Raw genomic sequence first — 115,343 nt, forward strand, 5'->3', positions numbered from 1 at the left:
TGGAGGCGCCTCCCGGAGTCGAACCGAGGTCCACGGATTTGCAATCCGCTGCATAGCCACTCTGCCAAGGCGCCTTTTTATTACGCTTCAGGGCTCTACCCCGTTGCGTTGGTGGCTACTTTACGGATTGAGAGAAGATAGTCAAACAAAAACATTTCATTTTCTGTTCGTTTGATTTCTTTTAAGTCAATTCGACCAAAGTTCGATCTTATTGGCTTAAAACGAAGCAATATAAATCTCGCTTTCAGTTCGTTTTGTCCCATGAAACATTAAGGCGTTTAATAGTTGCTGACCCTTTTTAGCAATCTTCCCACAACATTAGGGTGATAAGACCAAGTGTGATCAAACATCGACATTAATGCAGGATTTCCGTATTTCGATAAGCTAATCGCGTGAAAACGGTTTTTCTTCGCTTTGAGCGCATCCACTTTGGCCAGTAACTCGTCTTGTTGTTTTGGCGCGATAAAGTCGGAAATGACTACCATGTCTGCGTTTTTATATTTATCACCGCTCATCAAGTCGATAGATTTAATCAAAGTTGGCTCTAAGTCTGTACCACCATGGAAGCGATAAGTTAGAAAGTCCGCCGCCTCGCGCAGACCATCTTGTTTGGTTAGTTCGTAGGTAATGTGTTCCGTAGAAAAAATAATGACATAGCAATCACGTTGCTCCGCTAGTGCGATTTGCATCAGAGCATAAGCCATGGCTTTGGCGCATTGCTCAGGAAAGCCACTCATGGAACCGGACGCGTCCACACAAACAATGAAGGGGCCTTTTTCGATATCTACCGCTTTATGGTCAGGTCGGTGAGCTTTAACTTTACGTAACGTGCGCGATTTGCCTTGTGTACGATAGTTCATGAGCCGTTTATCAACTAAGTGTTTATAGAACACAACTTCAAGTTCAGGATACGCCAAAAACATCGTTTCGTTGGGAAGTAGCTTATTTAGATCATCGCTTTCGTGAATACCGACAATATCATCCGTCGCCTCATCACTTTTCTCTTCGACCAATTGAAGTTCTTCAGTGGGCGCACGATTTAGTTCAGGATCATTTACTTGCCCCGCCATACGACCGAGTTGCTCCGCAATTTCTTGCAAGCCTTGGTGCTTCTTCAGAAACTCAGCATGGCGTTTCATCACCGTTAAGTCTGTTTTACTCAACTTGGCAGATGCCATATCCCACAGGCGCCCTACACTTTCAGCGTCACCCGACTCCGTGACTTTATCCATATTACGCATGGTTTCCATACGTTGATACAGGTCATTCAGCACCTTTTCTTTATTGGCTTCAAGCTCGCTTACTTGCGCTTGTTTTATAGCATCGGTGAGGCTTTTGTACCATTGATCACAAAAGTAATGAGGGAACATAGGGTTATTCATCCCTTTGTTCTTTTCCATCATTCGGCGAGCTTGCATGTAAAACGCAGAGTGCCATTCCAGCTTTTTAATCACATCTTCGATGTTTTCAAAAAACACCTCTTCATCCCAATGAATAACCTCTTGATATAAAGACAGCTCTTGTTGGAAACGCTCTGTCTCACATACCTTGGTGATCCGTTTTTTGACGCTGCCTCGCCACTTTAACAAGTGACCTTTGACCGAAGATTTAACACCTCGGTTTTCTGCCATCATCATGACTTGTGAACGCGCCATCAAATCATTAACTGCGCTATCGATGATGCCGGAGTCGGCCACCATCAGCGCGAGGTTAAGTCCGTCTGCACCTAGCATGTCGTCTCCTTATGAGAAAAACTGATTTAAGTTTTTAAAGCGTTGGATAACTTTTTCACTTTCTGCTTGGATTGATTCAAGTCTCTGACTGACCTGTTGTAGACTCGACTCCATAAGGCGGGGTAGTTCAGGATCAACAAAGCTATGCGGAAGCGCATCATGAAAGTTCGCTTTCACCTTGCGCATATGGTGTTCTGCCTCACTAAGCTGATTTACGGCTTTTTCGCTCTGCGTTAACCACTTTTGGTAAAGCTCTACATCCAAGCCCTCTTGAGTCACTAGGCTAACCAAAATGCCTCGGTTCGCGATATCACGGATAACTAGGTTATTCGCCGCGTCAACATCAAATCGTAAACGGCACATGTTGGTGTTTTGATTGACGTAACCATACACATCACCGCTTCCCTCTTTAATGACTCGATCTAACTCATCTTTGGGTACATAAACCCAGCGGCTATCACCTTTTTCTGATTCTGAAACCGACATGTTGCTTTGCAAGACAACCAATTTAACTAAGTTAACGGCTGCGCCAACTTTGTACATCTTGGCTTTAGAGGTATCAAAGCGCATGGTTTCTTTACGCAAAATACCCGTGGCCGCTTCAGACGTTAACGTCATGCGGTAGGCATCTTCTAGTTCATGTTGGACATCAACCAAAGACTCACGGCAGTATTCGATTTCCTGCTCCGCGTCTTGTTGATCAAATGCATGTTTTAAGGCGAACTCTTGAACCACTTCACGTACCACATCTCGCGATTCAGGACTGTTCCATAAACAATCTTGCAGCAGTAAAAGGTCAAGCGGATTTATTTCATCGCGACCATTAAAAAACGCGCTCGCTTTTAACAACTTCACGGCTTTCTTCCAGCGGCGGTCAGAGACATACATATCGGTATTGGCCACATCACCAAACTGAGCTTCAACTTTGCTTTCTAACATCGTTTTAAGCTGGAAAAGCTTTTCGAATGCATTGTCGGTTAACGTCAATTTGTCGAGCTGTTGTTGCCATTGATGATATTCTTCATCAGTTATCGCTAGGCCTTCTGGTACTTGTGCCTCTTGCGATGTGCCCACAGTCAACATCGACTTAAAGTTTTGTTTATTCTGAATTCGATTCACAAACACACGCACCAACATGCGGTCGTAGAGCGCATCCAATCCACTATCTTCATCGGGTAATTCATTGGAAGCCGATACCAACAAGCGCATTGGCACACGCTCGATATCGCTGCCATTTTTGAATGTTTTCTCATTAACCACTGTCAGCAATGTATTAAGAATTGCAGGGCCCGCCTTCCAGATTTCATCCAAAAATACGACTTGTGCAGTTGGCAAATACCCTTTAGTTAAGCGAACATAACGGCCGTTGTCTTTTAGCTCTTGGATACTCAGTGGCCCAAACACCTCTTCAGGGGTTGAGAAGCGCGTCATCAGGTATTCGAAGTAACTGCTGTTATCGAACGCTTGGATGAGTCGTTTGGCAATTAAGCTTTTTGCAATACCAGGGGGACCTAAAAGAAAAACACTTTCACCAGCAAGTGCAGCAAGAAGGCAGAGCTTGATCGTATGTTCACGCTCATAAACGCCATCCGTTAACGCTTTCGCCAATTTATTGATGCGTTCTGAGAGAAGCGCTTTTTCGGCATTTGAGGTAAATAAGGTTTGTGTCATACGTTCTCCGGCTGCTGAAGTGGTATTGCGTTAACATTTTTATACACTTGTTATAACTTTGTTACAAATGTATTTTGTCGAATTCCCCTTATAGCAGATGCTTTTCCCCTTCTTGACGAAGCAATCAAAGTTTCCATTTATGAGACATTGCTCACTTAAAGTGCAAACGCTTTCGTCGTGTTGCAGTATTTTTTGCTTTTGTTTCCCACCATTTGTGGTTAATGTCGAAAAACGTCAAAAATGCGGTAACAGCTAGGGTTTATAACTGCATGAGCAAGATAATTCATAAATGGAAGCAAATTTCTCTGATTGAAGAAGACGTTGTGCTTCCTACAGGACAGGCAATTACGCACACCACAATCCATCATCCGGGTGCTGCGGTGATTCTCCCTATTACAGCGGAGGGTCACATTGTCCTTGTCCACCAATTTCGGCCTTCACTTAATAAATGGCTATTGGAACTTCCTGCTGGTACCAGAGAAGGCAACGAAGAGCCACTCTGCTGCGCCAAAAGAGAGCTAGAGGAAGAAACTGGGTTTAGTGCAGAGAAATTCACGTCTCTCGGCCAAGTCACCCCTCTTGCCGGATTTTGTGATGAGATACAGTATCTATTTGTTGCCGAAAAGCTCAACAAAACAAACCGTTACGAGTGCGATGAAGACGAAGTGATTGAGGTCGTCACCTTGTCAATCAAGCAACTCGAAGAAAAGATAGTCGATGGCACGATCACCGATGCCAAAACGATCGCTTGCTTAAGCAAAGCGCGCCTTTGCGGATATATTTAGGACTTTGACCAAGGAGACATTCATGGATTTTCGATCAGATACCGTTACACAGCCCACCCAAGCCATGCGAGAAGCCATGTTTAAGGCCCCCGTTGGGGATGATGTTTATGGTGATGACCCTACGGTCAATGAGCTTGAAAAATTTGCTGCGCAGCTTGCTGGTTTCGAAGCAGCTTTGTTTACCACTTCAGGCACTCAAGCCAATCTGCTCGGTTTAATGGCGCATTGCGAGCGGGGAGATGAATATCTATGTGGGCAACAAGCACATAACTACAAATACGAAGCTGGTGGCGCGGCGGTTTTGGGATCAATTCAACCTCAACCAGTCGAAAATAACCCAGATGGCACGCTACCATTTGATAAACTGACTGCTGCGATTAAACCAGATGATTGTCACTTTGCTCGCACTAAGCTTCTCAGCTTAGAAAACACAATTAATGGTAAAGTACTACCTCTGTCTTACTTAGCAGAAGCACGTGACTTCGTGAATAAACATAACTTGCAGATGCATCTAGATGGCGCTCGCGTTTTTAACGCAGCCGTTGCACTTGATGTTCCGGTAAAAGAGATCGGTCAGTACTTTGATTCAATGACGATCTGTCTGTCGAAAGGTCTGGCTGCCCCTGTTGGCTCGCTACTACTTGGTAGCAAAGACTACATCGCAAAAGCACGTCGCTTAAGAAAGATGGTCGGCGGTGGTATGCGTCAAGCGGGTATTCTTGCCGCAGCAGGCAAACTTGCCCTTACCGAACAAGTGGAACAGCTAAAACAAGACCACATCAACGCAAAAACCTTAGCGGAAGGTTTAGCAGAACTGCCTGGTTTTTCAGTCAACCCTGAATTTGTTCAAACGAACATCGTGTTCGCGAAGCTTGATCCTCAAGTGGACATAGTAAGTATCGCTGCGAAACTAAAGGAACAAAACATCACGATAACCCCTGGAAATCCAATTCGTTTTGTAACTCATAAAGATATTTCAGCGAAAGACATCGACACTTTCTTATCAAGTATAAAATCTCTACTTTAATTTGATTTTGATCATTGAGCTTCCCCTAAGGGGAAGCTTTATTGTATCGCCATGATTTTTAGCGAATAGATAACCTCCATGCTCAGGTTTGTACTTCTAATCTCTTTTATTTTCTCTTCCGCTATCCATGCCGAGCCGTTTGGTGATGCTGATAAAGGTAAAATCAAATCACCTAGCTGTGTCTATTGTCACGGTGTTAAAGGCATCGCAACGAACAACACCTATCCAAGCCTTGCTGGTCAAAATTCTCAGTACCTTTACAATGCAATGAAATCTTATCAAGCCGGTGAGCGTAAAGGGCCGCTTGCAGAAATGATGGCAGCACAGTTAAAAATGTTAAATGATGAAGACCTTCGTGATGTCGCTGCTTTTTATGCAGAACAGACAGAAATCAAGTAATTAGATCACCTGTAGATGACTATGAAAGCTCGTGAATCATCCAAACTCAACGCATATTGAAACATTAACCCAACATTTGACCACAAAACAATCAAATTAACTTCACTTCAAATATTTGATGAATTTATAGTTCAACATAAGCATTAATATTGACTTTTTATTCTATTTTATCGATATTTCATGCTTTATTGAATTTGACGTGAAGTAAGTTATGTCTCACACACATGCGCAACCAGCAGACTCGGTTGCTACCCCTAAGTCGTGGCAGATGCCAGATACCCTCATTTTGATCTTCATTGTTGGTATTCTTGCTGCGATTCTTACCTACTTAATTCCTGCTGGTCATTTTGATAGCCAACAGGTGACCTACATGGTCGACGGTGCAGAAAAAACTCGCACAGTTATCGATCCTTCTTCTTTCTCTTATGCAACCGACGAAAACGGTGAATTGGTTTACAACAAGGTTGGCCTGTTTGCTTCTGGTGGTGGCATTGGTCTGATGAACTTCCCTTTCGAAGGGCTAGTTTCTGGCTCTAAATGGGGCAGCGCAATCGGCGTGATTATGTTCATGTTGGTTATCGGCGGTGCTTTCGGCGTTGTAATGCGCACAGGCACAATCGATAACGGTATCCTGCGCCTTATCGATAAGACCAAAGGTAACGAAGCGCTATTCATTCCAGTGCTATTTTTGCTGTTCTCGCTAGGCGGTGCGGTATTTGGTATGGGTGAAGAAGCCGTAGCATTTGCGATTATTATCGCGCCGCTTATGGTTCGCCTTGGTTATGATGGTATCACTACGGTAATGGTTACCTATGTTGCGACTCAAATTGGCTTTGCTACTTCTTGGATGAACCCTTTCTCCGTCGCTATTGCGCAAGGCATTGCGGGTGTACCTGTTTTATCCGGCATGACAGTGCGCATGGGGTTATGGGCTGGCTTTACGTTAATCGGTATCGCTTTCACAATGATCTACGCCGCTCGTGTGAAGTCAAATCCTAAACTTTCTTACAGCCACCGCACAGACCAGTATTTCCGTCAGCAAGAGCTTGGCAATCAAGATTCTCGTTGGAACCTAGGTGACACACTCGTTATCCTTACGGTTATTGCGACCACGGTGTGGGTCGTTTGGGGCGTAGTCGCTAACGCATGGTACATCCCAGAAATCGCTTCTCAATTTTTCACTATGGGCTTTGTTGTCGCGATCATCGGTACGATTTTCCGCCTGAACGGTATGACGCTAAACTGCGCAGCTGATGCATTTAAAGAAGGTGCAGCTATTATGCTTGCACCTGCCCTATTAGTGGGTTGTGCGAAAGGTGTATTGCTTATACTTGGTGGTGGTACAACTGATGAAGCGAGTGTACTGAATTCAATTCTAAACAGTGCTGGCGGCGTGATTAGCGGGCTTCCTGACGTGGCTGCGGCATGGTTAATGTATGTATTCCAATCTATCTTCAACTTCTTCGTCACTTCAGGATCCGGACAAGCGGCACTAACGATGCCTCTACTGGCCCCTCTGGCAGACATTGCAGGAGTTACGCGCCAAGTGGCAGTTTTGTCATTCCAACTTGGCGATGGCTTTACTAACGTTATCGTCCCTACTTCGGCATCTCTCATGGCAACGCTTGGTGTCTGCCGTATCGACTGGGGTGACTGGGCAAAATTCTGCTGGCGATTTATTCTATTACTCTTTACCCTATCAAGTATCGTCGTTATCGCAGCTCATATTATGGGTTTTGCGTAAAACGAAGCCAATTGGTAATTAAGGCGAGACATGTTCTCGCCTTATTAATATTCATGGTATGACGACGCTAAGGTTTTAGATTAGCTCATGGTTTTTTGGAGTGGTAACTTTAATGGCAACACAATTTCTCGATGACGTGATTCAAGGTCATCAAGTGATTCAATCTCTCAATGTAGCAGACCTAAATTCGGGCGAGCATAAGTTTTGGTTTCGCATCGCAACGAATGCTCTCTCTCAGTGGCAACACCTACCTGTGCTAGTGTTCAAAGGTGAAAAACCTGGCAAGAAAATCATGATTACCGCAGGGGTTCATGGTGATGAGTACAATGGTGTGTTAGCAGCGCAGCAAACTGCTCGAGAGCTCATCGGCACTGAAGTCGCTGGTACTGTCACTATTGTTCCAACCGTTAACATGCCAGGTATGCTAAACCACAGCCGTGATTTCTATTCCGCAGACCCTGATGCGTCTCCTGCAAACTTAAACCGCTTTTTTCCTGGTGACCAAAACGGCAATGAAGCCCAACGCTACTTATATGCATTGTGGAATGATTTGCTCAAACCAAATGCTGATTTAGCCATTGACCTTCACACTCAAACCAGTGGTGCGGCCTATCCGCTTTACGTGTTTGCAGATTTCCGAATCGAGCAATCATTAGAAATGGCTCGTCTCATTAATCCTGATGCGATTTTAAATGATCCTGGAGATGCTGGCGTCCTTGAAACGGTTTGGAATAACCACGGTGTCCCAAGCATTACAGTTGAAGTAGGTATGGGGCGATACACCGAGCAAGAGCTCATCAGTCGAACTGTAACAGGCATTTTTAATGTGCTGAAAGAGCATAACATTGTTGAAGGTGATGTGGACACTATTACGTCATGCTTGGAAGGAAACGAAATCATCAGTGTGAAAGCGACACACGGCGGCTTTGTACTGCCTCATGTTAGTTTGATGGATTTTGTCGAGCAAGGTCAACTTCTTGCGATTCAATACGACAGCTTTGGCGCTGAGATTAAACGCTACACCGCCCCAACAAGCGGCACAGTACTTAGCCACAATGTTGAATCTATTCGAGCACCAGGCTCCCTGATCGTTCGTTTGATTAAGTAAACCATAACCGTTTGTTGATAGATCAACCTTTCGACGCTCACTCAAATTTATATAAGCCCCATCACGAGTAATCACAAATGATGGGGCTATATCCATTTTGACCACATTAAGTTACGCGGTAACAAATTACTGTTAAGCGAAATGACAAACTGAGCTCTTAATTAGGAAGCTTCCCCTCTGTCCGCTTTTTCAGCCACGCTGATGAACTTAAAGCTGTCTTTGTTTCTCTTGTTCAACAAAAATGAGCTCGTCTATAGCGAAACCTTTCTCTTTAGCTACGTACTTAAAGCGCTCCACTACTTTCTCATCAACGTTAGGCGTTCTAGACAATAGCCACAAATAGTCGTGGTTGTAACCGGAAACAAACGCATAGTTATAGTTTTCACCTAGCTCAAAAACAATGTAAGAAGAGTATATTGGCCCAAAAAAGGAAACCTTTAAGTGTCCAACCGTTTTATCTTCAACAAAATAAGCTTTGCCTTCAGCTTCTGACCACTGTCGCTCTTCTTCGGAATATCCACGGTTTATCACCTTAACCCCACCATCCTCGCGAACCTGATACTCAGCGGTAACGTTGGATAAGCCTCGCTCAAATGAATGGTCTAGGCGTGCAATTTCGTACCACTTACCTAGATATGGCTCTAAATCGAAATTATTGACGGGTTCCACCCCATCCGGCTTCGAGGTACAACCAAATAAAGTTGCAAGTGACAAAAGTAAAAATATTTTTATCGATTTCATACAACACCTAAATTTTAATTAGTGATTGATTTTACTCTAGAAGATAACAAATCGATCACTAAGCCGCACCATCGCCCTAATAGGTACACATCACAATTCTTCATCATCAATAGCGCGCTGAACACCGAAACCTCGTCATCTCAGCAAATCGATAACAAGATTGCTCTATTTTTGACTTACAAGCTGACCATGCTTGTACATTTTGTCAGCATTTAACCCTATGCATATAGAAACTTTGCACAACATAGACATTCGTAGGCATATCACCCTCCTATAATACGTTGCGTTATAGACAGAGGTTATTGTTATGAAATTAAAAACAGTGTCAGTTTGTGCACTTTTGGTGTTACTTGCAGGTTGTCAGCAGGAAAAGCCGAGCGCAACGACACAATTAACGACCTCGGCAGATGTATGTAATGCACAAGGAAACATGCCAGGTGGGTGGAATGAGTTTAACGCGACCCCTGATGCACAAAAGGCAATGGCCTTTGTTTTAAAGAAAATGGACACAATAGCGTCGTTTAAACAAATACTGAATGTTCACGCGCAAATCGTTAGCGGCGTCAACTATGCTATTGAGTTTGAATTGGATGATGGCTCTGTTTGGAACACGATTGTTTATCGCAACCTCGATGGCGAATATGCGATTACCCAATCGCCAAAAGAAGGCCACTTTTGCGAACAGTAGCGACTTAGTCAGAAAGCCCCTAACAATAGGGGCTTTTTGATCTAACAGTAATCACTGAATTAGACAGCGAAGCGACATTGAGATTTAATCGACACCGTTGAACCAAGTCTTGATGGTTCAACATCAATCCTCTGCGCCATTTGCTCTTTCAGCTCAGAAACGTGAGAAATAACACCGATCATGCGCCCAGTCTGTTGCAGGTCCACTAGCGTTTGAATAGCAAGATCTAAAGACTCTGGGTCTAAACTACCGAAGCCCTCATCAATAAATAAAGTGTCTAAACGGATACCGCCACTATAGGATTGCACAACATCCGACAAACCAAGTGCCAGAGCAAGCGCTGCCATAAATGATTCACCGCCGGAAAGTGTCGCAACATCACGCGTTTTTCCTGTGTAGCCATCTTCAACCATTAAATCTAAGCCGCGACCCGCAGCGCCTTTGAAGCCCTCTGTTTTTCGAGCAAGAATATAGCGCCCTTTACTCATAAGGCTTAAGCGTTGAGAGGCCTGAATCAGCACATCATCCAACAGTACACCAAGAACAAAGCGATGTAGGCTAACCCTGCTGCCTGTTTTACCGCTAGCAACGTCGTACAACGTACCAAAGACTTTGTATTCTTCTTCTAACTTACTATTTTTCTCATGCAACACGGCAATATCTTTACGAACCTTTTCAAGACGTTCAAATATTGAGCGTGTGGTATCAAGTTGATTCCTTACTTCAATATATTGCGCCTGCAGAGTGGTTAACCTATCGTTAAACGACTCTAAATTAGGCCTTTCAAGATCTTTCAATGCATGATTTAAATCATGTAGTGTTTGCTCAAGCTTGGTTTGTGCCTGTTTGAAGCTGTCTATTTCTTGCTGCCAGGCTTGAAGTTCATCATCTCCCACTCGACTACTTAGATAATGGCTTTCATCCTCAAATTTACTCGCCTGTAGTGCCTCATTCCACGCTAATTCTGCTTGGCTAAGTTTTTGCTCTGACTCAGATAACCACTGCTTGTTCGTCGCTAAGTGACTTTCCGCATTTGATTTCTCCAATATCGCTTGCTGTAAAGCGGTTTGCGCCTTTTCTAAGCCTGTGTTCAAACTCAGAATTTGCTCTTTTGTCAGCAAAATTTCACGTTCAAGCAAGTCAGCGGAACTGTATTTTGGGTCAATAGAAGCTTGTAATTGAGCCAATTGTTCTTGGTTCGCTTTAACGGTTGATTCATTTGCCGCCATTTTATTCTGCAGCTCATGAATTTTATTTTCACCCACGACGCAGCGTTGATTAAGCTGTTCAACGTTCTTTTCTAGCTTTTCAATATCAATAGCTTGTAGACGTAGGAGTTGAGCATTGATCGCTTGCAAATCATTTTGAACCGTCGAGATCTCAGATGTAGCATACTCACCCAACTCCTCTTTCAACTGGTTACACTGATTCTGATACTGACTAATGACAACGTTATGTTGTTCTAGCTGATTGCTTAGTTGGTTCAACAAGGTTTGAGCTTCTCGCTCTTTAGCTCTAGCCGCCTGAACTTGCTCTTTTGTAACGGCTTCTTCAACAAACGTTGCGGGGTTAGGATGCGTTTCGCTACCACACACCGGGCATGCTTCACCTGCTTTTAGTCGCTGCGCTAATACTGCCGCTTGAGCGTTGTGCCACTTAAGCTCTATCGTATCAGCGGCTTGTTGACGCTGCATATAGCGCTGACTGGCTTCGTGTAGTGACTGCTGCTTGCCTACAGTTAGCGCATTGAGTTTAGAGAGCTCTAAAGTAAGATCATGCAGCTTTTGTAGATCCTGTAACAGCCGTTGTTTTTGTTTTATTTCCGCATCGATGCTGCCAATAAGCGCAACATCAACTCGTGCTTTCTCTAGCTCCTTCTGTCCCTGCTGGGCCTGTAACGTTAACTTATCTTTTAGTTCTATGTACTGTTTTAACGTTGCTTCAAATTGTTGTTTTTGTTGATAACCCGCCGTTATTTTACTTTCCAAATTGTCTTTCTCGACCAACTTGTTTTTCATACTTTCAAGCTGATACTGCAGTTGCGTTAACTGCGGGACCTTTGCCGCTGCCTCTTTTGCACTTTGCTGCAAGTTTTCTTGTTCTCTCGCAACGACATTAGCTTTTTCGAGACTCTCTTCCAAAGCTACGATTTTTTGCCTAAGCTCTTGCGTTTGAGCTTTTGCATTTTGTAATGAGATGTAGGGCAACTCTATCTTATTGGCATTTTTAGCGTTTTCTAATTGCTGTTGACGAGCTTTTATCGAATCTGCGTGTTCTAGATGCAGCTTGAGTGCGCTTTCTGCTTGCTCTCGTTTCGAAAACTCTCCATTCAAGGTTTCCGCTTTTTGCAATTCAGATTTAGCAGTATTGAGCTTATCTAACGCTGCTTGCTCATTCTTTTTATCAGACTCTAATTGCTTAGTTACTTGTTCCAGTTGTTGTAATAGTTCTTGTTCAGAACTCGCTTCTGCAACTTGTAAAGCACCTCGAATTTGATTATCAAATTCGCCTTTCGCTTTACTAATTGCACTCGCTTTATCTTTGAGCGCGTACTCAATTTTTTTATATATGTCAGTTTGAAAGAGCTGGCCAAAAATTTCTTCACGCTCTTTAGAGCTAGCAAGCAACAGTTCTCGGAATTTTCCTTGAGGCAACACCATAACTTGACGAAATTGAGTTTCATTCAAGCCAATAATATTGCTAACTTCAGTTTTAACCTGAGTCGTCTTGCTGGTGATAAGCGTTTCAGTCTCACCGAGTTCATAAAGAGCCGCAGTGTGCTTTTTAATCGTCATCCCTTCACCACGGGCCTTGGGCGCTTCCTGCTCAGGGGATCGAACAACTCGGTATTGTTTGCCGTGTAACGAAAATTCGAGAACTACTTCGGTTGGTAAGTCTTGCGCGGATAAGTCACACCGCATCTGAATACCTTGTCGCTCATTACCTGTGGTTTCACCATAAAGGGCGAAGCAAATGGCATCTAAGATCGACGTTTTACCGGAACCTGTAGGACCATTAATCAAAAATAGAGGGTTACTGCCAAGCTTCTCAAAATGAATGATTTCAGTTTTTGCAAACGGACCAAAGGCTTGCATGGTTAGTTTAATTGGTTTCATCTTTGGTCCCTATTGCTGTGATAATTGCTTAATAATGTCAGTAACAGCTTGCTCTTGCTCTTTAGACAACTGGCTATCTTGCGCCTCAATAAAAAAATCTCGGAACATATCAATTTCGCTTCGCGCCAACTTTGCTTGCGCCATTTCCTGCTCTACCCCAATTAACATGCCAGGTTTCTCAAGGTGTAAAACGTTTGGATACACTGAACGAAGTTTTTCCATTGGGTTTAAAATCGCATGTTTATCCATCAAACGAACTAACAAATAATCTTCATTCTTGGGGTCTGTTTTCCCTTGCTCAATAACTTTATCCAGCTCGCCCTCTACAATACGCATTTCATGAGGAGCCGTAAGATCAATATGCTTTGCAGAAACGAATCCTTTCTTGTCCAGTTCAACTAACGTGAAACCTTTTCTCTGGTTCTGTTCACCAAAGCTATACTTCATGAGAGAGCCAGAGTAACGGATATGCTCTGCGCCTTTCTTTTGAGGCTGATGCAAATGACCAAGTGCGACGTAGTCAAAATCTAAGAAGTGTTCATGACTCACGCGATCAGAACCACCAATAGATAATGGTCGTTCAGAGTCTGACTCGATAGCCCCATCAACAAAACAGTGACTCACGAGCACGCGCTTTTGCTTAGAGATAAAGCGCTCTTTAATTTGCTCAACAAGCAATTGATGAGCCTCATCATGAGTGGATACCGAGGCTTTGTAGGCAAACCTGACCTGTTCAGGGTCGTTATAAGGCATACCATAAAACGCGACCTCGTCCGCAGAGTCCGTTTTTATGATGATGGGAGTGAGCATATCTTCAAAGTTGCTAACAATATGGAGACCTGCATTTTTCATTTGCTCTGAGCCGAAACCTAGCCTTTCTGCACCATCATGGTTGCCAGATATAAATATCATTGGTGTTTCTAACTCGGTACAAATGCGTTTCACGACTCGATCTAACAGTTCTATTGCAACCGTTGGTGGCACCGAACGGTCATAGATATCTCCCGCCACTACAACTGCATCGACGGGGTTGCGTTCAATATAGTTAATCAGTTGTTCGAGTACTGCTTGTTGATCTTCGAGTAGTGATACGTTGTGGAATTGTCGACCAAGATGCCAATCTGAGGTGTGGATAAACTTCATTCGAATTCACTTTCCGCCAATTCTATGAGTAGGCTTGCTTCTGTCAGAGTCCATGTACCGTTTATAAAAAGGAATGCGTCACGGGTGGGATCTCGAACAAGCCAAAACTCAAGTTATTTTATATCGGTAAGGATATCTTGAGTCGAACAGCTTTTCATGTGGTTTGTGTTCTATGGCTGGCTATTTAATCAGAAAGCGAGAAGAACACTGTAAAAACGCGGTGAGCAAAGCTATTTTGAAAAGCAAGCTGCGCCTAGTCATTGTCCAAACATCATTAAAGGGCCAGTTTCGAGTCAATCCCCCATAACATTTGCATCACTAAAACCTCAGCTACTAGAAGGAAAAGCAATAGCCAGACCTATTCGCTACGCCAATTGTATATTACTCCTACCGCATAGCCATCTGGCTCGATGTCGGCTTGCAAAACGTGAAAGTCTGGGCAGGGGCTGCTTCTTTGAAGCTCATCAATCACTAACGCTTTTAAAACTCCGCCACATGCACCCAATCCGCCAAGTTTTATATCAACAAATTGATACTGAGTTTGATCGGTCACCCACGGAGACAAGAATTGCATTGAGTTTAACCATTGCGGCTCTTCCTCATTAACGGATAAATACAATTGACTGAGTGGATGTTCACAACTTACTCCTAATTGCTTAAACACCTTGTCCACGGCGATGCGTTGTTGTTTGGCATCTAAATCAATTCGAACAACATCAGGCACAAGACCTGAATGTCGAAAAAAACACTTGGTTAAAATGATAGAGCTTTGAGGTTTGACATGCCCTTCTACATCGCTCGTAACCTCTATAGCCAGTATCCAAGTCGCTTGCGTTTCATTAACTTCACGATTTATCCGATTTAGTGCCATCAAAAATGCAGCTTGGCCATAAGGATAAAAGTAAATTTCAGTATTGACAGTTTGGCCAACGAAAATAGAAAGCTCGCTTATCAATGCTTTAAGCAAACTTTTGTCCACCGAAGATGGTAAAAGAACACAGAGATTCCCCTTGATATCAGCTTGCTCAAGACTCTCGCGCTCAGAGCGCACGAGGCTTAATATATGCTCATCTATTGATTGAGCAAAGTCAGGGGGTCGGATTTCCTCGGACAATCTAAAAGAATCATCAGCTATCTCGCGAACGGTGTGTGAACGGCCATTAAAGGATAGAAGATGCGTTTGAAATGCGAGTGGCATCTAGCCTCCGATTAAAACCGTAGGCATACCAGATAGAATTTTGCCACCATGAGACGTTGAATCGCCGACTCTCGCGGCTGGTTTACCGTTGATTGTTACGCTAGAAGAACCTGCAGAGATACTATCCGGAGGACCGATACAAATAAGCTTGTCGCCTTGTCTTGCCGCAGGTATCCCGCCAATCGTTACGTTTGGTGAACCAACAACGACGGGACCACCGACATGCGGTATCTTTCCTGTTTTTTTAGGGCAAAGATGAAAGCTGCCCAAAATTGCGGCTGGTTTACCCACTTTAAATCACCTTAGTTCAATGAAATTTGCCCAGCTTTAAGAGCAATAGCTGAGCCGTTAATGGATATTTTATTACCTTTGATATTGATTTCTCCAGAGCTAGACATCTGAATAGAAGCACCACCTACTTTGATCTCGACGCTCTTTCCTGCATTAAAAGACAGTACTTCACCCGTTTCATTCGAAAAGTTTTTACCTACTTTCAAGCTCGCGTTCTGACCAACCTCTTGATTAACATCATTGGTCACTTTTTCGGTTTTACTGTTTTCAACGGCGATATCAACACAGTCTTCAACTAGCATTTGGAACAGTTTTTCAGCATGAAGATAAATGTGCTCTTCACCAGGCTTATCATCGAAGCGCAACTCATTAAAATTGGATGTACCTTTTTGTACAGAGCGTGATTTATAACCACTCTGAGAACTTTGCTCTGGTAAAGTGTAAGGAGGGAGTTGACTACCGTTATATAGTGACCCCGTAACGATTGGTTGATCAGGGTCTCCGTTAACAAACTCGACGATGACCTCTTGTCCGACTCTAGGGTGAAACACCGACCCCCATCCGTTACCTGCAATATTTTGCGCAACACGAATCCAACATGAACTATTTACATCGTATTTACCAACACGGTCCCAGTGAAACTGAACTTTGATACGGCCATGTTTGTCTATGTAAATTTCACCATCTTTGTTCCCCGTAACTACTGCGGTTTGCAAACCTTTCATCTGAGGTTTCGGGTAGTTAACTGAAGGACGCAGGATTGTCTTTGAGTCAACACAACTAAACGAGACTTTGACACCTTGCGCACCGGTCCCACCTTGACCAGTCTGGTTATAAACAGCAGCAGACAAAAAAACAGAAGACAGTACATATTCTTTGCCGACTCGAGATTTATCTTCATGCTTTTTAAACTTGAAGCACTTGCCCACACTGAATGTTCTGCACGTAGCCTCGCCACGACACAAATATGCATTTTGCTGTAGTGCTTCTATTGCATGCGTGTTTCTCAGTGCGTATTGATCATTGCTCTCCATTTCACCCATGTATTCAAAATACTCGCTTCCAGGTACTGTAAAAAAATCACTTTCACCCTTTGCAGTATTTTTAGGATTCGAAGAAGGCTTGAGCATGTTATAGCCTGACTTTTGACTCGCTTTAGTAGTCAGAATTTGCGTTTCATGCCAAGAAGAAATGTGGCTAGATTTCGCCGTACCTGTATCAAAATCGACTAAAAACTCAGTACCCGGCTTATAAAAACTGATGTCATCAAAAATATTGAGCGTATGGGCAGACTTAGTATGTGTAAAACAAAATGATAGCCCCTCCTCCGATAACAGACGTCGAACAAATTCAAGATCTGATTCTTCATATTGTACTTTGTATGTGTATTTAGGATAGGACTTGGTTAACTCAAAACTAAAGGCAACACTATGCTCCGATAGTACTTCAGAGATAATTTCCTTTATATCTTTATGCTGAAATATTCTGCAATTTTTTCGATATTCAGCGAAACGTAATTTAGGCTCTATTAATAATTCTATGTTTTTATAATTTTCGCCTTTATGTGTATTAGAAACCCTTTTCCCTTCTAATCTTGCAGCAGAAACATAACCATGCATATAACGAGGATTTGAAGAAACATCCTCATTATTTTCAAGGGTAATGGTAACTTCCTTACCAATAATTTCGTTTAACTCACTTCGTTGATCATTAAAGTAAGCTTTAGCACGCAATGAAAAAAGTTCTGAGATCTCTTCTCTATACTCAAACGAGTTTAGTATGATGGCATCTTTACCGAATGGCGAAGAAATTCGGATGAAATTGTTATCTTGAGTTGCTCTTTTCATTAAATACTTCTTTCAAAAAAATGCGGAGGAATACTCCCCCGCATGAAAATTACATTTGTTGACCTTTAACACCGCTGTAGCCGTATACCAATGGAGCAGAAGTGTTGTTCTTATCGTCAGTAGGAGTCACTGTCATCATCATTTCTGTGTAAGAAATTGTGATAGTTTCAACTGGACGATCGTCTTGGATAGAAACTGAGTAGTTAGAAATCATCGCATCAGTCAGTTCGATCTTCATGATCTCTTCAACCTTCTCACCCTGCTTAGTAATATGGAAAACCGCTGGTTTACCTTTACCAATCGTCGCTTCTTTAAATAAGTCAGGAGAAGAACGGTCTTGAAGTTTAGTGATAGTCAAATCATATAGACGAGTAGCGCTCGCTTCACGGTCCATCGCTGTACCAGTGTATGATGAGATCTCACGACCTACACTCCAATCTACAGATAGTAGTGTAATCAAATCTTTGTATTGCTCGGCTGTTGCCTCACCCTTAATATCTGCGTATTTAAGATACGTATTAGACTGCATGCTAATCTCCTATAGCATTATTAATTGACATATATCGTAGTAATTTAATTATCTGACGTTTGGTGATAATTAGTGATTAATGTATCAAAAACTTCATTTTAAATACGCCCTGTTATATCTTTAAATAAGATTTAATTTAAGCGTTTTTTATAAAAAATAATAGTTAATATGAACCAACTCCCAATTATTATTGAGAGTGTAAAGGATGTTAAACTATTGAGACATCAAGTCCACTAGTTGTACCTTTAACAATAATTTCATCAAACGTCTTATCATTAAGAATTGCATGCAATATTTCATGAGAAATCTTCGGAAGCAATGTATTTTCTATGGTTGTTTGTACCACACGCGCACCACTCCCAGACTCATTGCTATTGTCTACAATATCATTAATTAGTTCCTCATCAAAAAATAGGTCAGCGTTATAGTGCTTACGAATACGAGTCGTAATTTTATCCAACTTTAATTTTGTTATTTCTATCAATACTTTTCTTGATAGAGGCAAATAAGGTAATACATTCACACGCCCTAAAAATGCTGGTTTAAAGTCAACCAACAAATCATCGCGTAAAGAATCTTTTAGTGCTGACGGCTCAGGAGCTAAATCAGGATCAGAATACAAAGACATCGTCGTTTCGGTCCCTGTGTTCGCGGTCATAATAATAATAGTGTTTTTAAAGTCTATATCTCGACCTTCACCGTCTTTAATTGAGCCTTTATCAAATACCTGATAAAAAATATCTTGAACACCAGGGTGCGCTTTTTCCATTTCATCGAGGAGAATTACACTATAAGGTTTACGTCTAACAGCTTCAGTCAGTACACCTCCTTCTCCATAACCGACATAACCAGGAGGAGAACCTAATAGCAATGAGACTTTATGCTCTTCCTTAAATTCCGACATATTGATAGTCGTGACATTTTCTTCACTACCATACACTTTCTCTGCAATCGCCAAAGCCGATTCGGTTTTACCCACTCCGCTTGGTCCGGTCAGGAGAAATACACCATTTGGTCGTGTCTCATCCGTGAGCTGCGCACTCGCGGTTTTTATCACTTCAGACATGAGCTCTAAAGCGTGATCCTGCCCGACAACTCGCTTACACAAACTTTCTTTCAAACCCAATACTGCTTGGATTTCATCATCCTGAAGTTTACCCAACGGTATACCGGTCCAATCCGAAATAACTTCTGCGATTAGCGCTTCATTTACATGCGAAAAAACTAAGGGCTGTGAGTTAGCGGAGAGGTTATTTTCAAGCTCTTGTAACTTGTCTCTCGCAGTCTCAGAACCCTCCTGGATTATTTGGGTTCTAAGTGACTTAGCTTCACTTACCCATTCTTTTTCTTTTTCCCAAAGTACTTCTAATTCAATAATGTCATTAGATAGCGCATCAATCTCTTTTCGGACACTTTGCAGCTGCACATCAAGAGATGCTCCTAGCCGATTCTCTTGGCTAAGATGCTCATACTCAGCTTGCTTTGCTTTAAGTTTATTTCTTTTCGCATCTAGGCCTCCCGGTGTAGATGACTGACTTAACGCAACTCGAGAGCAGGCCGTATCCAAAACAGAAACCGCTTTATCTGGCAGTTGACGACCATTAATGTATCGAGCTGAGAGTTGGACCGCTGCATTGAGAGCTTGGTTAGTGATATGAACATCGTGGTGTTGTGCCATTACATCAAGTAAGCCTCGTAACATTTCGATCGCGAGTTCAGGGGCAGGCTCATCAACCTTTACGACTTGAAAACGCCTAGTTAAAGCTGCATCTTTTTCAAAATACTTTTTATACTCTGCCCACGTTGTTGCTGCGATCGTTCTGAGTTCACCTCTCGCTAATGCTGGCTTCAGAATATTCGCCGCATCACCTTGGCCCGCTTGCCCACCACCGCCAATTAGGCCATGAGCTTCATCAATAAACAATATAATAGGCTGTGGAGCGTCGTTTACTTCCTTAACAAGGTTATTAAGCCTGTTTTCAAACTCACCTTTCATGCCTGCGCCGGCTTGCAGTAACGCCAAATCCAGAGACTTAATTGCCACATTTTGCAGAGCAGGAGGTACATCGCCATCAATGATCTTTTGCGCCAAACCTTCAACAACGGCTGTTTTTCCAACACCAGCTTCTCCCGTAAGAATCGGGTTGTTTTGTCGGCGTCTTAATAAAATATCGATCATTAGGCGAATTTCATTATCTCTACCAATCACCGGATCTATTTTACCTTCCCTAGCTTGCTCAGTAAGGTCTGTTGTAAATTGATTCAAGGCGGAATTCGCGTTTGACTGCGCTAAGTCATTCGATCTTGATTGAGGCGCATTACTTTCTTTAAAGTTCAATAAGCGAGATGGTTCTATCTTGTTTAGTTCAGGACTAATCGAACCAGCCATGTTGACTAACGTATCATCAGACAAGTAGGCAAATAAAAGATGGATGCACCCCAACTGTTCTTGATTGAATTCAATGGTTGCAGACAACAAGGCATTTTGCATAACAGTCACCGTATGAGCTGATAGCCCAGGCACCGACTGGCATCCTGTTTTGTATTTTTCTAATGCCTTTTGAATATCGGTTTCAACCTTGATTTTATCGACATCAAATTCGTCAAAAACTTCAGAGTAAATATCGTCAGGATGGCGGATAATCATCATTAACCAGTGAGACATTTCAATACTGTGATGAGTTCGGGAGCTTGCCATAGCAGCTGCCTGTTCAAGCGTTTCCTTAGCCTGAGGAGACAATCTTTCGACCAACGCTGAAAGTGAGAGTGAAGCCATTACATTTCCTTTAAATAGTAATTGTTATAGTTCGATCTTTTGTACGTTCGTGTTTTTTAAGCACAGAACCAATACCTAACTGCCCCTGCTGTTTCGATAAACAAGCTTGTGGTAGCAAACTATGTTTGGTGGTGAGCTGCCACTTCAGTTGTTTATGTTTTCCAATCAACTCATAAGCAGCGTTCTTAATGATTGCTATATTGGGTTGGTTAGAAAGCAATTTACTAACTAGCTGTTTATCTTTTGGCAGAAATTCTATTGTTGTCCCCGCGTTGATGTTCCATGCTTTCGAACCCAAAGACGCTCCTAAACCAAGTTGAGCAAACTGCCCTTCAGGCATAGTTCGGGATGCAAGGCGTGTTTGCTCTTCTTTCGTAAGGTGTAACCATTGTCCTTGAAATTCATGAACTTTTACTTGGCATCCAGATAAACATTCAAGAATACTTTTTAGTCCACCTTTACTTCTCACTGGTGAAGCAAACACACCACCATAGTGCCGGGACAGTGAACTCCCTTTCCCAGTTAATGCCGATTTACAGCTTTCTAACGGAGAACGCGCGCCCTGCGCATGCGCACGAGACTGAACAGTCAGCTGACTCAATTGCCAACATCGATAATAAAGAGATAATAAGCGATGATTGAAAATATCGTAGAAGTCCACCATAGCCGTATCGCCTTCTTTTTGGCGATGTAAAGCTAATTCACTATAGTGCTGGGGAAGCACACCTTGCTCACCCGTTAGGCCAATTAAATTGGTCTCAATCTCTAACTTGCTGTCATCTATATTTTTCAGTTCACAAAGCTGAGCATTTTCAAAACCTAATGATGGATTAACCTTTAAGTTTAGCTTTTCATGCTTCGGTAACGCATCTGTTCCTATTTGCGCCTCTGCTTGCAGGACTTCGTGTTCAATAAGATGAATCGCTTCAAACAATGGATGTTGCTTTAATTCTCGATAAAATTGTTCCGCGCTCATAGCAACACCTTATCACCAGTTAATGCGGGCCATAGATGGAAAGACTTTCCCGTGGACTTAAGTCTTATTTCTAACTGCGTAAAAATGTTAATTTCAGCATATTGCGAGAAGTAAACAGATAAAACACTACCTAAGAGAAAGATCTGCTCTTTAGGTAAAATTTGATCAGAAACCGTCAAAATAATTTTTATACCGTGCGCAAATCCAGCTTTACCTTTCTGACTAATTCTTCCTGTAGTAGGCTCAAACTCTAACTTAGTTAAAGCATCGATTACCGCTTTCGTTTCTGCTGTCCCAGAAAATGCATAGAGATTAAGGGTCTGCTTCAAAGTTGCTAAACCATCTTCCTCGGTAAAATGGTTTAAAGTTAAAAGCTTAGTTAACTGCCATCGTGTGCTTTCATCCATTTCTGGCCGAATGGTTTCTGATAAAGAAACTAAACAACGAACAGATTCGAAATTGTCATTTACCTCCGGTAAAGATACTTGCGGCAGCCCACCTCCAAATGGAAGTTTCTGCGCTAAGTTGCGGTTACAGCACTCAGCTTCCACGTACATTAACCAGTTTTCCCGGCTATCCGGGCTGAACAATTGATGTTTTTTATCAACAAAAGAAATGTAAGTTTCTCTACCGGGCTCATCATACCCACCAGCCCAGTTCTTATCCTCACGTCTCATCAACCAATAAATCTCACTAGTGTTCGTATAATGCGTGTGCTCACCAGCGTGATAACATGGCAAATTGTGGTACGTTTTGTTCCAGTTTCTCAACGTTACGTCAGAAATTGAGACAACCTCATTACTTTCAGCTTCTTGGTATTGTGGAGACAAGTGGTAATCGTATTCAGTTGGTAGAATACGCTTAGGCTCCATAATACTTTTAAATAAGTTGATCACAGGCACACAGCCTACCATTAAGCTTTCTTCGTCCACTTGCTTTGGAAGCCAGTCATCGTTGGTATCAAAGTAAAAATACAGTTCGACTTGCTCTCTAAGATCTAGCTCTGATAATCCAAGTTCGATGATATCAAAGAACATAAACTTCTCAGGAAAGTGCAAATACTCAACAAGTAATCTTGCTCCTGAAAAGCTTCTTTTACTGTATGGCACAACTTTCTCATCTTCTGAAAATCCCACTTCAGAAAGATGCCTTTTGGTTAAAGGACGAACTTCTTTGCCATCCACAACAACAGATAAACCAATTAGGTTTTGAAACAGCATTTGGTAGAGCTTAAAAGTCAATTGAGATTGACCGTTTAAATAGAAGCGCAGCCGTTCTGCCCCCATTTCACCAAGAGGAGTCTCTTCATCTTGAGCCGTGAGCTGTACTTTCAAAACTGAATGAGCATTGCTTTCCCATCGTGAGCCAACTGGCTTGAAAGGCGCATTTTTAAAAACGCCAGAGGTCACATCAACAGGATACATTCTGACCGGATAACAAGTTCTAAACTCGCACTCATGATATCCAGGAGCACCGATAACAACTCGCTCGCCTTCTTCTACATCAAAATAAGAGGAAGTGGAGTTAGAACAGCTCATTTTAATGACTGACATTGACGGGATTGGGGCGTGAAAATCAGGATATAACTGTCCCATCAAAGACTCTGTAAATTGAGGGTAACTATTGTCTAAGCTTTGTCTAATCCTTGCTGTTAGAAATGCGCAGCCTTCTAACAATCTTTCTACGTGCGGATCGTCAACCTGTTCCTCACTAATACGAAGTCTCGCAGCAATCTTAGGATACTGCTCCCCAAATTCTTGCCCTTTGTGACGCAAATAAGCTAACTCGCGATTATAGTACTTGAGAAACTCTTCACTCATTTTGCTCTACTCAGTTTCATACCTAAATTTACCGGCTCTACTTCAGAATTGAATCGCACTTCATGAATACTGTTATCAATTAAGCAAGTGGCATTTATCTGTAACCTCAATACCCTATCAATAGCGTTTTTCTCGTCTGAAATCTGGACATGAGGGTTCCTTAACCTCGGCTCAAACTCTTTAATTGCATCATGAACGATGTCGCAAAGCTGATTCTGCCCTTCTTGGCTGCTATAGGGCATTGAGGAAAAATCTGGCAGCCCATAATTCAATATTGAATAACGAACCTCTAAAAGATCATCAGGAATGTTTTTCCATCCAATACGACTATTCAGCATCGACTCTAGATCTCTAAGTAAGCTGCTCAACATCTGTTGCTGGCTTGCAGGGAAGTCTTTCTCATCTCGAGTGAGAGGATCACTATCTATCAATTTGTCGAGCAGAGAAACGGTTAACGACATGATATTTCTACGCTATTTGTTTCTGTTCTAATAATGTAGTCAAATCACAGATTGGAAGCGCCGAATCACCGACTAACCAACATTTTTGACCCAAGCCAACAAAAGATTCTTGCTCACCAATCTGCTTCCAATCCGTTTCTCGACCTAACTTTTGCGCATCGGTCTCTGAGTCAACATATGTCAACGGCATATGGCCTTCGCCTTCACCAAGTCCATCGATATCAAACTCGACAGGTCGCCAAATACTCTCTAACAAAGAAGTAGGTGCTTTAACTTCTAGCGTATGGATGCTCGATATGGGTACAAGAAAATAGTTACCTGCTGTAGAAAACAGTTCAATGTAACCACCTAAACGATCATCAATATCTCTAGCATCTTCGTAGTTTGTGCCGTTTACGTTAAACCCTTTAATAGTACGATGCTCTTCAATGCGATGCGATAGACGTGACGCTTCTTCGTACTCTTGATTTCCGAGAGCAAGATTAAATCGAACAAGCTCTTTAGTTAATTCCTCATCACCTATTACTTTGGCACTAGCCGCACCATTGATAAAATCCTTTCTAGCTTGAGCTGCTTTCACTAAATGTCGTAGCTGACTTGCACCAGGCAGATACTCAGGAAACAATTTAATCGATTGCATGAGCTGAGCGTCCGCACGCTCGAAGTCCCCATCAATGCAAAGAAGCTCAATGAAGGAACTTCTCAAGCTCGCATCTTTAGGTGTTGCTTTAATTTCATCAGTTAATTGCTCTAGAGCGTGTTGCAATAGGCCTTGGGACAAAGCATTTTTCCATTGAGTCATTGTTATTTCCTTACACCATGTGCTCTGGTGATAATTCGGTAATTAATTTAATGCTAGATACCATTTGATCGAGTTGAAAATGCGGTCGCAAATGGATAACTGAGTAATAATGTCCAGGAGTTTCTCTTTTCTCTCGAACTGTAATTTTCGCTTCATTTAGGGGGTATTTAGCTCGAAGCTCATCAGACGCTTCATCTGATGCGGTAGTGTACTGGTGTAACCAGCGTTGAAAGTCACGCTCTAGGCTTTCTGCGTCTTGATACCCACCAATTTTGTCACGCCCCATAACCTTGAGATAATGTGCGACTCGCGATACACACAATGTGTATTGCAACATCGATGTCAGTTTTGCATTCGTTGAAATATGCTTTTCTGCGTATTGTTTGGGCTTGTAGAGAGATACATTCGAGGTCATCCCTACCATATCAGTCTCAGGTATTGGAGAAATAGAAATAAAACCGCACTCAGACAATTCTTGTTCTTTTCTCTCAGTGATTTTCAAGTTTAACGGACATCTTTCACGATCATTCTTGCCATTAACACGCATCGTGCTCCTTGTAGGAGCGACGATAATACCCTGACTGTAATCGCCTTGTTTAATCCCTCGCATATGCGTGAACCAACCATGTTCCTGAAATGCTCTAATTGATACAGCAGCAAAACAGTACGCACTACTCCCCCATAGCAAATCTCGGTTGGAGTCGTAGATGTGTTCTTGAAAATTGAATTTATCATTCCGCGAGCCATCACTTTTGTATGGCTGACGGAACAAGACGTTAGGTGCAGTCAAACCAATAAATTTAGCGTCATCGTTATCTCTCAAACTACGCCACTTTGCATAATCTTCCTGTTCAAATTGGGCTGCTATATCTCTTATCGCAGAGAGTTGAGCGAAACTATCAACACCAAACATCTCTGGCGATGCAGACATGATAAATGGGCTGAATGCTGCAGCTGCAGACTGAGAGATCTTACTCAACACAGACAGATCTCTATCAAAATAATTTTTACTAGGATCACAGCGAAGCTGATAATCTCCAACCACCACACCAAAGGGTTCTCCCCCTGCCATGCCATATTCATTTTGATAGAGCAACTTAAATAGTGCTGATTGGTCAAACTCGATGGCTTTTAAAGCATCTTTACTGATTTCATTCCATGTCGCCGTTAAAACCTTAACTTTTACAGAGTCCGATGAACGAGAATCAACCTGTTCACATAAATACCTAACTCCAACCCACCCCCTTTCGAGCTGTTGAAACTCAGGATGATGTAATATTTCATTTAGTTGAGATTCTAATAGCTCATCAATGCGGTTAATTGTGTTCATCACACTATGACGAAAGCTGTCCAAATCTCTTGAACGTGTACCTTCTAGCCAAATTCGCGCTGACGCTACAAGATCAGAAGATTCATTGAATCGAGTCAACCACGGGCTATCAAGTTCAGCATAGCCTCCGGTACTGAACTCATGTTTTAGCTTGCTAGGGTCGCGAAAGTTAAGTGACACTGCTAATTCCATCTAGAACATAAAGATTGGTCATGGCTGGCCTTTCGACCAGCCAATTCATTTCTTATCCACCTGACTGAGGGATCTTTGCCACAAGTCGCAAAGATGTGGTCAGTTCTTCCATTTGTAACCAAGGCTTCAGCCATGCTACGGCATTGTAAGAACCAGGTGCGCCAGGAATTTCCTTAACCTGAACACGAGCGTCTGCTAGAGGGTATTTCGCTCTGATCTCTTGACCACCGCCTTCAGAAGCATTGACGTAACCTAGGATCCAGCGGTTCAGCCAAGACTCAACGTCTTCTGCTTCCATAAAGCTACCAATTTTATCTCGAGCCATTACTTTCAAATAATGCGCAAAACGAGATGTTGCCATCATATAAGGTAGGCGGGCAGAAATGGCCGCATTGGCCGTTGCTTCAGGGGATTCATGGTTCGCTGGTTTTTGACAGGTTTGCGCACCAAAGAACACTGCATAGTTGGTGTTTTTGTAGTGACAAAGCGGTAAGAAACCAAGCTTACCAAGCTCCGCCTCACGTCTGTCGGTAATACCAATCTCTGTTGGGCACTTCATATCAGGGTCGCCATCATCACTCATGAAGAAATGCGTTGGCAAGTTATCCACTCGACCGCCGCCTTCTGCACCACGGATGGCAGTACAAAATCCATATTTTGAAAATGCGTCGGTTAACTTAACACCAAGAACATACGAAGAGTTCATCCAACAGTAGTCGTTATGTTCAGCGTTAACAGCAATACCTGAAACAGGATCTACTTCGAACTCTTCAAACCCAAACTCTTCGACTGGAGCGGTAGCTTGTCCGTATGGCAAACGAGCAAGGACTTTTGGCATCGTCAGACTAACGAAGCGCGAATCGGCACTCTCGCGGAACGAACGCCATTGGGCGTATTCTAGTGATTCAAATACCTTATCTAGGTCGCGTGGTTTTGACAACTCAGTCCACTCATCAAAGCCGAATAGTGCTGGTGAAGCCGCGGACAAGAATGGAGAGAAGCCAGAAGCCGCTACATTTGACATTAGGCGTAACGACTCAATATCTTCTGGGTGGTTGGTAAACTCATAGTCTCCAATCAATGCACCATACGGTTCACCACCAGCACTACCAAACTCAGACTCGTAAACCTTTTTAAAGATCTGGCTTTGATCAAACTCAACAGCTTTGCTCAAGTCTTTATGTAGCTCTTTCTTGGTCATGCTCATCATGCGAACTTTCAGAGTAGAGCTGGTCTCTGAATTCATCACTAGATAATTTAAGCCGCGCCAAGAACCTTCGAGTTTCTGTAATTCTGGGTGATGCATTACTTCAGACAACTGATCAGAAATCTGCCTATCGAGCAAATTAATCGCTTCACGAAAAGTTACTGTTAGGTTTTTGTTCCAAGTAACTGTCCCTTTCATTGCTTCTTCAGCGAGCGTTTTAATCAGCTCCTCAGCACGAGAAGCTTCGGTCTGCTTAGTCGCACCAATAGCTTGATCTAAGAATGAAGTTGTCTGTTCATTAACAGTTAGATCCAACTGTTTTTCAGCTTCAGTCGTCATTATTCCGCTCCTTCAGTACTGTCTGACTTCGCTTTCTTGCCAAGATCTAACTCGCCTGCAAGTCTTGCCAGATTGTCTGTATTGTTCAAAACATCCTCTAGGATATTTTCAAGCTCTTCTGAGCGGTCAACTTTTGTCATCAAATCACGCAGTTTATTACGCGTTTCCATCAATTGGCGTAGTGGATCAACTTGATTTACGATCGCAGCAGGCTCAAAGTCTTGCATTGATTTAAAGTTTAAATCGACCTCAAACTGTGAATCGTCATTCGCAAGCTTATTCGCAACTTTAAACTTCACCGATGGATTCATTTTTTTGAGTACATCGTCAAAGTTATCTCGATCGATCTGAATAAAACGGCGGTCTTTTAATGGCTTCAACGCTTCTGTGTTTTGACCAGCGAAGTCACCCATTACACCTACAACAAAAGGCAGTTCTTTCTTAAGAGTTGTACCTTCAGTTTCAACATCATAGGTAATGTGGACACGAGGCTTCCGTACTCGTGATAGTTTCGAGTGGATACTCGTCATACCATTCTCCCTTTATTAATTTTCATTTTGTTCTGCTATGCCAACCAAACGGAAGTAGCTTTTCTTTGCATCCCCGTCGGAGATAAGTTCCGCCAGTAACTCCGGCAGAGGCATCCCACACCAACGAATGATCTGTTCGATGGAGTAAGAAACTGGTGAGTGAGGTTCACTCTCTCGGAAGAAATCAGCTACTTGCTGCAATTGTCTAATTGCCTGCTCTCGTGATTTCATGTTTGTCGCTAATAATGCATCACAACTTTGTGCACTTAACGGTTGTTCAGAAGAAGATTCATCAAGATCCTCTAGCTCTTCAATCACTGCTTGTGGTTGATTAAAACGATCTCCAAGAAGGTGCTTTAATGCCGAGTGTATTGATTCAAGTCTTTTTGATATATAAGAGCTAGGAGTCACATCACCGACCGCTTCATCTAATCGCTGACTGAATTCATTAAATGATTCCGTAGCGAACTCCAAATCCGTGATTAATTCTCGATAAAACGTATCAGAAGTCGACTTAACCGTAGTTGCAATTTCAGATAGCTCAACAGCCCCAAGCTCGACTCGATTTCGGCGCTTATCTTCGTCTAAACGCTCAAGCTCTATAGCTTGCTGATATTCCCAATAGGCATAAGCTTGCTCCACGCCTAAGTCAGTCAATGGTATACAAGCAATTGGAAAAATAAGTGTTCCTTCACTATCGATACCATTGAGGCCAATAATCGCCGATATTCTTGTCTCAATACCATCTTCATCAGGCATTGGGTACAGATCATCCCAAAAGTTCTCAATTAAACTGGTTGCGAGTTTGTAGCCAACGCCCATACCACGAAAACCATACAATCGAGTTAGGGCTTCTATAAGCCAGGCAACAAATTCCAAATCTTTAGACTGATTCGTGAGTATTTCTGGGACATCTTCAATAAATACTCGCCATAAATTACTGTGGGTATAGATACTTTCTTCTTCTATAAGAGCATTACGTTCAGCGTTGCGGGCGGCCATACGCTGATCTTTCAACCGATAGTAAGCAGACTGTGGTGATACATCCTCTCTAGGATCAATACCTGTAGGATTTTCTTGAGATATAGGAGCCAACGCTTGTTCATACCAATCAAACATTTCATTACTCATAAGCTCTCCCTCTTAGAAAGACAGGTATCGTCGCGTCTTCTCTAGTTACTGTTTCGCACTCCGTTTGCGCTTGGCGAACTTTGATCAAAGCACAAGTTACGTTATCACTTGCGCCCCGAACCAAAGCCGAATGCATGAGCGCTAATCCAGCTTGGTTGACTGAGTCTGCATACAATGTCCGATGAATTTCATCACTCGTAAGTTCCTTAGAGAGTCCATCGCTACAGAGTAGAAACTGATCGCCGTCAGCCAACTGCCCTGAAACTTGATCAATAGTGACACTTTCGTCGACCCCAACAGCTCTGGTAATAACATTTGCAAGAGGGTGCGATTCGGCATCTTCAAATGCCAATAAGCCCTGATCCACTAAGTCCATGACTTGACTATGATCACGTGTTTTTTGGACAAAATTACCACTTCTAAGCTGGTAAATTCGGCTATCACCCACCCAAAGACAGTGGTAATACCCATCCTGAATAAACAACAAAACAAGTGTTGTTCCCATCGTTTTACCGTCTAAGTGATTTTGTGCGTATTGGTAAATTTCTAAGTTCGCTTCTTGAACCACTCTTCGGATATCATCGATATTAGTATTGGAGACATCCTGCATGTGGCGCGCGACTCTATCCACTAGCATCTGGCTTGCTATATCGCCAGCACTGTGTCCACCCATTCCATCGGCAACCACCCAAATATGCTGTTCTGTCATATCCAACAGAGCATCCTCGTTATAAGGGCGTACTTTTCCTGCGTGCGATTTAGCAAAGGTAAAATAGTTCCAATTCATTCTTCTATCCTACCAATTCCACTTTTTCCAGCCGCCATCAAGCATGGCTGAAAACTGACCAATTGAAGGAAATCCACTAGTAATGAACATGCATGGTTCAACCTTCGTTGAACCTTCAGTCCACCAAAAACATGGTTTACTCAATTTTTCTTTGATGAGGTAATTCAAAAGCGTGTTTTGATCAGTATTGCCGTGATCATGAAAAACTGTAGATATTTGGCTTTGATAAAGAAACTCTAGAGGCTTCACTTCACTTGTTACATTCGCAACGAGGTCATTTTTTTCTTGAGTACTCTTATGCCAAACATCAAAGACAAAGTCGTCCTCAAGTACTGAAAGAGCAAGAGCGGCACTGTCCTCGGTCCAAGCTCTGTCACCCCAATATTGCGCAGCTTCACCTTTTACGGCACGAGCTATAGTAAAGAAAAAGTATCTACCGCATGCATCAACACTAGGAATCATGCTACCAATGTAGGTTGAGTCTTCTAAATAGCTAATATCCAAAGCAAAGTGCCACACAGGAGCCGTTAAAAAGTGCTCATTCCAGCTTTCACCCAGTTGTTCCCTGCTGACTGCAATAACCGCCTGTTGCCAATCATGCCAACGCTCCGAGAAATCTTGTGATAAACCATCTTTCACAAAGTCCCCTTTTGCAGGCATTTTACCGATATAGCCCCAGCCTGATGTTATAAGGTTCGTGGACATCTGAACCTCTCCATTTCATTTGACCAAAACGGATTAATGGCACTAGAAGGAATAAGCTCTAGCTGCACCTTATTTCCCTTTAAATCAATCATAACTATATTGTCTTTACGCGATTCTGGCCTTGCTTTAAGTGATTGATCCAAAAGCTTGAATATGCCCCACTCACCTTCATAGGTATGCGCAATTTCGCGTTTAGATTCAGGTGGTGTGAACACAATTCGAGTCTGATCTTGACCGGCAGGCCAACTCAACGATTTAGCTCTTGCTGGTCCATGCTTATAAACCAAATCTTGTCCACCCAACTCTAAGACAAATCGAGTAATGTGCTGGTCTAGATAAACAGGCTTCATCCCAAACTCTACGCGTAATGAATTATCAGATTCAAAGAAAGACTGCCTGATACGTTGCGCTCTTTGAAAGACCATTAGTGTTTCTGGACGAACTCCAATTTCCTTTTCTAATCGCCAACGACTTTTCGAAGTATCCACAAACGGTTCGAGGTATTCTTGGAAGAATGCGTCAAGCGTACCTCCATAACCAAAGAATCGCTTAAAGTCTTTCAATCTAACTTCTCTGCTCGCGTTGGGCTCGAATGGATATCTGCCAGCAATAGTCCGCTGATAAGGGCGGACCACCTGTGTTACCCAAAGTTGATTTAGATGATCCTTCGAACCGCTCTCCGCAAACTTAACCGACTCTTGAGAAAGCTCACCTAGCCATTGATTAAATGGTCTCGGCAAAAGTTCTTTAGCACGAGCGAAGGAAGCTGCGACATCTTGTGTAACGGTTCCATCTAAAATACTTTTGTAGGCAATTTTCTGATTGTTACCAGAGCTTGATAAGTCACTTAAATACGAACGCAAGTTAACCATTGCTTGTTGAATATCATCAAAGTCTTGCTCACCAAGGCGTAAGATCTCTGAAAAATGCGATTCGACTTCTTTACCTGGCAGAGCAACATTGAAGCCGTTTTCTTCAGGTAAATACATGTCTAGTCTATCTGCCGTATTTGAAAACTTAACTTTGGCAACTTTACCAGCAACTTCAGAAGCGGCTTTTTGATTTTCTGACAATGATACTTTTGATAGAGCAACCTCTTTTTGGATTGCTCTCAACAAAGATTCGATTGGTCTTTCAACTCCAGATAAAACCCTCGCTTGCTCTGTCGCAAGTTCTAGGCTCGGAGCCTGCTTCAATTGAATATCTTCGATCAACGTTTTCCATTCATTAACATAATCTTGATAGTATCGAGACTGAACGCCTTGGATGGCACTATCTTGATCAATTTCATGAGCCTTAAGATCGTCACCATAAACCCAGTTCTCTTCCATTAGGCTTTTTACTGTACGGTTGATCTGAATCTGAAAAATGCTATGAAAACCATTGTACGTGTAGAAACCCGAAATGCCTTGTGATAGCGGTTTTCCACTAGCTCGCTCGAACTGCTCAAGCCCTTTAGGTCCCAATACATCAGTCAAGCGAAATGAAGGTACATGACTCTTAGAAAATTGTATTTTCATTCGCTGATAAGCACGTTCAGGTAGAGACATTTGAGTCAACACTTCTCGAGCACTCGTCACGGCAGCAGTGTTGTAAGTAAAGCCTTGTCCATCGTTGCCTAATAAATATTGAGTGTGCTGTAGCAAACGTCTTCTTAAGTCTGCGTTTAGCTCACCCGGATATTGACGTTCGAAATAAAAGTTAAACCAAGCCAACACTTCATCTTGTTGATATTTGTCTGGATTGAATAACATCAAATACGTTTTTAACGTTTCGTACAAATACTCACGATGCTGTTGATTGCTCTCCATTTCTGACACCAAGCTATCAAGAAGCAGAGGGGCGTAATATTGGGTCAAAGCATCAGAATATGCATTGTTTGCCGCCTGAGACACTTTGTCTCCTTGATAGAGACCAAACCTCTTTACAGAGTCGGCATCACCGTAGTCGCTTTGCTTTCCGAGAGGAAGCGTCATCAACCTATCTAATGTTTCTACAGCTGAAACAATATCCGCTTCAAAATCTAAACTTTGAGCGCCAATCATTGCATCAATATGGCTCGCTTGTTCATTGGTATCGACAATTAACTGTGAGTTCCACTTATAACTCATAAACCAAAGCGCAGAAGCTCCTAGCAGTAGCGTTGTACATCCAATGTAAACACCTCGACGCATCCAACCTGACTGCTTTTGATAGTGACGATTAACTGTTCCTAACAGTTGCTCTTTGAAAATAACCTTGTCAAAAAGATTCTTTACGAAATAACTATGAGAACCAGTCTGACTCTTTGCTAGAGCTAAACGATTTAACCCAAGTCCATTGGTTGATTCATTCATCAGCTTATCGACTGGTAAGCCTTCTTGAACCGAACTCAACATAAACACACCACGAATCAAGGCAGGCTCTTCAAAACTGTTTTGTGCAAAAATTTCAGCTAAAAACTCGTCAAGATTAGCTTGTAGCACTCTTAATTGCTTTGGAAATTCAAAGATAAGCGCGCGTTTATCTAAATCGTCCTCTGTTTCAAGTATTCTAAGCATACGGGCATCAAGGCGCTCCAACATGCCATGAAATTCTTTGTTGAATAGAGAAATAACGCCTCTTTCATCATCCACTTCACGAGGGAACATGAAACCAAATAATTCCTCTCGCTCTTCCTTACTTAAATCGGCAAAAAACTCATTGAAACCGGCAACTAAATCCATTTTGGTGAGCAATACGTAAATCGGAAACTGCATGCCTAACTGGTTTTTCAGTTCTTGAAGTCTCGACTTAATTGCTCGAGCATGAAGACTTCGCTCGGTTCGAGTCTGAGACATCACGCTGGCTAAACTTATCGTAACAATCGCACCATTAATTGGTCTTTGCGTTCTATACTTTTTCAACAATCCTAAGAAACCATGCCACGCTTTAGAGTCGACCTTTTCTTGACTGTCTTGTGTCGTATACCGGCCAGCCGTATCTATAAGAATTGCTTTATTTGCAAACCACCAATCACAGTGGCGAGTGCCACCTACACCGGCAATAGAGTCAGAGCCAAGGCTGTCTCCTAATGGAAACTCTAACCCCGACTGCTTTAATACGGTTGTTTTCCCCGTTCCAGGAGGGCCAATCAACACATACCACGGTAAGTCATACAAGCTTCTCTTGCCTTTGTGTGTTTTCGTCACTACTTTGACAGCTTGCTCAATACGCTCGCGCATTAAGTCAATTTCACTTGCCGCTTCTTTATCTGATAGGCTATCAACCTCAAGCAACGTTTGAATACTTTCGTCTTCTTTCACCTTTTGCTTATGCTGCTTGGTAACGTTAAATATCGCCCAAAGCAACACCAACACTAGAATAGTGACTAGCCGTTGAAAGTCACTCTTTAGGGGCTCATATCCCGCTATCGCAATAAGTGGACCAACAACCCAAATGAAAATAGAACAAGCAGCGACACCTATAAGACCGAGAAACCATCTTTGAGTAAATATTCTGCCAATTTCTTTAATACGCATCTCTATCTACCTATTATTAATTCGCGACAAGAAGGTCGATTTCAATCCGGCGGTTAATAGCTCGGTTTTCATCACTACTGTTTTCAACTAATGGTCTTGCATCCCCCAATCCCTCGGGTATCACTCGCCCTTCTAATGCACTATTCGAGATCAGTTGTTCAGACATAGCAGTGGCTCGAGCTAATGATAGGTGCCAGTTCGAGGGATATTTACTCGTGAAAATAGGCCTATCGTCGGTGTGACCAGTAACAATGATCTTGCCTTGGGTCGACTCCAATGTTCTCGCAAGCTTAGAAATAACGGGTTGGATGTAAGCGACAACATCAGCACTACCTGATTCAAATAGATCTTGAGACTTTAACGAAATTCTTACCCTGTCTTGCAGCGGCTCAACATTGATTAGCCCCTTACCGATCTCAGTTGCTAGATACATTGAAATCTTTTCTGCAATTGGCGCTGATTTTGATTCTGACGTTGCATCTTGGTTAAGTTGTTGCGGTTGAATCAAATTGACTAATTGAGAAAAGGTGCGATTGGATGCCTTATTTAGCTCATAACTAAAATACATATATATGCAGACCAATAGTGCCGCCGTTACAGAACATACAACCCAAAGAGGAGCTCTATCAGAAGCCTTTGAGCCATTCAAAATGTGTTGGTCGATACTATTGCTTAGTTCCTGAGGGACTCCTCTCCCATAAGTCTTAAGAGTAGCAATAACCTGTCTTCTCAATTTCCGGTGCGATTCCAGTCCATTTTTTTCTAAACGGTATTGACCCAGAAACCCGAGAGATAAGCACACATACATTAGTTCAAGCAAATCTAAGTTCACATCTGGTTTCGCCATGCACTTATCAAGATGCTTAAAGAACGCTTCCCCACCTTGACTGCTAGCATAGAAGGAGCTAAGTAATGAATCGTGACTCCAGAATGAATTCCCACCCCAATTGGTGTTAAGGACAACTTCATCTAGTGAACAGCATAAACAATAACGAGCTGTATCAATGGTATCCAAATCAACGTCATGCTGACGTAATCGGTTCTCATAATCTCTAAGCTTTTGTGCCAATGTCTCTTTTAGAAACAACGGATCGGAATGAGTCGCTGTCGAGCGAATTTGACCGATAATAGATAACAGGCCATTCGCCTCTGCTAGTAGAGAGTTATTCCCATAAGCGACCACTGAATCATTGTTCACCAATTCAGGACTTTTTGAGATAACTACGGTATTATCCACAGACTTTTCTGATTGTGGTTTCGATGCGGGTGCTCTTCCACCCGGTGTTGGTTTTACTATCGTTTGTTCCATACAGAGCGCGCCTATTGATTAATACTCCAAAGCTCAAGTTCAGCATTCGGAAAATGCCCTGATAGGTGAAGCGCAATACCGCCACTATCTTTTAGCCTCATCCAAAATGGCCCTTTCTTGACAACTTCGAAATAAACATAGCCCGTTTGGTAAGGAATCTGTCTCGGGACGACACTCAACGGCACTACGTTTATACCGTTGATCTGATTATTAATTAGATCGCGAATCTGTTCTGCCGGGCCAAACTTGAGTTGCGCTGGGACCAGGCGTCTTATTTCATCTGTTGTGGTGTCTGCTTTAATTGCTAGCACAAATTGGCATGACTCAAGCAAGCGTTTATCTGGAAGCGGCGTCACTTGAATACCGTATTGGCGAGGCTCCAACGGAAGTTTGGTCGCAGTTTGGTCAAGGACAACACTGAGGTACTGACTGAGTATCTGATTCAACTCGCTATAGACACTTGATACATCTAAGTGATCATACGCAAGCAAACTTGGGACTCTTTTAGTTTTATTAGAAAAAGTGGCTAACTCACCAATGTAACCTTTAAGTGTCGTCGCTAATTCCAGTGGATGTAACCTATCTAACTCACTGAAATGCTTTAACTTCGCCTCATATCGGTTCAGCATTTGGAGCATGATGAAATCAACAGCAGATGCCGATGCAGATTTACCCTTAATCAAGCGCTGTGCAATAACGTCAGCACGCATCTTTGTCATCGCGATAACGTTACGTAGATAAGCTGACATAACTTTGTCGCTAAGGAGGTTGATAAGCGGAGGAACGTACTCATCGTCTAGTATAACTTCCCCTTCAGAAGTTACCTCTTTGATCCTTAAGATAGGTAACTCCACATAACCCGCTAATTTGTCATTACTCGCTTTCAACTCTAGGTTAAGGGCTGCAACTTGGATGGTTTCTTCATCTTGTCCTGTAAGGTTATCTATCACGTCGATATCTTGAAGTACATAACGAGAGACGATCGATTCGCTTACATCCGAAACGTTTTTACCTGTAACACTTGAAAGAGGGAGAGTTATTTTTACTAACGTATTTTCAGTGTTTTTATCAATAAGTAGAGGCGAAACTGAATCGTTGGATATTAACGTATTAACCAACGTCATATCTGGCAAAACAGCTTCAAGATGCTCAAGTTCAATAAGACCATCTTTTAGCGCGTGTTTTTTTACTCGACATTTCCAAACTCCCCAATTGTAAGCCCCACCTAACTGATGTAAGCCCTTGAATTCTTGAGAGGTTGCGCGTTCTTGTTGTTGGAAGTGCTGGGGACGTAAAAACATTCCTTCGCACCAAGCCGTCTTGGAGTATTGCGTCATTTATAATTAGCCAACTAAACGTTATTTAACGACCAAAGACAGATCTTCTAACAATACTTGATATGTGTTGTAACCGGTCTTATCCACTTTAATGACTTGTCGCCAATTTGAGTTTTCAATATCTCGAAACGCTACGACAATGCCTAAATATTCTGTCTTTGGAGACATACTTGCTTGATATGTTTCTTTCTGACCTGGAGTTAATGAAACTTCATATTTATTCACTAAATCAGGTCCTAAGACTTTTTCACTTTCTTCATAAATAGAAAAAAAGTCCTGGCTTTCGAAAATGGTATTTGACGTTAATTCAAATACATACACCACTACAGGAGAAGGCCTGCCGTTTGAATCAGGATTAATGTTATGACTTGCTGCTATTTCTAAATCTGAGTATGGATCAACAACTAGGTTCGCTGCTGAGCACCCAAATAAAGCTATTGAAATTAATAACAAAATATATTGGTAAAACTTTTTCATCACCCTAATTCCTAGCCTTTGTTTTTTAATGCTAATTCATAGTGCTTAGCGAAGTCTTCTAAATAGAACGGAGACTCTTTATTGATAATATCATCGGATAGCTTTTCATGAATATCCTCAAACCTCTTCCAACTTTGAGCATATTTCCTAGCTGGAATAACCTTATTAATAACCGTGTCTTTCGCTAAAGCATCTGAGTATATAGAAGTAGGTTCAACAAGTGACATAACACTCGAAACCGTACCTTCAACACCTTTCATTAAGGCTTGCTCATGACTTTCGATGTCATTAAATGCTTCTTTAATGGCTGCATTTGGCTTTAAGAAGCTAGCGGTTTGACGGTTATATAAGTTATGAATCGCATCTTCTAAGTTTGCAGAAAACTTTAAAGGGTTATTTTCTGACTTACGAAATGCGGTATGACTAAGTCGATTTGTTTGTTTAAACACTGCTCTGTTATGCAGTGTTTCCATTAAACCAACTAGCATCAAAGAAAATGACTCCCCCAGTTGTTCGAACCATTCCTCTCGGTTATCGCTGGGAATCATCATTGGATCTATACCCACCCCTCTAACAAAAGCCGCAAGTTCACCCCCATTGGTATCAAAGTTGGGAGTCGATAGGTGGTCTGATTGTCGGTTAACTTTCGGTAAAGTTTCAGATACGGTGCTCTGTTTTTCGGGCTTTGGGATATCAATAAAATCATCGACTAAACCAATATCTAGCTGAAAGTCAGAAGGAACACTTTCGTTTAAGAGTTCACTAGCACTAAGGCCTAGGTCAACAAATTCTGCTTCCGATGGACTTGAGACTACTTCAGGGGGTGCGCTAGAAAGACTTTTACTTGTCTCAAGACTGAATACATCTGTATCTGTTTGAATAGAAACTGAAATTTGATAATCCCCTAAGCTAACCATATCGTCATCGCTTAGTGCTATTTCATTTCCTTGACCCACAGGAGTTACAGCATTATTTACAAAAGTACCATTAGTTGAGAGGTCTTTTATCAAGTATTTGCCACCAAACTTAATCAGTTCTCCGTGGGTTCCGGATACCACTCTTTCAGGATCTGGTAGTGTCCAATCACATTGTTCAGACCTACCAAATGTAACCTTGGCATGTTCATCACTTGATTCAAACACGAACTCACTCTCAATCTCTGGAGTAAATTTGTGAAAACTTGTTATGGTTAAAACCAACTTCATGTAAACCTCGCCAAAGACCTGCTAGATATTATTTTTAATTTTATTATTAACTACTTTCTTATTAACAGTAAGATTAATAAAAATCTTAATACTGCCATTGAAAATCATGCACGGAATAATGAATCATTTTTTTATCAAAGCAATCACGTATTGTTCAACAATTTTAATTATCCAACCAAGTTCAAATTTTTGACACTTAGACTTTCATCAATAAAAAAACGAATGTTAGTTTGGCCGAGAAATTCTAACATAATGACTTTTCATTGAGCAGAAAGGTATATATTCCCCCATCATTTATACGGAGTTCTTGTGATGGAAGACAGTAATAAAAACAATTCTATAAATAACGAAGAAAGCGGAGATAAAACTAAAATTGTAAAGACTCAAAAACGAGACAATGCAGTTAAATCAACCAAACTCACTAATAATGAAACCTCCGTTAAAAATAAAAATGAAACAAATACAAAACTGTCTCAAAAAGAAAACACTCCGTTAGTTAATAAGAAAAAAAACAATAAAGATGACTCATTAAATAATAACAAAGATGTTATTAACGAAAGCTTAATAGGAGCGACCGTTAAAAATCGGTATGAAATTGAGTCGGTTATTGGGCATGGTGGGCTTTGCGATGTTTACTTAGCTAAAGATAGGATTCTTGAATCTTCAGGTTCAGAAACACCCTACGTTGCGTTAAAAATATTACAGAAAGAGTTTGCTTCTCAACCAGAGACTGCACGTATGTTAATACGTGAAGCTCAACAAACTCAAAGGTTAAGCCACCCTAATATCATTAGGGTTTTTGATTTTGGTGTTGATGGCGAAATATACTTTTTAGTTATGGAGTATATTAACGGAGAAACATTAGAGAGTTTAATACAGCGTTCTAGGCCGCATGGGCTGAAGTTTAATGCAACTTTATCAATCCTAAATCAGGTACTCGATGCACTCTCATATGCTCACTCTCTTGGTGTAGTGCACGCCGACCTAAAGCCCGCTAATGTGATTTTAACGTCTGAGGGTAACGTTAAGTTGCTTGATTTTGGTGTCTCTAAAACTCATCAATTAAAGCAGGATCAATATGCGGCTAAACGTAAATCCGAAAATATTGAAACGCTTGGTTATACTCCCAACTATGCATCACTCAACCTGTTATCCGGTAAGGAACCGAACTTAAGCGACGATATGTTTGCTCTATTTTGTATTGCTTACGAGCTATTGAGTTGCAAACACCCTTACGCAAGAACTCCAGTTAATGAAGCTCTCAAAAAGAAGATCAAGGTCTCTAAACCAACTAACATGCCTGCATCTAAGTGGCCAATATTTTCAAGCGTATTTTCAACTGGCATCATTCCGAACGAGCTGACCCCTGAGCAGTTGAAACGCAAATTGAATATGCGCTATTGGCCTATCGCTAGCGGCGCGGCAGCGAGTATATTATTAGTTAGCGGCATTGTATTTGGTTATCAGCAGCAACAAGAAACCATCACCAATTTGGAAACCGTTATTAGCAAGCAAAATGATCAAATTGCCGGACAAGAGTGGCAGCTTGATACGCCAGCAGAAAAAAGTTTGGCACTGATTGATAGTGAAAAAAGCTTACATCCAGTCGTTAAGGCTGGCTTATTACGCTTACACAAGACCTATATTCTCAGCGAGTTTGAATCTGAAATTGATCAGGTTTTGAATTCTGATGCCAACAACTACCCGAATTATGATGAAATTGAGTCCATACTTGATAAAGCAAAAACCTACTACCCTGACTCACATAAAATAGAAGTTCTTGCCTTAGATATTCAGTCAAGCAAGCACTCCACGTTACTTTCGATAGCAAGGCAAATCAACAGTCAACTTGAAAAGTCTCGGTACAGTAAAGAAGATGGCAGTAAATCCATCTATGAGCTCAAGGATGAGTTAAATCAGATTCATCAAGGTTATCCTTTCACGCCAAGTTCGTTATCTAGCGATGTTTTCGGTCAGCACCTCACTGAAGCACTCCAAAAGAAAGACGCAGCTGCACTTGTTGCTCTTATTAAGGTTGGGAACACCTTCTTTTCAAACGTAGAAGAGCATCAAGAGAACTTACAGATAAGTAATGCGATGAAAGATGCAGTGCTGGAAATGAAATTATATGAGACAGCGCTAGATTCCAACAGCCCTCTACCGTTTCCAGAAGATGCCGCTAGAATCCTGTTCCAAGAAGAGTTTGAAAACTTTTATTCTCGCCTAGAAAAGGCAAGGACGACAACTCATCTCGATAACTTGGTGAAGGATGTGGATCTGTTCTCGAAAAACTTTCCTATTGGTTTTCAGGATGTTAACGATTTAAGATTCAAAACTGCTGATAAATACTTACGCTTCTCCGATATACTACTTAATAAGCGAAGGACTTCAAGCGCAAGACGCGCTATGAAGAAAGCCAACGAGCTTATGAAGCAAATAGAACAGGACTCTAAGCAAAGCTAGTAATACAAAAGGGACGCGAGTCCCTTTTTTGCCGCAGATTACTTGCCAATATGCAACTAGATTGCTAGTTTATACTTGTACTTAATGAGGAGAGTTAGCCTTGACTGAAGGAATAGTCAAAGTTGGCGAACGTCTGGCGTCCGTATGTAACGATAGCCTTAAACTAGGACTGCAAGACACTTACCGACTCGGCGTTTTACGTGGAAACGTCCCCTTTGCTACTTGTGTTAAAAACACGCGAGTTGAAGTTTTTTCATCCCTACATTTCGACCATTGCCGTTTGGAACATTTCGACCATTGCCGTTTGGATATAAGTCAAAATATCTTTAACAATGACTTTCTTTTTGTAAGTTTATCTCAAGCGACAAGCAAACTATTTCTGCTCAAATACTGGTTATGCCATTCATACCTTCGGCTAAGCCTTCATTATCCGAAACATTCCTCTACCTCAACGTTTAATAGGGGTATACATGATTAATTTTGATGTTCTCAATACATACATGGATAACGACGTAGATCTCATCGTCACTGTTTTTTCTACATACCTTGAAGATCACACGAGTGATATAGAGCGTATAGATGAGCTATATGCAAGCAGATGTTGGTCAGAACTCTATCTATTAGCTCATAGTTTAAAGGGCATTCTAGAGAGTTTCGGAGAAGACACCGCGGTCATTGCGTTTCAAAGAATAGAAGAAAAAACCAGAAACGATACAGCGCCAGATAGCTCAGATATAGCTATAGTTACTAAAGAGCTAGCTGCAATTAATCAACAAATCTTCGCTTACTTGAAGAATATGCAATAAAGAAATTCAAGGCTTAACTGGGGGAAATATGGCAATGAATAATAGCAATTTCAGGGAGTTGATTGAGTCTCTCAAAGACCTAACACCAACTCAAAAAAGGTACTTACTTAGCCGTACAAAGATGGCGCTAGATGATGAAAGTAATATGTTAAACATCAGTGATATTCTAACACCAGAAGAGTTGGAGGCGTTACTATCACCGGCACCAACAACGAATACAAAATAACAATGATATACAACGCAACCGTCAGATTAACGCTAGGGACCAAGTGAAGGAAATCGACTTTGCTTGGTTGTTAGTTTCTCTCCCTATTCCTTTTCACTACAACAAACGTATTGTTTTCGAAACCTTTTTCCAATTTAAACAGGTCAGATAATTGAGCGACTAACATCAGTCCGCGACCAGAGGAGGACCAACTATCGTCATCCATTAAGTTAGGTGCCTCAATCTGTTTGTTTTTATGTTGGATGAACGTCTTTTCATTGATCGGCGCTCCGCAATCAGAGACTCTCAGTTCCACGAAACCGGACACTTGGTCATCCCCAACCCTACACTCCACTTCAATTGGCAGGCCTTCTATTTCACTGTAAGAATGAATATAAGCGTTATTCATGAGCTCAACGACACAAAGCTCCAATGATTGAATTGCATTTAAGGGGATTTGATGACCCATCAAAAACCGAACAACGTCTTTGCTCGCACTTCGTGAGTGAGTAAGGGAGCTCCCGTAAGTTCGTTTAAATTCGCTCTTTGACATTCTTTTCCTTAAATCGAGCCTCTCACCATGCCATTTTACCTGTAAAAGGCTGGCATCATCATCAAACTCATCTTCGTTATGCCAAGATTGTACTTTTTTAAAGACGTCTCCCACTTGGTCTTCAACTGTCAGCGTGCAAACAGCTTTTATACTCGATGCCAATCGTTGTAGTGAAAACATCTCCTCACCCTGCCTCGCTTCAATCAAACCATCCGAATAAAGCCACAATGCATCGCCCTCATCCAGACTAATTTGGTTACCGATATATTCCATCGGCTGCATTGCACCAACGATAAAGTTATCGTCACCTATCTGTTCCATCGTTTTCGTACTCGCTCGCCAAACTAAGATCCTGGGGTGGCCAGCCGTGCAATAGCTAAGTCGCCCTGATTTTGTGTTAAGAATGGCGTAAGCCATAGTAAAGTAAAGTTGACTGTTTCTAGTTTGCTGATAACGCCGATTTAGCCGTTCAATCACAGATGCAGGCTCACTTACGCAATAGCCGTCATCTCTCAACTCCATCGTGATCGAATCAGGCCCCTGACTTTGAGATAGCGTCTGTTGAATAGAAAAAGCCATCAAAGCTGAAGAAATACCATGACCAGAAACATCAAATACATAAAACGCAACATGTTGTTCATCGAGCTCCAAATACCCCAACATATCACCACCAATCTGGGAGCATGGTTTGTAGACATAACTAAACTGTATATTTTGGATAGTTGATTCAGCAGGGAGTAGTTGCTCCATCAGATGACTAGCAGACTGTAGGTCTTGGTGAATTGTTTGATAGGCCGCATCTAGCTCTTTATTTCTCTCAACGAGTTTGTTGTGCAGTTCTAAAGTACGAAACCCCGCACGGATTCTGGCCTGAAGTTCCTCTACAGACGTCTTCTTATCTACGAAATCATCTGCGCCAGCATCAATGCCTTTCACGATCGAACTTTGGTCATTTCTAGAAGACAGTAGAACAAAGAAAATGTAACGTTCGCTAACTTTAGATTTTAATTGGCGACACAATTCAATACCATTAATTCCAGGCATCATTAAATCACTCAGCACAAACTGAATATCAGGGCGGTGGGTTAGCACCTCAAGCGCCGCTCTTCCGTCTTCAACTGCAACCACTTCATAGCCCTGCTTTTCCAATGCACTGCTGATGTAAAGCAGTACTGTTTTACTATCATCGACCAAAAGAATGGGTTTCATCTTCCTCCTTAATACGGTTGCTTTACTGGCTAACGCAAAACACTAGTCACTGACTGCTCATTTCTAAAACGGCTGTAGTCTTCGGCTAATAATTGGTGTTGATATCGAGTGTAAGACAACGCTTCATTAGAAATTAGTATCTGATGCTCTTTTTCGATTAACTGACTTTGTAGCCTTTCAATCTGTTCATTCTGCTGTGTGTAATTGAGGTACAGTGCGAATAGACCAAAAACCGAAACCATTAACAGGGCGATTAGAATATTATTGATAGTTTTCACTTGAATACTCATGACCTCTCCTTGTCTATTATTAGACTTTCCATGATGAAAGAGAGCGTCTACGGACCAAGAGCCCAAGGCTCTAAAACGCAACGAAGCAAATTGAGGTTGTTTTTCCAATTATAGGCGATAGGAGAAAAAATAAGAAAAATCTGAAAAAATTTGAATATCCTGCTGAGTTAAGAATCGGTAAGGTGGTAGCAGCGAGCTATCATCCACTCGCTGCAATACATTAACTCTGAAATGCAGGTCTAGCTAAAATTTGGTTATACCATCGAGCAATGTTTGGCGACGTCGATAGCACATCAATTTCTAGGCCTTTAATTGCGAAACTGATCAAAATAAAGCCTGTTATATCGACGATAGTAAAATGGTCTACGGCGATAAAATAATTATGTTCAAGCCGCTTGTCTAAGACAGGCAGAAATTCATAGACGCGTTGTTTTGATTCTTCGCCCCATGCTTCAACGCAACGTTCTCTGTCTCCATAAACTCCGGTCATGTTTCGAAACGCCTGAAATGCCGCATTTAGTCCTTGGAACTCCACCACACGATGCCACATTTCCACCTGAGCACGTTCAAGCTGGTTAGCACCAAACAGCGCCAGATCATTTTCAAACGCTTCATCTAGGTAGCGACAAATCGCAACGCTTTCACAGATCGTCGTACCATCATCCAATTCCAGCAGAGGCACTTTGCCGTTCACGCTTTTCGATTTAAACGGTTCAGATAGGTTATCGCCCTCACGAACGTTCAGCGCAATTCGCTCAACCTCGCCACCGATTTCCTTTAGAAAAATGCTAACTCGCTTACAACTTGGAGTCATTGCGGTTTCATAGAGCTTCATTTCACATCCTTTTATCTTTTTCTAACCGATTGGTTAGGATATACTGTAGCCAGTTTATAAACGATCAGTCAAGAACTTCACTATCAAAAATTTTCAAACAGTTGTGGGTCTGTTTGCTGAGCGAGATTTTTGATGCCGTTTGTGAGTTCACATGAATTTGGAGGCTGATACCCAAGAATAGATGGGTATTCATCATATTGGTTCAGTTCGAACGCTAGAGGTTCTCTGTACCATCCCTCCAAAGCAATTTAATTACCCGATAAGCAGACCCAGGCAGGTAATTTATGGCAAGAAAAGCCAACTTCGACCGAGATGAAAAGCTTCTCGTGGCTATGGATGTGTTTTGGCGCAAGGGCTTTGCGAACACGTCGATCTCGGATCTCACCGACGAGTTAAACATCAACCGCTTCAGTCTTTACAACACCTATGGTGACAAGCAACAGCTCTACTACGAAGCGCTCGATACTTACTTAAAAAAGGTCTCGCTACCGTCACTGAATGATTTGGAAAAAGACGATGCGTCTTTACCTGAGTTGGAATCGTTCCTTAAATCTTTTGCTGAGCTGCAACGCAAACGCAACTGTGGGTGTTTTATCCAAAATGCGTTGATTGAGCACGCTGGTGAAGACGATGATGTACTGCGTAAAGGGCATTTTTTGTTTGACCATCTTATCGACATCATTGCGGATGCGCTGACCAATGCACAAAAAGAAACCTTAGTGCCGAAAACGCTGAAACCAGAAGAGCTTGCTCGTTTTGTTCTCAACAACATGCAAGGCATGCGCGTGCTTGGCAAAGCCAAACGTTATGCCGACTTGGATACCGCGCTTTCCTGCTTACTGGTTTTGATTAGGAAATAACATGTCGATTGAAGTGATAGCAGTACGCCTTACCAAAGGCATGGACTTAAAGCTGAGCCTAGCGAAATTGGTCGAGCAGCATGGTATCAAAGCAGGCTCGATTGCCTCATGCGTTGGCTGTGTCTCTGACCTCAACCTTCGTTTAGCAGGTGCAGAGAGTACGTTAACCAAACATGAGCCATTTGAAATCGTCTCTGTGATGGGAACCCTAACGCCTGAACATCAGCACGTTCATATCTCGGTGTCTGATCGTGATGGACTAGTTTGGGGTGGGCATTTGCTGGAAGGCACAGTGATTGATACTACCGCAGAATTGATCATCCATTCTTACTCAGAGCTTGAGTTCACTAGAGCGATGGACGACTCGACTGGCTATACCGAACTACAAGTGAACCCTTCCAAATAATTAAAAGCTCCAGAGCCGTACTGTGCTGTCTCTGGAGCTTTATTCGCTTGTCTCTTACGCTAAGAATTTACTCATATCGAGCAAGCTAATTTCGAGGATCATTCTTCGACTAAATAACAAACCTGATCATCGTCGACCGTTACTTGCCACGTTTTTAGACAGTGCGCTTCGTCTTCCAAACACTGCCCACTCTTTAAACTGAAGTGTTGTTTGTATAGCGGTGATGCAACACACATCTCACCATCGATATCACCGACAATCCCTCGACTCATCACATAAGCCTTACCAATTGGGTCCCAATCTTGAACAGCGTAAACACCGCTATCAGGAATGTAGAATAACGCGACATGCTCGCCTTCAATCAATACTGTGGCACCGATAAACGGCATTAAGTCATCCAGTTGACACAATTTCACTTTGGTTAAAGCTGCCATTTACACCTCCTGTTTCACTGGAATACGCTGACCGCGCACACGTTGGTAAGGCAAGACTTTGCTGCCCGACGTGCTATTCAAGAAAGGACGGAAGCGTTGCAATTTTTGAGGATTATCCAACGTACTCTTCCACTCACATTGATAGGTATCTATGACTCGCGCCATTTGCTCATCCAATGAATCACATAGGTTGAGAGAGTCATCCAAAATCACTTGTTTAAGGTAATCTAAGCCCCCTTCCATGTTCTCCATCCACACCGACGTACGCTGCAAGCGATCAGCGGTGCTGACGTAGAACATCAAAACTCGGTCAATCATGGTGATCAACTCTGATTTGGATAAGTCGGATGCAAACAAATCAGCGTGTCTTGGTCTCATGCCGCCATTACCGCAAACGTATAGATTCCAGCCGTTTTCAGTGGCGATCACCCCAATGTCTTTACTTTGCGCTTCTGCACACTCGCGAGTACAGCCCGATACGGCAAACTTAAGCTTATGGGGCGCTCGCAATCCTTTGTAACGGTTCTCTAACTCAATGGCTAATCCAACCGAATCATCAACACCATAGCGACACCAAGTAGAACCGACGCAAGATTTCACGGTGCGCACCGATTTGCCGTAGGCGTGCCCTGTTTCAAAACCAGCATCAATTAAGGTTTGCCAGATTTCAGGAAGTTGCTCTAACTGCGCACCAAATAAATCCACTCGCTGACCGCCAGTGATCTTGGTGTACAGATCATATTGCTGAGCAACTTCGCCGAGCACAATGAGTTTGTCTGGTGTGATTTCGCCGCCCGGAACACGAGGCACTATCGAGTAGGAGCCATCTTTTTGCAGGTTCGCCATAAAGGCATCGTTAGAATCTTGTAGAGACTGATGCTGCGGCTCCATGATGTGCTCATTCCACAAAGAAGCGAACACAGATGCCGCTGTCGGCTTACAAATATCACACCCATGCCCTTTGCCATGCAGTGCAATTAAGGTATCGAAGTCTTTGATTTGTTCCACTTGGCAAATATGGAACATCTCTTGGCGACTGAGCTCAAAGTGCTCACAAAGGTGGTTGTTAACCTCTACCCCGATGGCTGCTAATTGAGTATCCAATACCGATTTGACCATATTGCTACAACCACCACAGCCAGTACCGGCTTTGGTGTTGGCTTTAAGGTCCGTCAGGTTGGTGGTACCAGCTTGTATCTCGGCAACTAAGTCACCTTTTGTGGCGTTGTGACAAGAACAGATAATGGCGCTGTCTGGCATCTCTCCATCCAGCATTCCGGTATCAAACAGCAGGTTCGCTGCGTGGTCTGGCAAGACAGTTTTGGTCAAATAACACTGTAAGAGCGCATCGTAGTCACTGTTGTCACCAACGAGAATCGCACCAAGCAATTGAGTGCCACTCGCATCAACCACCAGCTTTTTGTAGATGCCTGCGACCGCATCTTGCAAGACCATTTCTTGAGCGCCTTCGGTTTGCATTTGTGCATCGCCGATAGACGCCACATCCACCCCAAGCAGCTTCAGTTTGGTGCTCATGTCAGCACCTTTAAAACCTTCGCTCGGCATACCAGTCAAGACATCGGCAGTGGTTCTCGCCATGGTGTAACCGGGTGCGACTAAACCAAATATCTTCTGCTCCCAAAGGGCACATTCACCAATCGCGTATATGTTCTCATCGCTGGTTTGGCATTGGTTGTTAATCACAATGCCGCCTCGCTCGCCTATTTCTAGCTCAGCCAGCCTTGCCAACTCATCTTGAGGACGAATGCCTGCGGAGAAGACAATCACATCCACTTCGAGAGGATCTTTGTCTTTAAACACCATGCGATGCTTAGCCGTTTCACCATCGCAGATTCGCTCCGTCCCCGTTGAGGTGTGAACGGTTAGCCCTAGCGCTTCAATCTTCTCTTTTAACACTAAACCAGCACCATCATCTAACTGTACGGGCATCAGGCGAGGTGCAAACTCAATGACGTGAGTTTCTAGCCCCAATAGTTTGAGTGCGTTTGCCGCTTCTAAACCCAACAAGCCACCGCCAATCACTGCGCCTGTTCTTGCACCTTCACATGCCTTTTTGATTTGTGAAAGGTCATCAAGCGTGCGGTAGACAAACACGTTGTCTCGGTCTTTACCTTCAATTGGCGGCACAAATGGATACGAACCGGTCGCGAGCACGAGTTGGTCGTAACCCAGCACATCTTCACCATCAAGCAGAATGCGCTTTTGCTCCCTGTCGATGCCTGTTACTTGGCTGCCAAGTACGAGTTGGATGCCATGCATGTCGTACCATTCTTGGGTACTCAGCATCAAATCATCATGAGAGTTACCCGCAAACAAAGAGGACAACTGTACACGGTCATATGCGATAAAACGCTCTGCACCAATCACGGTAATTCGGTGCTCCAAATGCGCGTTTTTCTGCACTAATTGCTCGACAAGGTGTTGCCCGACCATACCGTTACCTACCACAACGATGTGGCTCAATGCGTTCTTTACTGGGATCGTTAAAGGACTGTTCATTGCTGCCTCCTTATGCCGTTTGCGCTGCGGTTTTGGGTTTGTCTTCTTTCGAAGCAGGAATCTCGACTTTGGATTGCTTCTCGTAAAGGAACTTCAGCACTGCTTGTCGACACTTCTGATACTGCGCATCATCCGCCAGTGCGACACGCTCGCGAGGACGCGGTAGATTCACTTCCAACACTTCACCAATGGTTGCTGCCGGTCCGTTGGTCATCATCACGATTTTGTCAGATAACAACACCGCTTCATCCACGTCATGGGTAATCATGATGACGGTGTTGTTTAGCTCGGCTTGAATCTTCATCAGTGCATCCTGTAAATGCGCGCGTGTTAGCGCATCCAACGCGCCAAATGGTTCATCCATCAGCAGAACCTTTGGTTGAAGTGCCAGTGCTCTCGCGATGCCGACTCGCTGCTTCATACCGCCCGAGATTTCATCCGGCTTTTTGTGCGCGGCATGCTGCATTTGAATCAACTCCAAGTAGTGATTCACTTGTTCCTGAATCCACGCTTTGCCCTTTTTGCCGGCAATTTGTTTTACTGCGAGCTCAACGTTTTGATATACGGTGAGCCAAGGCAACAATGAATGGTTTTGGAACACGACTGCGCGGTCAGGTCCCGGTCCTGCTACTTCTCGCCCATCGACTATTACGCCGCCGTCTGTTGGCATGTGCAGCCCTGCAACTAAGTTCAATACCGTTGATTTACCACAGCCAGAGTGACCAATTAGGGATACAAACTCGCCTTTATTGATTTGTAAATCGACGTTCTTAAGCGCGATGAACTCGCCACCTGGCGTTGGGAATCGCATCCCTAAACGCGTCAGATCTAATAATGCTTTTTCCATGATCTTTTCCCTTATCTCAACGCTTGTTGTTTATTCCAAGACAGCCACTTTTGAAGTTGCAGCATGCCTCTATCGAGCATCAAACCGATAAAGCCGATGGTGATGACAGCCACCATGATGCGCCCCAATGATGCTGAACTGCCGTTCTGGAACTCATCCCAAACGAACTTGCCTAACCCTGGGTTCTGAGCGAGCATCTCTGCCGCAATCAACACCATCCAAGCGATACCTAAAGAGAGACGTAAACCTGTGAAGATCATTGGAATGGCAGAAGGTAATACGATCGTGCGGATGTGCTGCCACCACGAAAGTTGGAGTACTTTGCTCACGTTGATTAAGCCTTTATCAACGCTCGTTACACCCACAGCGGTATTAATCAGCGTCGGCCATAAGCTACACAGCGCTACAGTGATCAGAGAGTTGATGAACGACTTAGCAAACATCGGGTCATCACTCACATAAGTGGCACTTACAACCATAGTGACGATAGGCAGCCAAGCTAAAGGTGATACGGGCTTGAGAAGTTGAATGATTGGGTTGAACGCTTGATACAGCCCTTGATTAAGACCAAGCACGATACCAAGCGGAATCGCGATAACCGTCGCCAGCAAAAAGCCCGCAGTTACGGTCACTAAGCTTGTTATGATTTGGTCGAAGAACGTCGGTTTACCTGTGTAGGGACGAATCTTCACTTCCGCGTCCGGATTCTTGACTAACTTCGCAGCATTGCGCTTTTCCTGACGTTCGATAAACGCTTGTTCTTTTTCTCTCTCTTGCCAATGGTCATCGACAAGGTTGCTGAACTGCTGAAAAGTTTGCACAGGTCCCGGTAGCGTACCTAATGAAGTTTGCACTTCTCTCGCTGCTAAGTGCCACATTGCCAAAAAGATCAGCAAACCAATGACGGGCAAAAGTACCAACCGACTTCGGTTCACTACCTGCTTAGCAGGAAAAAGGGAAATGACATTACTAGACATACTCACTCCTAAGAAATTTACATCCTTGTTGCCACAAGCGAATTCCCTCGCCTGTGGCGTTTATCGTTATGGTTAAACCTTGTCTTTTCCTTTAAGCCCGATAGAGAACTTCTCTAGATATTTATTTGGCTCGCGACCGTCATAAACGATGTTGTCGATAAAGTGTGTTTGTGGTGCACGGAAACCATCTTCAGCACTAAAATCTGGGAAGTCTTTTTTGCTCAACACACCATCTTCAATTAGCGCTTGAGCCGCTTGTTGGTAGATATCTGGACGGTAAACCTCTTTTGCGACATCCATGTACCAATCATCGGATTTCTCGCTTGAGATCTGTCCCCAGCGACGCATTTGGGTCAGGTACCAAATCGCATCGCTGTAGTACGGGTACGTGGCGTTATGACGGAAGAACACATTGAAGTCTGGCACGTCTCGTTTGTCGCCTTTCTCGTATTCAAATGTGCCGGTCATCGAGTTGGCAATAACTTCGGCATCAGCTCCGACGTACTCGCTCTTCGCCAACATCTTCACAGCTTCTTGGCGGTTGGCATTGTCGTTTTCATCCAACCAATGTGCCGCTCGAATCAAGGCTTTCACTACGCGAATGTGCGTATTTGGATACTTCTCAGCCCAAGCTTTGGAAACACCAAACACTTTCTCTGGGTTGTTCTTCCAGATCTCGTAATCGGTCACGACTGGCGTACCAATACCTTTGAATACGGCTTGTTGATTCCATGGTTCGCCTACGCAGTACCCTTTGATCGTGCCCGCTTCCATTGTTGCTGGCATTTGTGGTGGCGGTGTAACACTCAAAAGAACGTCAGCATCCAACTGGCCACTGTTATCGCCTGAGTCTGGTGCGTAAAAACCTGGATGAATCCCACCTGCCGCTAACCAGTATCGCAACTCATAGTTGTGCGTCGATACAGGGAACACCATCCCCATGTTGAACGGTTTGCCTTTATCCAGATAGCTGTCGACCACAGGCTTCAGTGCATCCGCTTTGATTGGGTGAACTGGCTTGCCATCTGGTTGCTTTGGAATGTATTGCTTCATCTGCTCCCAAGTATCATTGGAAACCGTGATTGCGTTGCCGTTCAAATCCATACTGAACGCGGTAATCACTTCTGCTTTTGTGCCGACACCAATCGTCGCGCCCAATGGCTGACCAGCAAGCATGTGCGCGCCAGCAAGTTCACCATCGATGACTCGGTCTAATAGCACCTTCCAGTTTGCTTGCGCTTCTAAAGTGACGTACAAGCCTTCGTCTTCAAAAAAGCCTTTCTCATAAGCAACCGCCAGCGGTGCCATATCGGTTAACTTAATAAAACCAAACTTCAGGTCTTCAATTTCTGGCTCACCCAACTCTGCCTTTACGCTGACCGTGGTGAATACCGATAACGAAATTGCTGACACTTTCAGCATCGAACTCCATTTCATTGGTTTGCTCCCATAAAAAAGCGCCACTACTCCGAAGAGCAGTAGCGCCGTTGCTAAGTCTACAATTACCGCCGTTGATAATTGAGATAAGCGATTCAACAATAAACCCAATTCTTCTAATCCAATTACTGTGCCAACTTATTTTTTACAGTAAATACAATAGATTAGTATATCTTGTCGTTTGTTATTCCCTGTTATTGCTTGCTGATAGTGCAACACGCACCACGTTAGAAAACGCACCCTAACCCCAAAGTGGTAGAACAACTAATCCAACACTTCCAAAGTAGTTATCAAATTCTTGGCAACCTGTGCGAGCGTTTGGCTCGATTGCATGGCAGATTTTCTAAGCGCTTTATAAGCCTGATCTTCATCAACGCTGTGCATCTTCATAAGCAGACCTTTGGCTTTTTCCACCAGCTTGCGCTCTTCGATCTTATGGGTCAGCGATTCAATTTCAGATTGCATACTTTCGAATTTCGCTCTCACCAATGTCGCATGTTCAATCCAAGGCTGAAGTGCAAATTCACTATCGTGCGGCATAAGAACATAGTCCATTTTTTCTGATAACCGATTGATATCATTGGATGATAATTGCTTTAAGACGATAAGAAGTGGTGCCGATTTTCTGCGGCAGAAATCGACGATCAAACGCAGTTCTGCCGTCGGCTGCTGCCATCCGACTACAACGCTTGCCGACGGTTCTCGTTGCATTAACGTTTCTAGTTGTGCCAATTGGCAGCCGATGATGTTGTCGTAATCTTTGCTCAATAAGCCGGACAATCGAGCCTGCTCTTGGAGGCTATCACAGCACACTATGATGGGTGTTTTTGACGTTGATTGAGTCATGCACATTCCTTGTTTATATCTCACTCACTAAGAGAGACATAACAAGGAATGTGCCAACTAAGGTTGAAGCGTTTTAACTAGAGGCGAGATGTTCTTTGAAGAAGCCGAGTGTACGTTCCCAAGCGAGCGCTGCTTCTTCTGGTGCGTAGCGTGCCGTTGAGTCGTTATGGAAACCATGGTTGACGTTTTCATACATTAACGCTTGATACTGTGCGTCGGTTGCGATCAATTGCTGCTCATAAGCAGGCCATGTGTCGTTAACACGCTTATCGAGCCCTGCAAAGTGAATCATCAAAGGCCCTTTGACTTGCTTTTGGATCTCTTGCGCCGCTGGCGTTCCATAGAAAGGCACACCTGCATCGAGCTCTTCTGGCATTACCGCTGCAAGCATGTTGACAATGTATCCACCGAAGCAGAATCCAACCGCGCCCAATTTACCGTTGCCACCCTCGTATTGTTTGAGGAAGTTAGCGGCTGCAATAAAGTCTTGTTCGATCTTGGCTCTGTCCATCTCTTTCTGCATTGCGCGACCTTCATCGTCGTTCCCCGGATAGCCGCCGAGTGGATAAAGTGCGTCTGGAGCGAAAGCAATAAAGCCATCTTTTGCAAGTCGTCTTGCGACATCTTTGATATAAGGGTTCAGACCTCGATTTTCATGAATCACCAACACGGTCGGCGATTTTAAGGTCTTCTTCTGTGGCATCACCAAATAGCCACGCCCTTCTCCATGCCCATTTGGAGATGGAAAGGTTTCGTAAGTTGCTTTGATGTCAGGATCGTTAAATGAAACTTGTTCTGCGAGTGCGTAATTCGGGGTTAACGCATCGACCAGTGCTGTCATGCTAAAGCCAAGCACAGCAAGGCCACCCAGCCTATTTAGAAACTCACGGCGCGAGATTTTTCCGTGGGCGTATTCGTCGTACCAATCGAAAGCTTCTTGCGGGATCGGATGAGAAGCCTTTTCACTAGGAGTGGTATGCTTTAGAACCATTATCCATGTCCTCTGTGTCTTACCATATGGGATTTTCTCATTCTCAAAAGCGAAGCGAGAAACGAACGCGATTGAGGCTAAAACTGCGGTTTCACCACTCTGATACGGAGCAAGGTGGTGAAACACATCATTGGCGAGCTAGGATCTTTTACCTTCTTCAAACAATAGATAATGGATTCAGATTCAACAACTTTGCGTCGTTGGTTTTACATTAATTGACAATAGTATCTTATTGCTGCCCGCAATAGGCTTGCCAGTAAGAGAAAGCTCGTTCGAATGCTTTTTCTCTGTCGTGCATTTGTGCAAACAAGACCACTGTCATCGTAGCGAGAACCGTATTCGCCATTTGGTTCATGTCATCTTCTGACGTCCCAAACGGGCAGTTCGCAGGCATTGGCACCTCAGACAGCATTTGCTCCGTCCAGTAATGCGATGTCACGCCGCTTGTTTGGCTTAACCATACTGTTTGGCTTACTTTCGGGTTGTATTCGGACTCGCCAGATTGCCCTTTGAATGACACAACAGCGTGAGCGGTTTGACCGATCTCGTATTCGACTTCAGCATGAAGTTGTTGGAACCCAGGATGGAAGCTACCACGAATACCAACCGTCGCCTGCCCCGGATTCAATGCACGAACCACGGTATTAATCGGCGTTCTAAGCCCATAACGATTCTTCCAACCGATCATGGTTTCTGCTTGTGGAGCAAATGCGCTGAGCGGTAGATACACGATGTTTTGTGTTTCTAAGACACGCTTTGCTTCTTCTGCTGATTCCGCTTTCTCGATAGCAAACTTGTCGAGGTAATCTTCTGCGTGTAAACGTCCAGATTGACGGTCGTGATAGCCATGCATCAGCACTTTATGACCATTATCGGCAAGGATCTTCGCTGCTAACAGGTGCCAAGGCTGACCTGCCGCTTCACGTTTGCCTGCGTAACATGGCCAGTCGATGTCTGCACCAATAGCAGGCATGCGGGATTGGAATGCTTTCACAAAGCCAGCGATTTCTTGTTGAGTCTCGTTTTGTACGCGGATCAGCATCAGCAGCATTGCCATTTGATCATCATCGCACTCTCCGTTTAGGTATTCATCCATAACTCGAAACGCTTGGTCAAAGTTCAGTGGTTTTCTACCACGTTCGCCACGACCGACTGTTCTAATACATTCCAAAATGCTGCTCATATTCCCTCGTATTCCGTCACTGACTGTACGGTTTCTATTAGTTGTTCGCGCAGTTTGACAACTTCTCCCATCACAATCAATGCTGGGCTCACGCCTTTAAGTGTAATCGATAAATCATTGAGCTGATTGAGTTGTGTAACATGCACTTGTTGTTGAGGGCTGCAACCATGAGTGATGATCGCGACTGGAAAATCTTCTCTCAAACCAGAGCCTATTAAACCCGTTTGTATTTGCGATGACTTTTCTAACCCCATATAGAAGACTAACGTTTGTCCGCTTTGCATCAGTTGGCTCCACGCTTCAAATACGCCTGTAACCACTTGCCCCGTCACAAAGGTAACGCTGCGAGCAACGCCACGATGAGTCAGCGGAATCAAGCTGTTTGCTGAACATCCAATCGCAGCGGTAATGCCGGGAATGACTTCGTACGCGATTGAGTGTTTGACGAGCGCTAATGCTTCTTCGCCTCCACGGCCAAATACGAAAGGATCTCCCCCTTTTAAGCGTACAACTCGCTTTCCTTGTTGAGCGAGCGATACCATCAAGTCACAAATTTCTTCCTGACCAATACTAGGTTGTCCGCATCTTTTGCCCACGTAAATCCAATCGGCTTGTGGCGAAGCCAACTCCAAAATATCTTTGTTAACCAAACGGTCGTACAACAGTACCTCTGCCGACATAATCGCTTTCACAGCCTTTACCGTTAACAAGTCAGGATCGTGCGGCCCTGCTCCGACAATCGAGACAAAACCTTTGTGGTTCGCGTCCAGGTCTAGTGAATGGTCTTCTAAAAGTTGGTTCAGTTTGCTTGCTTGATCATGCTTAGAAAAGCGAGACGAGCGTTCTTGTTTCTGACTCGCTTGTCCTTTCTTAAACCAAGACTTTTGATAAGGCGCTTCCATGTGCTTATCCTCTTTATGACTTACTTTATTTGAATAGCCAAACTTTGCTGGTTCGCTTGCTGTTTGCCCTTTTGATGCTGATGGCTGTCGACCATTTGTTTGATTTGAGAGACGCACGAGCCACAGTTAGTACCGCATTTGAGTTTGTTTTGAAGTTGGGTCACTGACGTACAGTCTTGTTTCTCCATCGCGTCATGTATTTGTTTATCGGTAACGCGGAAACAACTACAAACCAGTTTGGCACTGCTTTGCGATTGAGTGATGGTAAGCAGTTGCGATAGCTCCATCGGCTTGCCAATCAAGCCGGTAAAGTTGGTGTAGTCGGTTTGAATCGGTTCACTAGACACCACCAAAACAGAGCGAATGATACGCACGTCTCCAACAAGGTCATAGTCCACCGCTAGCCAACCTTGGACAATATCTATCGTAATTCTGCGGCTCTTTTCCGTTCGACAAAAACTCTGCTTCTTTGGTCGCTTATCATGTGCAAAGCGCCAAATGCCCAAATTGCTTTCTGCTTGAAATGCGCTGTAGAGAAATTTACCGGAATCAAACTGTGTACCGATGAACATACCGTAGGTTTTGACCGCGGCGTCTTGCACTTCAACATAAGACGACTTAAATGCAGGCTGCCCTGAAATAGGGTCTTTTGCGCTGTTTACTATCGCATTAACACTGCTTTCACCGCCATATCGACCCGCCCAGTGCATTGACATAAACAGCTCCTGAAAACCCAAACCTTCATCAATGGCAACTTTGGCATAAATACCGGTGTTTGAAGCAGGCTGAAACAGCTTGGTGAGCTGTCCTGCTTTTAAGCGATTTTGAGTGGCAGAGAGCGTGTTCATGTACACGGTTGGTTCTAACTCTGAGGCGGCAAGGTGGGCGATATGCCCTGTGCGCGTCATGGTATGCCATTGGTCACGTTGCCTGCCCGTATTGAGCCACCAGCCTTTTGTTCTTTCTAAGCGCGTTGGAGATTCACTGGTCACGACAAAACGCGCTTTTCCATCTGGGTGTGAATAGACGCCATCAGCAAAAGGGCGCTCTCCTCCCCATTGTGTCGGCACCCACTCTTCGTATTCTTGCTCGGTTAAGTTGGCGTATTGAGAAAGATCTAGCTTCAATGGCGAATCTGCATTCATGCCTGTCATCGCGGCATATTCCCTGAATACCGCCCGCTCAGAAGTAAACGCAAAGCCATTTTGTGTCTTTTCCAATGCACACAGAGCTTGCCCAACTTGGCTTATCGCCCACCAATCTGATTTTGCTTCACCCGGAGGCATTTGAAACTGACGCTGCCTTGAAAGTCGACGCTCAGAGTTGGTCACCATGCCTTGCTTCTCACCCCAACCAGCGGCGGGTAGCAATAGGTCCGCGTAATGCGCGACATCCGAATCCGCTGTGATATCGGAAACAATCACAAACGGACAAATCTCTAGTGCTCGTTTTACCAATTGGTTATCTGGTAAAGAGACAACGGGATTGGTTGCCATGATCCACAGAACTTTAATCTCACCACGTTCTACCGCCTCAAACAGCTCAACGGCTTTTAAACCGGGCTGAGTGGCAATTTCTGGTGAATCCCAAAACGCCTGCACTTGCTTGATAGACTCTGCGTCAAAAGCGCGATGAACCGCTAATTGATTTGCCAAACCACCGACTTCTCGTCCGCCCATCGCATTCGGCTGACCTGTAATAGAAAACGGCCCGCAACCTGACTTGGCAATTTTGCCTGACGCCAAATGTGCATTAATAATGGCATTGCCTTTATCGACACCATTTTCGGCTTGGTTAACTCCTTGGCAAAACAGAGTGATTGCGGTTGGGCTTTGCGCAAACCAATGGAAGAATGTCGTGAGTTTTTCTTCTGAAATGCCAATGGAAGACGTTAGATTAGTGACATCGTAACGTGAGTCAGAGACTTCTTCTTTAAGTGTATCAAACCCGTCGGTATAGGAATTTATGTATTCAGAATCAATGCATTGCTGCTCAATAAGAAACTTAAGCAACCCATTAAAAAGTGATACATCCCCATCGTTTTTAATCGGTAGATGCAAATCCGCTTGCTGTGCAGTGACCGTTTCACGCGGGTCAATGACCACCAGCTTGAGGTTAGGATTGTTTTCTCTCGCTTGTTGAATACGTCGGAATAAAACAGGATGCGTCCAAGCGGTATTAGCACCGCAAATTATCAAGAGCTCAGTCTTATCAATATCGTCGTAATTGACGGGGACGACATCTTCACCAAATGCTCGTACATGAGCCGCAACCGCCGAAGACATACACAAACGGGAGTTAGTATCGATGTTTGCGCTGCCAACATAGCCTTTCATGAGTTTGTTGGCGACGTAATAGTCTTCCGTCAACAACTGACCAGAAACATACATAGCGACGGAATCAGGTCCAAACTCCGCTTTCGCTTGATGAATCTTTTCTGCAATTAGATCCGTGGCTTGTTGCCATTGTACTTCTTGCCCTTGAGGTCGCTGCTTGGTGACAAGCTTTGGATACAGCAAACGCGAAGGCATATTCAAGCTCTCTGCCAACGCGATGCCCTTTACGCACAGTGATCCCGCATTTGCAGGATGACACGTATCCCCAACGATTCCTTTCGCATTGACCTCGACACCACATCCAACACCACAATAGGGACAAGTGGTTTTTTTACATCCTTGCGACATTCCGCCCCCTGATTCTTTCCTTAGAATGACGAGCTACAAGCGAAAAAAAACCTCTCCCGAAACGAGAGAGGCTGCATTGCCTATAAAAGCTCAAAAAAGTAATACCCTATCCGCTTAACCGCCTGCTAAGGGAAAGCGGCGCATCGAGTTAACGATGAACGTTTATGTAAAGCAAGTGAGGTGCCAAGATTAAAAACCCTTACTATACAAAAGGTTAGCATAAAACCAATTATAGCAACGCAATGCTACGCACTGATTGTGTGCAAATTTCGATCATTATCGTGCAGTATTACTTTACTAATTCCATAACTAACCTGGATTCTTCGTCACCAAAATAATGCGCTTCTTCTTCTAACGTTTTAAAGCCAAGGGAGAGGTATAAAGACAATGCAGGTTGGTTCTTAGGATCGACAGTCAATTTCACGCTTGAGCCTAACGTCAACGGCGCAATAACGTTTTCTAGGAGGGAACGCGCAATACCTTTACCTCTATGTTGAATATCGACGGCCAATGACATGATCCAATATTGATGTGCATTTGTGCTAGTCGTTAGCAATATATACCCTGCGACCTGCTCTCCCTCTTTTGCTACCAGTAAGCTCTCTCCCCAACAATCAAAAGCTTGCCGAAAGAAAAATTGAGGATAGGCGTGTTCTCCAAATAAAGTATTTTCGAGCTTATATATGGCAAATAAGTCCTCTTTTTGCGCAGACAAGATGTCCATTCAATGACTCCTTCTTTAACATGAATGGCAGCAGTATACCTAAATCTCATCTAAATGACGGGACACAAACATCTCAATTAAGTGCTTAAGAAATGTAATATTCTTCCTGAAAATTAGGCCTAACTCACTTAGAACATACATCCGTGATTAAGTTTTAACCACAAAATCAAAAACCACACAAGATGAAAATTTCAACACATACAACCATTAAACAAATTAAATTTAAGAACTTTATTCTGGCTTATTGAAAAATTCATAGTTGGATAATTTACAACCACCCCAAATTCACAGCATTATTCACCAAGCTTCGCGTGTGATAATAAACACTAAAACCTTTACCATTTTCAGCATTATTATTTTTATAAAAGCGAGTTTTAAAGTGAAAGAATCTCGAAATGCCTTAAATCCTAGTGAAATAAACACAACCACAGCTTGGTCAAAACATGATACACATTGGGTTCTTAGCCTATTTGGAACAGCCGTTGGCGCAGGCATCCTGTTTCTGCCAATTAACCTTGGGATCGGTGGTTTTTGGCCTTTAGTCGCGATGGCAGTACTTGCTTTTCCAATGACCTATCTTGCGCACCGTGGCTTAGCTCGTTTTGTACTATCTTCTAAGATCAAAAACGCAGACTTCACTGATGTAGTGGAAGAGCACTTCGGCGCAAAAGCAGGTCGTTCTATTTCACTGCTGTATTTTCTTTCGATCTTCCCGATCCTGTTGATATATGGGGTTGGAATAACAAACACAGTAGATAGCTTCATGGTAAATCAGGCTGATATGGCTTCTTTACCTAGACCTTTGCTTTCTGGCGTACTAGTGTTTGCACTAATTGCTATTATGATGGCGGGTGAAAAAGTAATGCTACGGGCCTTTGCCATCATGGTGTTCCCACTTGTTGCCATTCTTGCCTTTCTATCATTTTACTTAATACCGAACTGGACCATGCCTGTCATCGATGTGCCAGAAGCGTCAGCTTTTGCTAGCACTATGTGGTTAGCAGTTCCTGTAGTGATTTTCTCGTTTAGTCACGCAGCTGCAATTTCAAGCTTTGCAAATGTACAACGTCGCCATTACGGTAAGCAGGCAGATGCCAAATCCGAAGTTATTCTTCGTCGCACTAGCATCATGCTGATTGCCTTTGTTCTTATTTTTGTATTTTCCTGTGTACTAACACTGTCACCTGAACAATTGGCTCAAGCAAAAGAACAAAACGTATCCGTATTGTCTTACTTAGCGAACGCAACCGATAATCCATTTATTGCAACACTTGGTCCTTTAGTAGCGTTTGTTGCTATCACTTCATCTTTCCTTGGGCATTTTTTAGGTGCGCGTGAAAGCTTAAATGGTTTAATTAACAAGCATTTTAACCTATCTGAGAAGCGTGTTGATCGTATCAGCGTGGCAGCACTGTTCTTCTCAATCTGGGCGGCCGCGATCATGAACCCAAGTATTCTTGGTATGATGGAAGCATTGTCAGGGCCTGTTATTGCAATGATCTTATTTATTATGCCAATGTTAGCGGTGTATAAAATCGAGGCGATGAAACAATATCGAGGAAATGTCTCTACTTACTTTGTTCTAGCAGCAGGCATTGTGGCGGTAAGTGCATTGATTTTTAGCTTCTTCAGCTAATAACTAAAGACTAGCTTGGATTTTCAGGGGAATACCTTACACAAGGTTAAGGTGATTCCCTGAATTTTCTTACTCTTTAAAAGGTAATCATCGTTACCCTTGACTCTTAAATAAGAGCGAAAACACCCGCAATCATAAGTACTGAAGCGATGCAGGTACGGCCGATAATGCCGAAGTGCGAAGGTTGAATCATTTCATTATGCATAGTTAATCTCCTATTTATTATAAAAGCCATTTTTTATTGGCTTAATAACACTATGTCTAATATCCAGTTTTTTAACAACCCATACAAACATTAAATATTTATGACAGAAACGTAATTTTTTACACTTCGCCCTGATTTTGAGCGATGAATCCGCGGCTTAAATCATTAGATTGAGTCCACCGAATATGCTCGCCTATCTGTCATAGTTACCTTATCTATACCATCGCCTAATCATTGCATAAGTTTTCAATAGATTTTGTTTTATAAATCATAATATTATAGAGCTCCTTCTCGTATCTCACTCCCAAAACACTTTGCCACTGGGAATCCATCCGCACTTAACCAACAAGAAATGGTAGACTTAACTGGTATTCGGTTAAGAGATCACATTTTATTAATACGCTCATGCACTTCTCAATTAAAAAACTGGCTTGCGCACTTTGTACTGCACTTGGACTTTTCTTGCATCCCACCAACGTACTGGCGAGTACCGAAAAGCAAGCTTATCTGGAAGAACACATTTCAGCAGAAAGCAAGCCCATGTTAAAACTCTACTTTCGCTCGATGGGTAAGCCGCGATCAATTCAAAAAGATGAGTTAAATGCGCCACAGAATGCATCAGCGGAGTCTCTTGCTCTGTATTACTTTGCACGAAAGTACCTTAAGCGTTACGAAGGCGTTCCATTACCGAAAGATATGCCCGATTTAATCGAATTCGGTAAAAAGCACCATTTGGAATGGGTCGTCGCTGAAGCACAGCTCAATAAGGCTGTAACAATGATTGAGCAAGACGATAACTGGAACGCAGAATTGTTACTCCATGACGTTGTTTCTACAGCCCGTGATCTTGGTTATCTAGCATTAGAAGGCCGTGCTTACCGCTGGTTAGGCAATCTAGAAGTATCTCGAAATCAACTACGCAGTGGCCTAAAATATTATCGCAATGCCTATGAGTTATTAGAAAAAACAGTATTTGAAATACAAGTCGCGATGACACTGAACAACATTGGGACGGTCTACATCGACGCATCAGATTGGGCTCGGGCCAACAGTTACCTAACGCAAGCTCTCGACACTTACCTAGAGAGCGAATATCAATACGATAATAGCTTTTTTATGGGGGTTATCTACGCAAACCTTAGCATCGTTCACTCGAGCCTCGGAGATAACAAAAAAGCGGAATATTATTTCAATGAAGCCATTCGACTTTCAATGCAAACGGGGTCGGACACAGTCAAGCACCACTCTTTATCCAGCTTTTCACAAATGTTGAGCTCGGTAGGAAAAATTGATGATGCATTAATGGTCGCACAACGTTGCGTAGACCTGCCCATTCCAAAAAATCTAGAAATGCTAAAAACGTCTTGTTACGAGGCATTTGCAGAGGCTTACCTCGCAAACAAACAATACGATAAAGCTATTACAACAGCGCTTAACGTTCTAGAACAAACCAAATCAACCAGTGAATTAGAGCTGCGTCAGCGTATTGATATGCTTTCGGTACTGGTAAACGCTCATCAAATTCTTAATGACTATGAAGCGGCTTTTCATTATTTAACCCAATTAAGAGAGCTAGAGGCTGAGTTTTCTCATCATATTCATGGTGAAGAGATGATTAACATTAAGTTTGACCTCGAAGCTAAGTTAGCCCAGAAAGAACTCAAATTGCTAGAAACAAAAAATGCGCTACAAGCCTCTGAACTGCGTTCACAGCGCTATCGAGAAATGTTCTACTTTATCGCTATTGCGGCAATTGGAGTCGTTGGTTTTCGTTACGTACTGCGCGTTAGACGTATTAATAAAGCACTCACTCAAGAAAATACTACCGATCCATTAACTCAACTGCATAACCGTCGCTATCTTCACATTTGGTTGGACAAAATGGCTCGTAGAAGCCCAGATAGAACATTTGCCTTAGCCGTTTTAGATGTCGATCATTTTAAAACCTTTAATGATCAATATGGACACGATATTGGCGATAAAATGCTGACTCATATTGCCACGCTATTTAATGAATCCACTCGCTCTGGTGACCTACTCATTCGTTGGGGTGGAGAAGAGTTTGTCCTATTATTCGAAGTACAGCGAGCTGAAGATTGCGCTAAGTTTTTGGAGCGATTGAGATATACTGTTGAAAACACGCCATTGGTGGTTGACTCTAAACCATTAAACGCGACAATTTCCCTTGGAGCAGTGGACAAACTGTCGGCACAAATAATTAAACAAGAATGGGATCAATGGTTTTTCTTGGCAGACCAAGCTTTGTATGATGCGAAGCAAGCTGGTAGAAACCAGTTCGTCATTCATCCTACATCATAAAAAAGCACACATGAAAAAAAATCTAATCATTATTACTTTTGCGCCTCTATTTCTTATGGCGTGTAGTAATCAGCAAGCATCTCAACTGGGAATGCGCAGCAGCAGTGTCAACGTATATGCCCAGCAAATGAGTAACACTCAACTATGTGAAACTCTCTACTACAACCGTGCAACTAACCAAACCAAAGTGGCGATTGGTGCTGAGTTCAATCGACGTGGATTAAACAAAAAGTGGTGTGATAAAGAATTCGATAAGTTGTACATTAAAAAGTGGATTGATAACGTGCTGCCTAAAGAAAAAGCCGAACCCAAGAAACCAATCGCAACTATTCAACCCGCTTCAACTAAATAACCCACCATCTTGAAGCAGACGGTACACTCGTATTTTCTGCTTTTCATTTTTCATGCATGTTCGATGCGACATATAAAAACCTCATGGTTTCAGTAAATTAACAAAGACTTATGTTGTCCATCGAACTTTTAATGTAAACAAGTTGTAAATGGTTTTCGTCCTTATTCTTTGTCGTTAGCTTTGTTTGTTCCTGTTAGCGGAATATGAAACAGGAACTAAAAAATTCCAAACAAAGACATGAGGTCAAAAATGGAAATACGCATTAATCGCCTATTTGCAGCTATGTTGGCAGTAGGCATTGCACCTGCCGTCTCGGCGTTTGATCCACTCTATTCTGAACAATGGCACTTAGACAACACGGGGCAAACTGCGTTTGCGGCTAATCCTGCTGTTGCTGGGAACGACTTAAACACTAAGCTCACTCAGGCAATGGGGATTGCAGGTGTTGGTGTGAAAGTTGCCGTCATTGATTCTGGAGTGCAGATCGATCACCCCGACCTTGCAGGTAATATAGTTACAGGTAGCAGAAACTTCGTCGAAGACTCTTCATTCCCACCAAGTTATCCGGTTGATACTAATGGTCATGGCACTGCTGTAGCCGGTTTGATTAGCGCCGTCGGCAACAACGGTGAAGGCGGACGCGGTGTCGCTTCTCACTCTTCCCTCATCGGTTTTAACTGGTTAGCCAACCAGACATTAGAAGGCTGGTTAATCTCCCATGGCATGGACCCAGCAACACGCGATGTTCGCGTATTTAACCAAAGTTACGGTTTCAGCCCTATAAACCCGATTGCTTTTGATGAAAGCGACCCTCAACTAAAACTTGAAATGGACGTGATGAAAAACGTCAGCGAGAGTAACGCCTGGGGTCGAGGTGCTGTATTTGTAAAGTCAGCAGGTAATGGTTACCGCTATTTCAATGCAGGGCGATTCTTCGTATTGCCAAGTAACTTCTTTGCTGGTGGAGACAATCAAGGCTTACCGATGCACAACTCTGCTCAGTCTTATGATAACGCCAATTACTTCAATTTAGTCACTAGTGCACTACGAGCGGATGGTACGCGAGCGAGTTACTCATCGGTGGGTTCGAACGTGTGGGTTGCAGCACCAGCAGGTGAATATGGGCAAGATTTCCCGGCTATGGTCACCACTGATTTAATGGGTTGTGAAGAAGGGCAAAATACCAGTGAAGGCCTTGGCATTAATGGGTTACACGGCGGAACGGAGCTCGATCCGAACTGTAACTATACCAGTACGATGAACGGAACCTCATCGGCTGCGCCAAACACATCGGGTGCCATCGCGGCAATCATGTCAACCAACCACGCACTTTCTGCTCGTGATGTACGTGCTTTACTAGCGGAGACAGCAAAAGTAACGGATAAAGCGCATCCAGGCGTACAGCTTGAATTTACTAACCATAAAGGTGAACAGGTTAGCTACGAGGCAATTGCCCCTTGGCAGAAAAACGCAGCAGGCGTAGATTTCCATACTTTTTATGGCTTCGGCGCTGTAGATTTAGATGAAACGATGCAACGTGCTCGCATGACGAATCGTGTTTTACCAGCTCAAGTCATTACGCCATGGGTTAACAACGCTACAGAAGTAAGTGTACCCGATGCAAGTCTAGTTGGTGGTTCTTCAAGTATCGCCATTGCCGATGAACTGACAGTAGAATCCGTTCAAGTGACATTGACATTGGACCACGCTCGTCTGCCCGACTTAGCTATTGAGCTCATTTCGCCATCAGGGACTCGTTCCGTTTTGCAAACACCGCGCAATGGTCTTGTTGGCCAATCTCTTGATCCAACGATTACAGGCTACAAAGATCAATTAATGTTGTCTAACCAATTTTATGGCGAAGATGCAAAAGGCGAATGGACGTTGCGAGCAATAGATACGAACAGCGATGAAGTCTATTCTTACATTGCATATTTCAACTCTTCCACCATCTATGACGTTCCGATGGCAAACAACGCTCAGCCCGGTGTTATTAAGAACTGGTCGATGCGCATATTTGGACACTAAGGAGTCAATAACATGAAATACAAATCATTTTCTATGCTGGCTCTCGTTATCATGACGTCGAGTGTATACGCTGAGCAACAGCTCTCTCAACAACCTGCACCAGAACTGTTTGTGCCATCAGAAGCGGTTGAGATTAATGGCCAAGATTATCGAAAAGTGCAAACTGGCACTGTTAGAACCCTATCTGAAGACGTAAAACTTCAAGCGGGTGATGAGGTGTTTAAGAATGCGTTTAGTAACGTATCCAAAGCCACTGGACTGGTTTATATCACCGTAAACAATCCTAACGAAGCGAAAGCAGTCGCCAAAGAGTTAAAATTAGAAGTTATCTTCGCAGAGGGGGAATCAGCGGTGTTAAAAGCATCTCAAGATCAAGATCTGCTAAGTATTAGCGACTACCTAAACGCAGACACCCGGGTAAAAGCGTCTAAAATTGAACTAAACAGCGGTAAATACCGTGCACAATAATTCTCTAACAAGAGAAGTTGGCCTGTAAAACCATGCCTCAGCGATTGCTGAGGCATTTTTATGGGTAGGAACAGATACGCTATTATTCTTTAGTAACATTTCGCATAACTAGTATGATACCTAAACACCCTACTCGCCTGCGCCTGTCATTTCTTAAACAAAATAATTTCCGTTCTTAGCTCTTCTTCCGTGGTTTCCTTCGGGCTATTCAGATAGCGTTCGATTCCTAAAGGACTGGTTTTGACTTTCATACCACTCTGACGAACCAAGTTCATCGCTAACGCCCATGCATTTCCCAAAAACTGATATTCACCTCGGTGTTCAACGACAAATGTTTCACTCTCAGGAATGGTACCGGTAACCGCCCCTTGAGGCGCTGGTACTGAGTTATGAAGAGGAAAGCAAGTGATAAACTCGAATGTACCTTTCTGCATATCCATCGACTCGTAATAACAAAACAATTCACCATTCACGGATAGGGTTTCGTCACTAATTAACTGTTCTAGTTGCTGAACATGCTTCTCAATTACCGAACCTAATTCCTGCAAGCTAGCCACACCCTTGATCCCAATGTAATGAATTTGAGGCAACGTTCGGTTACCAATTTCGGCTAAGTCTGAATGCACTCTTCCGGTTTCAAGCTTACTTTTAAGCATGCGTAACCCACGTTGATAATCCATCTCTATCATCGACTTAAACATACTTTTCAGAAAGAACAGATACCAAGGGACGCGAGATTGCATTTGCCATTCGATTAAACAGCCATTTTGTGACGGCGTCACGATTAGAGTCACCTTTCCATGGCTCTTGATTGGGCGAAAGAAATGTAGCTCCATATCTAATCGATGCTCTTGAGTACTTTCCAGTACAATCGCGCCAGTCCCAATACGCTGACCATTCCATTGATAACCAGCTCCAACGTGGCCCTGATTATCACTGAATGTCAGCTCGCAGCTTGGTTCAAGAATGACCCATGGTGACCAGCTAGGCCAGTTATTGAAGTTCTTGAGATAGCCAATAATTTCACTTTGATTCTTATTAATTTCAATACTTCGGCTGACCTGATAAGAGAGCATAACGGTTCCTCGAGTTTCCGCTTCACTAACTTCAGTCTAATCCAAATTCCAGTTTTTTCTTGTTTGACTGCGGGTTAGATGCGTACGACAAGAAAAATCCAGAGCGTTAATTCTCACTTGAATCAATACGCGCAAAGCTAAGAGCAGAACTCCACTTTTGCACTAAATCGAACACCATCATCTTCCAGTACTAACGCCCACCCCATCCGTTCACATATTCGTTGTACGATAACAAGCCCACAACCATAACCAGCGTTGTACGTCTCGTTGCCATCGTGACGGTTTAGGATCTTAAGCGCATGACCTTTCAACTCAATTTCAATATCTCCCACACTATAGCTAAAGGCGTTTTTAATCAGATTGTTGATAACAATGGTCACAAAACTCTCCGGTGCATTCACGACACCACTATGTTGTTCGTGCAAAGCGTAGTTCGAATCTTGCTTGGCAAATAAAGGCGCTAGCTCTTCCAACTGTTTTTGTAAACAAGTGAGAAGCTGATGCTCTCCGTAATGCTGAGGCTCTATTTTCTCTTTACCAAGTAAGAGAAACGCTTCTGTCAGTACACGCATCTCGTCACAAGCTGACTGCATCCTCGTGATGGCTTTTTGCGCAACTCGAGGTTGATCAGGAATACGCGTCAGAATGTCTGTTGAGCCTTTAATCACCATGATTGGCGTTCTCAACTCATGCGATGCAAAACGGCTAAATTCTTGTTCTCGTTTGAAATAGCCCGCGATATCGTTCTTATTATCCAGCAAAGTCTGCTCTATCTGGCGTGTTTCGCTGAACTTAGTTTCAACTTGGAAAGCGGGTTGATCCGGTGACATTTGGCTAATTTTGTCTTCAATTTGCGCTAATGGCCGAGACAATATTCGAACCATGTAAATGCCATACCCAACCATGACAAATGAAAACAAACCACCGAGCAGCAGCGTAAACTGATGCAGCGAGCTTTCGTATTCGTCCAAGTAATCATCTGAGTCATCTTGAAACACAATGTACATAAGCCCCTTCCCTGAGGGGTGTTTCAATACAACAAAGTGTTTATCTTCTTCACCAAGCAGGTATTCGTAAAAACCAGGTGAAGTAAAAGAGAGCAACCAATCGGGTGTCGGTGCTTCACTCCAATATGAGTTGAACTCCAATACGTTTGGCAATGGCGCATCCCAGCCCTGTTTCTCGAAATTCTCACTATAAAGCGCAGCTTCAGTATCTAGCCAGTGATGTAAACTCAGCACTTCCAGTTTGTTTTCTGCCACATAAATCAGCGACCAAAAAAGAGTAAACATCACAAACGTCATGACCCCAAAACCCCAACGGATCTTGCGATAAATGCTTGGATATTCGTTATGCTTTAAGTCGGTAACCTTGTCCATGAATAGTCTCTAATCGTGATTCTTCAAAACCTTTGTCTAACGCGGTTCTTAAACCGTAAATATGGCTACGAAGTGCATCACTTCCCGGTGGTTCGTCTCCCCACACACTATCGATCACTTCTGCGCGCGAGACCGCTGCTGGAGCACGTTGGAGGAGCAATTTTAAAATTTTAGTTTGAATTCGACTCAGCTTAATTTCTTTGTCTTTTCTCGTTACTTTTCCTGTCCGCGCATCTAAACAAATATCTGCAAATTTGAGCGTTCCGATGTCTTGTCTTGGACCACGATTAGCCAAAGCATGAACACGCAAACTGAGCTCTTCCATCGCAAATGGCTTCATTAAATAATCATCTCCCCCCGCTTTAAAAGCCGCGATTTTGTCCTCTAGCGTATCTTTTGCCGTTAGGAAGAGAATTGGCGTTCCACATAACTTATCTTGTCGAAGCTTCTGTACCGTACTGATGCCATCGAGCTTCGGCATCATGATATCCATGATGATTACATCGTAATGATTTTCCTCGATTAACTTAATCGCAGCCTCTCCATGAAACGCACAATCGATAATCATGCCTTCTAGCTCAAGATAGTCTGCAATCGTCTCCGAGACGTTATGGTTGTCATCTACAATTAAAATTTTCATAAAATCACATTTCTTCACGATCTCTTCACGATATGCCCAATAAGATACAGGCAATTTCCTAAACTCGCTCGTAAATTGAGGTTAATACAATGAAAAAACTCGCTCTTATTTCTGTAGTAGGTTTGGCATTGTCTGGTTGTGGTGGTTCAGGTGGTGGCAGCAATAGCGATAGCACATCAACTCAACCAGCAGTGAAACCAAGTGTAGCGATTGGCTCTGTTGAAGCGGTCAACGCTGAAGAAAGCACGTTAACCGTCAATGGACATACGTATCGTGTGTCTGAGGTGGTTTATGACGACACACAAGTGCAACTGGCCGATGTAAAACCAAAAATGGTGGTTCGCGTGGGTTCAGATATTCGGCAAGCTTCGAACAATGGCGTCCGAGTCACACTTGAACCAACCATTACAGGACGTGTCACAGCAATTGATTATGTGAAGAAAACATTTACGGTAAACGGCGTAGATCTGCAGTTTGACGGTTTAAGTGATGATATAGAGATCAACGACTGGGTGATGGTGTCATCCTTGCCGACTGCGGATGCGGGTTATCGAGTGTTGTCTGTGGTCGAAATCGACGTAGATAACGATTACCCAGCCCTTGGAAGCTACTACGAACTGGAAGGTCGCATTACTAGTACCGATGAAAATGCTGGCACGTTTGAGCTTGGTACAAATATAACCGTATCTTACGACAACATTAGCCAACTTAGCATCGGCCAATGGGTAGAAGTAGAAGGTGAAATGCAAAACGGCATCTTCATGGCAAATGAGGTAGAAGTTGAAGACTACGACGATCTAAAAAATGACAGCGATGTGGAAGGTATCGTGACTTGGGTTGCCAAGGATTATAGTGAGTTCTCTCTAAACTACCGAGGAGCCTTCTTCATTGATAACGCAACACGCTTTGAGGATGGTAGCAAAGCTAATCTAGAACAAGGTCAAGAAGTAGAAGTGACCTCTGTGATGAAAAATGGCAAACGCACCGCTACCGTCATCGAATTTGAGCGGTCGGAGTTTGACAATGACAACCAATGGCGAGGTAAAGAGTTTGAATGTGAAGGCTATGTATCAAACTACGATGCTGATTCAAGAGCATTTAAAATCGAGCATTGTGAGAATGATGCTGATCAAGTACTAAGTAACACCACCGTTGTGATTGATGCGCAAACACGCTTCCAAGGCATTGAAGAACTTAACCTAAATGGTGCTCGTGTCGAAGTCGAAGGTGTGATCATTAACGACCAAAATATTGCCCGTGAAGTGGAGTTAGACGTTTACGACAACTAATCCCTTCTACGCTTAAGAAAAAGTGTCACTTCGGTGGCACTTTTTCTTTTCACCTTACTTTGCTTCCCAAGCTCAAACCAACAAATTCTCAGTCAAAGCCTTTTCTCTCCGTTACACTTTACCTATGTTTCACAACATTGGTGACGACTATGAAAAAACGCAACCTCATTTTGTTAATCTTGTTTTTTGGTTCAGCCACGAGCTTAGCTAGCGTTATGGATCCTGACTGCGATGCAGAAAAGGCAGCTAAAGCCGCTGCGACAAAAGCCGTGGTTGGTGTTGGGGGTCGCTGTACGCCTAAAGAGGCACTGAAAGATACCGCAGTTGATGCAGGAAAAGACAAATTACCAGATGAAGGGATGGCGGGTAAAGCTGTTGATGCAATGACACCGGAAAAAGAGAAGAAAACGATGAAAGACGTAACCAAAAAGCTCAATAAAGATTGATACGCTTTCTTGTAGTTAACTTTAATAGCGAAACTCCCCCCCTCCCAAAAAAAGAGCGCCGATTGACGCTCTTTCCGAACTCTAATAGATAACCAATTATGCGGTTTCTGCTTCACCTATCCAATGATAATGGTGGTTGGCTTTTTTTCCCACTAAACCGAGCTCTGCCAATTCTTCAAATACCTTGTCTACCTCTTCCGCAGACAGCCTAAACTGTTTAGCAACGGCTTTTTTGGTGCACGTAATTTGATGCGTTTTAAGTGCATCGCTAACTTGCTCTAACAAGGTTTTCGGTTCCTTTGGTTCTTCTGGCTCCGGCGCAGCTGGTATTTCTTGCTCTTCTTCCTCTTTTATATGAGGAAGATAACCCGCAGGCGCTGGGTCTATATCGCGAACTGTTTTCAATATCATGTCCTCATTTCTGCGATAGAAATATCGGAACCGTTGCTCTTCACCAATCAAGCCAACAAAAAATGCAGCAAAGAAGTCCAAAAGAATCGAAAGAAATACAACCAAGCCAAGCTGAGCTTGCTGAGAGGAGGTACCAAATGCGTTGGCTAGGCTATCAATCAAACCAATCACTGAGCCTTGCGTAACCGGCGGTAAACTATCACGCTCCATAGCCAAGCGTTGCTGCTCTTCACGTAAGGTTTTGTTTTGATCCTGAATGCGAGTTACACCAGTCGCGATACGCTCCATCTCGATGTATTTCTGCGCTGCCATATTGTTGAGCTCAATCTGCTTATCGATTGCCGCAATCTGACGATTAAACGCTTCCACTTTCGCCTGCTCTACCGAAATATGACTTTGTGCACTATTGGTTGCACTATTAATGCCACCAATACTACCGCCAATGGAAATCGCAGCTAAGACTAAATAAAACACGAGAGCGGTTGCTGCTCCTGTGTAGTTGCGATGGGCTCGGCGCTCACCGTATTCATACCAAGCGTAAAATTTACCCGCTTCAAAAATGATCGCTAAACCACCAAATAAGGTTTGCATCATCGGATTTTCGTCGATAGACAAAAATAGCAATAGAGAAAAAATAGTCGATGCTAAAATCGCAGCACCAGTGAATGCGTATACACTCACCATGGCAAATCGACCTTTAGGGTATCGATATCCAATCTGTTGTTCGTATTTCATTTGAGAAATTTCTTAAGATTAATCGCCCCTCCTACTAAGTAGGACGGACGTTTCTGGCATGTACAAAGGAGCGCAGAATACCGTATCCTTTATTAAATTACTGTCATAATTCCGTTAATGGAAAACAAGTGAAGATTCGGTAGGCATTTTGAATCGATATCAGCCAAATCTAGCACGTAAAAACACCACCACGACACCCACTAACCGAAGCTTCAGTGGCATATAAGAGAGATTAATTCGGTATCTTCAAAAGCGACTAGGCAAGACTGACAAGTTGAATTGGAGGTTGTGAATGTCAGCCGAATCAAGACATTAAAGCGTTAAAAATAGGCAACAAAACAAATAATGCACACTTGCATCACCTTTTAGTAAACTGATAATTACATTGTTTGGTTAATTTGTTAGTATCCCGCGCCGAAGAAGATAAGCACTCAATTGTATGGAAAACACTCTAATACAGCACAAACACCATCGCTTGCACGCTATTGCGGTTATTATCGCGGTGTTGTTTCAGTTGTATTTAGCGTCCACAGCCGCTCTTAACCCTACACAAGTTCACAGCACAACTTGGCTCAACAAAGTCCAAAGTGAAAAGGTTTTACTGTGTACCGCAGATGGTTTCAAATGGGTGGATATCAATACGTTGATTGAGGCTAACGCTCAATCTTCTTCTAAGCTCATCCAAGATCTTAACTTACACGACGGCTTTCAGTTTGAATGCCCGCTTCTTCAAGCTGTTCAATTCTTTCTTTTGGTTGCGATTGGGCTTTACCTGACAACCATCCATTGGCTGCGCCGAGTAAAGTATGCACTGACGACTTATCACTTTTCAAAATGCGATAAGCTCGTTTACAAACACATCGCGCCTAAGCACTCTCCGCCGAGTGTTTTTCCTGCCTAACAGGCATCTAATCATTGACAACTTTATTCAAAAATAACGATGACTCTGTTTGTTGTCCATTCAGAGAAGCTATTCATTCAAAAGGAAAAACACATGCTTAAATCATTTAAAACCGCCGCTATCGCGCTTATTGCTGTCATCGCTAGCCCACTGAGTTTAGCGCACGATTATGAAGCAGGAAAAATTCATATCGACCATCCATGGAGCCGAGAAGCGCCACCAAACGCACCTGTTATCGGTGGTTTTTTTCAACTAACCAACCACGGTGACAGTGAAGATACATTGATCGCAGCAGAAAGCCCTATCGCAGGGCATGTCGAAATTCACACGCATAAGAAAGAAGATGGTGTGATGAAAATGATTAAGATTGACGAAGTGCGCGTTCCAGCCAATGAGTCTGTGTTGTTTAAACCAGGCAGCTTCCATTTAATGATTTTTAACCCAACACAAACTCTTAAAGAGGGTGACCGCTTCCCTATGACATTAACCTTCAAAAACGCAGGTAAGGTTGAAGTGGAAATGGCGGTTGAGAAACAAGGCCACATGGAAAAACACATGCACCATTAATGACGCAAACAAAAGTGCCCGCTGATTTAGCGGGCATTTTTATCTCAGCTTAGTCAAAATCATTATTCCGGTAGATCCTAACTCGACTCTTCAGAATAATGGTGATGAATAACGCTCGGCGAAACGGGGTCACATATCATAACAGCGTGCTCGGGCAAGAGATTCTAAATCACGCTCGTTCCTCGCTGTTCAGAATGACGTTAAAAGATTTAAGAATCCCAAATAGGTTTCCTACTCGCATGAAACTCAATCTCTCAGCGAAATCTTCCAACCATCATTTGATAAGCCTAAGCGAAGTCATAAATTTGGTAACAATGCCCATAGCGCAATTAGTTTTCTTTCTACTTGAAACAAACCTCAGCCCAACGAGCTAAGCCCGCAGTTACTGAGCCAAAATAGTTTCCACTGACAACCGGAATACTTGGCAGTACGGTTTGAACCGCATCGCGCAAGATTGGCGAGCGTGCCGAACCTCCAGTCATAAAGATAGCATCGGGGTTAACTCCAGCTTGCTCTACCGCTTCTGTCACCAACGCCGTCATTTTATTCTTTGGCGACTGGATCGCTTCGATCATTTCGTCACGTTGTACATCAACTTCAATCGTTTCTGATAGTAAGTTGATGCCAGTTCGGTAAGAAGCTTGTTCTGAAAGTGCCACTTTTGCCTCTTCGGCACGGCGAACAATGTTGTAGCCTAAAGACTCATGATACACCTCTAGCAAACGAGCAAGTTTTTCTGGCTCTTGAGCCTGCTTTTGAAGCAACTTTAACGCTGATAGGTTCTCTCGCGAATAGAAGTCACTCTGCGCTTCTACATTATTGATTGCTATCGGGTTCCAGAATTGGGTAGTCGGCATCACAATACCTGACTCCATTTTACTTCCCATGCCAAAAGGGAACATGAGCTGCTTAAATGCTAACGCGATATCAAGATCATTCCCGCCGACACGCTGGCCACTGTGAGCTAACAAGCTTGCGGTCCTATCTGCTTTGCCGCGCCAAGACGGTCCCATTTGGATCAACGAACAGTCCGTTGTACCACCGCCAATATCGACTACTAGAATGATTTTATCTTCGCTGAGTGTCGCTTCATACTCTAGGCCCGCCGCGACAGGCTCAAACTGAAACTCCACATTTTGGAAGCCCGCACGTTTCGCTGCCCGCAACAAAATGCGTTCAGCCTGAATGTTAGCCGTTTCACCGCCACGCCCATGAAAGTTAATTGGTCTGCCGATCACAGCATCGGTAATACTTTGCTGCGCATCGCTTTCGGCTTCCGACTTAATATTGTCCATCATCGCGCAGACAAGGTCTTCGAAAAAAGCCAATTGCACATCACGCAAGCCAGATGCACCAAGAAAAGACTTCGGCGATTTCACATAATAGATATCGCGAGGATCTTCCAAATAGAGGTTAAGTGCATCCTGACCAAACGCAATGTCGTCGGATTCTAAGTCAATACTTTCTTCTCGGTTTAAATTGATTGCCCGGCGTAAAACCTGCTCACCAACTTGATCTAATGGTTTAATATCTCGATGGCGAAATAAATGCTCGGATACCGATTCACGACTCGGTGCAGCAAGGGTGGAAGGAATAAAAGGGCTGTTTCCTTCTAGATTAAGCAGTACTGGCTCACCCGGTTCCATTTTAGCCACTGAACAGTTTGCAGTACCATAGTCAAAGCCGATAAACATTGTTTCTCCCACTGTCCCACTGATTAGTGGCCTTTTGACCGTTAAAAAAACTGGCAATGCTAACTTAATGGCATAAGAATTACTATCCTAAAATCGAATGTAATTTAACGTGGAAAACCTATCTAAGGTACACTATTTTCTCTTTTTGCAGATGGCACAACAACCGCTACCAATAAAGCTAACAGCAGGAACACAGGGCTAAGCATTAATCCATGCCAGATTGAATACCCATCATGGAACAGCCAGAATATACCAAGCGTCAGTAGGTACGAAAAGTAGCTGCAAAACACCAAGCTAATCGCGACAAAGCGCTTTTGATTAATAATAAGAATCCGCACTAGATACTGGCTAAGAATACCGGAGCAGCGCATGGCAAGTTGCCAATTAATGATAAAGAAAGCAAGCGCAATAAACCCAGCTACGACCAGTGCATCATGCGTGCTTAAAATGAAGTAGCTACCAAATCGGCTTATGATGACCGGATAATCGCCTTCGTATATCGTTGACCAAGATATTGCGTTCGCTGCTGCTACGTAATTGGCAAAATAAGCAATAGCGTAGAAAGTCGTTTGAGAACTGAACGGCTGAAATACATCCCTACAAAATCCTCGCCATTCTTCTTTGTTGGCGGTAGGCCCTACCCAGTCACGTTTTTTTTGGGCGGTACGCCCGGCAAACTCAGGCCCGTTGCGAAACAACAGCCAAAATATATAGAGTGCAAGTATAACCAAGAGTATTGAAAACATACCCTTCCCCCTCAGCAATTATCGGCGCCACTGCCAATGGCGTTGGGGTCGTAAACTGCACTTCCCTGCTATACCTATTTGATTTATCAAAGACTTATTGTTTTATTACCACCAAAATTCATTTAATGGCATGCTAAACAGCGATATTTTCACGCTTTGTGCGTGAAGTTCGAAAGCCTACTTTTAGGTTTAGCATAAAAATAGCTACAACAAAGCGTAAGATAGGGATTCCGCACCCATCAATGAAGATGAGGCGTTAAGCAGAAGCTGCGACCGCAATGAGAAGAGAAGGATTCAAAGCGGTCATGCATGGGCGGGAGGAGCAACTATTTCTCTAACTTTTCTTCAAATACACCAATCTCTCTGCCCAACCAAATCGCGCGTTCTGTGTGATCGAGCAACTCTTCTTCGCTTACTGGGTGAATAAGCACAGAAAAATCGCCTCGAATCGTATCAAGCCACGCCAAGAACTCTTCACTCAATGATTCTAGGTGAATTTCAAACATCGGCATTTTGTGTGGGCCAACTAACCTTCCAACTAATGGAAACACACGCAGCACATCTTGACGCTCTTGACGGATGATCTCGTTCAAGGCTTGCGCTTTATCTTGTTCTCTTAGGGGAAAATAAACATGAGCGTGGTACATAACTTCTCCATAATCACTTCCGCTTGAGCACCACCTACTTTGGATAAGCTCAAGGACTGCCGAGGGTATACATTTGTAATGCCGTCACCCTACCTTGATTCCACTCAGTTGGGAAGAAGTTATGCATTCTCATAAGGTCGAGGCTTCGAGCACAACAAAAATTTGCAATTCATCATATAGCAACTGTTTGAGTTGATTCATTAATAATGACTCACTTTGTCAAATTTTACAGCCAAATTTTGTTGCAAATATGTTTCATTAACCAGTAATTAAATTCGAGTTTAAAAATACCACCAACAAAATATCAGCATATTACTCTGCAAAATCAGGGTGTAAGCAAAACTTTACTACTGATCGAAAGTCAAAATGAAGCATAATTTAACAATTTGTTTACACTTATTGTATCTGGCTATACCACGATTTAGTTAGAGGGTTAGATACAGAAAAGCCTTTCTCTGTATCTTGCGGTGAAATAGTCGCAGCGATGTTATCGACAAATAGTTTAAGGGACGAACAGATGCCTACCGCTATCGAAAGCACACGCAACCTTAGGTATGGCCTTTGCGCTGATATCAGAGTTTGAGTACCCATACAAACTCTGGTTTTGTATGAACAGCTGCAGTCCAAAAGACCCGCAGCGTCAAAAGGAGCTTGAGATGAACGTTCAGGCATTACCCATGCATCGGTTTATCGACCATCGTGGGGACCTAGTCGGCCAACTACCCAACTGGGCTGACACTGAAACATTGGTCGGGTTTTACCGAGATATGGTATTAACTCGCACTTACGACAACAAAGCAGTTGCCTTGCAACGCACCGGTAAGCTAGGGACCTATCCCTCACACTTAGGCGCGGAAGCCATAGGCATTGCGGTCGGCAGAGCACTTAAAGCCGATGATGTGTTTGTTCCTTACTACCGCGATATGCCTGCGATGTGGTGTCGTGGCATTGGCATGGAAAAGAACCTTCAATACTGGGGTGGCGATGAGCGCGGGAGTGATTTTGCTCCTGAAGGCAGTCCGGTTCCTAGCCGAGACCTTCCCTACTGTGTACCCATAGCGACGCAATGTACGCATGCTGTCGGGGTGGCTTCCGCGCTAAAAATTCAAGGTAACCATGAAGCTGCGCTAGTCATGTGCGGCGATGGTGGTACATCCAAAGGGGACTTTCTTGAGTCAATAAACTGCGCAGGTACTTGGAATATTCCACTTGTTTTCGTCGTAAACAATAACCAGTGGGCAATTTCAGTGCCGCGTAGTCTACAATGTGCCGCCGATTTCTTATCAGCAAAAGCGCAAGGTGCAGGTATACCGGGTATTACTGTCGATGGTAACGATGTCGTCGCCGTTTATGATGCAACTAAAACCGCCCTTGAGAGAGCAAGAAAAGGGAAAGGCGCAACACTCATCGAAGCGGTGAGTTACCGACTGAGTGACCACACTACGGCCGATGATGCGACTCGTTATCGTAAAGAAGATGATGTTCAAACCGCATGGCAATACGAACCTATCGCACGTCTTAAAACGTATCTCCTTAATCAAGGCGCTTGGAGCGACGAACAAGAACAGCAATGGCTAGATTACTGTAAAGAGCAAGTAGAGTTAGCTGTTGAACGCTATCTGAGCTTACCGCCACAAGCACCAGAAACCGGTTTCGATTATTTGTATGAATCGCTACCTCAAGAGCTTCATGCACAAAGAGATGAACTCATCAACAAGGCAATGAGAATGCAGGGAGGCAGACATGGCTGAGCTAACGTTGGTTGAAGCAGTAAACCTTGCCCTGCACCACGAAATGCAACAAGACCCCAATGTTGTCGTATTAGGTGAAGACGTGGGCGATAATGGTGGTGTATTTCGTGCCACTGTTGGACTCAAGCAAGAGTTTGGTCTTAAACGAGTCATCGATACGCCACTCGCTGAAGCCTTAATCGGCGGGGTTGCGGTCGGTATGGCAACGCAAGGATTACGACCTGTCGCCGAATTTCAGTTTCAAGGTTTCGTTTTTCCTGCGATGGAGCACTTAATGTGCCACGCGGCTCGAATGCGTAACAGAACTCGCGGTCGGCTCACTTGTCCCGCGGTTTTTCGTGCGCCATTTGGCGGCGGTATCCACGCTCCGGAACACCACTCAGAAAGCGTGGAAGCGCTATTTGCTCACACTGCTGGATTTAAAGTAGTGATTCCTTCTTCTCCACAACGCGCATACGGCTTACTTCTCGCTGCAATTAGAAGCAATGATCCCGTCATGTTCTTCGAACCGAAGCGCATATATCGCACAGTTAAATCTGAAGTCGTTGATAACGGCGAAGCACTCCCACTCGACACCTGCTTCACCTTGCGTAAGGGGCGAGATATCACGCTCGTTACTTGGGGCGCATGCGTCGTAGAGTCACTTCAGGCCGCGCAAACCTTGTCTAGTCAGGGGATTGAAGTCGAGGTGATTGATTTGGCGAGTATTAAGCCAATTGATACCGCGACGATTTTCAGCTCACTAGAAAAAACTGGACGTTTACTCGTTGTTCATGAAGCGAGTAAAACTTGTGGTGTGGGCTCTGAGCTATTAGCTCGAACCGCTGAACATGCCATGTGCTTACTTAAAGCCCCACCTAAACGAGTAACTGGAATGGACACCATTATGCCTTATTACCGTAACGAAGATTATTTCATGGTTCAGGAAGAAGACATTGTGACCGCGGCGCGCGAACTCGTGGAGGATTGGAAATGAAGACGTTTAACTTACCCGATCTCGGCGAAGGCCTCGCTGAATCAGAAATTGTAAAATGGCACGTTAATGTCGGAGACATGGTTAAATTAGATCAAGTGATCTTAACCGTAGAGACAGCAAAAGCGACGGTCGACGTCCCTGCCCCCTACTCGGGCCGTGTGGTCAGCCGTCATGGTGAGGAAGGTGAAATCGTCAATATTGGTGCATTACTGCTAGAGATTGATGAAACAGGTGCCGGGAGAGAAGTAACGACAGAGAAAAAAGCCACTGCTGACGCCGCAACCGTCGTCGGCAGCGTTTCTCACCAAGCGCATCATGTAAACGTTGATGATTTCTGGATAGGTGGCAACCACAACACGACAGAAAGTAACCTCGTTACCGCCCTGCCTTCGGCTCGCTTGTTGGCACAAAAACTTGGGGTAGATCTTAACCTCGTGTCAGGTAGTGGCCCGAACGGACTTATCGTTGATGCCGATATTTACGACGAAGCCGGAAAACAGCGTCCAGGCACCGAAGTTTTGAAAGGCGCTCGACGTACCATGGTATCGTCTATGACCGAGTCGCACGAACATGTTGCCGCCGTAACCATTACGGAAGAAGCGTTGTTGGAAGATTGGCTGCCAAACGAAGATATCAGTATCCGCCTTGTTCAAGCGATTGTTCATGCGTGTCAAGAAGAGCCTGCTTTAAACGCTTGGTTTGATGCCGAAACCATGACACGCTGTGTACACACAACGGTCAATGTAGGAATTGCAGTAGATAGCCGTCATGGATTGTACGTACCAGTCTTGCGCCACGCAGATGAATACGAGCCACAAGATGTTCGTCGTTGGCTCGATCAAACCGTTGAAGGGATCAGAGAGAGAAAAATCGGTCGTGAGCAATTGCAGCACGCGACGATTACGCTTTCCAACTTCGGCGCGATTGCCGGTATTTACGCAACACCTGTCGTCACACCGCCACAAGTCGCTATTGTAGGCGCGGGCCGAATACTCGACCGAGTTGTGATAAGAAATGGTCAGGCAATTTCGGTGAAAGCAATGCCGCTATCCGTAACGTTTGATCATCGCGCTTGTACTGGTGGTGAAGCTGCAAGGTTTACGAAAGTACTTGCAGAGCACCTGCAACGTCCGAGCGAAAAGTAACTTATTAAAATCAAATGATAAAGGCTTCCAATTTGGAAGCCTTTTGTTTTAGGGAACAAGACTATATCTACAGCTTCTCTAACAGCTCAGGCATTACCACAAACAAATCGCCGACCAATCCATAATCTGCAATGTCAAAAATAGGCGCATCAGGATCGCTATTAATTGCAACAATCACCTTGGAATCTTTCATTCCCGCCAAATGCTGGATCGCGCCAGAAATTCCGACGGCAATGTATAACTCCGGTGCAACAATTTTGCCGGTTTGCCCGACTTGATGGTCATTAGACACATAGCCCGCATCGACCGCCGCTCGTGACGCCCCTACCGCTCCACCTAGCTTGTCAGCCAATTGTTCTACTAAAACAAACTTCTCTTTACTCCCGAATGCACGCCCCCCCGACACCACTACTCTAGCCACTGGCAATTCTGGTCGCTCACTTTCTGGCGTTTGTTGCGAAACAAACTCACTAAGTTTATTGATAATCACCGTGTCGACTTGAGTAAGCTTAGGGACAACTGGCGTGTCAGATAGCTCTGCGGCATCAAAAGCCGTACTTCTTATGGTCATCACTTTATAGGGATCATTCGACGTGACTCTCGCCAATGCATTTCCAGCATAAATTGGACGAATCACCGTATCGATAGACTCGATTGTCATCACGTCAGAAAGTTGACCAACATTAAGCAACGCCGCCACACGAGGCATCACATTCTTACCAAATGTACTGGCAGGAGAAAGAATGTGTGAGTAGTTTTTGGCTACTTGTGAGATCAAAGGTGCGATATTTTCCGCTAATCCATGTTCATATCCCTTCGCATCAACCCAGATAATTTCTGCAACACCTTGAACACAATTCAACTCATCCAAAACTGATTGGCACTGATAACCAATAAGCAACACAGAAACAGGAAGCGATTTATCATCATCCTTAATCTCAAATGCCGCTTTAATTGCACACAGCGTCCCTACAGCCAACGATTGGTTGTCATGCTCTGCGAGCACAAGTGTTGCTAATGGTCGGTCTTCCATGGTCATGCCTCATATAACACGTCAGCTCCATTACTTGAGCTTAGTCCACTTCACGTTAACGTCAACTGAGCTATAGTTTTCTGTATAGAAACCAAAACCTGTCACGCAGATGACGATAATAGAAAGGAAGCATAAAGATGGAACGAGAATGCATGGAGTTTGATGTCGTGATCGTGGGGGCCGGACCCGCAGGCTTAAGCGCCGCTTGTCGGCTAGCTCAACTCAACCAAGACAGTGAAGGTGACGCACTTTCAATTTGCGTTGTAGAAAAAGGCTCAGAAGTGGGCGCACATATTTTATCTGGCGCTGTTTTTGAAACTAGTGCCTTAGATGAGCTTTTCCCCGACTGGAAAGAAATGGAGGCCCCGCTAGCAGCCTCGGTTCAACGAGATAATTTCCTTTATCTTACTACTGAACAAAACCATATTCGAGTTCCTCACATCCTTACACCGCGTCCAATGATAAATGGCGAGAATAATTACGTAATTAGCCTTGCCAACCTTTGCCGTTGGCTCGCTAACCAAGCAGAAAATCTTGGGGTGGAAGTTTTTCCGGGCTTTGCCGCTGCAAGCATCAATTATGATCAGACTGGCGCCGTGACAGGCATTAACACGAGCGATATGGGACTAGATAAGAACGGCCAGGCCAAACCTAACTTTGAACCAGGTATCGAGCTAAGGGCAAAATACACCCTTTTTGCTGAAGGTTGTCGCGGACATCTGGGTAAAGAACTTATTCAAAGGTTCGACCTAGACGCAGGAAAGCAACCACAGCACTACGCGCTTGGCCTAAAAGAGATATGGGAGTTACCCACTGACAGTAAGGATGTATCTGGCAGTGTTATCCATTCCGCTGGCTGGCCCTTGAGTGAAACAAATACCACAGGCGGCGGTTTTCTCTATCACATGGAGAACAACCAAATCGCCGTCGGGCTTATTGTCGACTTGAATTACAGCAATCCTTACTTGAGTCCGTTTGACGAATTTCAACGCTTTAAGCACCATCCTGCTATTGAAACACATTTGAAAGGTGCTCAGCGCATCGCTTACGGCGCAAGAGCCATTGCGAAAGGTGGGCTTTCCTCTCTGCCGAGACAGCAATTCCCTGGCGGTTTATTGATTGGTTGTGATGCGGGGACTTTGAACGTCGCAAAAATTAAAGGCAGCCACACAGCAATGAAATCCGGAATCATTGCAGCAGAAGCGGTACATACGGCCCGACAAACTGGAGCTTCTGAGCCAGACTACCAGTCGTTGTTTGAATCATCATGGTTGTATGACGAACTCGCCGAAACGCGTAACTTTGGCGCGAACATTCATAAGTTGGGCAGCATACTTGGCGGTGCTCTTTCGACTTTTGAACACAACCTGTGGCAACCACTGGTTAAGAAGCCGTTACCTTGGTCTATCAAGGACTATTCGCACGATCATGAGCAGTTAAAACCTAAACAAGAGTGCCACCCAATTGCATACCCAAAACCAGATGGTGAAATCAGTTTTGATAAGCCTTCGTCGGTATTTTTGTCGGGAACACAGCACGAAGAGAATCAACCTTGTCACCTTGTTCTGACTTACCCTCACATTCCAATTGATGTGAATTTAGGTATGTATGACGAACCAAGTCAGCGCTATTGCCCCGCTGGGGTTTATGAAGTGGTGGAAGTGAACAATAAGTTGAAGTTTCAGATAAATGCCGCCAACTGTGTGCATTGCAAAACCTGTGACATCAAAGATCCTTCACAAAACATCACATGGAAAGCACCAGAAGGCGGCGGTGGACCGAGCTATCAAAACATGTAGATACGTTAGTATGTTGACGATCTAACAAATGGATAAACAAACCGATTGGCAGAGCCTCATTACTCCTGCCAATCGGCAAAATGATCAAGCAAGAAGTCGATAGCCAATCGCGCTCGTAGTGGCAGAAAGTGACGATTCTGATAAACAATCCAGCTGCTGTTGCCACTTCCCCAATAGGGCTCTAGGATTGGCACCAAACGACCAGACGAAATAGCATCGTTGAAACTGCTCTTCGGTAAGTACGCCACACCTAATCCTTCTGCACAGGCTTGCAAGACCGTGTGTGCGTTATTGCTCTTCCATCTGCCCTGCACTTTTACGCCATCTAAAGGCTTGCCGTCTTTTTCAAACAACCAAACGTCTTTGTTGGCAATAATGCAGCTATGACGCTTGAGTTGCTCGGGGTGCGTTGGCAAACCATGTTCATCGAGATAACGCTGACTGGCTGCCGCTGCCATGGGACGATCCACCAGCTTTCTCGCAACCAAGCCTGAATCACTCAACCTTCCGTAACGAATAGCGAAATCGAAGCCATCTTCAATAAAGTTGACCATGCTGGTGTTGAAGTTGATTTCTACCGTGAGATTAGGATGTTGCTTGGCAAACGCCATCAAGGCAGGCGCTACATGGTTCTCAGAAAACGCACCAGCGGCGCTCACGCGTAACGTACCACTCAGTTGAGTTTGCTGCGTGGTGAGCTGTTCATTCGCTTGCTGAAGCCCAATCACCAACTCTTTACACTGCTGATAATACGCTTGCCCTGCTTCCGTTAGACTCACCATTCTTGTCGAACGTGCTAACAAGGCGACACCTAATCGCTCTTCTAACCTTGTGACTTGACGACTGACATGACTGGTACTGCAACCTAACTGTTTTGCCGCTGCAGAAAACCCTAAGCTCTCAGCAACCGTAACAAACTCATTGATACCTTCAAAACTGTCCATACTTACCTTTGCTATATAGCAATAATGTTTTGCCAATTAATCGTATTATCACTTATTTGTTTAGCAATTAGTATGAAGGTGTTCAACAAATACACGTAAGCCAAAAAGGAAACCATCATGAAGAAAGTACTCATCATTGTGACGAACCATGCGACCCTTGGTGAAACTGACCAAGCAAACGGAACTTACGCGCCAGAGCTCACTCATGCCCTTAGCGAACTACTGGGTGCAGGCTTCGATTACGACATTGCCTCTATCAAAGGCGGGCAAGCACCACTGTACGGAACCGACATCGAAGGTGACGCAATAAACGAGAAAATCTTGGCGGATGATGATTTCCAGAACCGCATCAACAACACGATTCCAGTGTCACAAATCAACGGTGACAACTATGATGCGATCTTCTATCCGGGTGGTTTTGGTCTTCTTTCAGACCTAGCGAGCAACGAAGATTTTGCCAAGATTTCTGCAAAACACTATGAAGATGGCGGTATTGTTGCAGCAGTTTGTCATGGCCCGGGCGCTCTTCTTCCTATCACGCTTAGCAATGGCGAAAAGCTGCTTGCGTCTAAATCAGTAACAGGTTTCACTCGCGAAGAAGAGATCGACTTCGGCACCATCAACGATATCCCATTCCTATTGGAAGAATCTCTTGCACGCAGCGCAGCACGCTACTCTAAAGTGCAACCATGGCAAGAGTTTGTAATTGTGGATGATCGTGTCATCACAGGTCAAAACCCAACGAGCGCACACGGCGTAGGCAGAGCGATTGTTGAACACCTAGCTTAAACGCGCCGGAAACTACAACTATCCTAGAAGAGGAAAGCGTGCTTTGTCATGCTTTCCCTTGCTACAGGCGATCGCAAGATGCGCTTATACTTCTTCCCCTGCCTCGTCCTCTTCTACGATATCCGTTTCTTGGCTCGCCTCTTCCAACCATTGCTGTAAAGATTCACTTGCTAGCACCTTCTGTTGGTAAGCTTTGGCACCTTCGGATAACTCGATACCGTAAGTTTGGAAACGCAATGCCACAGGTGCATACATAGCATCAGCTATCGACCATTCTCCAAATAGCCAACCGTTGGGATACAGCTTGGCTTGTTCTGCCCAAATAGCGTCAATGCGAGCAATATCTTTACGTGCTCCCTCCGTTAGATCGACTTTTCTGCGTGCGCGGATGTTCATTGGGAGTTCGCTTCTTAAGTTAAAGAAACCCGAATGCATTTCTGATGCGATGGCGCGTGCTTTAGCCCGTTCCGCAGACTTACTTGGCCATGCTTTGCCTTGTAAGTATTGCTCGTTAACGTATTCCAAAATAGCTAATGAATCCCACACGGTTGCGTCATCATCCACTAAGGTAGGGACTTTCACGGTTGGTGTAATACCTTCCAAGGTCTTATAAAAATCTTCCGTGAATAATTTGAGCTTGGTGACTTCGACATCCAGTTTGAATTGAGAAAAGATCAGCCATGCGCGCAGTGACCAGCTTGAGTAGTTTTGGTTAGCAATAAACAGTTTCATGACGCCTCCATGCGGTTTGTGTTTTGAGTACCCATTCACAATATCTGATTGTATTTAAGGGGACTAACGGATAGTTTTGATGGAACACTTCAACAAAAACGATGGATGAGTTTTAGATATGGATATCGATGCGTTACGCAGCTTTCTGGCTTTTGTCGAAACGGGAAGTTTCACTCGTGCAGCCAAGCAGATCAATCGCACCCAATCCGCATTCAGTGCGCAAATGCGTAAGCTAGAAGACGAACTCAGCGTCAGTTTGTTTGAAAAAGAAGGTCGCAATCTTGTCTTAAGTGAAGCGGGATTAGCACTACGCTCTCACGCAGAGCAATTGGTTAGCTTGCACAATCAAGCACTGAAACAAGTGAGGCGCTATGAAAACAAGCGCCCTCTTCGCTTAGGTTGCCCTGAGGATTACAATGACAATATCTTGCCTAAAGTCATCCGCGTATTACAGCAATCTGAGCCCACATGTTCAATTCAAGTCTTCAGTGAGCCAAGCATCACCTTGAGAGAGAAACTAGATGAAGGAAAGCTAGACGCCGCTATTGTGACAAGAGCACCGGATAGTGAAGAAGGTTATTGGCTAGCGAGCGACAAAGGCGTGTGGATTGCTCATCCTGATTTTGACATTGAGAACGCCCAACCTCTCCCTCTCGCCCTATTCCAAACCGACTGTAAATACCATGCGGCAGCAGTAGACGGATTAACCAAACGTGGTACTCCTTATCAACTACTGGCATGTTGCAATACAGCTTCTGCACAACGAGCAATTGTACGTTCAGGCATGGCTATCGGTGCGATGGGCAGTATTAGCGTTAGCGAGGATCTTAAGATCTTAGACGATATGCCATCGCTACCTTCCGTGGATATCGTTTTGGTCACGGGCGTCGAGCCTCATCCGATACTGGATAAAGAATGCTTGGCGCAATTGGTTGAGTTAATGGCTTAACCGGATTAGCTAGCCAATCACAAAGTTAAATTGGCCAGTTAATCGCCCGTCGGTTCGTATGGTTTCAAACTGTAGATAATCTCGGGCTTTGCCACCCCACCATTCATCACCAGTATTGCCTTTTAAGTACAACTGAGTGGTCAGAAGCTCTTGGTTATCCCGCCACAACTTAACGTGAATGTGCGGTGGACGAGAGGCATAAGGCACGGGGTACAAAGTCTGGAATAAGTAGCGACCATCCGATTGAGTTTCTACCGCGCCAAAACCTGCAAAGTGAGCATCAAACTTATCATTATTTGGCTGCTTAGGATGATCGTAAATCCCCTGCCCATCGCATTGCCAGATTTCTACTTTGATACCCGAGACAGGGTTTCCCGATGTATCTACGACTTTACCTTGCAACACGATAGCTTCACCGACCAAACCTTCTGTTTGCAGAATCAAGTTTTGACGAAGAGGAATGTTCACTACTGGATAAAATGGCCCTTCAGTTTGTGCTGGCGTTGGCCGCATTGGTGTTTTCGCTTTTAAAGAGGGTACGAACAACAATGTCCACAGCGCTAAAAAGTGTCTTCTTTCCATGGTGCCACCAATGCAATTACGTTGAATTAAGTTTGGTGGAACTTGAGGGATTTGCCATAACGAATATAAAAAATGCCCCTGCAAGAGAGTCATTTGCAGAGGCACTGTGAAACTAAGTGATGAGTGTTGATTGAAGGTTTATGCGGCTTCGAACGCCAATGCTTTCTTCTCTACCTGACGGAAAATGAGAGTCAGCACACCATTTACCGTTAAATAAAATGCGCCTGCAATACCAAATACCGTCAACGTGTCGTAGGTTTGTGCGTTAATGCGTTGCGCGTAGCCCATCAGATCCATGATCGTAATCGTGCTTGCTAGTGACGTACCTTTGAAGACCAAAATCACTTCGTTCGAGTAAGCCGGAACCGCACGACGAATAGCGTATGGCAGCAGCACTTTTAGTGTTGCGGTTTTGTTCATACCTAATGCACGACACGCTTGCCATTGACCAGAAGGAATCGCGTTAAACGCTCCTTTGAACAACTGAGTGCTGTATGCAGCGGTATTGAGTGCTAGCGCTAACATCGCACAGAACCAAGGTTGGCTTAACCATGTCCAGAATACACTTTCTCTTACGGCATCAAACTGACCCGGACCGTAGTACACCAAGAAGATCTGTACCAGCAAAGGCGTACCTGTGAACAAGGTGATGATGCCACGACTTACCCAATGCAAACCCGGAGTACGTAGGATCAGAGTCAGCGTCATCATCAGAGCTAAAAGACAGCCCACAACCAAGGAAGCGGCGGTCAATTGGAGGCTAGTGCCTAAGCCATCCAGCATTTGCCAAACGTGTTGTTCGTTCATGCGGTCGCCTCCTGTCCCATGCTCATGCCTTGAATTGAGAACTTCTTATCAATCAGTTTGACGGCACGTTGTGTAATCAAAGTAATGCCTAGGTAAATCACCGCAGCGGTTGCGTACCATGTAAACGCTTCATGCGTCGCTGCAGATGTTAGCTGCGCTTGTTTCAACAAATCCGTCACGCCGATCAGTGATACAAGCGCGGTGTCTTTCAGCAGAACTAACCATTGGTTAGTTAAACCTGGTAGTGCGTGTCTTACTGCTTGTGGTAAAACAATGCGAACGAAAGCGTGTGCTTGACTGATGCCGAGTGCACTTGCTGCTTCTCTCTGCCCTCTTCCAACGGCTTTTAATGCGCCACGTAGAGTTTGAGAAGCGTAGGAAGCGAAGATCAATGACAACGCCACCACGCCAGACAAGAACGGGCTAACTTCAATAAAGTCGCCGGTGATTAAAAACAGAACCTGCGTCGAACCAAAATAGATGAACAACACGACAAGGATTTCTGGCAAGCCACGTACAATCGTCACAAACGCCGTCATTGGCCATTTAACGAAAACGCGGCGAGACATTTCACCACTGGCGAATACCACTGCCAGAATCAAACCGACTAAGAGGCTTGTGAAGGCTAGCTGGACAGTCATCCAACTAGCTTGAACAAGCGATAAAGAGTAACCCGTTAGTGCCATATTACTTACCGAAGTATTTGTTGTAGATTACGTCGTATTCGCCGTTTGCTTTCACTGTTTTCAGTGCTGTGTTCAGCTTGTTCACTAGCTCGTCGTTACCTTTATTTACTGCGATACCGAAACCGTTACCGAAGTATTTAGGGTTAGTGATGTGCTCACCCACGTAAGCTAGGTTGTCTTCTTTCTTGAACCATTCTGCTACGACTGCTGTGTCACCGAATACAGAATCAATACGGCCATTCTTCATATCGATGAATGCGTCTTGGTAGCTTGAGTAAGGAACCGCTGTTACGCCAGGCATTTGCTCAATCAGGTAGCTTTGGTGTGTTGAACCGTTTTGAACACCAACACGCTTACCTTCTAGTGCTTTTTGATCGGCCACTTTTTCTTTGATAGAAACAAACGCTGCTGAGTTGTCATAGTATGCATTCGTGAAATTCACTTGCTCCAAACGCGCCTCAGTAATGTCCATTGCAGAGATTGCCGCATCGTAGCGCTTGAATTTTAATGCTGGGATCAGGCTGTCAAAAGATTGGTTGTGGAAGGTGCATTTTGCTTCGATTTCTTTACATAGTGCATTCGCCAGATCCACATCAAAACCTTGGATTTGGTTGTTTTCATCCATGTATTCGAACGGTGCGTACGTCGCTTCCATCGCGAATTTGATCTCTTCTTGTGCTGCTGCGTTTGCTGCCATAGTTGCAGAAGAAAGGCCGATTAGTGAAGCTAGTAGAATCTTTTTCATTGCAATACTCCGTGTGTACTTAGTGGGCTGACACTCGCAATGACAGCCGAGCTTATCTGTTAAATAGACTGAACTTTAAAAACGTGATTTAGTGATTTAAGTAGTCAGCAAACTGGGCGGTTTGCGGGTTAGAAAACGAATCATTTGTGCCGTGCTCAACGATGTGTCCTTTTTCTAAATACAGTACGTGGCTAGCGATTTTCTTGGCGAAATCCACTTCGTGCGTCACAACTACTTGTGTAATTCCGGTTTCGCTTAAATCTTTAATAATCTTAACGACTTGGTTAGTAATTTCCGGATCAAGCGCAGCGGTCGGTTCATCAAAAAGCAAGACTTCCGGTTTCATCATCAATGCACGAGCAATCGCCACACGTTGTTGCTGACCACCAGAAAGTTGCATCGGCCATGCATCCGCTTTGTCTGCCAAATGCAGCGTCGCAAGAATTTGCATTGCCTGCTTCTTCGCTTCGTCTTTATCCATGCCAGCGACTTTTACCGGAGCCTCAATCAGGTTCTCCATCACTGTCATATGCGGCCATAGGTTGTACTGTTGGAACACCATGCCCACTTTACGACGAAGCGCTAAACCTTGCTTCTCTTTGATTTCAGTTGAAAAGTCGAATGCGTCATTAGCGATGTTTAACTGGCCGTTATCCGCTCCTTCAAGAAGGTTAAGAACACGTAGTAGAGAGCTCTTCCCTGCACCACTCGGACCGAGTAACACCAGTGTTTCGCCGCTTTCACACTTAAAGCTGACATCGTGAAGCACTTGTGTCTCACCGTAGGATTTATTGATTCCGCTTACCTGAATAGTCATGCTGACATACCGCATTAATTGTCACTTGGCATTTATATTACTCAAAAGGATTTTTTATGCAATAAAAATGTATAAAAATTAATTTCGTTAAATTTTTGTATGATAAGCAATCAATACAACAGAGAATATGACTGGTTTAATCAGTTGGTTTTAACTGAAATTGTTGATGAAAATCCAACAATATGATGGCAATCGAAACAAGGTTAAAATTCTGGTTACTTTTGTGCTTGTGTAGATGGAATTTTGAGTCTTTGAGCGTACTACACCCGACGCAGACCTTCTCATTTTTGCCGGGCTCCCCTCGATTTCCGGTAAAGCCTTCTATCGGCGGGTTCCTGATTAGGACTTTGTGAATGGACTATAATTTCTCTTTGTATTCTGGCCCTTAATTCGAGTCATCTAAGTATGAGTGAGATAACCCCATGTTGAAGTCGCATTGTTTTTCTCTCATTGCACTTGCTTCTCTGAGCTTACTTTCTATACCCAGCGTTTGGAGTAGAACAGCAATCGTGTTACCTGGATTGCATGAACAGGGTATTGATCTTCAAGATAAGCCTATATCTGCTGCCGCTGCACTTGAATGGGAGTTGGATAATGCCGATATCGTGTTTGGAGCTTACAAAGATAAGAGTGATAACGAGCGTGTAAAAGCGCTTGGTTACATGTACAACCAAAAGCTGGAACTTAACTCAGGTTGGCTGGAAAACGATATACGTAACCAAGCAGAACTGAATGGAATTGACTACGAAGATTTCTTTCTCCACTTTTCTGAAGACACTATCCTAGCTGAAGTCGACTCAAGCCATGGTGAAAATACCTTACTCAATCGAAAACCGATGATCGTTGGCTATACCGCCAGCGCTGACCACGCCGGCTTTTGGCTATATCAACCACCGCCATGGGATGCTGATGTATTTGGCCAGGCGAATAATGGTGGAGCCCTCTATGTCTATCACTCAGAGAAGTTCGACCGCTTAGCCTTTACGTTCTCTCAGTTTGCTCAAGGCGGCAGCTTCACGATTGAATACCCTTCTGCTATCGACTCGTTTGGTCGGGTAACAGAATGGAAACGCTTCGCGATTAAAAAAGACAAAACTGAGAACATGACTAAAAACCAAACAGTAAACTGGTCTGTTCCTTCGGATTGGGTTCGCGCTACAACGCATGATGGTAGCGGAAAAACTTATGGTGGCGGTCAGTACTTTGGCTCCACCTTTTTACGCGACGGCGGCCGCCTTTACTTTGCGAAAATTACTTGGCATGACGGCAACATAGAAAACCGCCCACGTCTCGAAAACATTCAACTCAAAAATAGCTTCCCTGCCGTCAATATCTCAGGAGCACCAACGGAGACACCGGAAGGTCAAACCATTCAACGCTGGCGTAAAATTCGTGGCTTCGACAAATCTGCAGATCGAAACCAAGACAATTATCTTTCTTGGAATGAATACAAAAACCGTTCGAATAAGAATGCAACGGCCCGATTTCGTTGGGAGTCACGGGTTATTCCATTTGGTCGTATGTGGAATCAAACCTCTTCTTGGGCATTGACCAATCTCGGTAATCCCGTTTTTACCAATACAATGCGCCACTATTACCAAGCTGAATGGGCGAAACAAGGTTTAAATGGTGCGTACAACGACGATACGAATAAGTTACTCGGTGCAAATCAGTTCTACATATATTCCGGAGGCACAGTGGATGAACTTGGTTTGGTGGCGGGTAGCCAAGCTGCTGACGATGCTTACAAAGCGCAATTCTCGGCGTTCTTGAATAAACTGGCAACGCTGGATGAAGATGCGTTAATTGGCCTCAACATAGGTACGGCAAACTTATTCGGTCGTAATGGGCAAAACCACTTGGTTAACGCTGGCTCCTTGTACTTGCGCGAGCACTACCTTTTCCCTGCTACCGGCTTTAGTGGCTATGCTGGCTTGGCTAAATTTTGGGATAACTCTGCACTCGCCAAAGCGGGTCAGAAAGTGATTTATCAAGCGACCACGCGTTATGGTCGAGTTCAATACTTTGGCAACACTGAGGATAACTGGAAACAGGACCAATACTCTGCACTAGCGGTGTTCTACTTAAACTATCACCCTGAGCGCATTTACTTTAATCAGTGGAACAATGGCTACTTATATGGAAGTGATAACACAACAAGTGACAACTTCTGGAAGGCAGGCGTACCAAAGAATATTGCTTATCAACCTAGCTCCTTGCTTGCCGTTGATTTGGGAGAGCCTGCCAATCAAATACCAGAGGGATATCAGGCGACTCCGCTAATGATGTCCACCAGCACGCCCTATTCCGCCGATTACACGGTGATTGGAGATGCTTCTATGAGCAAAGTGGCTCACCCTGACTTGCCTAATGGCGCTATCGATTTGTTACCAACCCATACTTACTTTGCGTATCACTCAGACGATACGGTAGTGATGCATGGCCCTACAGAGATGGTGTTAGCCCGCGAATTCACCAAAGGCCGAGTGCTGTATTGGACTGATTTCTTTGGCAAAAATATCGATTACTTCTCCTCACCGAAGATAACTATCGCACTTCCAGAGCCTATGCGACCTGTAGATCAAGACGGTAACATCGGCGACTATGTTTCTCATATTGAGATTGGCGGCTACGAAGGAGTGTTCTTGCTGTATTAACTCCCTTTCAACACGCCTCACCAAACGCTTCATAAATCACCGTTTTTATGCTTAACGTCACTGAAAAAAACTTGTTCACTGAATCTTTATAAACCGATGTATATACTGAAGTAAATGACAACGACAAGGAAATTCAGTCACATGAAGACGACACCTTCAATGCTCTCTGTTCTGCTGCTATCAGCATTATCTACTCATGCAAATGCGGACGAATGCGGAAAAATAACCATCGCAGACATGAATTGGAATTCGGCCAGCTTAATGGCGCACATCGACCAATTTGTCTTAAATGAAGGCTACCAGTGCGATGCGGAATTGATCCCTGGTGATAGCGTTCCTACAGGCACCTCTATGATTGAAAAGGGACAGCCTGACGTTGCGCCAGAGTTATGGACAAACGGTATTAAAGAAGCACTTGATAAAGGGATTGCGGATAAACGCTTGCGCATCGCTAGTGAATCGCTTGTCAATGGTGGTGAAGAAGGGTTTTGGGTTCCCGCCTATCTGGTAAAACAGTATCCAGAACTCGCGACGATAGAAGGCGTCATCAAGCACGCCAAACTATTTGAACACCCAGAGGATGATGACAAGTTCGCGTTTTATAGCTGCCCTGCTGGTTGGACATGCCAAATCACCTCCGGTCACTTGTTTAATGCATTAGGGTTAAGTGAGCACGGCTTTGAGATGGTTGACCCAGGATCTGGCGCAGCATTAGCTGGCACCATCGCCAAAGCCTATGATCGCAAAATGCCTTGGTTTGGTTACTACTGGTCACCGACCCCCGTATTGGGCAAGTATGATATGGTCAAAGTGGATTTTGGTAGCGGAACAGATTTAGAAGAGTATCGCAACTGTACCACTCAGCCTGATTGCGCTTCACCAAAAGTAACAATGTACCCACCTTCTCCAGTTCGCACAGTAACAACTGAGGCGTTTGCGAGCAAAGAACCCCAAGCATTCGCGTACTTGCAGAAACGCGGATTTACCAACGAGCAAATGAGTGAAATGCTGGCCTGGATGGAAGATAACTACGCGGACGGTGAAGAAGCGATGTTTTACTTCTTTAATACCTACCCTGACTTGTGGAAAGGCTGGGTATCTGAAGACGTCGCGGTGAGAATCGAAAAAGCGCTTTGATGATTAATACTTAAAGTGCCACAAATCATTTAACCTCCCATACCGTTTGAATAAACGGCATGGGAGACTCGTCAACGACTCGTTAATACATGGTGTGACCATTCAATGTTTCTTTAGGAATCTCTTGCAGAGCGTCCCAATGTTCAACAATCTTCCCATTATGATCAAAACGAAAGAAATCCATCGTCACGTATTCAATATCATTAGGCCATGTTTGGTGAGTGTGTAGTGCCACCAAGTTCCCTTCAGCAATGGCTCGCACAAACGTAATGTCTTTATTGGGATACTCATTTTGCATCCGCTCAAAATACTCGATAAAAGCCTCGGGGCCATTTCCAACTAATGGATTATGCTGGATGTACTCATCGCCAACATAGTCTTCAACCGCTTTTCTTGGATTACCTCGATAGGCGGTTTCGTAAAACGCAATGGCATTTCTTTTATTCTCTTGCAGATCCATTTTTCTTACCTGTGTTGCTCCATCTTGCGGATAACGGTAATCATAGTCTTTGAACTTCAGAAGTGACCAAACTTCGCGCACAAAAAAGGCCGCTAAAGAGCAGCCTTCATCACTTCTACTTGGAATCATCGCCTTTCATCGCTTAAACCACACCGCCAGCACCGAGCATAGAACGCTCACTGTTCTCCACCAGCAACGCGGTTGCGGTTTGTTTCAGTGTTTCCCATTCTTGGTCTTCGACAAAGATACCATTTTGCCAAGAAGCTTGTTGCGTGCGGCTTAACTCATCACCTTCAATGTGGGTGGTATACCCTTGTGCACTTTTCTCGATATCGAAATCGTTCACGGAGAGCTCGATAACCATACTATGCAAATCCGTATCATGCCCATCAAACTGATCCGAGAAAAAGACTTCTGGCGCGATTCGTCCACGGTTTAACACATAAAGCGTTCGCTTGGGACTAGAGCCATTGACCCATTGTGCACGGCACGCAATGCCTTTTGCAGAGAGCTTCAACAACTCACTAAAACCTAGCCAACGGTTATGGCACTGCGTCAACGTGATAGCAATCGACTTACGGTTAATCATTTTCTCAAGTGCGAAATCCAACACAGCGGGTAAATGACACGCTACACTCCCGTTGTGCAGTTCTACCTCTATGTTTGACGGCGTACTGTTGGTCACCGATACGGCGCAGTCTGAATCTAACCCAAGAAACAGACTGGCGTTATTAAAATGACGAACTCCATGTAAGCCAACCATTTGCAAGTCCGCCACCATGTTCGCAATGACATCCGCCTCACCACAGTGACGGCGCATGCCAAGAAATGCCTTATTAACCGCGGCCACCAATTCGTTGTGAGAGACGATCATAATGCAAATCCTCCACTGATTTTTTGATTATCACTTTGCGCAATTTCGTCACGTGGCGGCATGCTAGGGAAAATCCATGTGTCTGCCAGTTTAGGATCGTGAATTTCATCTAACAACGGCGCACCTTGGAAGAAAGTTACTCGAACCCAACGATCCGAGCGCGGATCAAACTTAGTCGCGCCAAAGATCGCCAATTTACAGCGCAGTAAGTGCATTGGTAACGCATCTTTACGCAGCACATTCATTTGAATATCCCCCATCGCACGGTTGCCTAGCGTCCATACGCGACGTGTGATCGAACGATAAGCCGGTTTTTGCAATAGAAACTCTGCTACGGACATTTCTACATCACAGTCAAGCAAGGCCTGGTACAAGCGATTCACTTGTCTGCCGATATCAAGCGGCAGTTCTTTTTCTTCTCCAGCCTCTTCCCCGCGAACACCAAGCCTTGGCTCTTCTTTATCTTGTGAGCGATACCAGAACCAGTAGTTGTTCTCGGCTAGTGAGTAATCCGCATCAATCGCCCAGCGGTACTTGCTTTGCAACACTTCCAGTAAATCTTGGATCTTTTTCCCGCCCGGAATAGATAACGTTTCATCCGTATTCATTTGGCTAGCAAATTCATCCACTAAAGATGGGTAGAGTTCGATCAAGCAAGAGGTGAGGATTTCTTGGGCTTCCACACTCATTGTTTTCTTATGCTCGACCAAACTCGCCCAGTTCGGATGTAATGCCATTAACGTTGTTAGCTTCGATAGCAGTTGTTTGATGTCTGCTATCGCTTGATGATTGAGCCTGTCTTGATGTTCATTGATGGTGATGACTTGCTCTAAATGACGCTGTGCTTTTTGTAGTAATCCTTGCAAAGGAGCATGGAATGAAGCTTCACATGGCATCGCAAAGACTCGCGCTACCGCACGTTCGCGAGAGGTCATCCATTGGTCAACGATGCACGGGTGATTAATCAAGTATGGAGCCATGCCTAAGCCAGTCGCATTGCCGACACCAAGGTAGCGCTGCAAGCCACGATGCAAAGCCACCGCGTTGTCGCCACCTTGTTGAAGTGCCAGATAGTGCACCCAATCTAGGCTGAATTCACGCAACATATATACGGCACACATTTGCGCACTAAAAGACTGGCTGAAATCTGAGTTGTTCTCTAACAGTTTGAAATCGGCGATACCAAACTTTCCGTTACCATAAACTGCTGTGGTACGCAGGATATAACCCACTTCCGCTAACTCTTTCGGCTCAGGCTGCTCGCCTTGAGAAAGTGCGCTAACAATGTGCTCAAACACGCGCACACTTTTATTTGCGCGAGCAAGAACAAGTACGTTGTTTGGATTACGTCCCGCTTCTTGCAGCGGTACATTTTCTCGCAATCTTTCCAACAAAGTAACATCAACATCGCCTTGAACCAGTGCAAATGTGACGTCCCACTTTTCAGCAATTACGCGATCATTACGCTCGTCGTCGGCAATTTCATCACAGAATACCACCAAATGATAAACGTGCTCTGGCGTGGTCAATTTGTAAATCACATGACCATAACCACGAGGACAAAGCTGCCACTCATGCTTGGTTACTTGCCAGTTTTGGCTTGCCATATTACGAATCAGACTGCGTACAAAGCTGATTCGGTTTTGGTGCATTGCGCCAAGCCTTTCGGCTGCCATGACAATCGCTGCATCGCGCATAGTTGCTTCCGTATAAGTAGAACGATGTGCATCCATTTTGCTCACCACCTATTTGTTATTGTAAGAATACTAGGGTTTGTGCGGATGCAGGAGGAAAACACCCGCACAAGCTCCACGTTGTTTGAATTAGATAATTGTTATAGCCCTTGCTCTTTCGCCATTTTGATTGCGATTTGCGGCGCATTCCAAAGTGACGGTAACAGAATCAACGAAACCGGAACCGCGGTAATCACAATGAAAGATTGCAGTGCAGAGATGCCACCAGAGCCAAGAGAAATCAGGATTAGTGCCGTCACACCCATCATTACGCCCCAAAAGGTACGGATGATCGCATTCGGCTCCGTTTCACCACTGATCACGACACTGATTGTGTAGGTCATTGAGTCGCCCGTCGTGACGATGAAGATCGTGGTTAAAATCAGAAATAGAATTGAAGTCAGCATTGGCATTGGTAGTTGCTGAGTCACCGCAAGCAAAGCACCTGGCAGGTTAAAGCCTTCGAACGCCGCACTCACGCTACCCGGTTCAGCAATTTCAAACGCAAGACCTGAGCCGCCCACAATCGTGAACCAAAAACAGGTGGTTAACGGAGCCACAATACTGATGGTGGAAATGACTTGTCGGATAGTTCGACCACGGGAAATACGCGCAATAAAAATTGCCATCATCGGACCATAACCAAGGAACCAGCCCCAGAAAAATACTGTCCACCAGCTTAGCCAACCTTCATCACCACGGTAGGTCGCCATTGGGATAAAGTTATCCAGCATGCTCCCTACACCTTGAATGTATCCGTTAAAGATAAAATTCGTAGGGCCAAAAAACAGGATGTAAACCATCAATGCCATTGCCAGAATCACGTTGTAACGACTAAGCAGTTGCATACCTCGGCTTAATCCACTGAGTGCTGACAAGGTGTAAAGAGCAATCGCAAACAAGATGATGATAAGCTGAGTGGTAAAGCCATCAGGAATATCAAACAGCGCATTTAACGCGTAGCTAACCTGCAAGCCTAGAAACCCAATGGGCCCGATGGTGCCCGCGGCTACCGCGATAATGCAGCACGCGTCAATCAATGCACCGAGTTGGCCTTTAAGTGCTCGTTCGCCCAAGACTGGGTAAAGCAAAATACGGGGTTTTAGTGGTAAACCTTTGTCGTAATGTAGGTGCATCGCCACGATGGAAGTTAAGCTACCTACAATCGCCCAAGCTAGAAAGCCCCAGTGCATAAAGGATTGTGACAACGCATTCACCGCACCTTGCTGCGGGTTATCTTGCGCGCCGTACAAAGGGGGTGGGCTAACATAGTGTGCGATAGGCTCAGCCGCGGCCCAGAAAACACCACCACCAGCCAATAAGGTACAGAAAATAATCGCCATCCAGCGGAAAGAGTCCATTTCTGGTTTTGCAATCCCGCCCAACATCACCTTGCCTGTTCGCCCTGCAGCCAAGCCAAGACCAATAAGAAAAGTGAGAAGCAGCAGTAACTGCCAGTATGGACCAAACACCTGAACTGCCCAGCTAAAACCGGCGTTAACGATCGTAGATAACAGCTCGCCGTCATAAAGTGCAATAGCAACGAACAACGCGATGAAACCACCGCTATACCAAAAGGCCGGGTTATTCAGTCCTAATTTGTCCATCGTGTTTTCTGTTGTTGATGTGTTGTGTTTTACTTTTGACTTACCCGATGACACGCTCATCGTGGAAGCTTTCATGCTATTGGTTAAATCAGACATACTCTGGCTCCAGAGGTTCTTTGCAGCAGCCAAAGACTGGCTACAAATGTGAGTTTTACGCCTGCCGTATTGTTATTATGTGGGCAGGCGGTTCCTACTTTGGGGAATGCTATGAAATAGGCTCTAATCCTTCTTTAAGGAAGTTGAACCAGTTTTCACCCAATATTTTTCCAGCCTCAGATTCACTGAATCCGTGATCCATTAATCCGTTGTAGATGTTCTCCATCCCTGCGCTGCCGCAGAACCATGGCAGCGCATCTGGCCATCCCGAGTTACTTGCTGAACCTTCGCCGTAATCCATCGCTTTTGACCAACGCCCGTTGCGCATCCATTCCAACACTTGTTGCGGCTGATTTAGGCACAAATCGCTACCGATACCTAAATGGTCAACGCCAAACATGTCTGCGGTTTTCGCAACCATCTGGCAGAAATCATCCAACGTGCACTGGCTGCCATTTGGCAAATGGAACGGATATAAACTGAATCCAATCAAACCACCGCGCTCCGTCAGTGCTTTGATCACGGTATTAGACTTGTTGCGCAGTGCGTCATGCGCAAACGTCGGGTTAGCATGGCTGATACAAATTGGACGCGAAGAAAGATCGATGGCTTCCAACGTCGAACGCTCTGCACTGTGGGACATATCAATGATCATTCCGACTCGGTTCATCTCTTCAATCGCTTGCTTACCAAAGCGAGTTACGCCGGAATCGTTTTGTTCGTAACAACCTGTCGCCAGTAAGCTTTGGTTGTTGTAGGTCAGTTGCATGATCAGCAGGCCTTGGCGGCGCATCACTTCAATCAGACCAATTTCATCATCGATAGGTGAGCAATTTTGCGCGCCGAAGAAGATGCCGACTTTGCCTTCTGCTTTGGCTTTTTCTACATCTGCCATTGAATAAATAGGCATGATGAGGTCCGCATTTTGCTCGAAGCGCAAGTTCCACTCAGCAAAACGCGTTAAGGTTTCGCGCGCAGTTTCGTGGTAGACGATGGTGGCATGAACGGCGGTAATGCCACTCGCCTTAAGCGTTTGGAAATACTCTCGATCCCAATTGCAGTACTGCAATCCGTCAATCACAATCCGTTGTTGGTACATAACCACTCCTTAAACAATTTCTTAGCCTTTTCGTGCGGGCAATTGACACCATCAGTTACCCTGCCGATCTTAGTAAGGACGCTGATAAGCGGTTTTCACTACGGTGTAGAACTCTTTGGCGTACTGACCTTGCTCACGAGGACCAAAGCTAGACTCTTTACGGCCACCAAATGGAACGTGATAATCTGTACCCGCAGTTGGCAAGTTAACCATGACGCAGCCCGTTTGGACTTGCTGTTTGAAGATCGCGCTATTACGCAAGCTTTGCGTGATAATGCCGCCTGTCAGGCCAAAGCGCGTATCGTTCGCGACTGCAATTGCCTCATCCAGATCAGAAACGCGAATCACGCTCGCCATTGGCGCAAAGACTTCTTCTTGGTTCACTTCCCAGCCATTCTGTGTATTTAAAAACAGAGTTGGTGACATGTAGTAACCGTCATGCTCTAGGCTCAGACGCTCACCACCGAAAGCCAGCTCCGCGCCTGCTTGGCGTGCGTTTTCGATCCACTCAAAGTTCGCATTCAGTTGGTTACCATCAACCACTGGGCCCATGAACACGCCCTCTTCCAGTGCGTGACCCACTTTAAGTTCACTCATGCGTTTGATTAGCGCTTCAACATACGCGTCGTGAATTCCGTCCATAACCACAAGACGAGAAGACGCGGTGCACTTTTGACCTGCACCCGAGAATGAGCCTGCGATTGTCGCTTCGACAGCAATCTGAATGTCTGCATCATCTGCCACTACGAGCGCATTTTTGCTACCCATCTCTAGCTGACAACGCACAAAATTTGGTGCCGTTGCCGCTGCAACTTTACGGCCAGTGTCCACAGAACCAGTGAAGCTAACGCCGTTCACGTCCTTCGAATTGATAAGGGTATTACCGACTTGCGAACCGCTGCCCAAAACGAGGTTAAACGTGCCAGCAGGTAAACCTTGGCGATGGATAATCTCTGTCAGCGCAACGGCACTTGCTGGGGTTAGGTTGGCAGGCTTCCAGACGACGCTGTTGCCAAACGCAAGTGCTGGCGCGATTTTCCAAGCCGCTGTTGCTGTTGGGAAGTTCCAAGGAGAGATAATGGCGATAACGCCGACGGCTTCGCGAGTAACTTCAACGGAGACACCTGGACGGACGGAAGCAGCGCTATCGCCAATTTGACGCAGAACCTCAGCAGCAAAGTATTGGAAGAATTGGCCAGCACGGTATATCTCACCTCGACCTTCAGCAAATGGCTTACCTTCTTCACGCGAAAGCAAGGTGCCCAATTCGTCACATCGTGCAATGAGCTCATCACCAATCGCTTGTAGCACTGCTTGCTTGCGCTCGATTGGTGTTTTTTCCCACTCTGGCTGCGCTGATTTAGCCGCTTGAATCGCTTGCTCTACTTGCGACACATTCGCTTGTGCGAAATCGCCAATGTTTTCGCTGATATCAGAAGGGTTAATATTGGCGATGGTGTCCATGCCCGATTGCCATTCACCTGCTATATAGAGGGATTTTTCTGCTTGAACATTGTTAATAAAAGTCATGGTTCTTTCCTTGTTCTTCCGATTTGTGATGGCAAGCCACTCACTCACTGATCTCTAATTATTCTTATTGGATTTATTCTGGTTGGCTTGCCGACGCGTAGACAACAAACTCCACCAACATCTCTTCTCGCGCTAACCCTGCAACCACCATGGCGGCGCGATTTGGGTACGGCGCTTCAAAATATTCCGCGTACACTTGGTTAACGGTCTTTAAGTATTCTCTGTCAGTCACATAAATCAGGACCTGCAACACCGAGTCCAAAGACTCCCCTGCACACTCCAGGGTGTGAATGAGATTGTTAAAGGTTTGACGTGTTTGTGCTTCGATACCGCCTTCCACAACCGCGCCTGTGTCATCAATAGGAATTTGAGCCGTATACAGGGTTCCGTTGTTGACTATCGCCCATTCAAGCGGCGCTTTAGAAGCAAATAGACTGGTTTTAACTGGGTGTTTTTTAGTAGGAGTATTCACGTGCCTTTCAACCTTTGTAACAGCTTTGTTTCAATATGGTTAAATGATGCACATTGACAGGCGATAAATCTAACGGTAAATTTTTGACATTTGATAAATTAAACTTATCACTCTGTTTAAAATAACGTAAATAAAGGGATTAAGAGGCATTAGGGATGAGTATTAAGCTTCAACAATTAATGCATTTTGTGATGGTAGTCGAGGAAGGAGGCTTTCGAGCCGCTTCACATCGTGCAAATCGTTCTCAGGCGGCACTGTCAACATCGATAAAAGAGCTTGAAAAAATTCTAGGGCAAACGCTGTTTGAACCCGGAAACAAAACCAAATTGACCCCGTTTGGTGAAATTTGTCTTCCCAAAGTGGTTCAGTTTCTCAATATCTACAGTGCACTAGACAACGATCTCAAAGCAGCCGCTGCCGGACAGCAAGGGAGAGTGCGAATTGCGAGCGTTCCTTCTGTTGCAGCGAAGCTCATTCCTAGCGTGTTGGGCGCCTTTTGCGAACAGTATCCAAATGTAGAAGTAAGCTTGATAGACGATAATGCCGCTGGCGTCGAGGCTCGCCTACTCTCCGGTGAAGTCGACTTAGCGCTCGGTAACCCCTCTCACCTCGATGAGGGCGGCATTGACTTTACACCGCTGTTAGCCGATCCAATAGGCGTGGTGTGTTTAAAGGACAACCCTATTGCGAGTCATCCAGAAGGAATCGAGTGGCAAACTTTGTTGGAACAACCCTTTATCCGTAACGGCACTTGTACACTTCTCGATCCAACCCCAGCAAGAGCTCTGAGTCAGCAAGCGCTCTATTCGGTCGAAAATATTACTTCGCTGTTTTCTGTCTTAGAACTTGGGATTGGTGTCACGACCCTACCGAAGCTTGCTTTCCCAACCAATGAAACACGCTTGGTTTGGATTCCGCTTATCGATCCACCACTTGAAAGGCAAATTGGTATATTTACGTTAACCGATCGCACGATCTCGCCTCAAGCTAAAGCATTTCACGATCTTTGTGTGCATTATTTAAACTATCAAAAAGAAGATAAATAATGGTTCGATTAACATGCGGATAATTGAAAGCCTCCATATTCAGAGTGGAGGCTAATTTGTATTTGTGTAGTCGCTTCGTTTTATTTTTTGCGACGATTTCGGTTCTTATACACCACGCAAAAGTTACCACGCTTGGTACGACACTTTGAGCAACGTTCGCAATCTACTGGTGCGCGATTGCCTTCTTTCCAACGTTTGATCAACTGCGGCTCAGCCAATAAAGGGCGTGACACAGCAAAAAATTGGATATCTGTGTTTTCTGCAATTTTCTCAATCGCATCAATGTCGCTCAGCCCGCCGACAGTAATCACCGGTATGCTAACATCCTGACTGATCACGTGACCATATTCGTGAAAGTAACCTTCTTCTTGTAGTGTGTAACCATCGAACGTTTGACCAACAAGTTCGTTTGCTTTGCCGTGAACATTGCCAGATACGATGATCGCATCAACGCCTACTTCTTCAAGTTTCTTACAGACGACGCGAGTTTCATCGAACGTTAAACCGCCGTCAAAGAACTCAGTTGCCGTCAGTTTAACGAGGATGGGAAATTCGCTTCCAACCAGCTTTCTGGTTTCAGAATAAATTTCTAAAAGAAAGCGCATGCGATTTTCTAAGCCACCACCATATTCGTCTTCGCGACGATTATAGTACGGGCTTAAAAACTGGTTAATTAAATAAGTGTGCGCCGCATGAATCTCTACGCCGTCAAAACCAGCGTCTTGAGCACGTTTGCTCGCCAATGCGAATGCCTTTACGATGTAGTCGATTTCGTCCTTTGTCATCGCTTTGCCTTGCGTATTTGTACCACGCTCAGGCACGTCACTCGGAGCGAAGATGACACGCTCACCGACGTTATGGGTGGTTTTGGTGCCACCGTAAGCAATTTGCATCACGATTTTAGAATCTTGTTGATGTACTAGCTCTGTTAGCTTTTTGTATTCTTCAATAAAAGAGTCGTTGTAGATCCCCATCATACCTGCGTTGGGTTTCTCTTCTTCAACGATATTGGCATAACCCGTAACAATAAGCCCAACTTCCCCTTTCGCAAGCGTTTCGTAAATATCGTAAAGCTTTGCCGTCATATGACCATCTTCGGTCGCCATGTTCTCCCACGTTGCGCTTCTCACAAAACGGTTCTTTAGGGTCATGTTGCCAATGCGGGCTTCGGAAAACAAAATGCTCAAAACCAGTCCTCTTAAAGTTGTCTTTATGTTTTATCTGTTCGCAAGTAAACAAGAACGAAAAAGGAACAGCGATACACGATGTATGGCTGTTCCTTCTCTGAATCCTTGAGACCTGCAAACTACAGGCGCACCTTAATGCCTCGGAGACGACAAAACTTTAATCTGGGTTAATGTTTAGTGAGTTTTTAGACTATGTAAAAGGATGATTCTTAATCGTGTTCATTTCACTGGAGTTAAGATGCTTCCTCACCCACTTTCAGTCGTAAAACTTGTGTATTTCGCTAGCTGGTGATTCAACTTAAACATTCGCATTGTTAGTTTGTATGCTGCTATGGGAACTAGCACTACCCCAAATGTTTACATTACAAACTATCGATATTGAATTCTCATATGGTAAGTAGAGTTATTGCGCTGTTTATACTTTTAGCTTAATCGTCGCTATCTCTTGGCATTATTACGCGTCAGCGGAAACGCGCGATCTACTATGTTTTACACACTGGTTGTTTTTGCTTTTAGATATGAATACGTGATAGTGAAGCTAGAGGAGGAACAGGAAAAACAGGGAAAACAAAGGACAATAGAAAGTTAAATGACCTTACTTCTAGGTAAGGTCATTCATGCATTCAGCAGCAAAAGATATTGGCGCTTAGCAAACGCTTAGGTTTGGTTGTTACAGAGCTAGAGGAATCAACTCGACACCAAGCACACCACTAATCCCCATCACCACTAGCAGTGAGACTTTAAACACCGACTTTGACCAAGCGATGTAGTTGTTGTCATCAATGCTGCGAAAGGTCACTTTCGTCCACATAAAGCAAACAACCGCTGCAACCGCTAAGTATTCATACCCGGCTTCACCTAGTAAAAATAACCCCAATGATGCTGCTCCAAAAGCCACGACATACGCTTTCATGTGTCGATGCGCTTTATGAATGCCTTCTTTAACTGGCAATACGGGAATCCCGGCTTCTCGGTAGTCTTGCATGCGGAACATGGCAATGGCATACGAGTGCGGCATTTGCCAGAGACAGAACATGGTAAAGAGTAAAATCGCTTCCAAGCTAATGAAGTTTGTTACCGCTAAGTAACCCACCAATGGCGGAACTGCGCCTGAGATACTTCCCACTAAGGTCCCATACACCGAGTTACGTTTGTACCACATCGTGTAAAAGAACACGTAATACACGTAGCCAAGCAACACGACGACAGCGGATAGTGGGTTCACTTGGATAAATAACAGTGCGGTTCCTACCAGCAATAAAGCAAGTGCATAAACAAACGCAATATCGATATTGATGTTGCCTTTCACTGTTTCACGATTTCGTGTACGTGCCATCTTTTGGTCGATATCACGATCGAAAATATTATTCACCACACAACCTGAAGCGATGACTAACCCAACACCAACTAACGTCGTAACGAACAACATTAGACTGGCTGGTTCTGTTTTTGCGGCGAGGAAGAACCCCGCCGCAACAGAAATCAGGTTGCCGAAAATAATGCCCGGTTTAGTGATAGACAAATAACTTTTCAGCATACCTTGACCTACAACTTCATGTTGACGTTCATGTTGTAGATGATCCATACCGAGCCAGCGATAAGGATAAGTACAACAATGGCGGTAAACATCAGTGATACAAGGTTCCAACGTCCGTCGGATGTTTTTGTTTCCATGTGCAAGAAGTATTTAAAGTGAACAAATATCTGCACTAATGCACATCCAAATAGAATCGCATAGGTCGTTGTATCTGGTAATGATTTCGTCCAAACAAAGTAGAACGGAATTACAGTCAGAATCAGTGAGGCAATAAAGCCTTTCACGTAATCTGACGCACTGGTTTCTACATGTTGATCCATTACATTACCCCCAGTAAGTAAACGATGGTAAAGACACAAATCCAAACGATATCTAGAAAGTGCCAGAATAGGCTTAAGCAGTTAAAGCGCATTGCCATATTGTCGTTCAGACCTTTCGTCGACAGTTGATGATACGCTACCGCTAACCAAATCAGACCAAAGGTTACGTGCAGGCCGTGCGTACCAACCAACGTAAAGAATGCCGACAGGAATGCACTTGTTTGGGGCCCATAGCCTTCTTCAATCAGGTGATGGAACTCATAGACCTCCATACAGATAAAGCCAAGACCAAGCGCGAACGTGACTAACATCCAACGTTTGAGACCAGCAACATTGTTGCGCTTCATCGCGATAATGCCAAAACCAAATGTGATACTGCTAAACAGCAGCAGCATGGTTTCGACAAACACGAATGGCAGTTCGAAAATGTCGTTACCTGTTGGGCCCGCAATTGAATTGCTCGACAACACAGCGTATGTCGCGAACAAGGTCGCAAACAGTACGCAGTCACTCATCAGGTAAACCCAAAAGCCAAATAGCTTGTTGCCATTCGTGTCATGGTGGTGATCATGGTCGTGATGTGCTGCGATATTAGTTTGCATACGTCACCTCCAGATCATCTTTACTTTCGCTGTCTTTCACTGAGTTTTTCTTCGCTTCTTCAAGCTGAGCTCGACGCTCGGCCTCAATTGCTTTGATCTCTTCAACTTCCACGTAGTAATCCACGTCATCGTTGTAGCTGTGCTGAATACACGTCACGATAATACCGACCAAACTTGCTGCCGCTAGCCACCAGATGTACCAAATCATGCCGAAGCCAAATAGGAGCGACCAAGCCGACACGTAGATGCCTGTTGCCGTGTTTTTTGGCATATGAATACGTTCGTATTCCACTTCTTTAGTTGGATCGAACTCGCCACTTTGTTTCTGGTACCAGAAGGCATCCAGCACATCACCTTTTGGCAGGTGTGCAAAGTTGTAGAACGGCGGTGGAGACGATGTTGCCCACTCAAGAGTACGACCACCCCACGGGTCACCAGTTAGGTCACGGTTTTGCTCGCGGTCACGGATACTCACGTAAATTTGGATGAACTGAGACAATACGCCCAGCGCAATCACAACCGTACCTGCTGCGGCAATCGACAACAGTGGGAAGTATTCAGGGTTGATGTCTTGGCTTAAACGACGAGTCATCCCCATGAAGCCCAGCGCGTAAAGCGGTAAGAACGCCATTAAGAAACCAATAACCCAAAGATAGAACGCGCGTTTGCCCCAAGTTTCATTCATGGTGAAACCGGTCGCTTTCGGGAACCAGTAAGTGATCGCAGCGAAACATCCAAACACCACACCACCGATGATAACGTTGTGGAAGTGAGCAATTAGGAATACTGAGTTATGCAGAACGAAATCTGCACCCGGAACAGCCATTAGTACGCCCGTCATACCACCAACAGTAAAGGTGATCAGGAAACCCACCGTCCACATCATTGGCGTCGTAAAGCGGATGCGGCCTTTGTACATCGTGAATAGCCAGTTGAAGATCTTCACCCCTGTTGGGATAGAAATGATCATCGTGGCAATACCGAAGAAGGCATTTACGTTCGCGCCAGACCCCATCGTAAAGAAGTGGTGTAGCCAAACGACAAAGGCAAGAATCGTGATAACTACGGTAGCCCAAACTAGCGATGTGTAACCGAACAACTTTTTACGTGAGAAGGTTGCGGTGACTTCTGAGAACACACCAAAAATTGGCAAGATCAAAATGTACACTTCTGGGTGACCCCAAGCCCAAATCAGGTTGACGTACATCATTACGTTGCCGCCAAGATCATTGGTAAAGAAGTGCATGCCTAGGTATCTATCCAGCGTAAGCAGAGCGATAGTCACCGTTAGGATTGGGAATGAAATGATGATCAAAATGTTTGCACACAGAGACGCCCAAGTGAAAACTGGCATCTTCATCATTGGCATAGACGGTGTACGCATACGCAAAATGGTCGCGAAGAAGTTCACGCCTGTTAACGTCGTACCAACACCTGATATCTGCAGCGCCCAAATCCAATAGTCGACCCCGACTCCTGGGCTTGCCTCAATACCTGAAAGCGGCGGATACGCTAGCCAACCTGTACGACCAAATTCACCTAAGCCGAGAGACATGTTTGTTAGGATGACACCAACAACAAACAGCCAGAAGCTCAAGTTATTCAGATACGGGAAAGCCACGTCACGTGCACCAATCTGCAATGGCACGATGATGTTCATCAAACCAATGACCAATGGCATCGCTACAAAAAAGATCATGATCACGCCGTGGGCAGTAAAAATTTGATCGTAGTGATGCGGTGGCAAGTAACCTGCTTCACCCGCAGAAGAAAGGAGTTGCTGACTACGCATCATGACTGCGTCAGCAAAACCACGAACAAGCATCACCATCGCTACTGCGATGTACATGAAGCCAAGTTTTTTATGGTCTACTGAAGTAAACCATTCATTCCACAAATATTGCCACTTTCCGGCTTTGGTCACCGCGTAAACTACGGCTAAACCAACCAGCGCCACAACCGCTAGGGTGATGACGATAATAGGTTCGTGGAATGGAACTGAATCAAGAGTTAATCTTCCAAACATTACGATTATCCTTGGTTTTCAGGCAAACAGTTCATTGAACCAGGATGCTGAGTCACAACGTCGGTGAACAAGAACGGAGGAACGCTAGAGAACAAAGTGACTGGCTCTGCGATACTTGGCGCTGCCAGTGAGCTGTATTGCTCCCAATCTTCAATACGATCAGGGCTCGCCTTCACTTTCTGCACCCAATTTAGGAACGCAGCACGATCAGACATTGCTGAAGCTGTGAACTTCATTTGCGAAAAGCCTTCGCCGCTGTAGTTCGATGCAAAACCCTTGTAGTCACCTTCGTGGTTCGCTATCAGGTTGAGCTTGGTTACCATTCCTGGCATCGCGTAGATCTGTGTACCTAAGCGAGGGATGAAAAACGCGTTCATGATGTTGTCCGAAGTCAGTTTGAACTGCACTGGCACGTCTTTCGGGAACGCCACATAGTTCACCGTCGCAATGTTTTCTTCTGGATATATGAACAACCATTTCCAATCGAGTGACACCACTTCGATGGTCATTGGTTTAACATCACTTTCCAAAGGTTTGGATGGCTCTAGTTCATGAGTTGAACGCCATGTGATCGTCGCAAGAATCGCAATGATGATGATTGGAATTGTCCATACCACCACTTCGATTTTGGTCGAGTGTGACCACTCGGGTGCGTACTCTTCTTCAGTGTTAGAGGCGCGGTATCGGTAAGCGAAGTAAATCGTCATTAAAATCACAGGGATTACAACGATCAACATCAGCAAAAGAGCAGTAATAATTAACTCTTTTTCTTGCACACCAATGGCACCTTTGGGGTCAAGTAAAGCTGAATTACATCCTGAGAGCATAAGTATGACGGACGCCAAACTTCCCCTCGACAAGATGCGTTTATATCTTGAGGCTTCCATTAACTTTCTCGATGGTTGTCTGGTTTCAAAGCAGATGCCAATCAAAGTAAATAAAAGCTCACAAATAGCGCAGAGGTAATGTATGAGAACAAGAAAAAACTTCGATAAGTAGTTATTCTACTTACAATTTTTCAACTTCGTCATCAAGCATTTAACCAGCTAGAATGAACCGTTATTTGCTACGATACGATTGGTATCAAGCCAAGAACCAGTTGTTATAGTCATTAGAATGTTTATGTGTTGAGCATGAGTAACGTCGGGCTCAGAGCGAAACAAAACGGAATTGAGTGGAGATCAAAACCACACTCTTAGTGTGAGTTTATTGTTACACTTTGAAACACTATGTTACATTTGGCGCATTATGAGGAGTAAAAAGTTAAAGCTCATTAGCCACAACTGGAAACTAACCTTCCATTAATGGAAGTTACACACTTTAAATCGAATATTAACCTCAACACGAATTTCTCGTGCTTCAACAATTAATTATTTAAAAACAAATAGTTGAAACTTAAAATTGATGAGACTGACTATCAACTTCATTTACGCAGATAGCCTTAATGAGAAGCGGAAACTAAAAAACCAAAAGTGTGATCAGCATCAAATTAATGATTTCACTTAATATTTGAGTGGTATTTACATCTCTTTATTGGATTGCGAGAAATCATTCTCAAGGTAAATCCAAACATAAGTTGTAAATACATTTGGGTTGCGCAGAATTAGCACTCCACAACATAGAAAATGTTGAAATGGAAAGAAACTTATTATTCAGGTCTATCAGAGCCTTATTTAAGTGGTCACTTACATACGAATACCGCCATCCACTTCTAAAACCCTGCCAGTAAAGTAATCACTCTCAATAATGTATTTTACTGCATGCGCGATTTCGCTTGTTTCGCCCATCCTGCCAACTGGGATCATCTTTTCTAATCGCTCTATGGCTTCTGGTTTCATTTGCTCTGCCATCGCGGTATGAACTACACCTGGTGCAACCGCCGCCGCGCGAATACCGTATCTTGCGAGCTCACGGGCCCATGTTGTCGCCATGGTCGCGACCGCCGCTTTTGACGCAGAATAATTGGTTTGTCCGATATTCCCTGCTCTCGCAACACTAGAAATATTGATGATAACGCCTTGGGAGCCACTCTCAATCATCTTGACGGCAGCTTCACGCCCACACAAAAATGTTCCTGTCACGTTAACGTTCATGACCAAATTGAATTGATCTAAAGACATCTTACTGATCACGCCATCTTTTGCTTTTACAAGTAACCCATCTCTTAACACGCCAGCGTTATTGACTAACCCATTGAGTTGACCAAAATCTTGGATAATCGCTTCAAACGTGGTTTCAACATCGATTTCGTTGGTGACATCCACTTGATATGTCAACGCTTTCGCACTCAGCATTCGACACTGCTCTTGTGTTTCCATTAAGCCACTGGCGTTTACATCCAATAACGCTAAATCAGCGCCAGCTTGAGCAAGGGTAATGGCCATCATTTGCCCAAGCCCCTGCCCTGCTCCTGTAATGGCAATAACACTACTTTTTATGTCCATATTGGTGCACTCCATAGCTCGTAATGTTCTATACCTCAACCAGTCTAAGTTGGCCGAAATGATGCGCATTTTACGTCACCATCTCGGGGTGGTTTGTCACAAAACTCGGTCTAGCCTTTCTTACTCTTGTATAACTCAAATAAGCTTGAGAAATCGAGCTCGCCGTGGCCGCTCGCGTTGTGGAAAGAATATAAGTTGCGCGCTAACGACCCCATCGGAACCGAAGAATGTGTTTGTAACGCCGCATCTAACCCCAAGCCGAGATCTTTTAGCATGAGTTTGCTCATAAAGCCCGGTTGGTAATCGTGACTGGCTGGCGCACTGTCCATCACGCCTGGGCAAGGATTGTAAAGCTCCAATGCCCAATTTCGGCCAGAGCTTTGCAGCATGATGTTTGATAGCACTTTTGGATCGAGTCCATGATCGATACCTAGGTTTAATGCCTCGCACGTACCAGACATTAAAATGCCGAGCATAAGGTTGTTACAGATTTTCGCCATTTGACCATCACCTGCTTTGCCAGCATGGAAAACATTTTTTCCCATATACTGCAAAATCGCATTGGCTTTAGAAAACGCTTGATCCGAACCACCAACAATAAAGGTTAATGTCGCCGCTTTAGCGCCAGCAACGCCCCCCGAAACGGGTGCGTCGACAAACAACACGCGTTTATTTGCCGCTTCATTGGCGACTAATCGCGCAGAGTCCGGATCAATGGTTGAACAATCAATCATCAAGGTACTTGGCGAGACAAGATTGAGGACACCTACGCCACCATGTAAGTCACCAAGATACACGGAACGAACGTGAGACCCTGCTGGTAGCATCGTGATGACTGTGCTAGCACCATCCACGACTTCCTCAATAGAGCTCGCCACCACCGCACCAAAAGGTACTAGTTGCTTTGCGGCTTCGCTATCGACATCGAATACTTGCACGTTAAATCCAGACGCGAGTAAGTTTTGCGCCATAGGATGCCCCATTCTTCCTAAACCGATAAATGCGATGGTACTCATGATCATTCTCCTTATTGACCTAGTGTTTGTTCACCCAAATTAGCAAGCGGATGCTCATTATCCGACCAAAGCGAGGTAAACAAAGTATCGATAACATCTTCATCGACTTCACTGACACTGTTAAATATCCAGCTCGGCTCGCCATCCCGGTCAATGAGCCGAGAACGGACGCCCTCTTTAAATTCACCTAATAAGGCACTGCGAACCGACAAACTCAACTCTAAACGGAAGCAATCTGCAAGCGGTAAGCTGTGGTACTCTTTCACTTGTCTAAAGCAAATATGCGCGGTGATCGGACTGCCCGATGCGAACGTTTGTTTCGCGTTTTCTATCCACTGGCTATTCCCTTCGATAGTCATGATTCGCTGTGCTATCGCATTAAGATCAAAGCCTTTGCACGCTTCCTCTATCTGATCTAAGTATGGACAAATTTGCGTGGTTGGTTTGCTATCAATAACTTGTTCTTCCATTAACTGTAGTAGTGCAGTTACCAACTCTTTCGCGTCTTCTTTGCCCCACTGGAGCCGCTTTAGCTCATCCAGTAAGGTGGGATACTGCTCTTCCAACAGTAACCAATCGGCCAAACCAATAGTGACAGCGTCACTTGAGTTCACCATGGAACCTGTCAATCCGAGGAATAAACCCACCTGCGGATCTATCTGGCTTAAAAACCACGTACCTCCCACATCAGGATACAGTCCGATATTGATTTCTGGCATAGCAAGGCGTGATGTTGTTGTCACAACTTTATGGCTGGTTCCCATAAAAAGCCCCATCCCACCGCCCATGACAATACCTTCTCCCCAACCGATAATGGGTTTGTTGTAAGTGTGGATGAGATAGTCACACTCATACTCCAACGAGAAATAGTTCGTACAGAACTCTACGATTTTTTCTTTACTCTCGTTATGCATGACGTGATACATAGCTCGAACATCACCACCAGCACAGAATGCTTTTTCTCCAGCGCCAGTCAGTACCACACAAGCCATATGTGGATCATCTTGCCACTTGATAAGCTGATCGTTGAGTTGGACCAACATGTCATACGTCAATGCATTCAATGAAGCGGTGTTTTCTAACGTTGCGATACCAATGCGGTGCACGCCATCTAAGCACTCTATTTCACTAATGGTTACCATCCCTGCCATGTGGCCTCCTATCGGTTTTTCCATTGCGGTGGGCGTTTTTCTAAAAAGGCGCGAACACCCTCAACTTGATCTTCCGTATCAAAGAGATTCAGAAACAACTCTCGCTCTTTCATGAAGCCGTGCTTAAGTGGCGCAGAGCGCATATTTTGAATGAGCGCCTTACATGCGGCGACAGAAGATGGTGACTGGTTCGCAACAGATTCAGCAAGCTCCATCGCTTTACTTAAAGCTTCACCTTTGGGAACCAGCTCCTCAACTAGGCCTAGTTCTTTTGCTTTGTCAGCGCTGACTTGCTCTCCACATAAAATGATACGCTTTGCCCAGCCTTCCCCTACTAACGCTGGGAGGTTTTGGGTACCGCCAGCGCAGGGCAAAAGTCCGACTTTGGCTTCAGGTAAAGCAAGTACCGCTTGCTCTTCAACTACTCGAATATCACAAGCTAATGCCACTTCTAAACCTCCACCCATGGCGTAACCATTAATGGCGGCAATGGAAACACCACGGAATTCCGAGAGCGTTTCAAAGGCTTCACCAAAGCATCGCGCCATGTCTAACGCAACCGCTTTGTCACCGTCAGAAAATAGCTTGAGATCTGCACCAGCAGAGAAAAATTTTTCTCCACTGCCGGTTAAAACCAGTGCGTAGACCTGCTTATCATTGTTAAGTGTGAGTATCAGCGACTTCAGTACCTTGAGGCTCTCTGCTGTCCACGTATTGGCTGGCGGGTTGTTCATCGTCACCACTGCAACGTGATTAGTGATCGTATGTTGAATGGCTTCTTGGGTTAATGGCATATCTGAATCCTTTCTCAATGAGCAAATCCAATACTTCGCTAAAGCAAAGCCGACTCCTCAGAGAGCAAACGACGTGCGATGATCAAACGCATAATTTCGTTCGTTCCCTCCAGAATTTGATGCACACGCACATCTCTGAAATGACGCTCCATTGGATACTCTTTGATGTAACCATAGCCACCATA

At 44.2% G+C, this 115,343-nt stretch carries 102 protein-coding genes and 1 tRNA gene (1 of these 103 running past the window's edge); 29 read left to right on the plus strand and 74 right to left on the minus strand.

Features of this window, described 5'->3' with window-relative positions; all coding sequences use genetic code 11:
* The 3 genes from R7070_RS14895 to R7070_RS14905 form a co-directional block, all read right to left on the minus strand.
* A tRNA-Cys gene (locus R7070_RS14895) sits at window positions 1-74 on the minus strand.
* A gap of 204 nt (window positions 75-278) precedes the next feature.
* Entirely contained in the window at window positions 279-1,733 is a 1,455-nt protein-coding gene (gene viaA, locus R7070_RS14900; protein WP_256900030.1) for an ATPase RavA stimulator ViaA, read from the minus strand.
* Between the two features lie 9 nt (window positions 1,734-1,742).
* Window positions 1,743-3,404 (minus strand): ATPase RavA domain-containing protein, encoded by a 1,662-nt coding sequence (locus tag R7070_RS14905; protein ID WP_005375980.1) that lies wholly within the window; start codon window positions 3,402-3,404, stop codon window positions 1,743-1,745.
* 269 nt (window positions 3,405-3,673) lie between these two features.
* On the opposite strand from R7070_RS14905, the gene R7070_RS14910 reads away from it, so the two are divergent.
* From R7070_RS14910 to R7070_RS14930, 5 genes are all read left to right on the plus strand, one after another.
* Window positions 3,674-4,189, plus strand: a complete 516-nt coding sequence (locus R7070_RS14910; protein WP_005375979.1) for an NUDIX hydrolase — start codon at window positions 3,674-3,676, stop codon at window positions 4,187-4,189.
* A 22-nt stretch (window positions 4,190-4,211) separates the two neighbouring features.
* The gene (gene ltaE / locus R7070_RS14915; RefSeq protein ID WP_062730971.1) at window positions 4,212-5,216 is read left to right on the plus strand and encodes a low-specificity L-threonine aldolase; all 1,005 of its coding nucleotides are present in this window, start codon (window positions 4,212-4,214) and stop codon (window positions 5,214-5,216) included.
* 78 nt (window positions 5,217-5,294) lie between these two features.
* Window positions 5,295-5,615 (plus strand): c-type cytochrome, encoded by a 321-nt coding sequence (locus tag R7070_RS14920; RefSeq protein WP_005375977.1) that lies wholly within the window; start codon window positions 5,295-5,297, stop codon window positions 5,613-5,615.
* A gap of 211 nt (window positions 5,616-5,826) precedes the next feature.
* Window positions 5,827-7,359, plus strand: coding sequence for a putative basic amino acid antiporter YfcC (gene yfcC, locus R7070_RS14925; RefSeq protein ID WP_005387492.1), 1,533 nt, complete (start codon window positions 5,827-5,829; stop codon window positions 7,357-7,359).
* A gap of 112 nt (window positions 7,360-7,471) precedes the next feature.
* Window positions 7,472-8,467: a succinylglutamate desuccinylase/aspartoacylase family protein gene (locus tag R7070_RS14930; RefSeq protein WP_104980723.1), complete on the plus strand. Its 996-nt coding sequence runs from the start codon at window positions 7,472-7,474 to the stop codon at window positions 8,465-8,467.
* A 207-nt stretch (window positions 8,468-8,674) separates the two neighbouring features.
* On the opposite strand, the gene R7070_RS14935 is transcribed toward R7070_RS14930, so the two are convergent.
* Entirely contained in the window at window positions 8,675-9,208 is a 534-nt protein-coding gene (locus R7070_RS14935; protein ID WP_005375974.1) for a lipocalin family protein, read from the minus strand.
* Window positions 9,209-9,515: 307 nt separating this feature from the next.
* Here R7070_RS14935 and R7070_RS14940 point away from each other — a divergent pair, with 307 nt between their 5' ends.
* On the plus strand, window positions 9,516-9,896 hold the full coding sequence (locus R7070_RS14940; protein ID WP_017633640.1) for a cystatin domain-containing protein: 381 nt from the start codon (window positions 9,516-9,518) through the stop codon (window positions 9,894-9,896).
* Window positions 9,897-9,955: 59 nt separating this feature from the next.
* Here the strand turns inward: R7070_RS14940 and R7070_RS14945 are convergent, their stop codons facing one another.
* The 22 genes from R7070_RS14945 to tagH form a co-directional block, all read right to left on the minus strand.
* Window positions 9,956-13,012 carry an AAA family ATPase gene (locus R7070_RS14945; protein ID WP_115386666.1) on the minus strand — a complete coding sequence of 1,019 codons (3,057 nt, stop codon included), beginning with the start codon at window positions 13,010-13,012 and terminating at the stop codon, window positions 9,956-9,958.
* Between the two features lie 9 nt (window positions 13,013-13,021).
* A complete protein-coding gene (locus R7070_RS14950; RefSeq protein WP_017820209.1) occupies window positions 13,022-14,155 on the minus strand; it encodes an exonuclease SbcCD subunit D in 1,134 nt (377 codons plus the stop codon).
* A 358-nt stretch (window positions 14,156-14,513) separates the two neighbouring features.
* Entirely contained in the window at window positions 14,514-15,353 is an 840-nt protein-coding gene (locus tag R7070_RS14955) for an NAD/NADP transhydrogenase subunit beta (protein WP_213895873.1), read from the minus strand.
* Window positions 15,354-15,644 (minus strand): PAAR domain-containing protein, encoded by a 291-nt coding sequence (locus R7070_RS14960; protein ID WP_005375969.1) that lies wholly within the window; start codon window positions 15,642-15,644, stop codon window positions 15,354-15,356.
* An 11-nt stretch (window positions 15,645-15,655) separates the two neighbouring features.
* Entirely contained in the window at window positions 15,656-17,491 is a 1,836-nt protein-coding gene (gene tssI, locus R7070_RS14965) for a type VI secretion system tip protein TssI/VgrG (protein WP_256900029.1), read from the minus strand.
* Window positions 17,492-17,540: 49 nt separating this feature from the next.
* Window positions 17,541-18,020: an Hcp family type VI secretion system effector gene (locus R7070_RS14970; RefSeq protein WP_005375967.1), complete on the minus strand. Its 480-nt coding sequence runs from the start codon at window positions 18,018-18,020 to the stop codon at window positions 17,541-17,543.
* A gap of 208 nt (window positions 18,021-18,228) precedes the next feature.
* Window positions 18,229-20,796 (minus strand): type VI secretion system ATPase TssH, encoded by a 2,568-nt coding sequence (gene tssH, locus R7070_RS14975; protein ID WP_005375965.1) that lies wholly within the window; start codon window positions 20,794-20,796, stop codon window positions 18,229-18,231.
* A 10-nt stretch (window positions 20,797-20,806) separates the two neighbouring features.
* Window positions 20,807-21,772, minus strand: coding sequence for a type VI secretion system baseplate subunit TssG (gene tssG / locus R7070_RS14980; RefSeq protein ID WP_256900028.1), 966 nt, complete (start codon window positions 21,770-21,772; stop codon window positions 20,807-20,809).
* Window positions 21,769-23,592, minus strand: a complete 1,824-nt coding sequence (tssF, locus tag R7070_RS14985; RefSeq protein WP_005375954.1) for a type VI secretion system baseplate subunit TssF — start codon at window positions 23,590-23,592, stop codon at window positions 21,769-21,771. The genes tssG and tssF overlap by 4 nt, the downstream gene beginning before the upstream one ends.
* Complete coding sequence (gene tssE, locus R7070_RS14990) at window positions 23,589-24,053, minus strand: type VI secretion system baseplate subunit TssE (RefSeq protein ID WP_017635621.1); 465 nt, start codon at window positions 24,051-24,053, stop codon at window positions 23,589-23,591. The genes tssF and tssE overlap by 4 nt, the downstream gene beginning before the upstream one ends.
* 7 nt (window positions 24,054-24,060) lie before the next feature.
* On the minus strand, window positions 24,061-24,855 hold the full coding sequence (locus R7070_RS14995; RefSeq protein ID WP_005375952.1) for a type VI secretion system accessory protein TagJ: 795 nt from the start codon (window positions 24,853-24,855) through the stop codon (window positions 24,061-24,063).
* A gap of 10 nt (window positions 24,856-24,865) precedes the next feature.
* Entirely contained in the window at window positions 24,866-26,377 is a 1,512-nt protein-coding gene (gene tssC, locus R7070_RS15000; RefSeq protein ID WP_053303680.1) for a type VI secretion system contractile sheath large subunit, read from the minus strand.
* 52 nt (window positions 26,378-26,429) lie between these two features.
* Window positions 26,430-27,923 (minus strand): type VI secretion system contractile sheath large subunit, encoded by a 1,494-nt coding sequence (tssC, locus tag R7070_RS15005; protein WP_085569005.1) that lies wholly within the window; start codon window positions 27,921-27,923, stop codon window positions 26,430-26,432.
* Window positions 27,923-28,453, minus strand: a complete 531-nt coding sequence (tssB, locus tag R7070_RS15010; RefSeq protein ID WP_005375949.1) for a type VI secretion system contractile sheath small subunit — start codon at window positions 28,451-28,453, stop codon at window positions 27,923-27,925. Before tssB ends, tssC (R7070_RS15005) begins: the two co-directional genes overlap by 1 nt.
* 15 nt (window positions 28,454-28,468) lie before the next feature.
* The gene (gene tssA / locus R7070_RS15015) at window positions 28,469-29,584 is read right to left on the minus strand and encodes a type VI secretion system protein TssA (RefSeq protein ID WP_085569004.1); all 1,116 of its coding nucleotides are present in this window, start codon (window positions 29,582-29,584) and stop codon (window positions 28,469-28,471) included.
* Window positions 29,577-30,371, minus strand: coding sequence for a PP2C family protein-serine/threonine phosphatase (locus R7070_RS15020; RefSeq protein WP_005375947.1), 795 nt, complete (start codon window positions 30,369-30,371; stop codon window positions 29,577-29,579). The genes tssA and R7070_RS15020 overlap by 8 nt, the downstream gene beginning before the upstream one ends.
* A gap of 9 nt (window positions 30,372-30,380) precedes the next feature.
* Window positions 30,381-31,076, minus strand: a complete 696-nt coding sequence (gene tagF / locus R7070_RS15025) for a type VI secretion system-associated protein TagF (protein ID WP_005375944.1) — start codon at window positions 31,074-31,076, stop codon at window positions 30,381-30,383.
* Window positions 31,058-34,576: a type VI secretion system membrane subunit TssM gene (tssM, locus tag R7070_RS15030; RefSeq protein ID WP_256900027.1), complete on the minus strand. Its 3,519-nt coding sequence runs from the start codon at window positions 34,574-34,576 to the stop codon at window positions 31,058-31,060. The genes tagF and tssM overlap by 19 nt, the downstream gene beginning before the upstream one ends.
* Window positions 34,577-34,592: 16 nt before the next feature.
* The gene (tssL, locus tag R7070_RS15035; RefSeq protein WP_005375939.1) at window positions 34,593-35,885 is read right to left on the minus strand and encodes a type VI secretion system protein TssL, long form; all 1,293 of its coding nucleotides are present in this window, start codon (window positions 35,883-35,885) and stop codon (window positions 34,593-34,595) included.
* A gap of 11 nt (window positions 35,886-35,896) precedes the next feature.
* The gene (tssK, locus tag R7070_RS15040; protein ID WP_213907643.1) at window positions 35,897-37,222 is read right to left on the minus strand and encodes a type VI secretion system baseplate subunit TssK; all 1,326 of its coding nucleotides are present in this window, start codon (window positions 37,220-37,222) and stop codon (window positions 35,897-35,899) included.
* A gap of 21 nt (window positions 37,223-37,243) precedes the next feature.
* Window positions 37,244-37,699 (minus strand): type VI secretion system lipoprotein TssJ, encoded by a 456-nt coding sequence (tssJ, locus tag R7070_RS15045; protein ID WP_005375933.1) that lies wholly within the window; start codon window positions 37,697-37,699, stop codon window positions 37,244-37,246.
* 11 nt (window positions 37,700-37,710) lie between these two features.
* A complete protein-coding gene (gene tagH / locus R7070_RS15050) occupies window positions 37,711-38,904 on the minus strand; it encodes a type VI secretion system-associated FHA domain protein TagH (RefSeq protein ID WP_256900026.1) in 1,194 nt (397 codons plus the stop codon).
* 312 nt (window positions 38,905-39,216) lie between these two features.
* On the opposite strand from tagH, the gene R7070_RS15055 reads away from it, so the two are divergent.
* The 3 genes from R7070_RS15055 (at window position 39,217) to R7070_RS15065 (ending at window position 42,399) form a co-directional block, all read left to right on the plus strand.
* A complete protein-coding gene (locus R7070_RS15055) occupies window positions 39,217-41,367 on the plus strand; it encodes a serine/threonine-protein kinase (RefSeq protein ID WP_213907639.1) in 2,151 nt (716 codons plus the stop codon).
* Between the two features lie 470 nt (window positions 41,368-41,837).
* Window positions 41,838-42,173 (plus strand): Hpt domain-containing protein, encoded by a 336-nt coding sequence (locus tag R7070_RS15060; RefSeq protein WP_017820226.1) that lies wholly within the window; start codon window positions 41,838-41,840, stop codon window positions 42,171-42,173.
* A gap of 34 nt (window positions 42,174-42,207) precedes the next feature.
* Window positions 42,208-42,399: a hypothetical protein gene (locus R7070_RS15065; protein WP_025767706.1), complete on the plus strand. Its 192-nt coding sequence runs from the start codon at window positions 42,208-42,210 to the stop codon at window positions 42,397-42,399.
* 70 nt (window positions 42,400-42,469) lie between these two features.
* On the opposite strand, the gene R7070_RS15070 is transcribed toward R7070_RS15065, so the two are convergent.
* From R7070_RS15070 to R7070_RS15080, 3 genes are all read right to left on the minus strand, one after another.
* Window positions 42,470-44,140, minus strand: coding sequence for a SpoIIE family protein phosphatase (locus R7070_RS15070; RefSeq protein ID WP_170896997.1), 1,671 nt, complete (start codon window positions 44,138-44,140; stop codon window positions 42,470-42,472).
* A gap of 29 nt (window positions 44,141-44,169) precedes the next feature.
* On the minus strand, window positions 44,170-44,430 hold the full coding sequence (locus tag R7070_RS15075) for a hypothetical protein (RefSeq protein ID WP_017820228.1): 261 nt from the start codon (window positions 44,428-44,430) through the stop codon (window positions 44,170-44,172).
* Between the two features lie 220 nt (window positions 44,431-44,650).
* Window positions 44,651-45,265: a glutathione S-transferase family protein gene (locus tag R7070_RS15080; protein WP_005387550.1), complete on the minus strand. Its 615-nt coding sequence runs from the start codon at window positions 45,263-45,265 to the stop codon at window positions 44,651-44,653.
* Window positions 45,266-45,549: 284 nt separating this feature from the next.
* On the opposite strand from R7070_RS15080, the gene R7070_RS15085 reads away from it, so the two are divergent.
* Both R7070_RS15085 and R7070_RS15090 read left to right on the plus strand, forming a co-directional pair.
* On the plus strand, window positions 45,550-46,125 hold the full coding sequence (locus R7070_RS15085) for a TetR/AcrR family transcriptional regulator (protein ID WP_005375904.1): 576 nt from the start codon (window positions 45,550-45,552) through the stop codon (window positions 46,123-46,125).
* Window position 46,126: 1 nt separating this feature from the next.
* Window positions 46,127-46,531 carry a PPC domain-containing DNA-binding protein gene (locus R7070_RS15090; protein WP_256900025.1) on the plus strand — a complete coding sequence of 135 codons (405 nt, stop codon included), beginning with the start codon at window positions 46,127-46,129 and terminating at the stop codon, window positions 46,529-46,531.
* A 98-nt stretch (window positions 46,532-46,629) separates the two neighbouring features.
* Here R7070_RS15090 and nirD read toward each other — a convergent pair whose 3' ends face one another.
* The 11 genes from nirD to R7070_RS15145 all read right to left on the minus strand — a co-directional run bounded on the left by nirD (window position 46,630) and on the right by R7070_RS15145 (window position 60,076).
* Window positions 46,630-46,965 (minus strand): nitrite reductase small subunit NirD, encoded by a 336-nt coding sequence (gene nirD, locus R7070_RS15095; RefSeq protein ID WP_256900024.1) that lies wholly within the window; start codon window positions 46,963-46,965, stop codon window positions 46,630-46,632.
* A complete protein-coding gene (gene nirB, locus R7070_RS15100) occupies window positions 46,966-49,485 on the minus strand; it encodes a nitrite reductase large subunit NirB (protein ID WP_318141237.1) in 2,520 nt (839 codons plus the stop codon).
* Between the two features lie 10 nt (window positions 49,486-49,495).
* Window positions 49,496-50,332 (minus strand): ABC transporter ATP-binding protein, encoded by an 837-nt coding sequence (locus R7070_RS15105; RefSeq protein WP_256900022.1) that lies wholly within the window; start codon window positions 50,330-50,332, stop codon window positions 49,496-49,498.
* 11 nt (window positions 50,333-50,343) lie between these two features.
* Window positions 50,344-51,309, minus strand: a complete 966-nt coding sequence (locus R7070_RS15110; protein ID WP_256900021.1) for an ABC transporter permease — start codon at window positions 51,307-51,309, stop codon at window positions 50,344-50,346.
* Window positions 51,310-51,381: 72 nt separating this feature from the next.
* A complete protein-coding gene (locus R7070_RS15115; protein ID WP_050919883.1) occupies window positions 51,382-52,746 on the minus strand; it encodes a CmpA/NrtA family ABC transporter substrate-binding protein in 1,365 nt (454 codons plus the stop codon).
* A 264-nt stretch (window positions 52,747-53,010) separates the two neighbouring features.
* Complete coding sequence (locus tag R7070_RS15120; protein ID WP_045420632.1) at window positions 53,011-53,592, minus strand: ANTAR domain-containing response regulator; 582 nt, start codon at window positions 53,590-53,592, stop codon at window positions 53,011-53,013.
* A gap of 73 nt (window positions 53,593-53,665) precedes the next feature.
* Window positions 53,666-54,583: a dienelactone hydrolase family protein gene (locus R7070_RS15125; RefSeq protein WP_009704599.1), complete on the minus strand. Its 918-nt coding sequence runs from the start codon at window positions 54,581-54,583 to the stop codon at window positions 53,666-53,668.
* A 229-nt stretch (window positions 54,584-54,812) separates the two neighbouring features.
* The gene (locus R7070_RS15130; protein WP_065275354.1) at window positions 54,813-55,766 is read right to left on the minus strand and encodes a glycosyl transferase family protein; all 954 of its coding nucleotides are present in this window, start codon (window positions 55,764-55,766) and stop codon (window positions 54,813-54,815) included.
* The gene (gene cobA, locus R7070_RS15135; protein ID WP_256900020.1) at window positions 55,763-56,668 is read right to left on the minus strand and encodes a uroporphyrinogen-III C-methyltransferase; all 906 of its coding nucleotides are present in this window, start codon (window positions 56,666-56,668) and stop codon (window positions 55,763-55,765) included. Before cobA ends, R7070_RS15130 begins: the two co-directional genes overlap by 4 nt.
* 20 nt (window positions 56,669-56,688) lie before the next feature.
* Window positions 56,689-59,352, minus strand: a complete 2,664-nt coding sequence (locus R7070_RS15140) for a nitrate reductase (RefSeq protein WP_256900019.1) — start codon at window positions 59,350-59,352, stop codon at window positions 56,689-56,691.
* Window positions 59,353-59,641: 289 nt separating this feature from the next.
* Window positions 59,642-60,076 carry a GNAT family N-acetyltransferase gene (locus R7070_RS15145; protein WP_005375870.1) on the minus strand — a complete coding sequence of 145 codons (435 nt, stop codon included), beginning with the start codon at window positions 60,074-60,076 and terminating at the stop codon, window positions 59,642-59,644.
* Window positions 60,077-60,455: 379 nt separating this feature from the next.
* On the opposite strand from R7070_RS15145, the gene R7070_RS15150 reads away from it, so the two are divergent.
* The 5 genes from R7070_RS15150 to R7070_RS15170 all read left to right on the plus strand — a co-directional run bounded on the left by R7070_RS15150 (window position 60,456) and on the right by R7070_RS15170 (window position 67,084).
* Entirely contained in the window at window positions 60,456-61,712 is a 1,257-nt protein-coding gene (locus R7070_RS15150; RefSeq protein ID WP_256900018.1) for an aromatic amino acid transport family protein, read from the plus strand.
* 610 nt (window positions 61,713-62,322) lie between these two features.
* Entirely contained in the window at window positions 62,323-64,236 is a 1,914-nt protein-coding gene (locus R7070_RS15155) for a tetratricopeptide repeat-containing diguanylate cyclase (protein ID WP_161441292.1), read from the plus strand.
* A gap of 10 nt (window positions 64,237-64,246) precedes the next feature.
* Window positions 64,247-64,588 (plus strand): hypothetical protein, encoded by a 342-nt coding sequence (locus R7070_RS15160; RefSeq protein WP_025767691.1) that lies wholly within the window; start codon window positions 64,247-64,249, stop codon window positions 64,586-64,588.
* 249 nt (window positions 64,589-64,837) lie between these two features.
* Window positions 64,838-66,616 (plus strand): S8 family peptidase, encoded by a 1,779-nt coding sequence (locus R7070_RS15165; RefSeq protein ID WP_213961494.1) that lies wholly within the window; start codon window positions 64,838-64,840, stop codon window positions 66,614-66,616.
* 12 nt (window positions 66,617-66,628) lie between these two features.
* Window positions 66,629-67,084, plus strand: a complete 456-nt coding sequence (locus tag R7070_RS15170; protein WP_033906991.1) for a hypothetical protein — start codon at window positions 66,629-66,631, stop codon at window positions 67,082-67,084.
* 146 nt (window positions 67,085-67,230) lie between these two features.
* On the opposite strand, the gene R7070_RS15175 is transcribed toward R7070_RS15170, so the two are convergent.
* The 3 genes from R7070_RS15175 to R7070_RS15185 all read right to left on the minus strand — a co-directional run bounded on the left by R7070_RS15175 (window position 67,231) and on the right by R7070_RS15185 (window position 70,179).
* Window positions 67,231-68,160 (minus strand): SRPBCC family protein, encoded by a 930-nt coding sequence (locus R7070_RS15175; RefSeq protein ID WP_256900017.1) that lies wholly within the window; start codon window positions 68,158-68,160, stop codon window positions 67,231-67,233.
* Window positions 68,161-68,297: 137 nt separating this feature from the next.
* On the minus strand, window positions 68,298-69,539 hold the full coding sequence (locus tag R7070_RS15180) for a sensor histidine kinase (protein ID WP_256900016.1): 1,242 nt from the start codon (window positions 69,537-69,539) through the stop codon (window positions 68,298-68,300).
* The gene (locus R7070_RS15185; RefSeq protein ID WP_085568984.1) at window positions 69,511-70,179 is read right to left on the minus strand and encodes a response regulator transcription factor; all 669 of its coding nucleotides are present in this window, start codon (window positions 70,177-70,179) and stop codon (window positions 69,511-69,513) included. The genes R7070_RS15180 and R7070_RS15185 overlap by 29 nt, the downstream gene beginning before the upstream one ends.
* Window positions 70,180-70,268: 89 nt before the next feature.
* Between R7070_RS15185 and R7070_RS15190 the strand changes: the two genes are divergently transcribed.
* Both R7070_RS15190 and R7070_RS15195 read left to right on the plus strand, forming a co-directional pair.
* On the plus strand, window positions 70,269-71,468 hold the full coding sequence (locus R7070_RS15190) for a DUF5666 domain-containing protein (protein ID WP_085568983.1): 1,200 nt from the start codon (window positions 70,269-70,271) through the stop codon (window positions 71,466-71,468).
* Between the two features lie 149 nt (window positions 71,469-71,617).
* The gene (locus tag R7070_RS15195; protein WP_053307751.1) at window positions 71,618-71,914 is read left to right on the plus strand and encodes a hypothetical protein; all 297 of its coding nucleotides are present in this window, start codon (window positions 71,618-71,620) and stop codon (window positions 71,912-71,914) included.
* 96 nt (window positions 71,915-72,010) lie between these two features.
* Here R7070_RS15195 and R7070_RS15200 read toward each other — a convergent pair whose 3' ends face one another.
* Window positions 72,011-73,060 carry a Preprotein translocase subunit SecY gene (locus R7070_RS15200; protein ID WP_085568982.1) on the minus strand — a complete coding sequence of 350 codons (1,050 nt, stop codon included), beginning with the start codon at window positions 73,058-73,060 and terminating at the stop codon, window positions 72,011-72,013.
* A 439-nt stretch (window positions 73,061-73,499) separates the two neighbouring features.
* On the opposite strand from R7070_RS15200, the gene R7070_RS15205 reads away from it, so the two are divergent.
* Both R7070_RS15205 and R7070_RS15210 read left to right on the plus strand, forming a co-directional pair.
* Entirely contained in the window at window positions 73,500-73,961 is a 462-nt protein-coding gene (locus tag R7070_RS15205; protein WP_005388493.1) for a hypothetical protein, read from the plus strand.
* A 93-nt stretch (window positions 73,962-74,054) separates the two neighbouring features.
* Window positions 74,055-74,528, plus strand: a complete 474-nt coding sequence (locus R7070_RS15210) for a copper chaperone PCu(A)C (RefSeq protein WP_085568981.1) — start codon at window positions 74,055-74,057, stop codon at window positions 74,526-74,528.
* Window positions 74,529-74,869: 341 nt separating this feature from the next.
* Here R7070_RS15210 and yegD read toward each other — a convergent pair whose 3' ends face one another.
* From yegD to R7070_RS15230, 4 genes are all read right to left on the minus strand, one after another.
* A complete protein-coding gene (gene yegD, locus R7070_RS15215; protein WP_161441559.1) occupies window positions 74,870-76,222 on the minus strand; it encodes a molecular chaperone in 1,353 nt (450 codons plus the stop codon).
* A gap of 122 nt (window positions 76,223-76,344) precedes the next feature.
* A complete protein-coding gene (locus tag R7070_RS15220; protein WP_130545582.1) occupies window positions 76,345-76,968 on the minus strand; it encodes a hypothetical protein in 624 nt (207 codons plus the stop codon).
* 326 nt (window positions 76,969-77,294) lie between these two features.
* Window positions 77,295-77,615 (minus strand): DOPA 4,5-dioxygenase family protein, encoded by a 321-nt coding sequence (locus R7070_RS15225; protein WP_005375836.1) that lies wholly within the window; start codon window positions 77,613-77,615, stop codon window positions 77,295-77,297.
* Window positions 77,616-78,011: 396 nt separating this feature from the next.
* Window positions 78,012-78,206: a hypothetical protein gene (locus R7070_RS15230; protein WP_127891143.1), complete on the minus strand. Its 195-nt coding sequence runs from the start codon at window positions 78,204-78,206 to the stop codon at window positions 78,012-78,014.
* Between the two features lie 65 nt (window positions 78,207-78,271).
* Between R7070_RS15230 and pdhA the strand changes: the two genes are divergently transcribed.
* From pdhA to R7070_RS15245, 3 genes are read left to right on the plus strand one after another with little or no spacing between them, the layout of a single operon-like run.
* Entirely contained in the window at window positions 78,272-79,366 is a 1,095-nt protein-coding gene (gene pdhA, locus R7070_RS15235; RefSeq protein WP_104980762.1) for a pyruvate dehydrogenase (acetyl-transferring) E1 component subunit alpha, read from the plus strand.
* A complete protein-coding gene (locus tag R7070_RS15240) occupies window positions 79,359-80,342 on the plus strand; it encodes an alpha-ketoacid dehydrogenase subunit beta (protein ID WP_017634235.1) in 984 nt (327 codons plus the stop codon). Before pdhA ends, R7070_RS15240 begins: the two co-directional genes overlap by 8 nt.
* Complete coding sequence (locus R7070_RS15245; protein WP_161440803.1) at window positions 80,339-81,487, plus strand: dihydrolipoamide acetyltransferase family protein; 1,149 nt, start codon at window positions 80,339-80,341, stop codon at window positions 81,485-81,487. The genes R7070_RS15240 and R7070_RS15245 overlap by 4 nt, the downstream gene beginning before the upstream one ends.
* Window positions 81,488-81,554: 67 nt before the next feature.
* On the opposite strand, the gene R7070_RS15250 is transcribed toward R7070_RS15245, so the two are convergent.
* Entirely contained in the window at window positions 81,555-82,520 is a 966-nt protein-coding gene (locus tag R7070_RS15250) for an electron transfer flavoprotein subunit alpha/FixB family protein (RefSeq protein ID WP_161440802.1), read from the minus strand.
* Window positions 82,521-82,657: 137 nt separating this feature from the next.
* On the opposite strand from R7070_RS15250, the gene R7070_RS15255 reads away from it, so the two are divergent.
* Entirely contained in the window at window positions 82,658-84,319 is a 1,662-nt protein-coding gene (locus tag R7070_RS15255; RefSeq protein WP_062730961.1) for an electron transfer flavoprotein-ubiquinone oxidoreductase, read from the plus strand.
* A 59-nt stretch (window positions 84,320-84,378) separates the two neighbouring features.
* Here R7070_RS15255 and R7070_RS15260 read toward each other — a convergent pair whose 3' ends face one another.
* Window positions 84,379-85,263 carry a LysR family transcriptional regulator gene (locus R7070_RS15260; RefSeq protein WP_005388553.1) on the minus strand — a complete coding sequence of 295 codons (885 nt, stop codon included), beginning with the start codon at window positions 85,261-85,263 and terminating at the stop codon, window positions 84,379-84,381.
* A gap of 117 nt (window positions 85,264-85,380) precedes the next feature.
* On the opposite strand from R7070_RS15260, the gene R7070_RS15265 reads away from it, so the two are divergent.
* On the plus strand, window positions 85,381-86,052 hold the full coding sequence (locus R7070_RS15265; RefSeq protein ID WP_170893282.1) for a type 1 glutamine amidotransferase domain-containing protein: 672 nt from the start codon (window positions 85,381-85,383) through the stop codon (window positions 86,050-86,052).
* A gap of 84 nt (window positions 86,053-86,136) precedes the next feature.
* Here R7070_RS15265 and R7070_RS15270 read toward each other — a convergent pair whose 3' ends face one another.
* Complete coding sequence (locus R7070_RS15270) at window positions 86,137-86,784, minus strand: glutathione S-transferase family protein (RefSeq protein WP_256900015.1); 648 nt, start codon at window positions 86,782-86,784, stop codon at window positions 86,137-86,139.
* Between the two features lie 118 nt (window positions 86,785-86,902).
* Between R7070_RS15270 and R7070_RS15275 the strand changes: the two genes are divergently transcribed.
* Window positions 86,903-87,733, plus strand: a complete 831-nt coding sequence (locus R7070_RS15275) for a LysR family transcriptional regulator (protein ID WP_042521063.1) — start codon at window positions 86,903-86,905, stop codon at window positions 87,731-87,733.
* A 9-nt stretch (window positions 87,734-87,742) separates the two neighbouring features.
* On the opposite strand, the gene R7070_RS15280 is transcribed toward R7070_RS15275, so the two are convergent.
* The 5 genes from R7070_RS15280 to artP form a co-directional block, all read right to left on the minus strand.
* On the minus strand, window positions 87,743-88,315 hold the full coding sequence (locus R7070_RS15280) for a protocatechuate 3,4-dioxygenase (protein ID WP_042521065.1): 573 nt from the start codon (window positions 88,313-88,315) through the stop codon (window positions 87,743-87,745).
* A gap of 138 nt (window positions 88,316-88,453) precedes the next feature.
* Entirely contained in the window at window positions 88,454-89,122 is a 669-nt protein-coding gene (gene artM / locus R7070_RS15285) for an arginine ABC transporter permease ArtM (protein WP_005388569.1), read from the minus strand.
* Window positions 89,119-89,808, minus strand: coding sequence for an arginine ABC transporter permease ArtQ (gene artQ, locus R7070_RS15290; RefSeq protein WP_042521067.1), 690 nt, complete (start codon window positions 89,806-89,808; stop codon window positions 89,119-89,121). Before artQ ends, artM begins: the two co-directional genes overlap by 4 nt.
* Window position 89,809: 1 nt before the next feature.
* A complete protein-coding gene (locus R7070_RS15295; protein WP_047100941.1) occupies window positions 89,810-90,553 on the minus strand; it encodes an arginine ABC transporter substrate-binding protein in 744 nt (247 codons plus the stop codon).
* Window positions 90,554-90,641: 88 nt separating this feature from the next.
* Window positions 90,642-91,370 carry an arginine ABC transporter ATP-binding protein ArtP gene (gene artP, locus R7070_RS15300; RefSeq protein WP_284143208.1) on the minus strand — a complete coding sequence of 243 codons (729 nt, stop codon included), beginning with the start codon at window positions 91,368-91,370 and terminating at the stop codon, window positions 90,642-90,644.
* A gap of 422 nt (window positions 91,371-91,792) precedes the next feature.
* On the opposite strand from artP, the gene R7070_RS15305 reads away from it, so the two are divergent.
* Complete coding sequence (locus R7070_RS15305) at window positions 91,793-94,027, plus strand: hypothetical protein (protein WP_318141238.1); 2,235 nt, start codon at window positions 91,793-91,795, stop codon at window positions 94,025-94,027.
* 141 nt (window positions 94,028-94,168) lie between these two features.
* Window positions 94,169-95,164: an ABC transporter substrate-binding protein gene (locus tag R7070_RS15310; protein WP_005375798.1), complete on the plus strand. Its 996-nt coding sequence runs from the start codon at window positions 94,169-94,171 to the stop codon at window positions 95,162-95,164.
* Window positions 95,165-95,246: 82 nt separating this feature from the next.
* On the opposite strand, the gene R7070_RS15315 is transcribed toward R7070_RS15310, so the two are convergent.
* From R7070_RS15315 to R7070_RS15345, 7 genes are all read right to left on the minus strand, one after another.
* Window positions 95,247-95,624 (minus strand): nuclear transport factor 2 family protein, encoded by a 378-nt coding sequence (locus R7070_RS15315; RefSeq protein ID WP_005390944.1) that lies wholly within the window; start codon window positions 95,622-95,624, stop codon window positions 95,247-95,249.
* A 142-nt stretch (window positions 95,625-95,766) separates the two neighbouring features.
* On the minus strand, window positions 95,767-96,498 hold the full coding sequence (locus R7070_RS15320; RefSeq protein WP_213907622.1) for a DUF3726 domain-containing protein: 732 nt from the start codon (window positions 96,496-96,498) through the stop codon (window positions 95,767-95,769).
* Window positions 96,495-98,231: a hypothetical protein gene (locus R7070_RS15325; RefSeq protein WP_213876122.1), complete on the minus strand. Its 1,737-nt coding sequence runs from the start codon at window positions 98,229-98,231 to the stop codon at window positions 96,495-96,497. The genes R7070_RS15320 and R7070_RS15325 overlap by 4 nt, the downstream gene beginning before the upstream one ends.
* Before the next feature lie 101 nt (window positions 98,232-98,332).
* Window positions 98,333-99,934, minus strand: coding sequence for a BCCT family transporter (locus R7070_RS15330; RefSeq protein ID WP_318141239.1), 1,602 nt, complete (start codon window positions 99,932-99,934; stop codon window positions 98,333-98,335).
* 109 nt (window positions 99,935-100,043) lie between these two features.
* On the minus strand, window positions 100,044-101,033 hold the full coding sequence (locus R7070_RS15335; RefSeq protein ID WP_005375791.1) for a membrane dipeptidase: 990 nt from the start codon (window positions 101,031-101,033) through the stop codon (window positions 100,044-100,046).
* A 69-nt stretch (window positions 101,034-101,102) separates the two neighbouring features.
* Window positions 101,103-102,563 carry an aldehyde dehydrogenase family protein gene (locus R7070_RS15340; protein WP_213907621.1) on the minus strand — a complete coding sequence of 487 codons (1,461 nt, stop codon included), beginning with the start codon at window positions 102,561-102,563 and terminating at the stop codon, window positions 101,103-101,105.
* Between the two features lie 73 nt (window positions 102,564-102,636).
* Window positions 102,637-103,035 carry a RidA family protein gene (locus R7070_RS15345; protein ID WP_005375789.1) on the minus strand — a complete coding sequence of 133 codons (399 nt, stop codon included), beginning with the start codon at window positions 103,033-103,035 and terminating at the stop codon, window positions 102,637-102,639.
* 155 nt (window positions 103,036-103,190) lie between these two features.
* Here R7070_RS15345 and R7070_RS15350 point away from each other — a divergent pair, with 155 nt between their 5' ends.
* Window positions 103,191-104,081 (plus strand): LysR family transcriptional regulator, encoded by an 891-nt coding sequence (locus R7070_RS15350; protein WP_005375788.1) that lies wholly within the window; start codon window positions 103,191-103,193, stop codon window positions 104,079-104,081.
* Window positions 104,082-104,161: 80 nt separating this feature from the next.
* Here the strand turns inward: R7070_RS15350 and R7070_RS15355 are convergent, their stop codons facing one another.
* From R7070_RS15355 to R7070_RS15405, 11 genes are all read right to left on the minus strand, one after another.
* Window positions 104,162-105,268 (minus strand): NADH:flavin oxidoreductase, encoded by a 1,107-nt coding sequence (locus R7070_RS15355; RefSeq protein ID WP_086047323.1) that lies wholly within the window; start codon window positions 105,266-105,268, stop codon window positions 104,162-104,164.
* Between the two features lie 670 nt (window positions 105,269-105,938).
* Window positions 105,939-106,853: a heme o synthase gene (gene cyoE, locus R7070_RS15360; RefSeq protein ID WP_213911997.1), complete on the minus strand. Its 915-nt coding sequence runs from the start codon at window positions 106,851-106,853 to the stop codon at window positions 105,939-105,941.
* The gene (gene cyoD / locus R7070_RS15365) at window positions 106,814-107,125 is read right to left on the minus strand and encodes a cytochrome o ubiquinol oxidase subunit IV (protein WP_012842490.1); all 312 of its coding nucleotides are present in this window, start codon (window positions 107,123-107,125) and stop codon (window positions 106,814-106,816) included. The genes cyoE and cyoD overlap by 40 nt, the downstream gene beginning before the upstream one ends.
* Window positions 107,125-107,727, minus strand: coding sequence for a cytochrome o ubiquinol oxidase subunit III (gene cyoC / locus R7070_RS15370; RefSeq protein ID WP_213911998.1), 603 nt, complete (start codon window positions 107,725-107,727; stop codon window positions 107,125-107,127). The genes cyoD and cyoC overlap by 1 nt, the downstream gene beginning before the upstream one ends.
* Window positions 107,717-109,753, minus strand: a complete 2,037-nt coding sequence (gene cyoB, locus R7070_RS15375) for a cytochrome o ubiquinol oxidase subunit I (RefSeq protein WP_256900012.1) — start codon at window positions 109,751-109,753, stop codon at window positions 107,717-107,719. Before cyoB ends, cyoC begins: the two co-directional genes overlap by 11 nt.
* Before the next feature lie 5 nt (window positions 109,754-109,758).
* A complete protein-coding gene (gene cyoA, locus R7070_RS15380) occupies window positions 109,759-110,640 on the minus strand; it encodes a ubiquinol oxidase subunit II (RefSeq protein WP_005388604.1) in 882 nt (293 codons plus the stop codon).
* Between the two features lie 798 nt (window positions 110,641-111,438).
* A complete protein-coding gene (locus tag R7070_RS15385; protein ID WP_005375778.1) occupies window positions 111,439-112,197 on the minus strand; it encodes an SDR family oxidoreductase in 759 nt (252 codons plus the stop codon).
* 110 nt (window positions 112,198-112,307) lie between these two features.
* A complete protein-coding gene (gene mmsB / locus R7070_RS15390; RefSeq protein ID WP_005375775.1) occupies window positions 112,308-113,213 on the minus strand; it encodes a 3-hydroxyisobutyrate dehydrogenase in 906 nt (301 codons plus the stop codon).
* Window positions 113,214-113,224: 11 nt separating this feature from the next.
* Window positions 113,225-114,364 (minus strand): enoyl-CoA hydratase/isomerase family protein, encoded by a 1,140-nt coding sequence (locus R7070_RS15395; protein ID WP_176311597.1) that lies wholly within the window; start codon window positions 114,362-114,364, stop codon window positions 113,225-113,227.
* 8 nt (window positions 114,365-114,372) lie between these two features.
* Window positions 114,373-115,158: an enoyl-CoA hydratase gene (locus R7070_RS15400; protein ID WP_256900011.1), complete on the minus strand. Its 786-nt coding sequence runs from the start codon at window positions 115,156-115,158 to the stop codon at window positions 114,373-114,375.
* 38 nt (window positions 115,159-115,196) lie between these two features.
* Window positions 115,197-115,343: the 3' end of an acyl-CoA dehydrogenase family protein gene (locus R7070_RS15405; RefSeq protein WP_171344093.1), read on the minus strand. It continues 1,008 nt past the right edge of the window; the window shows 147 of its 1,155 coding nt (coding positions 1,009-1,155); its start codon lies beyond the right edge, outside the window; it ends in the stop codon at window positions 115,197-115,199.

This window comes from Vibrio sp. 1557, assembly GCF_033340175.1.
Lineage (GTDB): Bacteria > Pseudomonadota > Gammaproteobacteria > Enterobacterales > Vibrionaceae > Vibrio > Vibrio alginolyticus.

Bases quoted from the DNA above. Each gene is read 5' to 3' on its own strand.
- viaA (WP_256900030.1), bottom strand. From the start codon at position 1,733: ATGCTAGGTGCAGACGGACTTAACCTCGCGCTGATGGTGGCCGACTCC.
- R7070_RS14905 (WP_005375980.1), bottom strand. From the start codon at position 3,404: ATGACACAAACCTTATTTACCTCAAATGCCGAAAAAGCGCTTCTCTCA.
- R7070_RS14910 (WP_005375979.1), top strand. From the start codon at position 3,674: ATGAGCAAGATAATTCATAAATGGAAGCAAATTTCTCTGATTGAAGAA.
- ltaE (WP_062730971.1), top strand. From the start codon at position 4,212: ATGGATTTTCGATCAGATACCGTTACACAGCCCACCCAAGCCATGCGA.
- R7070_RS14920 (WP_005375977.1), top strand. From the start codon at position 5,295: ATGCTCAGGTTTGTACTTCTAATCTCTTTTATTTTCTCTTCCGCTATC.
- yfcC (WP_005387492.1), top strand. From the start codon at position 5,827: ATGTCTCACACACATGCGCAACCAGCAGACTCGGTTGCTACCCCTAAG.
- R7070_RS14930 (WP_104980723.1), top strand. From the start codon at position 7,472: ATGGCAACACAATTTCTCGATGACGTGATTCAAGGTCATCAAGTGATT.
- R7070_RS14935 (WP_005375974.1), bottom strand. From the start codon at position 9,208: ATGAAATCGATAAAAATATTTTTACTTTTGTCACTTGCAACTTTATTT.
- R7070_RS14940 (WP_017633640.1), top strand. From the start codon at position 9,516: ATGAAATTAAAAACAGTGTCAGTTTGTGCACTTTTGGTGTTACTTGCA.
- R7070_RS14945 (WP_115386666.1), bottom strand. From the start codon at position 13,012: ATGAAACCAATTAAACTAACCATGCAAGCCTTTGGTCCGTTTGCAAAA.
- R7070_RS14950 (WP_017820209.1), bottom strand. From the start codon at position 14,155: ATGAAGTTTATCCACACCTCAGATTGGCATCTTGGTCGACAATTCCAC.
- R7070_RS14955 (WP_213895873.1), bottom strand. From the start codon at position 15,353: ATGCCACTCGCATTTCAAACGCATCTTCTATCCTTTAATGGCCGTTCA.
- tssI (WP_256900029.1), bottom strand. From the start codon at position 17,491: ATGAAAAGAGCAACTCAAGATAACAATTTCATCCGAATTTCTTCGCCA.
- R7070_RS14970 (WP_005375967.1), bottom strand. From the start codon at position 18,020: ATGCAGTCTAATACGTATCTTAAATACGCAGATATTAAGGGTGAGGCA.
- tssH (WP_005375965.1), bottom strand. From the start codon at position 20,796: ATGGCTTCACTCTCACTTTCAGCGTTGGTCGAAAGATTGTCTCCTCAG.
- tssG (WP_256900028.1), bottom strand. From the start codon at position 21,772: ATGAGCGCGGAACAATTTTATCGAGAATTAAAGCAACATCCATTGTTT.
- tssF (WP_005375954.1), bottom strand. From the start codon at position 23,592: ATGAGTGAAGAGTTTCTCAAGTACTATAATCGCGAGTTAGCTTATTTG.
- tssE (WP_017635621.1), bottom strand. From the start codon at position 24,053: ATGTCGTTAACCGTTTCTCTGCTCGACAAATTGATAGATAGTGATCCT.
- R7070_RS14995 (WP_005375952.1), bottom strand. From the start codon at position 24,855: ATGACTCAATGGAAAAATGCTTTGTCCCAAGGCCTATTGCAACACGCT.
- tssC (WP_053303680.1), bottom strand. From the start codon at position 26,377: ATGGAATTAGCAGTGTCACTTAACTTTCGCGACCCTAGCAAGCTAAAA.
- tssC (WP_085569005.1), bottom strand. From the start codon at position 27,923: ATGACGACTGAAGCTGAAAAACAGTTGGATCTAACTGTTAATGAACAG.
- tssB (WP_005375949.1), bottom strand. From the start codon at position 28,453: ATGACGAGTATCCACTCGAAACTATCACGAGTACGGAAGCCTCGTGTC.
- tssA (WP_085569004.1), bottom strand. From the start codon at position 29,584: ATGAGTAATGAAATGTTTGATTGGTATGAACAAGCGTTGGCTCCTATA.
- R7070_RS15020 (WP_005375947.1), bottom strand. From the start codon at position 30,371: ATGAATTGGAACTATTTTACCTTTGCTAAATCGCACGCAGGAAAAGTA.
- tagF (WP_005375944.1), bottom strand. From the start codon at position 31,076: ATGTCCACGAACCTTATAACATCAGGCTGGGGCTATATCGGTAAAATG.
- tssM (WP_256900027.1), bottom strand. From the start codon at position 34,576: ATGCGTATTAAAGAAATTGGCAGAATATTTACTCAAAGATGGTTTCTC.
- tssL (WP_005375939.1), bottom strand. From the start codon at position 35,885: ATGGAACAAACGATAGTAAAACCAACACCGGGTGGAAGAGCACCCGCA.
- tssK (WP_213907643.1), bottom strand. From the start codon at position 37,222: ATGACGCAATACTCCAAGACGGCTTGGTGCGAAGGAATGTTTTTACGT.
- tssJ (WP_005375933.1), bottom strand. From the start codon at position 37,699: ATGAAAAAGTTTTACCAATATATTTTGTTATTAATTTCAATAGCTTTA.
- tagH (WP_256900026.1), bottom strand. From the start codon at position 38,904: ATGAAGTTGGTTTTAACCATAACAAGTTTTCACAAATTTACTCCAGAG.
- R7070_RS15055 (WP_213907639.1), top strand. From the start codon at position 39,217: ATGGAAGACAGTAATAAAAACAATTCTATAAATAACGAAGAAAGCGGA.
- R7070_RS15060 (WP_017820226.1), top strand. From the start codon at position 41,838: ATGATTAATTTTGATGTTCTCAATACATACATGGATAACGACGTAGAT.
- R7070_RS15065 (WP_025767706.1), top strand. From the start codon at position 42,208: ATGAATAATAGCAATTTCAGGGAGTTGATTGAGTCTCTCAAAGACCTA.
- R7070_RS15070 (WP_170896997.1), bottom strand. From the start codon at position 44,140: ATGAAACCCATTCTTTTGGTCGATGATAGTAAAACAGTACTGCTTTAC.
- R7070_RS15075 (WP_017820228.1), bottom strand. From the start codon at position 44,430: ATGAGTATTCAAGTGAAAACTATCAATAATATTCTAATCGCCCTGTTA.
- R7070_RS15080 (WP_005387550.1), bottom strand. From the start codon at position 45,265: ATGAAGCTCTATGAAACCGCAATGACTCCAAGTTGTAAGCGAGTTAGC.
- R7070_RS15085 (WP_005375904.1), top strand. From the start codon at position 45,550: ATGGCAAGAAAAGCCAACTTCGACCGAGATGAAAAGCTTCTCGTGGCT.
- R7070_RS15090 (WP_256900025.1), top strand. From the start codon at position 46,127: ATGTCGATTGAAGTGATAGCAGTACGCCTTACCAAAGGCATGGACTTA.
- nirD (WP_256900024.1), bottom strand. From the start codon at position 46,965: ATGGCAGCTTTAACCAAAGTGAAATTGTGTCAACTGGATGACTTAATG.
- nirB (WP_318141237.1), bottom strand. From the start codon at position 49,485: ATGAACAGTCCTTTAACGATCCCAGTAAAGAACGCATTGAGCCACATC.
- R7070_RS15105 (WP_256900022.1), bottom strand. From the start codon at position 50,332: ATGGAAAAAGCATTATTAGATCTGACGCGTTTAGGGATGCGATTCCCA.
- R7070_RS15110 (WP_256900021.1), bottom strand. From the start codon at position 51,309: ATGTCTAGTAATGTCATTTCCCTTTTTCCTGCTAAGCAGGTAGTGAAC.
- R7070_RS15115 (WP_050919883.1), bottom strand. From the start codon at position 52,746: ATGAAATGGAGTTCGATGCTGAAAGTGTCAGCAATTTCGTTATCGGTA.
- R7070_RS15120 (WP_045420632.1), bottom strand. From the start codon at position 53,592: ATGACTCAATCAACGTCAAAAACACCCATCATAGTGTGCTGTGATAGC.
- R7070_RS15125 (WP_009704599.1), bottom strand. From the start codon at position 54,583: ATGGTTCTAAAGCATACCACTCCTAGTGAAAAGGCTTCTCATCCGATC.
- R7070_RS15130 (WP_065275354.1), bottom strand. From the start codon at position 55,766: ATGAGCAGCATTTTGGAATGTATTAGAACAGTCGGTCGTGGCGAACGT.
- cobA (WP_256900020.1), bottom strand. From the start codon at position 56,668: ATGGAAGCGCCTTATCAAAAGTCTTGGTTTAAGAAAGGACAAGCGAGT.
- R7070_RS15140 (WP_256900019.1), bottom strand. From the start codon at position 59,352: ATGTCGCAAGGATGTAAAAAAACCACTTGTCCCTATTGTGGTGTTGGA.
- R7070_RS15145 (WP_005375870.1), bottom strand. From the start codon at position 60,076: ATGGACATCTTGTCTGCGCAAAAAGAGGACTTATTTGCCATATATAAG.
- R7070_RS15155 (WP_161441292.1), top strand. From the start codon at position 62,323: ATGCACTTCTCAATTAAAAAACTGGCTTGCGCACTTTGTACTGCACTT.
- R7070_RS15160 (WP_025767691.1), top strand. From the start codon at position 64,247: ATGAAAAAAAATCTAATCATTATTACTTTTGCGCCTCTATTTCTTATG.
- R7070_RS15165 (WP_213961494.1), top strand. From the start codon at position 64,838: ATGGAAATACGCATTAATCGCCTATTTGCAGCTATGTTGGCAGTAGGC.
- R7070_RS15170 (WP_033906991.1), top strand. From the start codon at position 66,629: ATGAAATACAAATCATTTTCTATGCTGGCTCTCGTTATCATGACGTCG.
- R7070_RS15175 (WP_256900017.1), bottom strand. From the start codon at position 68,160: ATGCTCTCTTATCAGGTCAGCCGAAGTATTGAAATTAATAAGAATCAA.
- R7070_RS15180 (WP_256900016.1), bottom strand. From the start codon at position 69,539: ATGGACAAGGTTACCGACTTAAAGCATAACGAATATCCAAGCATTTAT.
- R7070_RS15185 (WP_085568984.1), bottom strand. From the start codon at position 70,179: ATGAAAATTTTAATTGTAGATGACAACCATAACGTCTCGGAGACGATT.
- R7070_RS15190 (WP_085568983.1), top strand. From the start codon at position 70,269: ATGAAAAAACTCGCTCTTATTTCTGTAGTAGGTTTGGCATTGTCTGGT.
- R7070_RS15195 (WP_053307751.1), top strand. From the start codon at position 71,618: ATGAAAAAACGCAACCTCATTTTGTTAATCTTGTTTTTTGGTTCAGCC.
- R7070_RS15200 (WP_085568982.1), bottom strand. From the start codon at position 73,060: ATGAAATACGAACAACAGATTGGATATCGATACCCTAAAGGTCGATTT.
- R7070_RS15205 (WP_005388493.1), top strand. From the start codon at position 73,500: ATGGAAAACACTCTAATACAGCACAAACACCATCGCTTGCACGCTATT.
- R7070_RS15210 (WP_085568981.1), top strand. From the start codon at position 74,055: ATGCTTAAATCATTTAAAACCGCCGCTATCGCGCTTATTGCTGTCATC.
- yegD (WP_161441559.1), bottom strand. From the start codon at position 76,222: ATGTTTATCGGCTTTGACTATGGTACTGCAAACTGTTCAGTGGCTAAA.
- R7070_RS15220 (WP_130545582.1), bottom strand. From the start codon at position 76,968: ATGTTTTCAATACTCTTGGTTATACTTGCACTCTATATATTTTGGCTG.
- R7070_RS15225 (WP_005375836.1), bottom strand. From the start codon at position 77,615: ATGTACCACGCTCATGTTTATTTTCCCCTAAGAGAACAAGATAAAGCG.
- R7070_RS15230 (WP_127891143.1), bottom strand. From the start codon at position 78,206: ATGGGTACTCAAACTCTGATATCAGCGCAAAGGCCATACCTAAGGTTG.
- pdhA (WP_104980762.1), top strand. From the start codon at position 78,272: ATGAACGTTCAGGCATTACCCATGCATCGGTTTATCGACCATCGTGGG.
- R7070_RS15240 (WP_017634235.1), top strand. From the start codon at position 79,359: ATGGCTGAGCTAACGTTGGTTGAAGCAGTAAACCTTGCCCTGCACCAC.
- R7070_RS15245 (WP_161440803.1), top strand. From the start codon at position 80,339: ATGAAGACGTTTAACTTACCCGATCTCGGCGAAGGCCTCGCTGAATCA.
- R7070_RS15250 (WP_161440802.1), bottom strand. From the start codon at position 82,520: ATGGAAGACCGACCATTAGCAACACTTGTGCTCGCAGAGCATGACAAC.
- R7070_RS15255 (WP_062730961.1), top strand. From the start codon at position 82,658: ATGGAACGAGAATGCATGGAGTTTGATGTCGTGATCGTGGGGGCCGGA.
- R7070_RS15260 (WP_005388553.1), bottom strand. From the start codon at position 85,263: ATGGACAGTTTTGAAGGTATCAATGAGTTTGTTACGGTTGCTGAGAGC.
- R7070_RS15265 (WP_170893282.1), top strand. From the start codon at position 85,381: ATGAAGAAAGTACTCATCATTGTGACGAACCATGCGACCCTTGGTGAA.
- R7070_RS15270 (WP_256900015.1), bottom strand. From the start codon at position 86,784: ATGAAACTGTTTATTGCTAACCAAAACTACTCAAGCTGGTCACTGCGC.
- R7070_RS15275 (WP_042521063.1), top strand. From the start codon at position 86,903: ATGGATATCGATGCGTTACGCAGCTTTCTGGCTTTTGTCGAAACGGGA.
- R7070_RS15280 (WP_042521065.1), bottom strand. From the start codon at position 88,315: ATGGAAAGAAGACACTTTTTAGCGCTGTGGACATTGTTGTTCGTACCC.
- artM (WP_005388569.1), bottom strand. From the start codon at position 89,122: ATGAACGAACAACACGTTTGGCAAATGCTGGATGGCTTAGGCACTAGC.
- artQ (WP_042521067.1), bottom strand. From the start codon at position 89,808: ATGGCACTAACGGGTTACTCTTTATCGCTTGTTCAAGCTAGTTGGATG.
- R7070_RS15295 (WP_047100941.1), bottom strand. From the start codon at position 90,553: ATGAAAAAGATTCTACTAGCTTCACTAATCGGCCTTTCTTCTGCAACT.
- artP (WP_284143208.1), bottom strand. From the start codon at position 91,370: ATGACTATTCAGGTAAGCGGAATCAATAAATCCTACGGTGAGACACAA.
- R7070_RS15305 (WP_318141238.1), top strand. From the start codon at position 91,793: ATGTTGAAGTCGCATTGTTTTTCTCTCATTGCACTTGCTTCTCTGAGC.
- R7070_RS15310 (WP_005375798.1), top strand. From the start codon at position 94,169: ATGAAGACGACACCTTCAATGCTCTCTGTTCTGCTGCTATCAGCATTA.
- R7070_RS15315 (WP_005390944.1), bottom strand. From the start codon at position 95,624: ATGGATCTGCAAGAGAATAAAAGAAATGCCATTGCGTTTTACGAAACC.
- R7070_RS15320 (WP_213907622.1), bottom strand. From the start codon at position 96,498: ATGATCGTCTCTCACAACGAATTGGTGGCCGCGGTTAATAAGGCATTT.
- R7070_RS15325 (WP_213876122.1), bottom strand. From the start codon at position 98,231: ATGGATGCACATCGTTCTACTTATACGGAAGCAACTATGCGCGATGCA.
- R7070_RS15330 (WP_318141239.1), bottom strand. From the start codon at position 99,934: ATGTCTGATTTAACCAATAGCATGAAAGCTTCCACGATGAGCGTGTCA.
- R7070_RS15335 (WP_005375791.1), bottom strand. From the start codon at position 101,033: ATGTACCAACAACGGATTGTGATTGACGGATTGCAGTACTGCAATTGG.
- R7070_RS15340 (WP_213907621.1), bottom strand. From the start codon at position 102,563: ATGACTTTTATTAACAATGTTCAAGCAGAAAAATCCCTCTATATAGCA.
- R7070_RS15350 (WP_005375788.1), top strand. From the start codon at position 103,191: ATGAGTATTAAGCTTCAACAATTAATGCATTTTGTGATGGTAGTCGAG.
- cyoE (WP_213911997.1), bottom strand. From the start codon at position 106,853: ATGGATCATCTACAACATGAACGTCAACATGAAGTTGTAGGTCAAGGT.
- cyoD (WP_012842490.1), bottom strand. From the start codon at position 107,125: ATGGATCAACATGTAGAAACCAGTGCGTCAGATTACGTGAAAGGCTTT.
- cyoC (WP_213911998.1), bottom strand. From the start codon at position 107,727: ATGCAAACTAATATCGCAGCACATCACGACCATGATCACCACCATGAC.
- cyoB (WP_256900012.1), bottom strand. From the start codon at position 109,753: ATGTTTGGAAGATTAACTCTTGATTCAGTTCCATTCCACGAACCTATT.
- cyoA (WP_005388604.1), bottom strand. From the start codon at position 110,640: ATGGAAGCCTCAAGATATAAACGCATCTTGTCGAGGGGAAGTTTGGCG.
- R7070_RS15385 (WP_005375778.1), bottom strand. From the start codon at position 112,197: ATGGACATAAAAAGTAGTGTTATTGCCATTACAGGAGCAGGGCAGGGG.
- mmsB (WP_005375775.1), bottom strand. From the start codon at position 113,213: ATGAGTACCATCGCATTTATCGGTTTAGGAAGAATGGGGCATCCTATG.
- R7070_RS15395 (WP_176311597.1), bottom strand. From the start codon at position 114,364: ATGGCAGGGATGGTAACCATTAGTGAAATAGAGTGCTTAGATGGCGTG.
- R7070_RS15400 (WP_256900011.1), bottom strand. From the start codon at position 115,158: ATGCCATTAACCCAAGAAGCCATTCAACATACGATCACTAATCACGTT.